At 72.1% G+C, this 82,159-nt stretch carries 68 protein-coding genes (2 of these 68 cut by a window edge); 44 read left to right on the forward strand and 24 right to left on the reverse strand.

The window, feature by feature from the left end; all coding sequences use genetic code 11:
* Window positions 1–166, forward strand: the 3' end of a protein-coding gene (locus OG472_RS31095; RefSeq protein WP_405942284.1) for a PotD/PotF family extracellular solute-binding protein. Its footprint begins 1,013 nt before the window's first position; the window shows 166 of its 1,179 coding nt (coding positions 1,014–1,179); the start codon falls outside the window, past its left edge; it ends in the stop codon at window positions 164–166.
* A gap of 77 nt (window positions 167–243) precedes the next feature.
* Window positions 244–708, forward strand: coding sequence for a hypothetical protein (locus OG472_RS31100; protein WP_351292910.1), 465 nt, complete (start codon window positions 244–246; stop codon window positions 706–708).
* 8 nt (window positions 709–716) lie between these two features.
* Here OG472_RS31100 and OG472_RS31105 read toward each other — a convergent pair whose 3' ends face one another.
* The 5 genes from OG472_RS31105 to OG472_RS31125 all read right to left on the reverse strand — a co-directional run bounded on the left by OG472_RS31105 (window position 717) and on the right by OG472_RS31125 (window position 5,673).
* Window positions 717–1,916 carry a serine hydrolase domain-containing protein gene (locus OG472_RS31105; RefSeq protein WP_405943221.1) on the reverse strand — a complete coding sequence of 400 codons (1,200 nt, stop codon included), beginning with the start codon at window positions 1,914–1,916 and terminating at the stop codon, window positions 717–719.
* 150 nt (window positions 1,917–2,066) lie between these two features.
* The gene (locus OG472_RS31110) at window positions 2,067–2,735 is read right to left on the reverse strand and encodes a response regulator (RefSeq protein ID WP_401613204.1); all 669 of its coding nucleotides are present in this window, start codon (window positions 2,733–2,735) and stop codon (window positions 2,067–2,069) included.
* Complete coding sequence (locus OG472_RS31115; RefSeq protein WP_405942285.1) at window positions 2,732–3,925, reverse strand: sensor histidine kinase; 1,194 nt, start codon at window positions 3,923–3,925, stop codon at window positions 2,732–2,734. Before OG472_RS31115 ends, OG472_RS31110 begins: the two co-directional genes overlap by 4 nt.
* On the reverse strand, window positions 3,922–4,611 hold the full coding sequence (locus tag OG472_RS31120; RefSeq protein WP_405832171.1) for a glycerophosphodiester phosphodiesterase: 690 nt from the start codon (window positions 4,609–4,611) through the stop codon (window positions 3,922–3,924). The genes OG472_RS31115 and OG472_RS31120 overlap by 4 nt, the downstream gene beginning before the upstream one ends.
* Window positions 4,612–4,647: 36 nt before the next feature.
* Entirely contained in the window at window positions 4,648–5,673 is a 1,026-nt protein-coding gene (locus tag OG472_RS31125; RefSeq protein ID WP_319724548.1) for an adenosine deaminase, read from the reverse strand.
* A gap of 110 nt (window positions 5,674–5,783) precedes the next feature.
* Between OG472_RS31125 and OG472_RS31130 the strand changes: the two genes are divergently transcribed.
* Window positions 5,784–6,479 (forward strand): DUF4190 domain-containing protein, encoded by a 696-nt coding sequence (locus tag OG472_RS31130; protein WP_405942286.1) that lies wholly within the window; start codon window positions 5,784–5,786, stop codon window positions 6,477–6,479.
* 58 nt (window positions 6,480–6,537) lie between these two features.
* Here OG472_RS31130 and OG472_RS31135 read toward each other — a convergent pair whose 3' ends face one another.
* From OG472_RS31135 to OG472_RS31145, 3 genes are all read right to left on the reverse strand, one after another.
* A complete protein-coding gene (locus OG472_RS31135; RefSeq protein WP_405942287.1) occupies window positions 6,538–8,127 on the reverse strand; it encodes a TROVE domain-containing protein in 1,590 nt (529 codons plus the stop codon).
* Window positions 8,128–8,570: 443 nt separating this feature from the next.
* Window positions 8,571–9,002 carry an NUDIX domain-containing protein gene (locus OG472_RS31140; protein ID WP_401613194.1) on the reverse strand — a complete coding sequence of 144 codons (432 nt, stop codon included), beginning with the start codon at window positions 9,000–9,002 and terminating at the stop codon, window positions 8,571–8,573.
* Window positions 8,999–9,553: an NADAR family protein gene (locus tag OG472_RS31145; protein WP_405942288.1), complete on the reverse strand. Its 555-nt coding sequence runs from the start codon at window positions 9,551–9,553 to the stop codon at window positions 8,999–9,001. Before OG472_RS31145 ends, OG472_RS31140 begins: the two co-directional genes overlap by 4 nt.
* Window positions 9,554–9,747: 194 nt before the next feature.
* On the opposite strand from OG472_RS31145, the gene OG472_RS31150 reads away from it, so the two are divergent.
* The 8 genes from OG472_RS31150 to OG472_RS31185 all read left to right on the forward strand — a co-directional run bounded on the left by OG472_RS31150 (window position 9,748) and on the right by OG472_RS31185 (window position 19,434).
* Window positions 9,748–11,262: a gamma-aminobutyraldehyde dehydrogenase gene (locus tag OG472_RS31150; RefSeq protein ID WP_405943222.1), complete on the forward strand. Its 1,515-nt coding sequence runs from the start codon at window positions 9,748–9,750 to the stop codon at window positions 11,260–11,262.
* 47 nt (window positions 11,263–11,309) lie between these two features.
* Entirely contained in the window at window positions 11,310–12,560 is a 1,251-nt protein-coding gene (locus OG472_RS31155) for a spermidine/putrescine ABC transporter substrate-binding protein (RefSeq protein ID WP_401613190.1), read from the forward strand.
* 63 nt (window positions 12,561–12,623) lie between these two features.
* The gene (locus OG472_RS31160; RefSeq protein ID WP_405832178.1) at window positions 12,624–13,772 is read left to right on the forward strand and encodes an ABC transporter ATP-binding protein; all 1,149 of its coding nucleotides are present in this window, start codon (window positions 12,624–12,626) and stop codon (window positions 13,770–13,772) included.
* Window positions 13,769–14,707: an ABC transporter permease gene (locus OG472_RS31165; RefSeq protein WP_401613188.1), complete on the forward strand. Its 939-nt coding sequence runs from the start codon at window positions 13,769–13,771 to the stop codon at window positions 14,705–14,707. Before OG472_RS31160 ends, OG472_RS31165 begins: the two co-directional genes overlap by 4 nt.
* Window positions 14,707–15,513, forward strand: coding sequence for an ABC transporter permease (locus OG472_RS31170; RefSeq protein ID WP_327416703.1), 807 nt, complete (start codon window positions 14,707–14,709; stop codon window positions 15,511–15,513). The genes OG472_RS31165 and OG472_RS31170 overlap by 1 nt, the downstream gene beginning before the upstream one ends.
* Window positions 15,514–15,536: 23 nt before the next feature.
* A complete protein-coding gene (locus OG472_RS31175) occupies window positions 15,537–16,955 on the forward strand; it encodes an NAD(P)/FAD-dependent oxidoreductase (RefSeq protein WP_405832181.1) in 1,419 nt (472 codons plus the stop codon).
* Between the two features lie 145 nt (window positions 16,956–17,100).
* Complete coding sequence (locus OG472_RS31180) at window positions 17,101–17,565, forward strand: hypothetical protein (protein ID WP_405832182.1); 465 nt, start codon at window positions 17,101–17,103, stop codon at window positions 17,563–17,565.
* A gap of 63 nt (window positions 17,566–17,628) precedes the next feature.
* A complete protein-coding gene (locus OG472_RS31185) occupies window positions 17,629–19,434 on the forward strand; it encodes a chitinase (RefSeq protein ID WP_405942289.1) in 1,806 nt (601 codons plus the stop codon).
* Here OG472_RS31185 and OG472_RS31190 read toward each other — a convergent pair.
* The 5 genes from OG472_RS31190 to OG472_RS31210 all read right to left on the reverse strand — a co-directional run bounded on the left by OG472_RS31190 (window position 19,317) and on the right by OG472_RS31210 (window position 25,682).
* The gene (locus OG472_RS31190) at window positions 19,317–20,033 is read right to left on the reverse strand and encodes a hypothetical protein (RefSeq protein WP_405942290.1); all 717 of its coding nucleotides are present in this window, start codon (window positions 20,031–20,033) and stop codon (window positions 19,317–19,319) included. The genes OG472_RS31185 and OG472_RS31190 overlap by 118 nt on opposite strands.
* A gap of 274 nt (window positions 20,034–20,307) precedes the next feature.
* A complete protein-coding gene (gene gabT, locus OG472_RS31195; protein WP_361755326.1) occupies window positions 20,308–21,654 on the reverse strand; it encodes a 4-aminobutyrate--2-oxoglutarate transaminase in 1,347 nt (448 codons plus the stop codon).
* 133 nt (window positions 21,655–21,787) lie between these two features.
* The gene (locus OG472_RS31200) at window positions 21,788–23,296 is read right to left on the reverse strand and encodes a hypothetical protein (protein ID WP_405942291.1); all 1,509 of its coding nucleotides are present in this window, start codon (window positions 23,294–23,296) and stop codon (window positions 21,788–21,790) included.
* A 2-nt stretch (window positions 23,297–23,298) separates the two neighbouring features.
* Complete coding sequence (locus OG472_RS31205) at window positions 23,299–24,447, reverse strand: caspase family protein (protein ID WP_405942292.1); 1,149 nt, start codon at window positions 24,445–24,447, stop codon at window positions 23,299–23,301.
* Window positions 24,444–25,682, reverse strand: coding sequence for a hypothetical protein (locus OG472_RS31210; RefSeq protein ID WP_405942293.1), 1,239 nt, complete (start codon window positions 25,680–25,682; stop codon window positions 24,444–24,446). The genes OG472_RS31205 and OG472_RS31210 overlap by 4 nt, the downstream gene beginning before the upstream one ends.
* A gap of 143 nt (window positions 25,683–25,825) precedes the next feature.
* Between OG472_RS31210 and OG472_RS31215 the strand changes: the two genes are divergently transcribed.
* The 11 genes from OG472_RS31215 (at window position 25,826) to OG472_RS31265 (ending at window position 42,559) form a co-directional block, all read left to right on the forward strand.
* The gene (locus OG472_RS31215) at window positions 25,826–27,949 is read left to right on the forward strand and encodes an ATP-binding protein (protein ID WP_405942294.1); all 2,124 of its coding nucleotides are present in this window, start codon (window positions 25,826–25,828) and stop codon (window positions 27,947–27,949) included.
* Window positions 27,950–28,127: 178 nt separating this feature from the next.
* Window positions 28,128–29,708 carry a PucR family transcriptional regulator gene (locus OG472_RS31220; protein WP_401613169.1) on the forward strand — a complete coding sequence of 527 codons (1,581 nt, stop codon included), beginning with the start codon at window positions 28,128–28,130 and terminating at the stop codon, window positions 29,706–29,708.
* Between the two features lie 569 nt (window positions 29,709–30,277).
* A complete protein-coding gene (locus OG472_RS31225) occupies window positions 30,278–31,723 on the forward strand; it encodes an aldehyde dehydrogenase family protein (RefSeq protein ID WP_405942295.1) in 1,446 nt (481 codons plus the stop codon).
* Window positions 31,724–31,878: 155 nt separating this feature from the next.
* Window positions 31,879–33,855 (forward strand): acyl-CoA dehydrogenase family protein, encoded by a 1,977-nt coding sequence (locus tag OG472_RS31230; protein ID WP_401613165.1) that lies wholly within the window; start codon window positions 31,879–31,881, stop codon window positions 33,853–33,855.
* Window positions 33,856–33,946: 91 nt separating this feature from the next.
* A complete protein-coding gene (locus OG472_RS31235) occupies window positions 33,947–35,272 on the forward strand; it encodes a hypothetical protein (RefSeq protein WP_401613163.1) in 1,326 nt (441 codons plus the stop codon).
* 20 nt (window positions 35,273–35,292) lie between these two features.
* Window positions 35,293–36,546 carry a 1-deoxy-D-xylulose-5-phosphate reductoisomerase gene (gene dxr / locus OG472_RS31240; protein ID WP_401613161.1) on the forward strand — a complete coding sequence of 418 codons (1,254 nt, stop codon included), beginning with the start codon at window positions 35,293–35,295 and terminating at the stop codon, window positions 36,544–36,546.
* Complete coding sequence (locus tag OG472_RS31245; RefSeq protein ID WP_401613159.1) at window positions 36,543–37,844, forward strand: M50 family metallopeptidase; 1,302 nt, start codon at window positions 36,543–36,545, stop codon at window positions 37,842–37,844. The genes dxr and OG472_RS31245 overlap by 4 nt, the downstream gene beginning before the upstream one ends.
* Window positions 37,845–38,020: 176 nt before the next feature.
* Entirely contained in the window at window positions 38,021–39,178 is a 1,158-nt protein-coding gene (ispG, locus tag OG472_RS31250) for a flavodoxin-dependent (E)-4-hydroxy-3-methylbut-2-enyl-diphosphate synthase (protein WP_365469544.1), read from the forward strand.
* Between the two features lie 139 nt (window positions 39,179–39,317).
* Complete coding sequence (locus OG472_RS31255) at window positions 39,318–40,163, forward strand: GNAT family N-acetyltransferase (RefSeq protein ID WP_383563762.1); 846 nt, start codon at window positions 39,318–39,320, stop codon at window positions 40,161–40,163.
* Between the two features lie 113 nt (window positions 40,164–40,276).
* A complete protein-coding gene (locus OG472_RS31260) occupies window positions 40,277–40,819 on the forward strand; it encodes a GNAT family N-acetyltransferase (protein ID WP_401613157.1) in 543 nt (180 codons plus the stop codon).
* 42 nt (window positions 40,820–40,861) lie between these two features.
* Window positions 40,862–42,559, forward strand: coding sequence for a proline--tRNA ligase (locus OG472_RS31265; RefSeq protein WP_401613155.1), 1,698 nt, complete (start codon window positions 40,862–40,864; stop codon window positions 42,557–42,559).
* Window positions 42,560–42,682: 123 nt separating this feature from the next.
* Here OG472_RS31265 and OG472_RS31270 read toward each other — a convergent pair whose 3' ends face one another.
* Genes OG472_RS31270 through OG472_RS31285 form a run of 4 tightly spaced genes read right to left on the reverse strand, consistent with a single transcriptional unit; the run spans window position 42,683 to window position 45,639 of the window.
* Window positions 42,683–43,630 (reverse strand): slipin family protein, encoded by a 948-nt coding sequence (locus OG472_RS31270; RefSeq protein ID WP_405832193.1) that lies wholly within the window; start codon window positions 43,628–43,630, stop codon window positions 42,683–42,685.
* 41 nt (window positions 43,631–43,671) lie between these two features.
* A complete protein-coding gene (locus OG472_RS31275; protein WP_405832195.1) occupies window positions 43,672–44,574 on the reverse strand; it encodes an aminoglycoside phosphotransferase family protein in 903 nt (300 codons plus the stop codon).
* A 16-nt stretch (window positions 44,575–44,590) separates the two neighbouring features.
* Window positions 44,591–45,058 (reverse strand): ferritin-like domain-containing protein, encoded by a 468-nt coding sequence (locus OG472_RS31280; RefSeq protein WP_401613149.1) that lies wholly within the window; start codon window positions 45,056–45,058, stop codon window positions 44,591–44,593.
* Complete coding sequence (locus OG472_RS31285; RefSeq protein WP_405832197.1) at window positions 45,055–45,639, reverse strand: hypothetical protein; 585 nt, start codon at window positions 45,637–45,639, stop codon at window positions 45,055–45,057. The genes OG472_RS31280 and OG472_RS31285 overlap by 4 nt, the downstream gene beginning before the upstream one ends.
* 114 nt (window positions 45,640–45,753) lie before the next feature.
* Between OG472_RS31285 and rimP the strand changes: the two genes are divergently transcribed.
* The 9 genes from rimP to OG472_RS31330 all read left to right on the forward strand — a co-directional run bounded on the left by rimP (window position 45,754) and on the right by OG472_RS31330 (window position 58,173).
* Complete coding sequence (rimP, locus tag OG472_RS31290; RefSeq protein ID WP_401613145.1) at window positions 45,754–46,266, forward strand: ribosome maturation factor RimP; 513 nt, start codon at window positions 45,754–45,756, stop codon at window positions 46,264–46,266.
* A gap of 2 nt (window positions 46,267–46,268) precedes the next feature.
* Window positions 46,269–47,279 carry a transcription termination factor NusA gene (gene nusA, locus OG472_RS31295; RefSeq protein WP_189745712.1) on the forward strand — a complete coding sequence of 337 codons (1,011 nt, stop codon included), beginning with the start codon at window positions 46,269–46,271 and terminating at the stop codon, window positions 47,277–47,279.
* A gap of 169 nt (window positions 47,280–47,448) precedes the next feature.
* The gene (locus tag OG472_RS31300; protein WP_361766190.1) at window positions 47,449–47,736 is read left to right on the forward strand and encodes a YlxR family protein; all 288 of its coding nucleotides are present in this window, start codon (window positions 47,449–47,451) and stop codon (window positions 47,734–47,736) included.
* Window positions 47,737–47,884: 148 nt separating this feature from the next.
* Complete coding sequence (gene infB / locus OG472_RS31305) at window positions 47,885–51,013, forward strand: translation initiation factor IF-2 (protein WP_405832199.1); 3,129 nt, start codon at window positions 47,885–47,887, stop codon at window positions 51,011–51,013.
* Between the two features lie 185 nt (window positions 51,014–51,198).
* Window positions 51,199–51,492 carry a DUF503 domain-containing protein gene (locus tag OG472_RS31310; RefSeq protein ID WP_030030358.1) on the forward strand — a complete coding sequence of 98 codons (294 nt, stop codon included), beginning with the start codon at window positions 51,199–51,201 and terminating at the stop codon, window positions 51,490–51,492.
* A 28-nt stretch (window positions 51,493–51,520) separates the two neighbouring features.
* Window positions 51,521–51,982, forward strand: a complete 462-nt coding sequence (gene rbfA, locus OG472_RS31315; protein ID WP_189973232.1) for a 30S ribosome-binding factor RbfA — start codon at window positions 51,521–51,523, stop codon at window positions 51,980–51,982.
* Entirely contained in the window at window positions 51,979–52,887 is a 909-nt protein-coding gene (gene truB, locus OG472_RS31320; RefSeq protein WP_401613141.1) for a tRNA pseudouridine(55) synthase TruB, read from the forward strand. The genes rbfA and truB overlap by 4 nt, the downstream gene beginning before the upstream one ends.
* Before the next feature lie 225 nt (window positions 52,888–53,112).
* Window positions 53,113–57,087, forward strand: coding sequence for a hypothetical protein (locus OG472_RS31325; RefSeq protein WP_405832202.1), 3,975 nt, complete (start codon window positions 53,113–53,115; stop codon window positions 57,085–57,087).
* 129 nt (window positions 57,088–57,216) lie between these two features.
* On the forward strand, window positions 57,217–58,173 hold the full coding sequence (locus OG472_RS31330) for a bifunctional riboflavin kinase/FAD synthetase (RefSeq protein ID WP_383563794.1): 957 nt from the start codon (window positions 57,217–57,219) through the stop codon (window positions 58,171–58,173).
* Between the two features lie 94 nt (window positions 58,174–58,267).
* On the opposite strand, the gene OG472_RS31335 is transcribed toward OG472_RS31330, so the two are convergent.
* The 3 genes from OG472_RS31335 to eccE all read right to left on the reverse strand — a co-directional run bounded on the left by OG472_RS31335 (window position 58,268) and on the right by eccE (window position 62,883).
* On the reverse strand, window positions 58,268–60,799 hold the full coding sequence (locus OG472_RS31335) for an SCO5717 family growth-regulating ATPase (protein ID WP_405942296.1): 2,532 nt from the start codon (window positions 60,797–60,799) through the stop codon (window positions 58,268–58,270).
* A gap of 108 nt (window positions 60,800–60,907) precedes the next feature.
* Complete coding sequence (locus OG472_RS31340) at window positions 60,908–61,606, reverse strand: hypothetical protein (protein WP_383563800.1); 699 nt, start codon at window positions 61,604–61,606, stop codon at window positions 60,908–60,910.
* Window positions 61,603–62,883: a type VII secretion protein EccE gene (gene eccE / locus OG472_RS31345; RefSeq protein WP_405832206.1), complete on the reverse strand. Its 1,281-nt coding sequence runs from the start codon at window positions 62,881–62,883 to the stop codon at window positions 61,603–61,605. The genes OG472_RS31340 and eccE overlap by 4 nt, the downstream gene beginning before the upstream one ends.
* A gap of 285 nt (window positions 62,884–63,168) precedes the next feature.
* Here eccE and eccB point away from each other — a divergent pair, with 285 nt between their 5' ends.
* The 4 genes from eccB (at window position 63,169) to OG472_RS31365 (ending at window position 66,929) form a co-directional block, all read left to right on the forward strand.
* Window positions 63,169–64,749, forward strand: coding sequence for a type VII secretion protein EccB (eccB, locus tag OG472_RS31350; RefSeq protein ID WP_405832207.1), 1,581 nt, complete (start codon window positions 63,169–63,171; stop codon window positions 64,747–64,749).
* A gap of 11 nt (window positions 64,750–64,760) precedes the next feature.
* Window positions 64,761–66,017, forward strand: coding sequence for a type VII secretion-associated serine protease mycosin (gene mycP, locus OG472_RS31355; protein WP_405832209.1), 1,257 nt, complete (start codon window positions 64,761–64,763; stop codon window positions 66,015–66,017).
* 216 nt (window positions 66,018–66,233) lie between these two features.
* Window positions 66,234–66,575: a hypothetical protein gene (locus OG472_RS31360; protein WP_383563812.1), complete on the forward strand. Its 342-nt coding sequence runs from the start codon at window positions 66,234–66,236 to the stop codon at window positions 66,573–66,575.
* A gap of 45 nt (window positions 66,576–66,620) precedes the next feature.
* Window positions 66,621–66,929: a WXG100 family type VII secretion target gene (locus OG472_RS31365; RefSeq protein ID WP_383563815.1), complete on the forward strand. Its 309-nt coding sequence runs from the start codon at window positions 66,621–66,623 to the stop codon at window positions 66,927–66,929.
* Between the two features lie 82 nt (window positions 66,930–67,011).
* Here OG472_RS31365 and OG472_RS31370 read toward each other — a convergent pair whose 3' ends face one another.
* Together OG472_RS31370 and eccCa are read right to left on the reverse strand one after the other, a co-directional pair.
* Window positions 67,012–67,257: a DUF397 domain-containing protein gene (locus OG472_RS31370; protein ID WP_030708695.1), complete on the reverse strand. Its 246-nt coding sequence runs from the start codon at window positions 67,255–67,257 to the stop codon at window positions 67,012–67,014.
* Between the two features lie 129 nt (window positions 67,258–67,386).
* Window positions 67,387–71,343, reverse strand: coding sequence for a type VII secretion protein EccCa (eccCa, locus tag OG472_RS31375; RefSeq protein WP_405832211.1), 3,957 nt, complete (start codon window positions 71,341–71,343; stop codon window positions 67,387–67,389).
* Window positions 71,344–71,538: 195 nt separating this feature from the next.
* Here eccCa and eccD point away from each other — a divergent pair, with 195 nt between their 5' ends.
* From eccD to OG472_RS31405, 6 genes are all read left to right on the forward strand, one after another.
* Window positions 71,539–73,059, forward strand: coding sequence for a type VII secretion integral membrane protein EccD (gene eccD, locus OG472_RS31380; protein WP_401613126.1), 1,521 nt, complete (start codon window positions 71,539–71,541; stop codon window positions 73,057–73,059).
* A gap of 182 nt (window positions 73,060–73,241) precedes the next feature.
* Window positions 73,242–73,529, forward strand: a complete 288-nt coding sequence (gene rpsO / locus OG472_RS31385; RefSeq protein WP_030011220.1) for a 30S ribosomal protein S15 — start codon at window positions 73,242–73,244, stop codon at window positions 73,527–73,529.
* Window positions 73,530–73,834: 305 nt separating this feature from the next.
* Entirely contained in the window at window positions 73,835–76,057 is a 2,223-nt protein-coding gene (locus OG472_RS31390) for a polyribonucleotide nucleotidyltransferase (protein ID WP_189973342.1), read from the forward strand.
* Window positions 76,054–77,433, forward strand: coding sequence for a M16 family metallopeptidase (locus tag OG472_RS31395; protein WP_405832214.1), 1,380 nt, complete (start codon window positions 76,054–76,056; stop codon window positions 77,431–77,433). Before OG472_RS31390 ends, OG472_RS31395 begins: the two co-directional genes overlap by 4 nt.
* A 25-nt stretch (window positions 77,434–77,458) precedes the next feature.
* Window positions 77,459–78,211 (forward strand): 4-hydroxy-tetrahydrodipicolinate reductase, encoded by a 753-nt coding sequence (gene dapB / locus OG472_RS31400; RefSeq protein ID WP_405832216.1) that lies wholly within the window; start codon window positions 77,459–77,461, stop codon window positions 78,209–78,211.
* A gap of 16 nt (window positions 78,212–78,227) precedes the next feature.
* Entirely contained in the window at window positions 78,228–78,680 is a 453-nt protein-coding gene (locus OG472_RS31405; RefSeq protein WP_327416744.1) for a hypothetical protein, read from the forward strand.
* Window positions 78,681–78,715: 35 nt separating this feature from the next.
* Here OG472_RS31405 and OG472_RS31410 read toward each other — a convergent pair whose 3' ends face one another.
* Together OG472_RS31410 and OG472_RS31415 are read right to left on the reverse strand one after the other, a co-directional pair.
* Window positions 78,716–79,279 carry a PH domain-containing protein gene (locus OG472_RS31410; RefSeq protein ID WP_405832218.1) on the reverse strand — a complete coding sequence of 188 codons (564 nt, stop codon included), beginning with the start codon at window positions 79,277–79,279 and terminating at the stop codon, window positions 78,716–78,718.
* Between the two features lie 48 nt (window positions 79,280–79,327).
* Window positions 79,328–79,567, reverse strand: a complete 240-nt coding sequence (locus OG472_RS31415; protein WP_327416746.1) for a hypothetical protein — start codon at window positions 79,565–79,567, stop codon at window positions 79,328–79,330.
* Between the two features lie 213 nt (window positions 79,568–79,780).
* On the opposite strand from OG472_RS31415, the gene thyX reads away from it, so the two are divergent.
* The 3 genes from thyX to OG472_RS31430 all read left to right on the forward strand — a co-directional run.
* Complete coding sequence (thyX, locus tag OG472_RS31420) at window positions 79,781–80,521, forward strand: FAD-dependent thymidylate synthase (protein WP_401613119.1); 741 nt, start codon at window positions 79,781–79,783, stop codon at window positions 80,519–80,521.
* A 229-nt stretch (window positions 80,522–80,750) separates the two neighbouring features.
* Window positions 80,751–81,650: a 4-hydroxy-tetrahydrodipicolinate synthase gene (dapA, locus tag OG472_RS31425; protein WP_405942297.1), complete on the forward strand. Its 900-nt coding sequence runs from the start codon at window positions 80,751–80,753 to the stop codon at window positions 81,648–81,650.
* A gap of 122 nt (window positions 81,651–81,772) precedes the next feature.
* Window positions 81,773–82,159 carry the 5' portion of a ribonuclease J gene (locus OG472_RS31430; RefSeq protein ID WP_401613115.1) on the forward strand. 1,299 nt of this gene lie beyond the right edge of the window, so 387 of the gene's 1,686 nt are visible here — the first part of the coding sequence; it begins with the start codon at window positions 81,773–81,775; the stop codon falls past the right edge of the window.

The following is an 82,159-nucleotide window of genomic DNA, read 5'->3' on the forward strand; positions in this document are numbered from 1 at the left end:
GGAGGTCCTGGCCGGCTCCGACGACAAGGAGACCGCCGAACTGGCCGAGAACCCGTTGATCTTCCCGGACGACGAGATGCGCAAGCGGCTCGTGGTGTCCCGGGACATCTCCTCGGCCGAGCGCCGCTCCCTCGCCAAGCGCTGGAACGCGATCGTCGGACTATGATCACGGTCCGGCCACAGAATTGAACACGTTCATCTATTTGGCTGAACGCGTTCAGAAGCGCTCGTAGGCTTACTCCCATGAGCGAGAGAAGCGCCCTTCAGCGGCGGATCCGTGCCTGGTTGACCCTGTTCCTCATCTGCCTGGTGCTCAGCGGCCTCACCGCCTTCCCCCTGGTCACCGAACTCCACTGGCTCAACTCCCTCGTGGACAACGACTGGGTGCGGCGGGTGGGCGACGGACTGGACCGGGCCGATGCCGACTACCCCTTCCTCCTCTACGGGACCGACTGGCTCGCCTTCGCCCACCTCGTCATCGCCGTCTTCTTCTACGGCGTCCACCGCGACCCGGTCCGCAACATCTGGATCGTCGAGGCCGGCATGATCGCCTGCGCCGGAGTGATACCCCTGGCCCTGATCTGCGGCCCGATCCGGGGCATCCCCATCTGGTGGAGCGTCATCGACATGTCGTTCGGCGTCTTCGGGGTCATCCCCCTGCTGGTGCTCCGCCGCATGATCAAGCGACTGGAGGCGATGCCCGCGTAGTCGGGCTCCTACCGCGCGAAGGCCGCCATGACGATGTTGAATGCCACCTTGTTCATGTCCTGGCCCTTGGCGTCGGTGGAGTTCACCGAATACACGAGGGTGCGGGACAGATCGCGGGTGCCGCCGATCGCGGTGTTGTAGCCGTACCGGCCGCCCGTCTTGCCCCAGACCACCGTGCCGTCGGGCAGGACGAACTTCTTCATCCCGGCCGTCATCTCGGCAGGGGCCCCGGTGGTGAAGTCCGCCACCGCCGGCACCGTGAACATCTCCTCCAGCTGGGCCTTCGGCACGATCCGCCCGGCGAACAGGGCCGTGGTGAAGCGCTCCAGGTCCGCCGTGGTCGATATGAGGTCCCCGGCGGCCCACTCCCGGGAAGAACCCCACTCGGTCACATCGACCAGCGTGCGGCCGCCGCCGGCCTGCGGCACTGCCTGGTAGCCGCGGTTGTGCGGACCTGGTATGCGCGTCTGCGCAGGACTCGGCAGCGAGGTGTGACGCAGGCCGAGGGGCTTGATAATCCGGGTGGTCAGAGCCCTCTCGTACGAGGTGCCCGTCACCTTCTCGATCAGCACGCCCAGGATCGTGTAGTCGATGTTGAGGTAGTGCTGCCTGGTCCCGGGATCGAACTCCGGCCCCTTCGCCACCGCATTGGCGATCAGGGCGTGCGGATCGTCCACGTCGAACCGGTGGGCGTACGCCTCCGAGAAGGAATCGCCCGGGCCGTCGGCCGGCCGGATGCCGCTCGTGTAGTTGAGCAACTGCCGGACACTGATCGGCTTGAACGTCTCCGGCAGCAGACCCGGCAGGTACTCCTGCACCGGACGGTCCAGGTCCACCGAGCCCTCGGCGGCCAGCTGGAGCACCACCGCCGAGGTGAACGTCTTGGTCACCGACCCGGCCCGGAACCGGCCCTGCTCCAGCGCCTCGCGCCCCGTACGGACATCGGCGACACCGGAACTGCCCTGCCAGGCCCCGCTCTTGCCGCCCACGCGGACCAGCGCGGCGGTCGCGTCCCTGTGCTCCGGGCCGAGACCGGCGATCGCCTTCTCCAGCGCTGCCGCGTCGGGCGGCGTCGAGATCACCGGCGCCGTCCTCGTGGAGGAGAGCGGGGCAGGATCCGGGGCCGGCGCGGCGTGGGCGACGGCCGGACCGGACGCGATCCCCAGGACCAGAGCGGCTGCGATCAGCGTGCGCGTACGGGCGTTCATGGTGGTGTGCTCCCCCTGTGAGGTCATCGGGACCGTCTGCCCCGATGACCTCAATGCTCCAGGTCGGAGGGGTAGTTGCGGATCACCATCAAGAGGGGTCTTCACCGGTACGACAACTACCCGGCGCGGGGGAGGCGACACGCCGTCCCCTCACTCCCCAGAGGGAGTACCCGCCGCGATCAGGCCCGTCTCGTACGCGCAGATCACCGCCTGGATCCGGTCCCGCAGCCCCAGCTTCGCCAGCACGTTCCCCACGTGCGACTTCACCGTGTGCTCGCTCACCACCAGCGACGCCGCGATCTCCGCGTTCGACAGGCCCCGACCCAGGTGCAGCAGCGTCTCCCGTTCGCGCGCCGTCAGCACCTCCAGCCGGTCTGCCGAAAGGGAAGGCCGGGCCGTCGCCGCCGTGTACTCCTCGATCAGCCGTCGCGCCACCGAAGGCGCCAGCAAGGACTCGCCCTCCGCCACCACCCGTACCGCGTGCACCAGATCGTCCCGCCGCACGTCCTTCAGCAGGAACCCGCTCGCCCCCGCGTGCAGCGCCTCGTACACGTACTCGTCCGAATCGAACGTCGTCAGCATCACCGTCCGGCACGCGCTCCGCGCCGAGATCGCCCGGCAGGCCTCGATCCCGTCCAGCACCGGCATCCGGATGTCCAGCAGCGCCACGTCCGGCGCGAGCCGGGCCACCGCCTCCACCGCCGCCGCGCCGTCCCCCACCTCCGCCACGACCTCGATGCCCTCCTGGGCGTCCAGGATCATCGCGAACCCGCTGCGCACCAGCTCCTGGTCATCGGCCACCACCACACGGATCGTCAATTCCCCACCTCCAGCGGCGAGGTTACAAGGACGGCCCGCACCTCGAACCCGGAGCCGTCGCGGCGCGGCCCGCACTCCGCCGTGCCTCCGTGGGCCGCCGCCCGCTCCCTGATCCCGATCAATCCGTGCCCGCCGCTTCCGCTTCCGCTGCCGGCGCCCGCCGGTCCCCGCCCGTCGTCCGCCACCGTGATCGCCAGCTCCCGCGCCCCGCGGTGCAGCCGTACGCTCACCCGCCGGGCCCCCGCGTGCTTCACCACGTTCGTCAGCGCCTCCTGCACGATCCGGTACACAGCCGTGTCCAGGGCCGGCGGCAGCCCCCGGACCTCGCCCGTCGCCTCGTACGCGATCTCCGGCCCGCCCCGGCGCACCCGGTCCAGCAGCGCGGGGAGCGACGCCACTCCCGGCTGCGGCTCGCGCGGAGCCGGGCCGTCCGCCTCGCGGAGCACCCCCAGCATCGTGCGCAGCTGCGCCATGGCGTCCCGGCCCGTCTCCGAGATCGCCTCGAAGGCCGCCTCGGCCCGCTCCGGCGCCCGCCGCACCGCCACCGGCCCGGCCTCCGCCTGCACGATCATGATGCTGACGGCGTGCGAGAGGATGTCGTGCATCTCGCGCGCGATCCGGGCCCGCTCCCGGGCCACGGCCTGCTCCGCCTCGATCCGGTTCGCCCGCTCCAGCTGCGCCGCCCGGTCCTCCACGGCCGCGGTATAGGCCTGCCGGGTGTACTGGAGCCGGCCCAGGGCGTAGGCGGCGCCCGCGCAGAACAGGGTGAAGGACAGCTCCCTGGCCGAGCCCGTCTCCAGCTCCACGGACGCGGCGACGGCCACCACCGAGCCCGCCCCGACCGCCGCCCGCACCCGGCCGGGACAGTGCAGGGCGACCGTGAAGAAGGCCATCAGTCCGGCGTACGGAAGCGGCTGGCCGGGCCCGTCCATCGTCACCTTGTAGACGCCGCCGATCAGCAGGATCGCCACCAGGACGAGCACGGGCCGGCGTCGCCGCCACACCAGCGGCACCACCCCCAGCGTGGTGACCGCGTACGAGGCCCAGGTCGTCGGCGGTAGCCCGGGCTCCCGCGGCAGCACGAACGGCATCGTGACGGCCAGCTGCACCAGCACGGTCAGGCCCAGGTCCACGACCCACGGACGGGCTCCGCGCAGCCGCCGGACCCGCCGGCCCAGCGCGCGTATCACCGTCCGAACTCGGCCCGTACGCGCGCCAGAACGTCCACCCGGTTCGTGGTGACCGCGTCGACCCCCGCCCTGACGAGCGACTTCATCGTCCGCCTGGTGTCCGCGGTCCAGGCCGAGACCAGCAGGCCGTCGCGGTGGAGCGCGTCCGTCAGCTCCCGGCTCACCAGCCCGAAGCGGTAGTTGAGCCAGCGCGGGGCCACGGCGTCGATCAGCACCCGCCGCGGCGGCGACAGGGTGGTCCAGGTCAGGGCGATCTCCGCGCCCGGATCGGCCGCGCGGACCGCCAGCATCGAGTTCGGGCCCGCGCAGTAGTACGTGCGCTCGCGCGCCCCGCACTCGCGGACCAGGCCCACCACGGTGCGTACCGCCTCGGGGGTGGCGCCCGGGAGATCGAGCATCAGCCGTCCCGCCCCGGCGGCCATCAGGGCGTCGCGCAGTGTGGGAACGCCGCCGTCCGTCAGCTCCTTGAGCTGCGGGGCCGTGACGTCTTCGAGGCGTACGTCATGGCCCCACAGCCGCAGGAGCGTCTCGTCGTGGAGCAGGACCGGCACCCCGTCGCGGGTCAGCCGCACGTCGATCTCGACCGCGTCCGCCCCGCGGGCGAAGGCGGAGCGGATCGAGGGCAGGGTGTTCTCGCGGACACGGTAGGGATCGCCGCGGTGGCCGACGGCAGTCAGGGTAGGCATGGCCCCATTCTCCGCGCCGCGGAGGTCAATTGGGCGTCAGCGCGCCAGCCATTCGGCGGTGTACGCGTCGATCTCCGCGGCGATCTTCGCCTTGCCGGCCGGGTCCAGGAACGAGGCCTCGACGGCGTTCTTGGCGAGCTGCGCGAGCCCGCGCTCGTCGAGGTCGAGGAGGCGGGCGGCCACCGCGTACTCGTTGTTGAGGTCGGAGCCGAACATCGGCGGGTCGTCGCTGTTGATGGTGACGAGCACGCCCGCCGCGACCATCTCCTTGACGGGGTGCCGGTCGAGGTCGGTGACCGCGCGGGTGGCGATGTTGGAGGTCGGGCAGACCTCCAGCGCGATGCGGTGCTCGGCGAGGTACGCGAGGAGCTCCGGGTCCTGCGTGGAGCTGGTGCCGTGGCCGATGCGCTCGGCGCCCAGTTCGCGGATGGCGTCCCAGACGGTCTCCGGGCCGGTGGTCTCGCCGGCGTGCGGCACGCTGTGCAGGCCGGCGGCGCGGGCCGCGTCGAAGTACGGCTTGAACTGCGGGCGCGGGACGCCGATCTCGGGCCCGCCCAGACCGAAGGAGACCAGGCCCTCGGGACGCAGGTCGACGGCGAGCCGCGCGGTCTCGGCGGCGGCTTCGAGGCCGGCCTCGCCGGGGATGTCGAAGCACCAGCGCAGGATGACGCCGAGTTCGGCCTCCGCCGCCTTGCGGGCGTCCTCGATGGCCTCCATGAAGGCCCGCTCGTCGATGCCGCGGCGGGTGGAGGAGTACGGGGTGATGGTCAGCTCGGCGTAGCGGATGTTCTGCCGGGCCATGTCGCGGGCGACTTCGAAGGTGAGGGTGCGCACGTCGTCCGGGGTGCGGACGAGGTCGACGACCGACAGGTAGACCTCGATGAAGTGGGCGAAGTCGGTGAAGGTGAAGTAGTCGGCGAGGGCCTCGGGGTCGGTGGGGACCTTGGAGTCGGGGTGCCGGGACGCGAGCTCGGCCACGATGCGCGGGGATGCCGAGCCGACGTGGTGGACGTGGAGTTCGGCCTTGGGCAGCCCCGCGATGAAGGGGTGCAGGTCGGTCATGGGGTTGCCTCCGGGAGGACGCGGGTGCGGGCAGGTCGGGATTCATCGTAGGCAGGCCCGTGACTGTCGGTGGCAGCGCTTAGCATGGCCGTACGAGAGGGGGGCGCCGTATGACCGACAGCAGTCCCGAGCCGCGAGACCCGTGGGCGCCGCCGGAGCAGCCCGCGGTGGATCTGGGCAAGTCGCAGGGCACGCCTGACGCGCACGGCACGCCGGGCGTGTCGGGCCCGCCGTCCGTGCACGACCAGCCGACGCTCGCGGGGATGCCGGGAGACCAGCTGCCCCCGACCGCACCGATACCGACGCCCGCCCAGGCCGCGCCGCCGGCCGGACCCGCGTCCGCGGCGTACGGATACCCGGTCCAGCCCGGCTACGGGTACCCGGGCGATGCGGGCTACCCCGGCCCCGCCGGATATCAGGGATACCCGGGCCCGCAGGGATACCCGGGCCACGGCTCGTACGCGCCGTACGCCCCGTACGGGGCGCAGCCGAGCAACGGCTTCGGCATCACCGCGCTCGTCCTCGGCATCATCTCGGTCGTCGGCTGCTTCCTGAGCTTCATAGGCGTGGCGCTCGGGATCGGGGCGGTCGTCTTCGGCGCCCTGGGCAAGGGCAAGGCGAACCGCGGCGAGGCCGACAACGGCGGGGTGGCGCTCGCGGGCATCATCCTGGGCGTCATCGGCATCGTGCTGGGCGGGCTGATGCTCGCGGCCGTGTTCGCCAGTTTCATGGACCTGGGGCCGCTCGACGAGTCTCCGTCGTACGACAGCCCCTACGACAACTCCCAGGTCCACGAGAAGGTCTGACCCAGGTCACCGGAGCCCGGACGACCCGGGGCCCGGGGACCCCGGGCCCCGGACCGCCTCAGGAGGCCCAGGGCCAGTCCGCGTTCCGGCCGTCCTCGATCAGGGACACCATCCGGAAGGCCCCGTCGGTGAGCCCGCCGAAGGTGTGCCGGTTCCCGCCGCCGGAGGGCGCGTGCCCGACCCGGTAGCCCGCCAGGTTCCAGGTGTAGACCGGAACCACGGCCGGCACCTCCACCGTCGGATCGCCGCCGTAGCCGTAGGAGCCGGCCTGCTCGTCGGTGACGATCAGCACCCGGTCGTGGTCCCGGTAGTGCTGCTTCACGGCCTGGGCCGTGTAGGTGCCGCCGAGGTCCTCGAAGCGCTCCAGCAGCTTCAGCACCGACTCGCCCCGCGCGTACGGGACCGCCTTGCTGGTCGAGCCGAACTGCACCAGGTCGGCCTGCTCGGCCCGCAGCGCCACCGCCGACCCGAACACGGCCGCCGCATCCGCCCGGTTGAGCTTCGAACGGTCCGACAGCGGGGACCACATCGACCCGGACCGGTCGACGAGCACCAGCGTCCGGCCCGGCAGCGCCGGTACGTTGGCGAGCGAGTGGCGGAGCGCCTGCTCCAGCGGGTACGCCCAGCGCAGCGAGGGGGCGTGCTGGTAGGCGGCCAGGTAGCGGAAGGGGAACTGCCGGGACCGGGCGACGACCTCCGGGTCGGAGATCCTCGCCGCGACCTGCGCGGCCACCGCGTCCGAGACCCCGGCCTGGTCGAAGTTGCGCAGGTTGCGCAGCAGCGCCATCGCACCCATGGAGGGGATGACCGCCTCCCAGGCGGCCGCGTCCATCGGGCCCTGCAGCCAGCCGGCCAGCGCCTCCCAGGTCATGCCCGCCGCCGCGAGGCGCTCCGCGCCGTCGGGGGCGAGGACCACGGCACGCCGCTCGGAGACCGGCAGCTCCATCAGCGCCCGGTGGGCGGCGAGGGTGCGGTTGCCGGCCGGGACCTGCGCGTCGTCCGGGTTGTGGCGGCGGTCGAGGGCGTAGCGGAACAGCTCGCCCTGCCAGGGCTTGGCCGGGTCGGGGGAGGCGTGCATGAGGTTGAGGACGTCACCGAAGCGGTAGGCCCTGGAGTCGGTGTCGTACTTCAGCAGCGAGGTCCCCGAGTAGAGCCGCCGTACGGCGTCGGCGATGCCGCGCTTGACGGGCTTGGGCACGCCCCGCCCGTACGTGGCCGTCCAGTAGCCCAGCAGCTCACCGGGCTCGTCCGCGCGCCGCAGTACGGAGTCCACGACCTGCCGGTTCGAAGGCCCGTCGGTGGCGCCCGCGTCGAGCCGCGCCTTGACGTACTCGGCGGCGCCGACGAGCGAGGCGGTGCGCATGTTCGCGTCCCCGCGGAGCCAGCCCAGCAGGCCGGCCGTCCATGCGGGGTCCTCGACGGCGAGGGTGCGCACGAGCGCGGCGAAGCGGTCGTCCCGGGCCTCGCCGCTCTCGTACGCGGTGCGCTGCGTCACGAAGTTGGCGACGGCGAGCAGGAACAGCTCGGAGCGCGGATCGCGCAGGTGGCCGGGGCCGCCCTGGGCGGTGCGGGCGCGGCCGGTCGAACGCACCGGCGAAGTGGGCGCGGCGGGCGCCGACTTGGACGCGCGCAGGTTGAAGCGAGCCATGAGAATCCCCCCGAATTCGATGGAAGCGGGGAGGCGTTGCGTGAGGGATGCCCGAGATCAGAAGTCGGCGGCGGACTTTATGCCCGGCGAGCTGCCTGACTGCTCCACCGGTCCGTTCCCCTGCGGGTGACGAGCCGGGCGGGATTCGAACCCACGACCTCCGGGTCCCCAGAAGTAACCGTCGCCTGCGCACCGGGCATCCCTCACGCGCGCCTCCCGAGATCAAGGTGGCGGCGGCCTGGGTTTCTCTGCAAAAGAAGGAGCCGCTGCCCGCGCACCGGGAGGTGCGTGACGTAGGTGTCCAGAGAACAAGGCCGGCGAAACCACAAGGTGCTCTGCCAGCTGAGCTACACCGGCCCGAAGCCGGTGACGGGACTCGAACCCGCGGCCGCCCGATTATGAGTCGAAGTAGGTCTCGCCTTCGCACCTGGACGAGGAACACGTTAGGCGGCGGGGCCGGGATCCACCACGCAATTACTGAGCAGGGTGGGCACCATGACCGACTCGCCGTCCGTGCCGCGCGAGAGCGGGACCCAGATGAGTCCGACCATCCGGGGGCAGTCGCACTCCAGGTCCGGGTCGACGCCCAGGACCGGCTCCCCGGGCGCCACGTCCACGCGGAAGCAGGAGGTCCAGCCCGAGGGGTAGGGCGCGTCGTAGGCGTACCGCACGCCCAGGGCGCGCAGGCCGGTCTCCTCGGCCACCTCCCGCCGGACCCCCTCCTCGGGCTCCTCGCCCTCCTCCAGACCGCCGCCGGGCAGGGTCCAGTACTCCGGCCCGTCGTGCCGGCCCGTGGCCCCCCTGCCGCGCTCGCGCACCATCAGGACGCAGCCGTCGCGGACGATGACCGCGGCGACCCGGCGCCGCTCCGTCACGCGCCGTCCTCGCGCAGCCGCTGCCGGGCCTCCATGAGGGCGAAGCCCAGCAGGTTCAGCCCGCGCCAGCGGGCCGGGTCGAGGGCGCGTTCGTCGTCGGCCGCGAGCCCGATGCCCCAGATCCGGTCCATCGGGCTCGCCTCCACCAGCACCCGGTTCCCGGTACCCAGCAGATACGAGCGCAGCGCCGGGTCGGAGCCGAACTTGTGCACGCTGCCCTCCACGACCAGGGCGAAGCGCTCCCGCTCCCATATCGCGTTGTCGAAGCCGCGCACGAGCCGTCCGGCCTTCTTCGCGGCCGCCGGGCTCTTCGCGTCCAGCGCGGCGCGCTCACCCTCGGCGTCCTTGAACAGCCTGGCCTTGCCGGCCATCATCCAGTGCTCGGCCGTGGCATACCGGACGTCACCGACAGTGAAAGCCGACGGCCACCACTGGCTCAGGCAGCTCGGGCCGAGCCGCCCGTCGGGCAGCGGCCGGTGCCCCCAGAACGGCAGGTACTTCACCCGTTCACCGCGGCTGACCTGCTTGATCAGGTCCTCGATCATCTCCATGCACGCGAGTCTGGCACTCGCCACTGACACTTCGTACGGGATTTCCGGTGTGCCTCGACACATGGTCGACCGATTCCGTCGCGTAATCAAAAGGCAACAACGGAATCACTTGGCCGAGGGCACCACCTCTGTCAGGATCGGCACTCAATTCGAGCTGTAGCTCGAACTGTAGCTACGGAGAGCGTGAGAGCGTGATGGGCAACCGCTTCCAGGTCAAGGACCGCTTCGCAGACGGCGCGCAGTACATCGGCGGGCAGCTCAGGCCCGGCACCTCCGGACAGTCACACACGGTGGTCGATCCGGCGACCGGCGACGAGGTCCTCACCTACGAACTGGCGAGTACCGCGGACGTCGACGAGGCGGTCGCCGCTGCCAAGCGTGCCTTCCCGGGCTGGTCCGGCGCCACCCCCGGCGAGCGTTCGGACGCCCTGCACCGGCTGGCCGCCGTGCTGGCCGAGCAGGCGGAGGACTTCGCGTACGCCGAGTCCCTGCAGTGCGGCAAGCCGATCAAGCTGTCCACGGAGTTCGATGTGCCGGGGACCATCGACAACACCGCCTTCTTCGCGGGAGCCGCCCGCCACCTGCAGGGGCAGGCCGCCGGCGAGTACTCCGGCGACCACACCTCCTACGTGCGCCGCGAGGCCATCGGGGTCGTCGGCTCCATCGCGCCCTGGAACTATCCGCTCCAGATGGCCGCCTGGAAGATCCTCCCGGCGATCGCCGCGGGCAACACGATCGTCCTCAAGCCCGCCGAGCTCACCCCGCTGACCTCCCTGATGTTCGGGCAGGCGGCCAAGGAGGCGGGCCTGCCCGACGGCGTGATCAACATCGTCACCGGCGCCGGCCGCGTGGCCGGCGAGCACCTGGTCGGCCACCCCGACGTGGTGATGACCTCCTTCACCGGCTCCACCGCCGTCGGCAAGCGCGTCGCGGAGATCGCCACCGCCACCGTCAAGCGCCTCCACCTGGAGCTCGGCGGCAAGGCCCCCTTCCTCGTCTTCGACGACGCCGACCTGGAGGCCGCCGCGCACGGCGCCGTCGCCGCCTCCCTCATCAACACCGGCCAGGACTGCACCGCCGCCACCCGCGCCTACGTGCAGCGCCCCCTCCACGACGCCTTCGTCGCCCGGGTGGCCGAGCTGATGGAGACCGTGCGCCTCGGCGACCCCTTCGCGCCCACCACCGACCTCGGCCCGCTGGTCTCGCACGCCCAGCGCGACCGGGTCGCCGGTTTCGTCGAGCGGGCCCGCGCCTACGCCACCGTCGTCACCGGCGGCGAGATCCCGGCGGGCGAGCTGGCGGACGGCGCGTACTACCGGCCCACCCTCATCTCCGGCGCCGCCCAGGACAGCGAGGTGGTCCAGTCCGAGATCTTCGGCCCGGTCCTCGTGGTCCTGCCCTTCGACACCGACGACGAGGGCATCGCGCTGGCCAACGACACCCCGTACGGGCTCGCGGCCTCGGCCTGGAGCCGCGACCTCTACCGGGCGAACCGCGCCACCCGTGAGATCCAGGCGGGCTGCGTCTGGGTCAACGACCACATCCCGATCATCAGCGAGATGCCCCACGGGGGCTACAAGGCCAGCGGCTTCGGAAAGGACATGTCGGCCTACTCCTTCGAGGAGTACACGCAGGTCAAGCACGTGATGTACGACAACACGGCGGTGGCCGCGAAGGACTGGCACCGCACGATCTTCGGGGACCGATAAGCGACCACCGCCCGACCAGCGGTACTTCTCCCGAAAGGGCACAGCGCATGGAGCAGTTCGAGCCCGACCGCCTCTCGGCGGCGCAACTCGCCGCGATGCGGCGCAGCCTCACCAGTGGGCGCGGGGCCCTCACCCGCCGCTCGCTGCTGCGCGCCTCCGGAGTCGGAGCGCTCACCTTGGGCGGCCTGGCCGCCCTCGCCGGGTGCGGCATCCCGCCCGCCAAGCGCGAGGGCGGCACGGCGGCGGCCTCCGACGACCACTCGGCCGAGGAGAAGGAGATCAACTTCTCCAACTGGACCGAGTACATGGACACCAGCGAGGACGAGAAGAGCCGTCCGACCCTGGAGGAGTTCACCAAGCGGACCGGCATCAAGGTCAAGTACACCGAGGACATCAACGACAACGTCGAGTTCTTCGGCAAGGTCAGGCCGCAGCTCGCGGCCGGCCAGGACACCGGCCGCGACCTGATCGTCGTCACCGACTGGCTCGCCGCCCGCATCATCCGGCTCGGATGGGCGCAGCGGCTGGACCCCGCGCACCTCCCGCACGCCTACGCCAACCTGATCCCGCAGTTCCGCACCCCGGACTGGGACCCGGGACGGGCGTACAGCTACCCGTGGACCGGCATCGACACCGTCATCGCCTACAACGAGAAGGCGACGGGCGGCAAGAAGGTCGACTCGGTCACCCAGATGCTCGACGACCCCACCCTCAAGGGCCGCGTCGGCTTCCTCACCGAGATGCGCGACAGCGTCGGCATGACCCTGCTCGACCAGGGCAAGGACCCGGCCAACTTCACCACCGCGGACTTCGACGGGGCGATAGGCCGGCTCCAGAAGGGCGTGGACACCAACCAGATCCGCCGCTTCACCGGCAACGACTACACGGCGGACCTGGACAAGGGCGACCTCGCCGCCTGTCTCGCCTGGGCCGGCGACATCATCCAGCTGCAGGCCGGCAACCCGGACATCAAGTACGCCATCCCGGCCCCGGGATACATCACCTCCAGCGACAACCTCCTGGTCCCCGCCAAGGCCCGGCACAAGGCCAACGCGGAGAAGCTCATCGACTACTACTACGAGCCCCCGATCGCCGCCCAGCTGGCCGCCTTCATCAGCTACGTCTGCCCGGTCGAAGGCGTCAAGGACGAGCTGGCCAAGATCGATCCCGAGCTCGCGGAGAACCCCCTGATCGTCCCGGACAAGGCGATGGCCGCCAAGGCCCACGCCTTCCGCTCGCTCTCCAGCGAGGAAGAGACCGCGTACGAAGAGAAGTTCGCCAAGCTCATCGGCGCGTAGCCGTACGCGCCCGCCGCGAACCCTCCCTTGCCCGCTCCGCCCACCCACCCCCGGGACCCCTTCATGACTGACAAGACCGCGGGCGGCGACGTCCGCCTCTCCGGGATCAGCAAGCACTACGGCACCTTCACCGCCGTGCACCCGCTGGATCTCACCATCCCCCAGGGCTCCTTCTTCGCCCTGCTCGGCGCCTCGGGCTGCGGGAAGACCACCACCCTGCGCATGATCGCCGGCCTGGAGGAGCCCTCCACCGGCACGGTCCACCTCGGTGACCGGGAGGTCACCCACCTGCCGCCGTACAAGCGCCCGGTCAACACGGTCTTCCAGAGCTACGCACTGTTCCCGCACCTGAACATCTACGAGAACATCGCCTTCGGGCTCCGCCGCCGCGGCATCAAGTCGGTCAAGAAGCAGGTCGACGAGATGCTGGAGCTCGTCCAGCTCGGCCAGTTCGCCCAGCGCAAGCCGCACCAGCTCTCCGGCGGCCAGCAGCAGCGCGTCGCCGTCGCCCGCGCCCTGATCAACCACCCGCAGGTGCTGCTCCTCGACGAGCCGCTCGGCGCCCTCGACCTCAAGCTGCGCCGCCAGATGCAGCTGGAGCTCAAGCGGATCCAGACCGAGGTCGGCATCACCTTCGTGCACGTCACGCACGACCAGGAGGAGGCCATGACCATGGCCGACACGGTCGCCGTGATGAACGGCGGCCGCGTCGAGCAGCTGGGCGCCCCCGCCGAGCTGTACGAGAACCCGGGCACCACCTTCGTCGCCAACTTCCTCGGCACCTCGAACCTCATCGAGGCGAACGTGGAGTCCGCCGGCTCCGACGTCGTCGTCTCCGCCTCCGGCACCACCCTCCGGCTGCCCGCGGCCCGATGTTCGACCACGCCCCGCTCCGGCGGAAAGCTGCTGGTCGGCGTGCGCCCGGAGAAGATCTCCCTGGTCCACGCCGACGAGGAGCACACCATCGCGGCCGGCCGCAACAAGGTCCCGGGCCGAATAGCGAACTCCTCCTTCATCGGCGTCTCCACCCAGTACGTGATCGACAGCCAGGTCTGCCCCGAGCTGGAGGTGTACGCCCAGAACATCGAGCGGGACGCCCGCCTGGTCCCGGGCGCCGAGGTGATCCTGCACTGGAACCCGGAGCACACCTTCGGGCTCGACGCCGCACAGGACATCGACGCGGGCATCGAGACCGTCGAGGAGAGCGCATGACCGGCCCCGCCGTGGAGACGGCGCCGCCGCAGGCACCCGCCTCCGCCGAACCCCCGGTGCACAAGCCGTCCGTGCGCAAGCGGCTGATCCCGTACTGGCTGCTGCTCCCGGGCATTCTGTGGCTGCTGGTCTTCTTCGTGCTGCCGATGATCTACCAGGCCTCCACCTCGGTGCAGACCGGCTCCCTCGAAGAGGGCTTCCAGGTCACCTGGCACTTCCAGACGTACTGGGACGCGCTCACCGAGTACTACCCGCAGTTCCTGCGCTCCCTGCTGTACGCCGGCACCGCGACGGCGCTGTGCCTGCTGCTCGGGTACCCGCTGGCCTACCTGATCGCCTTCAAGGCGGGCCGCTGGCGCAACCTCCTGCTGGTCCTGGTGATCGCCCCCTTCTTCACCAGCTTCCTGATCCGCACGCTGGCCTGGAAGACGATCCTGGCCGACGGCGGCCCGGTGGTCGAGGTGCTCAACACCGTCGGCTTCCTCGACGTCACCAGCTGGCTCGGCATGACCGAGGGGGACCGGGTGCTGGCCACCCCGCTCGCGGTCGTCTGCGGTCTGACGTACAACTTCCTCCCCTTCATGATCCTGCCGCTGTACTCCTCGCTGGAGCGCATCGACACCCGCCTCCACGAGGCGGCCGGGGACCTGTACGCCCACCCGGCCACGGTCTTCCGGAAGGTGACCTTCCCGCTCTCCATGCCGGGCGTGGTCTCCGGGACCCTGCTCACCTTCATCCCGGCGAGCGGCGACTACGTCAACGCCGAACTGCTCGGCTCCACGGACACCCGGATGATCGGCAACGTCATCCAGTCGCAGTACCTGCGGATCCTCGACTACCCGACGGCGGCCGCGCTGTCCTTCATCCTCATGGCCATCGTGCTGATCATGGTCACCATCTACATCCGCCGAGCGGGGACGGAGGACCTGGTCTGATGCGCACTCCTCTCACCTGGCTCCGACGCAATCTGGTCGTCATCGCGGGCCTCGGCACGCTCGCGTACATGATCCTGCCGAACGTCGTCGTCACCGTCTTCTCCTTCAACAACCCCACCGGGCGGTTCAACTACGCCTGGCAGGAGTTCTCGCTCGACGCGTGGAAGGACCCCTGCGGGGTCGCCGACATGTGCGGCTCGCTCTCGCTGTCGCTCCAGATCGCGCTGTGGTCCACCCTGGCCGCGACCGCCCTGGGCACCGCCATAGCCTTCGCGATGGTCCGCTACCGATTCCGGGGACGCAGCGCGGTCAACTCGCTGATCTTCCTGCCCATGGCCATGCCGGAGATCGTGATGGCGGCCTCGCTGCTCGCGCTCTTCCTGAACATGGGCATCCAGCTGGGCTTCTGGACGATCCTGATCGCCCACATCATGTTCTGCCTCAGCTTCGTCGTCGCCGCCGTCAAGGCGCGCGTCCTGTCCATGGACCCGCGGCTGGAGGAGGCCGCCCGGGACCTCTACGCGGGGCCGGTGCAGACCTTCGTACGGGTCACCCTGCCGATCGCGGCCCCCGGCATCGCGGCAGGTGCGCTGCTCTCCTTCGCGCTCTCGTTCGACGACTTCATCATCACCAACTTCAACTCGGGCAACACCGTCACCTTCCCCATGTTCGTGTGGGGATCGGCCCAGCGCGGTACGCCTGTGCAGATCAACGTCATCGGCACGGCGATGTTCGTCATCGCGGTGCTGGTGGTCCTCGTCGGCCAGATGGTCGGCAACCGCCGCAAGAAGGCACAACCGAAGTAGAGCCCTGTAGGGAGTTGGAAGACATGGCCCCAGTCGCCATGCGTAGTGTTGCGAAATCCCTTTCCGAAGCGAAGCCGGTCTCGTACTGGCTGGACGACCCCGGCAAGCCCGCGCCGCAGCCGGCGCTGACCTCGGACGAGCGCTGCGACCTGCTGGTCGTCGGCGGCGGCTACAGCGGGCTGTGGACCGCGCTGCTCGCCAAGGAGCGCGACCCCGGGCGGGACGTCGTACTCATCGAGAGCAAGGAGGCGGGCTGGGCCGCCTCCGGGCGCAACGGCGGTTTCTGCGCCGCCTCCCTCACCCACGGGCTCGCCAACGGGCTGGCCCGCTGGCCGGACGAGCTCGCCCGGCTGGAGGAACTCGGCGCCCGCAACCTCGACGCCATCGAGGAGGCCGTCGCCCGCTACGGCATCGACTGCGACTTCGAGCGGACCGGCGAGATCGACGTCGCCACCGAACCCCACCAGGTGGAGGAGCTGCGCGAACTCCACGAGGAGGCGCAGCGCCTCGGCCTGGCCGGCGGCTCCGAATGGCTGGACGCCGACGCGGTGCGCGCCGAGGTCGGCTCGCCGACCTTCCTCGCGGGCCTCTGGGACCGCGACGGCGTCGCCATGCTCAATCCGGCGAAGCTGGCCTGGGGCCTCAAGCAGGCCTGCCTCGATCTGGGGGTGCGGATCTACGAGAACACCCGCGGCCTGAAGATGTCCGCGGTCGGCACCGGAATGGCCGTCCAGACCCCCTACGGCGCGATCCTCGCCCGCCGGGTCGCCCTGGGCACCAACATCTTCCCCTCGCTGGTCAGGCGGATCCGTCCCTTCACGGTTCCGGTCTACGACTACGCGCTGATGAGCGAGCCGCTGGACGAGGCCCAGCTCGCCGCGATCGGCTGGAAGAACCGGCAGGGGCTCGGCGACAGCGCCAACCAGTTCCACTACTTCCGGATCACCAAGGACCACCGGATCCTGTGGGGCGGCTACGACGCGATCTACCCCTACCGGGGGAAGCTCGACTCCGAGTACGACCACCGCCCCGAGACGTACCTCAAGCTCGCGGAGCACTTCTTCACCGCCTTCCCGCAGCTGGAGGGGCTGAAGTTCAGCCACGCCTGGGGCGGCGCCATCGACACCTGCTCGCGCTTCTCCGCCTTCTTCGGCACGGCGCACTCCGGGAAGGTGGCCTACGCGGCGGGCTACACCGGGCTCGGGGTGGGCGCCACCCGGTTCGGCGCCGACGTGATGCTGGACCTGCTCGACGGCCTCGACACCGAGCGCACCCGGCTGGAGATGGTGAAGTCCAAGCCGATGCCGTTCCCGCCCGAGCCCTTCGCCTGGACCGGGATCACCCTCACGAAGTGGTCGCTGGCCCGCGCCGACCGCCGCGGCGGACACCGCAACCTGTGGCTGCGGACCCTGGACCGCTTCGGCCTCGGCTTCGACAGCTGACGCACGCGCCCCGGCGCACACCGCCGTTCACCGCGTGACCCGATCCACTGCATGGAGTGACGAAACCCGCGTCATAGTCGCGCCCGGCCCCGCTCTCTCCCGGTGAGAACCCTTCACCGCGCACGAGACGAACGGAGGCCGGGCGATGACGTTCCCGGGGGCCAAGACGGCAGTGGAATGGCTGGTATCGGTGGCGCCGGACCCCGATGCCTGCCGGTGGGAGTGGGAGCGCAGCCCCCTCGGGGTCGTCCTGCTGCCCGCCGGCCGGCTGTGGGACGTGCTGATCCTGCCCGGGGACCTGGGGCAGGCCACCCTCGATGTACTGCGGCTCATCACCGACCGGCCCGGCCCGGTGCTCGCCGACTTCGGCGACTCCCGGCTGGGCTTCTTCGTGCCCGCGGGCACCGCGTCCCGCTGGCTCGGCACGGGTGTGCGCGGAGCCGGGCGCGGGACCTGGATCGTCGTCCCGTATCCCGGCCGGGCCACCGGCGGGGTGCGCTGGGCGGTGCTCCCGGACGGGGAAGGGACCCTCACCGACCCGGCCGTGCTGGAGCTCGCGATGCACGAGGCCGCCGCGAGCGTGCTCGCAGGGGAGGGCCGGACCTCTTGACAAGGGCATTGGTCTGGACCATCTTGGGCGCTCCCTCCATCCCCCCATGCCCCGGAGGCAGTTGTGCGCAGAACCCGGTCCATCCTTACGGCCTTCGCCCTGGCGGCGGCCGGATTCCTCGCCGCCGGGCCGCCCGCCGCCGCGGCCGACGCCGACCTCGTGCGCAACGGCGGCTTCGAGGCCGGTCTCGACGGCTGGAGCTGCTCGGCGGGCAGCGGAGCCACCGTCACCGCGCCCGTCCACAGCGGAAGTTCCGCGCTCAGGGCCACCCCGGCCGGACAGGACAACGCCCGCTGCTCCCAGAGCGTCACCGTCAAGCCCGACTCCGCCTACACGCTGGCCGCCTGGGTGCAGGGCGCGTACGTCTACCTCGGCGCGAGCGGCACCGGCACCACCGACGTGTCGGCCTGGACCCAGACCCCCGGCACGTGGAAGCAGCTCACGACCACCTTCCGCACCGGCCCGTCGACGACCTCGGTGACCGTCTACACCCACGGCTGGTACGGCCAGCCCGCCCACCTCACCGACGACCTCACCCTGGTCGGCCCCGACCCCGGCGGCCCCGGCCAGCCCCAGCCCCCGGCCGCCCCCACCGGCCTGACGGCCTCCGCCACCTCGTCGAGCTCGGTCTCCCTGAACTGGTCGGCGGTGCCCGGAGCCACCTCGTACACCGTCCACCGGGACGGCGCCGCGCCGTTCTCCGTCACCTCCGCAGCGGCGGCCGTGACGGGCCTCGCCGCGTCCACCACGTACACCTTCCGCGTCAGCGCGGTGAACGCGGCGGGCGAGTCCCCGAAGAGCGCCCCCGCCTCCGCGACCACGACCGGCGGCGGGGGCGGCGGCGGGGGAGGCCTGCCCGCGCACGCGCTGGTCGGCTACCTGCACGCGAGCTTCGCCAACGGCTCCGGATACGTCCGGATGGCCGACGTGCCCGCCTCCTGGGACGTCGTCAACCTCGCCTTCGGCGAACCGACTTCGGTGACATCCGGCGACATCCGCTTCCGGCTCTGCCCTGTAGCCGAATGCCCGAACGTGGAGTCGGAGGCGGAGTTCAAGGCCGCGATCAAGGCCAAGCAGGCCGCCGGCAAGAAGGTCCTCATCTCCATCGGCGGCCAGAACGGCCAGGTGCAGCTGGCGACCACCGCCGCCCGGGACACCTTCGTCTCCTCGGTCGGCAGGATCATCGACGAGTACGGCCTCGACGGCCTGGACATCGACTTCGAGGGCCACTCCCTCTCCCTCGCCACCGGGGACAGCGACTTCCGGGCCCCCACCACGCCGGTGATCGTGAACCTGATCTCGGCGGTGAAGACCCTGAAGGCCAAGTACGGCCCGGACTTCGTCCTGACCATGGCTCCGGAGACCTTCTTCGTCCAGCTGGGCTACCAGTACTACGGCTCCGGCCCCTGGGGCGGCCAGGACCCGCGCGCCGGCGCGTACCTCCCGGTCATCCACGCCCTGCGCGACGACCTCACCCTGCTCCACGTCCAGGACTACAACTCGGGCTCGATCATGGGCCTCGACAACCAGTACCACTCCATGGGCGGCGCGGACTTCCACATCGCCATGACCGACATGCTGCTCACCGGCTTCCCGGTCGCCGGCAACACCGCCCGCGTCTTCCCGGCCCTGCGCCCGGAACAGGTCGCGATCGGCCTCCCGGCCACGACCAACGCGGGCAACGGCCACACCCCGCCGGCCGAGGTGAACAAGGCCCTGGACTGCCTCACGAAGAAGCAGAACTGCGGCACCTACCAGACCCACGGCACCTGGCCCGGCCTGCGCGGCCTGATGACCTGGTCGATCAACTGGGACCGCTTCGGCGGCTGGGAGTTCAGCCGGAACTTCGACGGGTACTTCGGCGGCTGAGCGGGCTGCGCCGGCTGAGCGGGGTGCGCCGGTCGGCCCACTCCACGCCGAGCAGCAGGGGCGTGCACATCAGGAGGCTGGCCAGGACGTCGAGCGGCCAGTGCCAGCCCCGCAGGATCAGCCCGACGGGTGTACGGGCGCACGAGGAGGGCCGCGCCGAGGTACGCGACGGCCGCGGTGGCCGTGTGGCCCGAGGGGAAGTAGCCGGCGGCCCAGGGCTCCAGGGGGCCCGGCCGGGCGGTCCACTCCTTGAACGGGATGACCAGGGCCGGCACCAGGGCCATGGCCAGGCCCGCGGCCCCCGCGGCGAGCCGCCGGCCGCGCCAGGCGGCGTAGGCCATGGCGAGCGCGAGGACCGGCACGGCGACCGGGATGTTCCCGAGGTCCGAGAGGCGTTCGGTGACGGAGTCCGGGACGGTGCGCACGAGGGCGCGGCTCAGCGCGTGATCCGGACCCAGCAGCGGGCCGGAGGCCAGCACCTGCCAGGTGATCAGGGAGAAGAGCAGGCCGCATACGGCGGCGATCAGGAGAGGAGTGGCCGGCCGTCCCGGAACAGGGGGGATGGTTCCGGGACGGCCGCCCGGATCGGGTTGCCGCACGCCCCGGGGGGTTTGGGGCGAACGGCTGTCCGATCGGTGAGGAGTGTGCGCGAACGCATGCCCAATACGGCGCTGGGGAAGCCCGGTACTGGTGTCGCCCTCGGTTTCCCGTGAGCGGGGTGTCTCACTCATCTGCAGAAACCGTACGGCAGCAGAAGGGGGACCGACAGCAGGATCGCGCTCCCGCCATCGGCCCCCCACAGCTTCTTCACAGCGCCCGCCCGTTACCGCCGGTAGGTGAGGGGTGCTGCGCTCGGACGTTCTAGGCGTCCGCTCAGACGTCCGTGCCGATGGCGGCGAACGCGGCCTCGATGAGGTCCAGGCCCTCGTTCAGCAGGTCCTCGCCGATGACGATCGGCGGGAGGAAGCGGAGCACGTTGCCGTAGGTGCCGCAGGTGAGGACGAGCAGGCCCTCCGCGTGGCACGCCTTGGCGAGCGCGCCGGCCGCCTCCGGGAACGGGGTCTTGGAGACCGGGTCCTTGACCAGCTCGATCGCGATCATGGCGCCGCGGCCGCGGATGTCGCCGATGATCTCGTACTTCTCCTGCATGGCCGTCAGGCGGGCCTTCATGAGCGACTCGATCTTCTTCGCCTTGGCGTTGAGGTCGAGCTCCTTCATGGTCTCGATGGAGCCGAGCGCACCGGCGCACGCCACCGGGTTGCCGCCGTAGGTGCCGCCCAAGCCACCCGCGTGGGCGGAGTCCATGATCTCGGCGCGGCCGGTCACGGCGGCGAGCGGCAGACCGCCCGCGATGCCCTTGGCGGTGGTGATCAGGTCCGGGACGATGCCCTCGTCCTCGCACGCGAACCACTGGCCGGTGCGGCAGAAGCCGGACTGGATCTCGTCGGCGACGAAGACGATGCCGTTCTCGTTGGCGAACTTCACGATCTCGGGCAGGAAGCCCTTGGCCGGCTCGATGAAGCCGCCCTCGCCGAGCACCGGCTCGATGATGATCGCGGCGACGTTCTCGGCGCCGATCTGCTTGCTGATCTGGTCGATCGCCTGGGCGGCGGCCTCGGGACCGCAGTTCTCGGCGCCGGTGGGCCAGCGGTAGCCGTAGGCGACCGGGACGCGGTAGACCTCGGGGGCGAACGGACCGAAGCCCTGCTTGTACGGCATGTTCTTCGCCGTCAGCGCCATCGTCAGGTTGGTGCGGCCGTGGTAGCCGTGGTCGAAGACGACGACGGCCTGGCGCTTGGTGTACGAGCGGGCGATCTTGACGGCGTTCTCGACGGCCTCGGCGCCGGAGTTGAACAGGGCCGACTTCTTCGCGTGGTCACCGGGGGTCAGCTCGGCGAGCGCCTCGCAGACCTCGACGTAGCCCTCGTACGGGGTCACCATGAAACAGGTGTGGGTGAAGTCGGCGAGCTGCGCGGAGGCACGGCGCACGACGGCCTCGGCGGAGGCGCCGACCGAGGTCACGGCGATGCCGGAGCCGAAGTCGATCAGGCGGTTGCCGTCGACGTCCTCGATGATTCCGCCGCCCGCGCGGGCCGTGAAGACGGGCAGGACGGAGCCCACGCCGCCGGCCACCGTCTGGAGGCGGCGGGCCTGCAGCTCCTGCGACTTGGGGCCGGGGATCGCGGTGACGATCTTGCGCTCCTGCGGGACAGCGGTCATAGGGGGCTCCTGGGGATGTTTTCGGACGCACTTGTGTCTTTGTCCGCAGGCTAGGCCCGCGGGCGGGGGTCCTGCATGCTCCGTTCGGTAGTGATCTCGGCGTGTCCTTGTCCGCGACGGCCATAGAGCTCCGTCATTCACCCCCGTGGGCGCCGGCCTCCATGGCGCGCTCGAGGCCGCGGACCAGGGCCACCGACTCCTGATCGCGGCTGTCGGTCGTGAGACGGAGCCGGTTCCCGCCAGGAGTCTCGCGGCTCCACTGCTGAAGGGCGTCTGCGAGAAGGCCCTCGCGTAGCTCTGCGAGCGGGGTTTCGAACGCATGGGCGTTGCGTACGGTCACCTGGGTGACGATCCCGGCCTCCACCAGCCACCGGGCGAGGCTCCAGCGGGCGTCCGCGTCCTCCAGGGTCACGATGAGAACCGCGTCGGCGGGCATGAGCTCGCCGGACATCGGCTGGGTGGGATTCAGCGCGCGGTGCGCGGCCGACTCGAACCCGGTCCCTCCGCCGAGCACGGGGCTGATCTGCCCCTCGCTCATACGGAACTCGACGACCTCGGTGCCAGGGCGCCGGTTGCGCCGTGGCGCACGAGCGGGCCTTGAGGGATCCTCCGCCGTGTAGGCGGTGAGGGCTCCTGCCCGCGCCGTGGCGATGTAGGGGGAGAAGGCCTCCAGCGCGGTGCGCCGGGCGTCGCGGCGGCCGGCCGGCAGTCGGCTCAGCAGGGCGCCCAGCAGGTCGAGGCCCGCGGAGGCGACCGGTGGCCGCCGCTCCTCCCCGAGCTGGGCGAGGGCGTCCCGATAGGCGCCGCGGGACTCGGTCCGCCGGGCCAGCCAGGCCTCGATGGCCAGCCGGTCCGCGCTCGTCCCGGCGGTGGGCGACACCTGGTCCTGCCAGGTGACGACCCCCTCCACGTCCTCCTGGCGGCAGCGCAGATATCCCACCGCGAGGTCGAACAGCGCCGACGCCTCCTCTCGCGGTACGTCGGGCCATGCCGCGGCCACCGTCTCGGCGTGCGCCATGCGGCCGAGCCGCAGGGCCTCCAGCAGGGTGAAGCCCGAATCGGCGGTCGGCCGGACCTCCACCTGCGGTACGCCGTGCGCGTTGCCCGCGGGAGCGAGGGTCATCGACATCCCACGCAGGGCGAGTGTGGAGACGGGGCTGCGACGACCACCCCCGACGTGGATCGCGAGCGGCCCCGCCGCCATGTGGCCGGCCGCCGAGAGCACCAGGCGGCCGGCTGCGGCGTCGTCGACCCGCAACGCGCGGTGCGGATCGAGGAGGCTCCAGTCGTCGCCACCGGCCGCCCCGCTCCACACCTGCACCCAGCCGGAGGAACTGCGCGGTCGGCCGGCGGGCGAACGCCCTGCGCCCGGCCGCACCGAGGGGCCCTTGCGCACACCGAGGAGGACCTCGCCGGAGTCGCCCGGAGTGAGCACCGCGGGCTGCATGCGCACGTACGGCGACCAGGCCCTCACCAGGCAGCGTTCGCCCCGGGGGAGGACGACATCGGCCGGGCGGCCCGCACGCAGGGCGACCCGCGCCAGCAGGTTCGCCCCGCGGTCGACCACGTCGGCCACGCCGATCACGGTGCCGGGCCCGGCTGTCGGCACTGAGGCCGCGTGGAGCGGAACGGATACGCGCACGCTCACAGGTTCCGTACCTCCACGGTGTGAGCGTGGCAGGGTGGCAGGAGCCAGGACTCCCGCCGGGCGGATTCGAACCGGCCGTTGGAGAAGGTCACGCCGACCTCGCCCCGGCCGGGCGGTCCGTCGTCCTGCCACGGCTCGGCCTTGGCCGGACGATCGGCGACCAGCCGGTCACCGCTGTCGTGGAACGACCACTCGGCTGCGGCGAGCGAGTCCGCGGAATCGGTGTCGAAGTGGAAAGGCACCTGTGGCGGTCCGTCGAAGCGGAACAGCTCGCCGCCGAGCATGGTCCCGGAGACCTCGCATGCCTGGTCCGGCCGGCCCTCAACGGCCAGTCCGCGCCACTCCATCAGATCCTGGACCGCCGGGCCGATGGTGCGCGTGGTGACCGCCCAGTCCTGCGTGCCACGGCTGTACGGCGAACGCAGGGCGCGCAGGACGGCTTTGGTGAAGAGCGTGCTGTCGTACTGCGCCCCGTAGGCGCTCTGGCCGGCGCCGGTGGAACGCACGATCACGGTGTCACGTCGGACGGGCTTCTTGCCGGGCTGCTTCAGGGAAGGCGCCTCGATCCCGTGCAGGTCATCGACGGCGTCGGAGGCGGAACGGCACGCATCGACGAAGAAGCACTGGATCCGGGCCTGGTTGGCTTCCATCCCCATACGCATCCGGTCGAAATTGAAAGCGGTGGCGAAGTACTCCCCGGGGTCCGCACCGGTGTCCTGCAGCAGCAGGATCTGGTCGCCCCGCCCCTGTTGCAGGCCATGACCTATGAAGAAGAAGAGCGCGACGTTGCCGGGGTCGCTGTCGCACCTCTCGTCCCAGAGGTTGAAGGCCGCTTTCACCTCGGCCAGCGTGGCGGGTTCGACGGGGCCGAACTCCTCGTCGTCCCGGTCGTCATCACCCTGGGACAGGAGCAGTTCGAGGCTGCCCAGGGGCATCTCCGACCGGTCCCTGAGATCCAGGAGCTCCCAGCAGGCACGCCGCGCCGATTCCGCAGGCGAGGTGAGTTGTCCCAGGTCTTTGGAAAAGGGGTCCCGCCTGCGGTGCTGCCCCGTCGGACTGCCGGGGAAGTAGTCGTACCGGCCCACGCCGATCACGAAGGCGTGCAGGGCGGGGCCCGGCTCGCCGCTTTCCCAGAGCGTGGTCACACCCGGCTCCCCGACACCCGGGCGGCGAGGCGGGTGTGGAAGACCGGCGACGTCAGGTAGCCGCTGTGGGCCCACCACGCGCCGCTGCTGAAGACGAAGTCCTCCGCCCCCTCAAAGACGGGCGCGGCGAGGAAGCCCACAGGATCGCCCGGGTCCACGGTGTTGATCCACCGCCGTACGTTCGCCAGGGCGGGCACCTTGGGGCAGTCGGCGTGCGGCAGGCCGGGGTCGCTGGCGAGGAACAGCTTCTGCTCCTCGAACATCCCCACCTGGGTCCCCGCGGTCACCAGCAGGTCCACCTCCAGGTCGGGGCGGAACGTCGACAGGATGTCGTGGACGATGTTTCCCCCCATGCTGTGCGCCACCACGACGAGCGGTTCACCGAGCTCCGACGCCGCTTTCGCGGCCTCGTCGAGCGCGCCGGTGACGGTGGTGACGATGGCCCCCGGCTGCTGCGGGGTGCCCCGGCAGGCGAGGTACGCCATGACGTCACCCAGGAGGGAGGACGCCGTGGGGGTCACCCACTGGCGGGCCGCGGACGCCATGCCCCCGGCTACGACGGCCGCCGCCGCCCTGTTGATCCTCCGCAGCGGGCGGCTCAGTGCGCTGCGGGTGGAAGACACCCGGCCGAACTGCTCCCAGGCGCCCGCCGTGGCCGCGCCGTCCGCGACGGGGCCGGGTGTCCACTGCGCCAGGACGTCGGCGAACGCATCGATGAGGGCCTCGTCGTCCTCGACGTCCTTCGCCCACGAGAGCCGGGAGAGGCCGAGGAGGCGTTCGTCCGGCGCGACTTCGTCGCAGTAGGCGGTGGCCCGCGCGCAGAAGTCGACGACGGCCGCGACGTCGTCGTCCTCACCCGCCGACACCGCCGCACTGAGGAGCCCGATGGCGTGGGCCATCGAGGTGGCCGCCGCGGTGATGAGGACCCGGTCGGGCGCGGCGGGTGCCCCCGTCACCACGGCAAGGCCGGTGACGGCGTGTCGCACGGCGTCCTCGCCGTCCCCGTCGCCGGGCCCGCCCAGGACTTCCGGTCCGGCCCGCCGCAGCGAAGCCCCGTTCCAGGCCAGGGGAGGTATGTCCCCGCCCCACCACGGACCGAGGATCGTGCTGCGCTCGGCGTCGCACCCCGTCGCCGGAAGCAGGTGCCGGCGGAACAGCGCCTCCAGTACGACGGAACGCTGCTCGAAAGCTTCCCTGTGCCTGTTCCCGATGCCGTGCACGTGCACCAGCGACATCGCCACCCCCTCGTGCTCGCCGTGGTCTCAATTGTGCGTCATGACCACTGAGGCGAACACGACTTGAGTACACCCGCCGGGCGCCGACGACCACTACATTGAGCGACGCAGCAGCGCAGGCACGGTCAGGGGGCAGGGGTTTCATGGACACCGACGGCACGCACGAGACGCGCCCGGGCCACACCGGGCACATCCCGAGGCCGGCCGCCCCGCCTCCCCCCGGCCTCCCGCCAAAGCCGACCCACGCGCCGTCGGCCGGGCCGACGCTGGGGGACTGGCTGCGCTTCCCGCGCGCCTCGGCCGGGCCGGGCGTGTGGACATACGGACATGTGCCGCGGGCCGCCGAGGAGCCCGAGGAGACACCCACCCGCCAGCTGATCAGCGGAGCCCTGATCTCCCTGCTGGCCGGGCTGCTGCTCTGGTCCCTGTTGTGGAACGGCTACCTCGGCGGGTTCTGGCTCTGGCCGCTCTACATGTTCACTCCCGACTCCTGGGCCGGGACGCTCCCGTCCGTCGTGGCCTCCTACGTCTGGTATGCCGTGGTCGCCACCATCCTGGTGATCGGCTTCGGGCGCCTCGGCCGCTGGCCCGAGCTGGGCCGCCGGGCGCTCCGCAGCCGCGCCGCGCGGCCCCTGCGCTCCGCCGGACCGGCAGGCCCCGTGGCGGGAGGCCCGGACGATCCCGCACGGTGGCCCCAGTTGCGGGACGTGGGGATGGGGGAGGCTGCTGATCGGCTCGAGGGGGAGGCCGGGGGCGGGAGGATGAACGACGTGGACTACGCGCGCATCCGGCGGGCCTGGGACTCCGTACGCGTCGACCCCTCCCGGATGCGGGCCTTCGGTGACGCCGTGCGCGACAAGGGCGCCGGGGCCTGCGTGCACCCGTCCGGGGCGCGGGACCTGCCCGTGCGGGCCGCCCGGCACGATCTGCTCGCCCGGCAGGTGCTGCTCGGCACCGTCGAGGACGGCGTGCGCAACCCGTACGCCCGCCGCGGTACCGGATTCGCCCTCGACCCCGACGTGCTCGGCACCTCGCTCCTCGCCGTCGGACCCTCCGGCAGCGGCAAGACCCGGCGCCTGGTGCGGCCCGTCGTGGAGTCCCTCGCGCTCCAGGCGCTCGCCGGCCAGGCCGCGGTCGTCGCCGTCGGCGCGGCCGGGACCCAGCTCGGACCGGACGACGCCTATGACGTCGTGGTCCGCATCGGCGACCCCGCCTCCGTCTACGACCTCGACCTCTACGGCGGCGCCACCGACCCCGACGAGGCCGCCACCCTGCTCGCCGAGGCCTTCGTCGGGGACGTCCCCGGGATGGACGTGCGTCGGGCGGCAACTGCGCTCGCCCAGCTCCTCGGCCCGTTCCGGGCGGCGTACGGCCGCTTCCCGGCCGTGCCCGAGCTGCGCGAACTGCTCGACCAGGTGCCCGCCGCCTTCGAGGCGCTGCGCCGCGACCTCGGGCCGGTCGGCGGGGGACAGCAGGCGATGCTGCGCGAGCTTGACGCCCGGACCCGCCAGCACGGGGCCCATGGCGACCCCGGACCGGCCCTCGCCGACCGGGTGGCCTTGCTGGACCGGCCCGCCTTCGCCGGATTCTTCGACACCACCGGGCAGGGGCGGCCGTTCTCGCTGCGCGCCCTGGAACACCCGCTGCGCGTCCGCGTCGACCTGCCCGAACGGGGGCACGCCGACGCCTCCCGGATCCTGGCCCGGCTGCTGCTCGCGCAGTTCAACGCCTCGGTGGCCGCCCGCAGCGACCGCTCCCTCTTCGCCTTCCTCGCCCTCGACGACGCCTCGCGGACGCTGACCGCGGAGACCGTGCGGGGTGTCCAGCGGCTGCGCTCGGCGCACGCCGGCGTCCTGCTCACGCTGCGCACGCTGGACGACGTACCCGAGGCGCTGCGGACGCCGCTGCTCGGGGCGGTCGGCTGCCGCATGGCCTTCTCCGGGGTCACCACCTGGGACGGCAAGCGCTTCGCCGAGGCCTGGGGCACCGAGTGGGTGGAGACCCGCGACGTCACCCACCGCACCGTCTTCGCCGACCAGCCGCTGACCCGGGCGATGCACGCCTTCCGCAAGCTCGTCACCGGCAAGGCGGTCACCACCGACGCGGTGACCGTGCGGCAGGTGGAGCGGGAGCGGTGGTCCGCCTCGGACCTGGCGCACTCCGTGCCGCCCGGGCACGCGGTGCTGTCGCTGACCTCGGTCCGTGGGGAACGGGCGGCTCCGCTGCTGGTCCGACTGGCTGAGGGCGGATCCGGTCCGACGGCCTGACCCGCACCCCGACCCGTACGGGGTGGCAGAATCGAGGGGAGTCGTTCATACGTTAAGGCGAAAAGCGCCCGCGGCTGCTCTGCTCCTCTTCTTCCGGCGCGCACCCGCGCCGGAGGACGTGCCCGCAGACCTCCGTAGCCCCTCCGCCGCCCCCTCCCGCGAAGGCCCCTGGTAACCGATGCCGCTCACCCTCGCCTCACTCGTCCAGCACTCGGCGCTCAAGCTCGGCGTCCGGGCGGGGGAGGGCCGCCTTGACACCCCCGTGCGCTGGGCCCACGTCAGCGAGCTCGCCGACCCCGTCCCGTACATGGAGGGCGGCGAGCTGCTCCTGATCACCGCGATGAAGCTCGACGCGGAGGACCCGGAGGAGATGCGCCGCTACGTACGCCGGCTCGCCGCGGCCGGGGTCGTCGGCATCGGCTTCGCGATCGGCGTGAACTACGAGGCGATCCCCGAGGCGCTCGTCGAGGCCGCCCGCACCGAGGACATGCCGCTGCTGGAGGTGCCGCGCCGGACCCCCTTCCTCGCGATCAGCAAGGCCGTCTCCGCGGCCCTCGCGGCCGACCAGTACCGGGCCGTGACCGCCGGGTTCGAGGCGCAGCGGGAGCTGACGCGCGCCGCGCTCTCCGCGGACGGGCCCGCCGACCTGCTGGCGAAGCTGGCGGCGCACGTGCACGGCTGGGCCGCGCTGTACGACACCTCGGGCGCGGTCGTCGCGGCCGCCCCCGACTGGGCCGCCCGGCGCGCCGCCCGGCTGACCCCCGACGTGGAGCGGCTCCGGGAGCGGCCGGCGCCCGCCAGCGCCGTGGTCGGCGGTTCCGAGGACCGCGTCGAACTCCAGTCCCTGGGCACGGGCCGGCGGGCGCGGGGCGCGCTCGCCGTCGGCACCGGAGCCCCGCTCGGCACGGCCGAGCGGTACGCCGTCCACTCCGCGGTCGCCCTGCTGACCCTCACCACCGAGCGGTCGCGCTCGCTGCACGACGCCGAGTCCCGGCTCGGGGCGGCGGTGCTGCGGATGCTGCTGGCGGGCGAGGCGGAGCACGCCCGGTCGGTGGCCGGCGACCTGTACGGGTCCCTGCTGGAGGCGCCGTTCCGGCTGATCGTGGCCGAGCCGGCGCTGCCGGGCACCGCCCAGCCCGAGGGCCTGGCGCTGCTCGCCGACGCGGTGGAGTCGGCGGCCGCCCGCACCGGGGAGGCGCTGCTGGTGGTCCCGGAGCCCGGGCGGCTGGTGGTCCTGGCCTCCGACGCGGGCCCGGCCGTACAGGCGTGCGTGGACCACGCGGAGGCGCTGGAGTCGCGGCGCGGCCGGGACGCGGCCGGGCCCGAACCGGACGAACTCGTGGTCGGCCTGTCCGCCCCGGCCGGTCCCGAAGGCGTGGCGGCGGCCCTCAAGCAGGCCGACCAGGCGCTCGCCGTGGCCCGGCGGCGCGGGCGGCCGATGGTCGAGCACGAGGACATGGCGGCGGGCTCGGTCCTGCCGCTGCTGGCCGACGACGCGGTACGGGCCTTCGCGGACGGCACGCTGCGGGCGCTGCGCGAGCACGACGCGACCGGGCGCGGCGACCTGGTGGCCTCGCTGCAGGCGTGGCTCTCGCGCCACGGGCAGTGGGACGCGGCCGCCGCCGACCTCGGCGTGCACCGGCACACCCTGCGCTACCGGATGAAGCGGGTCGAGGAGATCCTCGGACGCTCCCTGGAGGACCCGGACGTCCGCATGGAGCTGTGGCTCTCGCTCAAGGCCACGTCGGCCCCGTCGTAGCCGCCCGCCCGTTCCGGCTTGCCGGGGCTCCCGCCCCTTCCCGGGCCCGCCCGGACCCGCGCCTCAAACGCCGGCGAGGCTGAAAGACCCGGGGCTCCGCCCCAGACCCCGCGCCTCAAACGCCGGCGAGGCTGAATGACCCGGGGCTCCGCCCCGAACCCCGCGCCTCAAACGCCGGCGAGGCTGGAAAGACCAAGCGCCGGCGGTGGTGCTGAGAGGGCCAGCACCGGCGGGGCCGAGGGGTCAGACGCCGGCGGGGCCGAGGGGCCAGACGTCGGCGGAGCCGAAGGGGCAAGCTCTGGCGGGGCTGAAAGGGCAAGCTCCGGAGAGGCCGAGAGGGCAAGTACCGGCGGGGCCATAAGGGCGAGTGCGCGTAGGGCTGGGAGGCCGAGCGGCGGCGGGGCTGGAAGGGCGAGCGGTCCCGGGGCTTGGTTTCGGCCTGGCGACAGTGACAAAGCGGCGAAGGCGGGCGACCCGCCGCTCCATCAGGGACAAACGCCGAAACGCCCACGGAGTCCTACGGTGGAGGGGACAAGCCCACCGCACACATCCGAAGGGCCGGGATTCGCATGACTTCCACCCACGCCTTCTGGCTCGCCGGCCGCCAGGCCACCGGCGAGGACAGCTTCGACGTCCACTCCCCGTGGGACGGCCGGCTGGTCGGCACCGTCAGCGTGCCCACCGACGAGCAGGTCGAAGAGGCCGTGGCCGCGGCGCACGCCGTGACGGCGGAGTTCTCCGCGACGCCCGCCCACGTACGGGCCGCCGCCCTGGACCACGTCTCCAAGCGGCTTGTCGAGCGCACCGAGGAGATCGCCCAGCTGATCTCCGCCGAGAACGGCAAGCCCATCAAGTGGGCCCGCGGTGAGGTCGGCCGTGCGGTGTCCGTGTTCCGCTTCGCCGCCGAAGAGGCCCGCCGCTTCAACGGCGGAGAGGCCCAGCGTCTCGACACCGACGCCGGCGGCGTCGGCCGTCTCGCGCTGACCCGCCGCTTCGTCAAGGGCCCGGTCCTCGGCATCGCGCCGTTCAACTTCCCGCTGAACCTGTGCGCCCACAAGGTGGCCCCGGCCATCGCCGTCGGCGCGCCGATCATCCTCAAGCCCGCCCCGGCCACGCCCCTCTCCGGGCTGATCCTGGGTGAGCTGCTCGCCGAGACCGACCTCCCGGCCGGCTCCTGGTCGGTCCTGCCGGTCGCGAACGACAAGATGCCCGCCCTGGTCAAGGACGAGCGCCTGCCCGTCATCTCCTTCACCGGCTCCGACACCGTCGGCTACGCCATCCAGCAGTCCGTGCCCCACAAGCACTGCACGCTGGAGCTCGGCGGCAACGCCGCGGCCGTGGTCCTGGACGACTGGTCCTCCGAGGCCGACCTCGACTGGGCCGCGACCCGCATCGCGACCTTCTCGAACTACCAGGCCGGCCAGTCCTGCATCTCTGTGCAGCGCGTGATCGCCGACGCCTCCGTCTACGACCGCCTCGTCGAGAAGGTCGTCGCGAAGGTCCAGTCGCAGGTCACCGGTGACCCGAACGACGACGCCACCGACGTCGGCCCGCTCGTCTCCGAGGCCGCCGCCCAGCGCGTCGAGTCCTGGGTCGACGAGGCCGTCTCCGCCGGCGCCAAGCTGCTCACCGGCGGCAAGCGCGAGGGCGCCTCGTACGAGCCCACGGTCGTCGCGAACGTGCCCGAGGGCGTCAAGCTGGCCACCGAGGAGGTCTTCGGCCCGGTCCTGACCCTGCAGCGGGTCGAGAACACCGACGAGGCCTTCGCCGCGGTGAACGACTCGAAGTTCGGTCTGCAGACCGGCGTCTTCACCCGGAACATCCAGACCGCGTTCCGTGCGCACCGCGAGCTCGAGGTCGGCGGCGTGGTCGTCGGCGACGCGCCGTCCTACCGCGCCGACCAGATGCCGTACGGCGGCGTCAAGCAGTCCGGTGTGGGCCGCGAGGGTGTCCGCTACGCGATGGACGACTACACGTACGAGCGAGTCCTGGTCCTGACCGGCCTCGACATCTGATCTCGTACGGCCAAAAAGCCGACGGCCGGAGCCCACTGTGCGGGGGCTCCGGCCGTCCCCCTTTTCCATCCCGCCCACATTGGGTACGACTCACAGGTAGCACCGGCTGGTAATCCGGTGAGCCCCCCGACTCCGGCGGCGAGGTGAGTCCCCTCATGTCCGCAACACAGCCCGCACAGCCCGCACAGCCCGTCCAGCCCGGCGGCACACAGCCCAAGGTGACCGAGCGCGAGGCACGTCAGGTCGCGGAAGCGGCCCGGGAACAGGACTGGCGCAAACCCAGTTTCGCCAAGGAACTCTTCCTCGGACGGTTCCGGCTCGATCTGATCCACCCCCACCCGCTCCCCGCCGACGAGGACGTCCGGCGCGGCGAGGCCTTCCTGGCCCGGCTGCGGGTGTTCTGCGAGACCGAGATCGACGGCGCGCGTATCGAGCGCGAGGCGAGGATCCCCGACGAGACCGTGCGCGGGCTCAAGGAGCTCGGCGCGCTCGGCATGAAGATCGACCCCAAGTACGGGGGGCTCGGCCTCACCCAGGTCTACTACAACAAGGCGCTCGCCCTGGTCGGCTCGGTCAGCCCGGCCATCGGCGCCCTGCTCTCCGCCCACCAGTCGATCGGCGTACCGCAGCCGCTGAAGATGTTCGGCACGCAGGAGCAGAAGGACGCCTACCTGCCGCGCTGCGCCACCACCGCCATCAGCGCCTTCCTGCTCACCGAGCCGGACGTCGGCTCCGACCCGGCGCGCCTCGCCACCACGGCGGTCCCGGACGGGGAGGACGCGTACGTCCTCGACGGGGTGAAGCTGTGGACGACCAACGGCGTCGTCGCGGACCTCCTCGTCGTCATGGCCCGCGTCCCGAAGTCCGAGAACCACCGCGGCGGGATCACCGCCTTCGTCGTGGAGGCCGACTCGCCGGGCATCACCGTCGAGCACCGCAACGCCTTCATGGGCCTGCGCGGCCTGGAGAACGGCGTGACCCGCTTCCACCGGGTGCGGGTGCCGGCCGCCCAGCGCATCGGAGCCGAGGGCGCCGGCCTCAAGATCGCTCTCACCACGCTCAACACCGGACGGCTGTCGCTGCCCGCCATGTGCGTCGGCGCCGGGAAGTGGTGCCTGAAGATCGCCCGCGAATGGTCCGGCGTGCGCGAGCAGTGGGGCAGGCCCGTCGCGAAGCACGAGGCGGTCGGCGCCAAGATCTCCTTCATCGCCGCCACCACCTTCGCCCTCGAAGCGGTCGTGGACCTCGCCTCCCAGATGGCCGACGAGGACCGCAACGACATCCGCATCGAGGCCGCCCTCGCCAAGCTCTACGGCTCCGAGATGGCCTGCCTGATGGCCGACGAGCTGGTCCAGATCCGCGGCGGGCGCGGCTTCGAGACCGCCGAGTCGCTGGCCGCCCGCGGCGAGCGCGCCGTCCCCGCCGAGCAGATGCTCCGCGACCTGCGCATCAACCGGATCTTCGAGGGCTCCACGGAGATCATGCACCTGCTGATCGCCCGCGAGGCCGTGGACGCCCACCTCTCGGTGGCCGGCGACCTCATCGACCCCGACAAGGCACTCGGCGACAAGGCGAAGGCGGGCGCCCGCGCCGCCGGGTTCTACGCCCGCTGGCTGCCCAAGCTGGCCGCCGGTCCCGGCCAGGTCCCCGGCACCTACCGGGCCTTCCACCCGAGCGGCCACCCCGACCTCGCCACCCACCTGCGCTACGTGGAACGCAGCGCCCGCAAACTCGCCAGGTCCACCTTCTACGCCATGTCCCGCTGGCAGGGCCGCATGGAGACCAAGCAGGGCTTCCTCGGCCGGATCGTCGACATCGGCGCCGAGCTCTTCGCCATGAGCGCGGCCTGCGTCCGCGCCGAGCACCTGCGCGCCTCGGGCGAGCACGGCCGCGAGGCGTACCAGCTGGCCGACGCCTTCTGCGAGCAGTCCCGGCTGCGCGTCGAGGAACTCTTCGGCCGGCTCTGGGCCAACACCGACGACCTCGACCGCAAGGTCGTCGCGGGGGTGCTGTCCGGTACCTACGCCTGGCTCGAGGAGGGCGTCCTCGACCCCTCCGGGGACGGCCCCTGGATCGCGGACGCCGCCCCCGGACCCTCCACGCAGAAAAACGTGCACCGTCCCATCCGCTGACCTGCGATCATCGCCGCACGTCGGACAGACGTACGAGGATGAGTACGAGTACTGGTACGCGTACGAGCACAGCGCGAGGCGGACGAGAACGATGCCGACGGCCGAGGAAGACCGCACCAGCCGACGGCTGGCCTGGTGCGTGGCGCACCTGCTGCGCCACGCACCGGACCACGTCGTCACCGACATGATCGGCAGGCTCGACGGGCCCGCCCTCAAGTACCTGTGCCGGGACGAATGGCTGGCGGCCTCGACCGTCACGCTGCTGCTGCGCCACGGAGGCGCGGCCGACCGGACCTACATCGCCCGCAACCCCCGCGTCGTGGGCCGGCCGCTGCCCGGCCTGCCCGGGCCCGCCCGGTACGCCCGCCGCCGGACCCCGCAGGAACTCCTGCCGGTGCTCCGCGCGGAACTCGGCCGGGACCCCGGCGAGGAGCCGCTCACCGCGCCCGAACTGATCGGTCTGCTGCGCCGGCACGGCCGGCGCGGGCCCCGGGTCCCGCTGGACATCCTGGCGCTCCGCCACCTGCCGGACCCGGACCTGCTGCTCGCCGAGCACCTGCGCCGACCGCTGCCCGCCGGCTCCGTCGAGGCCCTGCTGCTCGTCGAGGACCTGCCGCAGGAGACCGTCCGCGGGCTGCTCGCCACCGGGGCGGCGACGGACGGGCGCTCCTGGCACCGGCCCGCCGTCCGCGCCGTGCGGATGGGCCGGGTCACGCACGAGGAACTCGTCGCCCACGTCGCCCCCGCACGCCACACCCTGCTCCTCGGCCACCTCCCCGCCCTGCGCTCCCTGCGCTGGACCCTGCCCGAACAGGCCGGCATGCAGACGGCCGTGATGCGGGCCCTGCGCCCGCTGGGGGACGACCCGCGCCTGTGGGCGGAGCTGCTCAGGCACGCCCCCGGCCACCCGGGCACGCTGCCCGAGCTGGTGGCCGCCGTGGCCGACGCAGCCCTGCCCGAGCCGGCCGGCCCGCGGGACCCGGGCACCGACCTCGCCCGGGCGGTGCGCCACCTGGCCCCGACGGCCGTCGATCCCCACGGGGACGTGGAGCGCGAGCTGGCGCTGGCGAGCCTCGCCGTGCCGATGGAGAGCGTCCAGGAGGACATCCGCTGGGTGCGCGACTGCCTCGACCGCGGCCTGCTGACCGGCATCGACGTGATCCGGCACAAGCTGCCGGCCTGCTGGGCCCTCGACGAGGACCACTGGCTCGGCGACGTGGACCATCCCGACCGGCACGACCACCCGGAGGCCGTCCTCGCCGCCCATGCCGAGGCGGACCGGCTGTTCGCCGCGGCCCTCGGCGAGGACCCGGACGCCTGGTGGCGCGTGGCCCGCACCCTCCCGGACTTCGGCGGAACCCTGCCGCACCTGCTGCTCCGGGTCACTGAAGGGGGCTCCGTGTCGGGCCGCTCATGACTTCCGGCAACAATGGGGGCATGAGCGACCGCCCAGCCCCCCTCGCCGATCCGCACCTCCTCTTCGACCCCGCGGCCGGCCTCCGGGACATCGTCATCCTCGGGTCGACCGGGTCCATCGGCACCCAGGCCATCGACCTCGCCCTGCGCAACCCGGACCGGTTCCGGGTCACCGCGCTGTCCGCCGCCGGCGGACGGGTCGGGCTGCTGGCCGAGCAGGCCCGGCTGCTGCGGGTCCAGAAGGTGGCCGTCGCCCGCGAGGACGTCGTACCGGCCCTGAAAGAGGCGCTGAGCGCCCAGTACGGCCCGTCCGAGCCGCTGCCGGAGATCCTGGCCGGTCCGGACGCCGCGACCGAACTCGCCGCCTCCGAGTGCCACACCGTCCTCAACGGCATCACCGGTTCCATCGGCCTCGCGCCGACCCTCGCCGCCCTGCGCGCCGGCCGCACCCTGGCCCTGGCCAACAAGGAGTCGCTGATCGTCGGCGGCCCGCTGGTCAAGGCCCTCGCGAAGCCCGGCCAGATCATCCCGGTCGACTCCGAGCACGCGGCGCTCTTCCAGGCGCTCGCCGCCGGCACCCGGGCCGACGTCCGCAAGCTCGTGGTCACCGCCTCCGGCGGGCCCTTCCGCGGCCGCACCCGCACCGAGCTGGGACACGTCACCGTCAAGGACGCCCTCGCGCACCCCACCTGGGCCATGGGCCCGGTGATCACGGTCAACAGCGCCACCCTGGTCAACAAGGGGCTGGAGGTCATCGAGGCGCACCTGCTCTACGACATCCCCTTCGACCGCATCGAGGTCGTGGTCCATCCGCAGTCCTACGTGCACTCGATGGTGGAGTTCACGGACGGCTCCACGCTCGCCCAGGCCACCCCGCCGGACATGCGCGGGCCCATCGCGATCGGCCTCGGCTGGCCGCAGCGGATCCCGGACGCGGCCCCCGCCTTCGACTGGACCAAGGCCTCCACCTGGGAGTTCTTCCCCCTGGACACCGAGGCCTTCCCCGCCGTGGGCCTGGCCCGGCACGTGGGCACCCTCGGGGGCACCGCCCCGGCCGTGTTCAACGCGGCCAACGAGGAGTGCGTGGAGGCGTTCCTGGCCGGTCGGCTGCCGTTCACAGCAATCATGGATACCGTCTCTGCCGTGGTCGATGAGCACGGGACACCGGAGTCGGGAACTTCCCTGACCGTCCAGGACGTCCTTGAAGCGGAGGCCTGGGCGAGGGCCCGGGCGCGGGAGATGGCGGCGCGGGCCGCCGTGGAGGCGCGCGCATGACACTACTGATGACGGTGCTCGGGGTCGTGGTCTTCGCGGTCGGCCTGCTGGTCTCCATCGCCTGGCACGAGCTGGGACACCTCTCCACGGCCAAGCTCTTCGGCATCCGCGTGCCGCAGTACATGGTGGGCTTCGGCCCGACCGTCTGGTCGCGGAGGAAGGGCGAGACCGAGTACGGGATCAAGGCCATCCCCATGGGCGGCTACATCCGCATGATCGGGATGTTCCCGCCCGGTGAGGACGGCAAGGTCACCGCCCGCTCCACCTCGCCGTTCCGGTCGATGATCGAGGACGCGCGCTCCGCCGCGTACGAGGAGCTCCAGCCCGGGGACGAGAGCCGGCTCTTCTACACGCGCAAGCCGTGGAAGCGCGTGATCGTGATGTTCGCCGGCCCCTTCATGAACCTGGTCCTGGCCGTGGCGATCTTCCTCACCACGCTGATGACCTTCGGGCTGAACACCCAGACCACCTCGGTCGCCACCGTCTCCGACTGCGTCATCCAGCAGAGCGAGAAGCGCGACAAGTGCGCCCCCGGGGACCCGGCCGCCCCCGCCAAGGCGGCGGGCCTGAAGGCCGGCGACAAGATCGTCGCCTTCAACGGCCGTCCGGTCCACGACTGGTCCGCCCTGCAGAAGGACATCCGCGCCACCGTCGGCCCCGCCACGATCACGGTGGAGCGGGCCGGGGAGCGCGCCGACCTCACGGCGAACCTGATCGAGAACAAGGTCGCCAAGACCGACGGCAACGGCCGGTACGTCAAGGACCAGTACGTCACCGCCGGCTTCCTCGGCTTCGCCCCCGCCTCCGGCTACGTCCCGCAGTCCTTCGGCCAGTCCGTCGACCGCATGGGCGAGATGATGGAGGCCGGCGTGCAGTCGCTGGTCCAGCTGCCGTCCAAGGTCCCGGACCTGTGGAACGCGGCCTTCAACGGGGCCGAGCGCAAGCAGGACAGCCCGATGGGCGTCGTCGGCGCCGCGCGGGTCAGCGGTGAGATCTTCACCCTCGACATCCCCGCCCAGCACCAGCTGGTGTTCTTCCTCAACCTGCTGGCCGGCTTCAACCTCTCGCTGTTCCTCTTCAACATGCTGCCGCTGCTCCCGCTCGACGGCGGACACATCGCCGGCGCCCTGTGGGAGTCGGTCCGGCGCAATGTCGCGCGGGTCTTCCGGCGCCCCGACCCCGGCCCCTTCGACGTGGCGAAGCTGATGCCCGTCGCCTACGTGGTCGCCGGTCTGTTCATCTGCTTCACCCTGCTGGTGATGGTCGCGGACGTGGTGAACCCGATCAAGATCACCTAGTCGGGCGGGGACCCTGCCCCGCATCCCCGGGAGCCGGGCACACATCGTGCCCGGCTCCCTACGTTCGGGTGGCTCACCCCCTCGGATGCACGGGGCGCCCCGTGGTTGGCGTAATCTCGAGGCCTGGAGCCCGCCGAATTCGGGACCTTGATCCACACCTTGGGGTTGCACAGCAGATGACTGCCATCTCTCTCGGAATGCCGGCCGTGCCGACGAAGCTTGCCGACCGCAGGGTCAGCCGCAAGATCCAGGTCGGCAGGGTCGCCGTCGGTGGCGACGCACAGATCTCCGTGCAGTCGATGACCACCACCAGGACCTCGGACATCGGGGCGACGCTCCAGCAGATCGCCGAGCTGACCGCCTCCGGCTGCGACATCGTCCGCGTGGCCTGCCCGACGCAGGACGACGCCGACGCGCTCGCGGTGATCGCGAAGAAGTCGCAGATCCCGGTGATCGCCGACATCCACTTCCAGCCCAAGTACGTGTTCGCCGCGATCGACGCCGGCTGCGCCGCCGTCCGCGTGAACCCGGGCAACATCAAGCAGTTCGACGACAAGGTCAAGGAGATCGCGCGGGCCGCGAAGGACGCGGGCACCCCGATCCGGATCGGTGTCAACGCGGGCTCGCTCGACGCGCGGCTGCTGAAGAAGTACGGCAAGGCCACCCCCGAGGCGCTGGTCGAGTCCGCGCTCTGGGAGGCCTCCCTCTTCGAGGAGCACGGCTTCAGCGACATCAAGATCTCGGTCAAGCACAACGACCCGGTCGTCATGGTCAACGCCTACCGGCAGCTGGCCGCCGCCTGTGACTACCCGCTCCACCTGGGCGTCACCGAGGCCGGCCCCGCCTTCCAGGGCACCATCAAGTCCGCCGTCGCCTTCGGCGCGCTGCTCTCCGAGGGCATCGGCGACACCATCCGCGTCTCCCTCTCGGCCCCGCCGGTCGAGGAGATCAAGGTCGGCATCCAGATCCTGGAGTCGCTCAACCTCAAGCCGCGCCGCCTGGAGATCGTCTCCTGCCCGTCCTGCGGACGCGCCCAGGTCGACGTCTACAAGCTGGCCGAGGAGGTCACGGCGGGCCTGGAGGGCATGGAGGTCCCGCTGCGCGTCGCGGTCATGGGCTGCGTCGTCAACGGCCCCGGCGAGGCCCGCGAGGCCGACCTCGGTGTCGCCTCCGGCAACGGCAAGGGCCAGATCTTCGTCAAGGGCGAGGTCATCAAGACCGTCCCCGAGTCCAAGATCGTGGAGACCCTCATCGAAGAGGCGATGAAGATCGCCGAGCAGATGGAGAAGGACGGCGTCATGAGCGGCGAGCCCACCGTCGCCATCGGAGTCTGAGCACCCCCGAGGTGCCGCCCCGGCCCCGTTCCCGCAGTTCGCGGGCGGGGCCGGGGCTTTTTCGTGACCTGCGACGCGGCATGGCCAGGCATCGCCGGGTACAGTGCGGAGATCAGCAGACTTGCATGGTGAGGCCCCAGTGTTGACGCAGACCACCACCCGGGTCCTTGAGCCCAGTGATCTCGACGCCGCGCTCGACATCCTCGGACGCGAGCCGGTCGAGAACGCCTTCGTCACTTCCCGGGTCCAGGTCGCCGGACTCGACCCCTGGCGCCTGGGCGGCGAGATGTGGGGCTGGTACGCCGACGGCGAGCTCCGGTCGCTCTGCTACGCGGGCGCCAACCTCGTCCCCGTCTGCGCCGAGCCCGACGCCGTACGCGCCTTCGCCGACCGCGCCCGCCGCACCGGCCGCCGCTGCTCCTCCATCGTCGGCCCCGCCGAGGCCACCCGGCTGCTGTGGCAGCTCCTGGAGCCCAGCTGGGGGCCGGCCCGCGAGGTCCGCTCCCACCAGCCGCTCATGGTCATCGAGCGCCCGTCCACCACGGTCGAGGCCGACCCGCAGGTCCGCCGGATCCGCAAGGACGAGATGGACCTGATCATGCCCGCATGCGTGGCCATGTTCACCGAGGAGGTCGGCATCTCGCCGATGGCCGGGGACGGCGGGCTCCTCTACCAGGCCCGCGTCGCCGAGCTCGTCGCCGGCGGCCGCTCCTTCGCGCACGTCGAGGACGGCAAGGTCGTCTTCAAGGCGGAGATCGGCGCCGCCACCCCGCGCGCCTGCCAGATCCAGGGCGTGTGGGTGGCCCCCGAATTCCGCGGCCGCGGGCACTCGGAGAGCGGAATGGCCGCCGTCGTCGCCTACGCGCTGCGGGACGTCGCCCCCGTCGTCAGCCTCTACGTGAACGACTTCAACACCGCCGCACGGGCGGCCTACCGGCGGGTGGGCTTCCGCGAGGTCGGCGCGTTCATGAGCGTGCTGTTCTGAAGGCATGCCGTTCGAAGGCCGCGCCGGGCCCCGGCCGTCCTGATCGAAAAGCCGGCCCCCGGACCCCGCCGGTGGCATTCCGGCACGCCCCTACCGCGAAGTAAGGTCGCCGCATGCTGCCTTCCGGACTCCGCATCGGCCCCCTCGACCTCGCCGCCCGCGTGGACGAGGCCCTGCGCGTGCAGGCCGTCGCCTTCGGCCTCAGCGAGGAGGAGGTCGGCATCCGGCGCTACATCGTCCAGCGCCACATGACCTGCCGCGGCGCCCGCGCCCTCGGCGCGTTCGCCGAGGACGGGGCCCTCACCGGGTTCGTGTACGGGATGCCGAACGACCGCACCCACTGGTGGTCCACGATCGTCGAGCCCTACCTGCGGGCCGGCGGGCACGAGGACTGGCTCGACGACTCCTTCGTGATCACCGAACTGCACGTCCACCCCGGTTTCCAGGGCCACGGAGTGGGCCGCGAGCTGATCACCCGGATCACCGACGCCGCCGCCGAGCCCCGCTCGATCCTCTCCGCCATCGACACCGAGAGCCCCGCCCGCGGGCTCTACCGGGCCCTCGGCTACACCGACCTCGCCCGCCAGGTCCACTTCCCGAGCGCGAGCCTCCCGTACGCCGTCATGGGCGCCACACTGCCGCTGAGCAGGCATTGAATTGATTACCGGGCCCCGCACGGGCCCCGGTAGCCTCCCGGCATGTCTACGCAACACGTCCAGCGCATGTCCCGCCTCATGGCCAAGACCCTCCGCGAGGACCCGGCCGACGCCGAAACCCTCAGCCACCGCCTCCTGGTGCGCGCCGGCTACGTCCGCCGCAGCTCGGCCGGGGTGTGGACGTGGCTGCCGCTCGGCAAGCGCGTCCTCGACAACGTCTCGCGCATCGTCCGCGAGGAGATGGACGCCATCGGCGCCCAGGAGGTGCTGCTCCCGGCCCTGCTGCCCAAGGAGCCGTACGAGGTCAGCGGCCGCTGGTCGGAGTACGGCGACCTGCTCTTCCGGCTCAAGGACCGCAAGGGCGCGGACTACCTGCTCGGCCCGACCCACGAGGAGATCTTCACCCTGGTCGTGAAGGACCAGTGCACCTCGTACAAGGACCTGCCGGTCATGCTCTACCAGATCCAGACCAAGTACCGCGACGAGGCGCGGCCCCGGTCCGGCGTGCTGCGCGGACGCGAGTTCCAGATGAAGGACTCGTACTCCTTCGACGTGTCCGACGAGGGGCTGGAGGAGTCCTACCGGCTCCACCGCGAGGCGTACGTCCGCATCTTCGAGCGGCTCGGCCTCGACCACCGGATCGTCTCGGCGGTGTCGGGTGCGATGGGCGGCTCGGCGTCGGAGGAGTTCCTGGCCCCCGCCGGGGCCGGCGAGGACACCTTCGTGGACTGCCCCTCCTGCGACTACGCGGCGAACACGGAGGCCGTGACCTTCGCCCTGACCCCCGTGTCCGCCGAGCACCCGGCCCTGGAGGAGGTGGACACCCCGGACACCCCGACCATCGAGACCCTCGCGGCGCACCTGGGCGTCCCCGCCTCCGCGACGCTCAAGAACCTCCTGGTCAAGGTGGACGGCGAGATCGTGGCCGTGGGCGTGCCGGGCGACCGCGAGGTCGACCTCGGCAAGCTGGGCGAGCACCTGGCCCCGGCGGTGGTCGAACTGGTCACGGCCGAGGACTTCACGGACCGGCCCGACCTCGTACGCGGCTACGTGGGCCCGCAGGGCCTGGACAAGGTCCGCTACCTGGCCGACCCGCGGGTCGCCCCGGGCACGGCCTGGGTGACCGGGGCCAACCGGGCGGACACGCACGCCCGCAACGTGGTCTGCGGCCGCGACTTCGAAGTGGACCAGTACCTCGACGTGGTGGTCGTGGAACCCGGCGACCCCTGCCCGAACTGCGGCGCCGGACTGCGACTGGACCGCGCCATCGAGATCGGCCACATCTTCCAGCTGGGCCGCAAGTACGCGGACGCCTTCGGCCTCGACGTCCTCGGCAAGGAGGGCAAGCCGGTCCGCGTCACCATGGGCTCCTACGGCATCGGCGTCTCGCGGGCGGTGGCGGCCCTGGCCGAGCAGACGGCGGACGAGCGCGGGCTGTGCTGGCCGGCGGCGGTGGCCCCGGCCGATGTCCACGTGGTGGCGGCGGGCAAGGCCGTGCCGCTGGCTCTGGCGGAGGAGGCGGCGACGGCCCTGGCGGGCTCCGGCCTCCGGGTTCTGCTGGACGACCGGCCCGGGCTGTCCCCGGGGGTGAAGCTGACGGACGCGGAGCTGATCGGCGTGCCGTGGATCCTCGTGGCGGGCCGGCGCTCCGCGGAGGCCGTGGTCGAACTCCAGGACCGCGCCTCGGGCACCCGCGAGGAACTCCCCCTGGCGGAGGCCCTCGCCCGCCTGACGCGCTAGGCGGCCGGCCTCCCGGGGCTCCGCCCCGCACCCCGCGCTTCAAAGGCCGGCGGGGCTGAATCCTCAGCCCGTCCGGCGTTCGAGGATTGGTCCGGTCGGAGCCCTTGGAGCACCTCCCAGCGGCTAGTCGCGCGGCCCGTCAGGCTCGTGCTCCGGCGGCGGCGCGTCCAGCATCAGGCCGTCCGCCGGGGCGTCGAGCGCGTCCGGAGCCAAGACCGCGTCGAGCGCATCGGTGACCTCGGCCGGCCCGGGGCCTTCGGAAGCCGGGCCGGCCGGGGCCGGTTCGTGGGGCGCGGCCGCCGCCGGAGGCGACGGGGCCGCGCGTTCCAGGAAGCGCAGCAGCTCCACCGGAAACGGCAGGACCAGCGTCGAGTTCTTCTCGGCGGCGACCGCCACGACCGTCTGCAGCAGGCGCAGCTGCAGCGCCGCCGGCTGCTCCGACATGACCTCCGCCGCCTGGGCCAGCTTGTGCGAGGCCTGCAGCTCGGCATCCGCGTTGATCACGCGCGCCCGCCGCTCGCGGTCCGCCTCCGCCTGCCGGGCCATCGACCGCTTCATCGTCTCCGGCAGGGAGACGTCCTTGATCTCGACCCGGTCGATCTGCACGCCCCAGCCCACCGCCGGGCTGTCGATCATCAGCTCCAGGCCCTGGTTCAGCATCTCCCGGTTGGACAGCAGATCGTCCAGGTCCGACTTTCCGATGATCGACCTGAGCGAGGTCTGCGCCATCTGCGAGACCGCGAACCGGTAGTCCTCCACCGCCACGATCGCGTTCGCCGGGTCGACGACCTTGAAGTACACGACCGCGTCCACCCGCACGGTGACGTTGTCCCGGGTGATGCCCTCCTGTGCGGGCACCGGCAGCGTGACGATCTGCATGTTCACCTTGTGGAGCCGGTCGATGACCGGAATGACCATCGCGAAGCCGGGCGGCCGTATCTCCTCGCGCAGCCTGCCGAAGCGGAACACCAGGCCCCGCTCGTACTGCTTCACCACCCGGGCCGCGGCGCCCACGTAGACCATGACGCCCACACCCGCGGCGATCGCCGCTGTCAGCAGTTCTTCGACCATGACGGCCCCCTGCCGGACGCACCTTCTACCTACGGTATGCCCTACAGCCAGGCCGCGAACTCCAGCAGCAGCTCCGCGTCCCGGCGCCGTCCGGCGGCCAGGGCCCGGTTCCCCGACTCCACCGCCCGGAACAGCGTCCAGCCCCGCAGCCGGTCCCGGTCCACCTCCAGGGCGTCGGCCAGCTTGTTCACCCGGCGCCGCGCGCCCGCCGCACCCGCCGAGGAGGCCACCTGGTCCTCCAGCCGGTCCCGGACCAGCCGCGCCAGGTCGTACGCCCGCTCGCCGACCAGCGGGTCGGGGCCCACCGTCAGCCACGGCGCCCGCTCGCCCGCGAGGACCTTGCCCTGCCGGAAGTTGCCGTGCAGCAGGAGATCCTCCGGCGGGGCCGCGACCAGTTCCTCACGCATCGCCAGAGCGGTGTCGGCCAGGGCCCGGACCTCCGCCGGGGCCGCCCGCAGCGCCGCCGACTGCTGCCCGGTGCGCTCGGCGACCGTCTCCCAGGCGTGCCCGGCAGGCGGGGCCACCCACAGCCGGCGCAGGGTGCCGCTCGCCTCCAGCAGCGCCTTGGCCTCGGGCAGCGACCGCAGCGACACCTCCGGGTGCAGCCGCTCCAGCAGCAGCGCCCCGTCGTCCTCGTGATGCCGGGTGTCGAGGATCCGTACGGCCCCGAAACCTCCCCAGTGCGCCAGCGCGGCCAGTTCCCGGTCGGGCCGGGCGTGCGGGGGCGCCAGCTTCAGCGCGGCCGGGGTCCCGTCCGCGTACGTGACGAGGACCACCAGGCTGCTGCGCCCGCCCGGGGCCTGCACGCGCTGCGCGCGTACCCCGCGCCGGGACAGCGCCGCCTCGGTGAGTCGGGGCAACTGCCCCAGCCAGTCCTCGTCCTGCGCCGTCTCCGGCATCTCGCCGAGCGCCCGTACAAGCCGCTGCGGCGGTTCGAAAGCCATGCGTGCGTGGTCCCTTTCAGCTGTGCTGGGCCCGTTGCGCCTCGTCAGCGCGTTCCGCGAGCCCAGGGAAGGCTACGCCGACACCGCGCCAGCGTGCCGCGCGCACGGCCGCGGCGCTCAGCGCGTCGGCCGCCTCGCGGCGCAGCGGACCCTCCGCCGCACGCACCAGATCGGAGTACGCGCCCGCCACCCGGTCCTCGACCACCGCGGCCAGCCGCTCGGCGTCGGCCTGGGTGCGCACCTCGAACGGCAGGGCGTACGCCGCCTCCGCGGGCCGGGGCGCACCGCCCAGTTCCCGCACGGTCCGGGCGAGCGCGTCACGGCGGGCGAGGTGGGCGCCGTACGCCTCGCGGGCCTCGTTCGCGCGGGCGCCGGTGCTGCGGGCGCCGATCACCCCGTAGCCGTAGGCGGCCGCGTGCTCGGCGGCGAGTGCGGCCTGGGCGGCCTCCAGGGCCCGGCCGGCGGCGGGGGGTTCGGGCTTCACGACGCGGCTCCGGGGTTCGAGGTCAGCAGGTACGCGTGGACGGCGCCGCAGGCGGCCACCGAGGCCAGCATCCGGGCGAGTTCCCCGGGGGCCCCGGCCAGGTCGATGGTCCGGGCCTCCGACAGGCTCCGCTCGGCGTCCGCGAGGGCGGTCAGGGCGTCGGCGGGCTTCGGGGGGACGGGCTCGCCGCTCGCCGCGGGCGCGGCGGCCCCCGTACCGGCCGAGGGGGACGCGGAGGGCGACGGCGAGCCCGCCGGGGTCAGGGCCAGGGCCGCGGAGTGCGCGGCGACGGCGGCGCGCAGCGGCGCCAGCCGTGCGGCCAGGGCCGGATGGGCGGTGGCGGTGGCGTCGTAACGTTCCAGCAGGCGCGCACTGTCACGAACGGCTGCCTCCCGCATCCGCCGTTCGAGTGGAATCCCGGTTTCGCCGACGGCCGGGCGGTCGTCGGAGCACCCCGCCAGCAGCGCGGCTCCGGCCGCGCCGGCGGCTCCGGCGAGCAGGCTCCGGCGCGAGGGTCTCGAAGGCAGAGTCCAGGGCACGGCGACGTCCTCGGTGGTGATGGCGGGGCAGGGTGTGATCACGGTACCCGGGGCCCCGTCCACAGGGCGGACGGCAACACCCTCCGACACCGGATACCCTTTGACCTGACACACGACGGAAATCACAACAGCACACGCGGCCGAGGAGTCACCCGGATGAGCACCACCCAGAGCGACAGGCTGCGCGGACTGCTGGAGCCGCTCGTCGCCGCCAAGGGCCTGGACCTCGAAGAGATCGAGATGTCGCGGGCGGGCAAGCGCCGGATGCTGCGGATCATCGTGGACTCCGACGAGGGCGTGGAGCTGGACGCGTGTGCGGAGCTGAGTCGCGAGGTCTCCGACAAGCTCGACGAAACCGATGTGATGGGTGAGGACGAGTACGTCCTCGAAGTGAGCTCGCCGGGCGCCGACCGCCCGCTGACCGAGCACCGTCACTACGTACGGGCCATCGGCCGTCTCGTGAAGTTCCAGCTGTCCGCCGAGGACGACAAGGCTGCCGGGGAACTGGTCGCCCGCATCCTCGACGTCGACGACGAGGGCTTGGACCTCGAGGTACCGGGCGTGAAGGGCCGCAAGGCGACCGCCCGCCGCATTGCTTTCACCGACATCGCCAAGGCGCGTGTCGAGATCGAGTTCAACCGCAAGGACAAGAAGGAAGAGGAGGCGTAGCCGTGGACATCGACATGAGTGCCCTGCGGGGTCTGGTCCGGGAGAAGGAGATCTCCTTCGACCTGCTCGTCGAGGCGATCGAGTCGGCCCTCCTCATCGCGTACCACCGGACCGAGGGGAGCTTCCGCCGCGCTCGCGTCGTGCTGGACCGCACCAACGGTCACGTGGTCGTGTGGGCGACGGAAGACCCGAGGGATCTCGAAGAGGGCCAGGAGCCCAAGGAGTTCGACGACACCCCGTCGGACTTCGGCCGGATCGCCGCGACGACCGCCAAGCAGGTGATCCTGCAGCGTCTGCGCGACGCCGAGGACGACCTGACGTTCGGCGAGTTCGCCGGCCGTGAGGGCGACGTCATCACCGGCGTGGTCCAGCAGGGCAAAGACCCGAAGAACGTCCTGGTCGACATCGGCAAGCTGGAGGCCATCCTGCCGGTGCAGGAGCAGGTCCCCGGTGAGGAGTACACGCACGGTCTGCGCCTGAAGGCGTACGTCGTGCGGGTGGCGAAGGGTGTCCGCGGCCCGTCCGTGACCCTCTCCCGCACCCACCCCAACCTGGTGAAGAAGCTCTTCTCGCTGGAGGTCCCGGAGATCGCCGACGGCAGCGTCGAGATCTCGGCGATCGCACGTGAGGCTGGTCACCGCACCAAGATCGCCGTGCGGTCCACCCGCTCCGGCCTCAACCCCAAGGGCGCCTGCATCGGCCCGATGGGCAGCCGGGTGCGCAACGTGATGGCCGAGCTGCACGGCGAGAAGATCGACATCGTCGACTGGTCGGACGACCCGGCGGAGATGGTCGCGAACGCGCTGTCACCCGCCCGGGTGAGCAAGGTCGAGGTCGTCGACTGGGACTCCCGCTCCGCAAGGGTGACCGTGCCCGACTACCAGCTGTCGCTGGCCATCGGCAAGGAGGGCCAGAACGCCCGCCTCGCCGCACGGCTCACCGGCTGGCGCATCGACATCCGGCCCGACACCGAGGCGTCCCCGGACGCGGACCGGGACCGGGGCGGGGAATAAACCGGTACCGGCCGGGGCTACCCGGACGGTAGACAGGGCGTGCGGCTGCCGCCGAGGCGGTGCCGCTCGGCCGCTGCAGACGCAGCGGATCAAGACAACACAACAGCCGTTCGATTTTTCGCCCGCCACTTGTCGGGAGAGAGGTCGGTGCGGGGAGGTAGACTTAGGCGTGTCTGGCCGGACGCAAGCCCGCGCATGCCCCGAACGCACCTGTGTGGGGTGTCGGGAGCGAGCGGCCAAGAGCGATCTCCTGCGGATCGTGGCGATCGAGGACGAATGCGTCCCCGATCCTCGCGGTACGCTGCCCGGCCGGGGTGCCTACGTGCACCCTGCCGTGGTCTGCCTCGACCAGGCGGTCCGCCGCCGAGCGTTCCCCCGGGCCCTTCGGTCCGCCGGAGCACTCGACACGGCGGAACTGCGCAAAGCCGTGGTCATTGAGGCCGGGGCCACACCGTAAGACGTAGAACGGCACGGATACCCCGTGCGGTCAGGTACCTCGCGAGTTGGAAGTAGGTCGAGATTGCGATGAGCACTCGATGAGTACGCGATGAGTACGCCCATGAAGTAGCAACGGTCCGGCGTAACCCGGACCTAAAAGGAGCGAAGTGGCTAAGGTCCGGGTATACGAACTCGCCAAGGAGTTCGGAGTTGAGAGCAAGGTCGTCATGGCCAAGCTCCAGGAACTCGGTGAGTTCGTCCGTTCGGCGTCCTCGACGATCGAGGCGCCGGTTGTACGCAAGTTGACCGACGCACTGCAGGGCCCCGGCGGCAACGCCGGCAAGTCCGCTGCGAAGCCGGGTGCGCCCCGCAAGGCCGCACCCGCCAAGCCCGGGGCCCCGACCCCGGGTGCCGTTGCACGTCCCGCTGCGCCGAAGCCCGGCGCACCGGCCCCCAAGCCGGTCGTCGCGGAGGCTCCGGCCGCCGCAGCGCCCGCCCCGGTGACTCCGGCCGCCTCCGGCCCGCGTCCCGGCCCGAAGGCCCCGGCCGCCCCGAAGCCCGCTCCGGCGGCTCCCGTGGCGACCGAGTTCACCGCGCCTCCGGCGGCTCCCGCCGCCCCGGCGCGCACCGAGCGTCCCGCCGCCGCGGCCCCGGGTCCCCGTCCGGCGCAGCAGCGTCCGGCTCAGGGTCAGGGTGGCCAGGCCGGCGCCCGTCCCGGCGCCCCGCGCCCGGCCGGTGCCGCCCCCGGTGGCCAGGCCCCGCGCCCCCAGGGTGCGCAGGCCCCGCGTCCCCAGGGCGCCCGTCCGGCCGGTCCCCGTCCGGGCAACAACCCCTTCACCTCTGGTGGCTCCACCGGCATGGCGCGCCCGCAGGCGCCCCGTCCGGCCGGCGCCCCCCGTCCCGGTGCCCCCGGCGCCGGTGGCGGCCAGGGTGCTCCCCGCCCGCAGGGCGGCCCCGGCGGCGCTCCGCGTCCGCAGGGTCCCGGCGGCGCCCGTCCGACCCCGGGCGGCATGCCGCGCCCGCAGGCCGGCGCCCCGCGTCCGGGTGGTGCCCCCGGTGGTAACCGTCCGAACCCGGGCATGATGCCGCAGCGTCCCGCTGCCGGTGGTCCCGGTCCCCGTCCCGGTGGCGGCCCCGGTGGCCGTGGTCCCGGTGCGGGCGGCGCAGGTCGTCCCGGCGGTGCCGGTCGTCCCGCGGGCGGCGGCTTCGCCGGCCGTCCGGCCGGTCCCGGCTCGCGTCCCGGCGGCGGTGGCGGCTTCGGCGGCCCGCGTCCCGGTGGCGGCGGCTTCGGCGGCGGTCCGGCCGGTGCCGGTGGCGGCGGTCGTCCCGGCTTCGGTGGTCGTCCCGGTGGTCCCGGTGCCCGTGGTGGCACGCAGGGTGCCTTCGGCCGTCCCGGTGGTCCGGCCCGTCGTGGTCGCAAGTCCAAGCGTCAGAGGCGCCAGGAGTACGAGGCCATGCAGGCCCCGTCCGTCGGCGGCGTGATGCTGCCGCGCGGTGGCGGCGAGACCGTGCGCCTGTCGCGCGGTGCCTCCCTCACCGACTTCGCGGAGAAGATCAACGCCAACCCGGCGTCGCTCGTCGCCGTGATGATGAACCTCGGCGAGATGGTCACTGCCACGCAGTCCGTCTCCGACGAGACGCTCGAGATGCTGGCCGGCGAGATGAACTACGTCGTCCAGATCGTCAGCCCGGAGGAAGAGGACCGCGAGCTCCTCGAGGGCTTCGACATCGAGTTCGGCGAGGACGAGGGCGGCGAGGAATACCTCATGCCGCGTCCGCCGGTCGTGACCGTCATGGGTCACGTCGACCACGGTAAGACCCGACTGCTCGACGCCATCCGCAAGACGAACGTCGTTGCGGGCGAGGCCGGCGGCATCACGCAGCACATCGGTGCGTACCAGGTCTCCACCGAGGTCAACGACGAAGAGCGTCGCATCACCTTCATCGACACCCCGGGTCACGAGGCGTTCACCGCCATGCGTGCCCGTGGTGCGAAGTCGACCGACATCGCGATCCTCGTGGTCGCGGCCAACGACGGCGTCATGCCGCAGACGATCGAGGCGCTCAACCACGCCAAGGCCGCCGGCGTCCCGATCGTCGTCGCGGTCAACAAGATCGACGTCGAGGGTGCCGACCCGGTCAAGGTGCGCGGTCAGCTCACCGAGTTCGGTCTGGTCGCCGAGGAGTACGGCGGCGACACGATGTTCGTCGACATCTCCGCCAAGCAGGGTCTGCACATCGACTCCCTGCTCGAGGCCGTCGTCCTCACCGCCGACGCCTCGCTCGACCTCCGCGCCAACCCGGAGCAGGACGCTCAGGGTATTGCGATCGAGTCCCACCTCGACCGCGGCCGCGGTGCCGTCGCCACCGTCCTCGTCCAGCGCGGTACCCTCCGCGTCGGCGACACGATGGTCGTGGGCGACGCCTACGGCCGAGTGCGCGCCATGCTCGACGACAAGGGCAACAACGTCGAGGAAGCGGGTCCGTCGACCCCCGTCCTGGTCCTGGGTCTCACCAACGTCCCCGGCGCCGGCGACAACTTCCTCGTCGTCGACGAGGACCGTACGGCCCGTCAGATCGCCGAGAAGCGTGCTGCGCGAGAGCGCAACGCCAACTTCGCCAAGCGCGTCCGTCGCGTGTCCCTCGAGGACCTCGACTCCGTGCTCAAGGCCGGTCTGGTCCAGGAACTCAACCTCATCATCAAGGGCGACGCGTCCGGTGCGGTCGAGGCTCTCGAGTCCTCGCTGCTCCAGCTCGACGTCGGTGAAGAGGTCGACATCCGGGTCCTGCACCGCGGTGTGGGTGCGGTCACCGAGTCCGACATCTCGCTGGCGATGGGCTCCGACGCCATCGTCATCGGTTACAACGTCCGTGCGGCCGGCCGTGCCGCGCAGATGGCGGACCGCGAGGGCGTCGACGTTCGCTACTACTCGGTGATCTACCAGGCCATCGAGGAGATCGAGGCGGCCCTGAAGGGTCTCCTCAAGCCGGAGTACGAAGAGGTCGAGCTCGGTACGGCGGAGGTCCGCGAGATCTTCCGCTCGTCCAAGCTGGGCAACATCGCCGGTGTCCTCATCCGGTCCGGCGAGGTCAAGCGCAACACCAAGGCGCGGCTCCTGCGCGATGGCAAGGTCATCGCCGAGAACCTCACCATCTCCGGTCTGCGCCGCTTCAAGGACGACGTCACCGAGATTCGCGAAGGCTTCGAGGGCGGTATCAACCTCGGCAGCTACAACGACATCAAGATCGACGACGTCATCGCGACGTACGAGATGCGCGAGAAGCCCCGCGCGTAAGCGCGAGGCGGTTCGCACCGTGTCGTAACTCGTAACACCGGGGCCGGTCGGCGGAATATCCGTCGATCGGCCCCGGCCGTTGCGTGTACGGTTCTGGTGACCCGGCCGCGCGAGCGCCGGGTGATCCTGCCGGGCGACGGCCCGGCAGGCCACCGAACCCGCACCGGCGGGATATCCGGAACTGCATGTACGTGGGGACTCTGTCCTTCGACCTGCTCCTCGGCGACGTCCACTCGCTGAAGGAGAAACGCTCCGTCGTCCGGCCCATCGTCGCCGAGCTCCAACGAAAGTTCTCCGTGAGCGCGGCTGAAGTGGGTGACCAGGACCTGCACCGCAGGGCCCGTATAGGGGTCGCTCTGGTGAGCGGGGACGCGGGGTTCCTCTCGGATGTACTGGACCGCTGCGAGCGGCTGGTCGCGGCACGTCCGGAAGTGGAGCTGCTGTCCGTACGACGGCGCTTCCACGGTGATGAAGACTGATAGCAAGACATAAGAAGGAGACGGACCAGTGGCCGACAATGCGCGGGCGAAGAAGCTGGCGGACCTCATCCGGGAAGTGGTGGCGGAGAAGCTGCAGCGTGGTGTCAAGGACCCCCGCCTCGGTACGCACGTGACCATCACGGACACCCGGGTCACCGGCGACCTGCGGGAGGCCACGGTCTTCTACACGGTCTACGGGGACGACGAGGACCGCGCCAGCGCGGCAGCGGGCCTGGAGAGCGCGAAGGGCGTCCTGCGCTCCGCGGTCGGCCGGGCGGCCGGCACCAAGTTCACGCCCACCCTGACCTTCGTCGCGGACGCCCTCCCGGAGAACGCCAAGACCATCGAGGACCTCCTCGAAAAGGCGCGCACCTCCGACGCCCAGGTGCGTGAGGTTTCCTCCGGCGCCCAGTACGCCGGCGAGGCCGACCCGTACAAGAAGCCGGGCGAGGACGCCGACGACTCCGACGAGGACGCAGCCGCGGAATGAGCACCAACGCAGGAAAGACTCCGGACGGCCTTGTCATCGTCGACAAGCCGTCCGGCTTCACTTCGCACGACGTGGTCGCCAAGATGCGCGGGATCGCCAAGACCCGTCGCGTCGGCCACGCCGGCACGCTCGACCCGATGGCGACGGGCGTGCTGGTCCTGGGCGTCGAGAAGGCCACCAAGCTCCTCGGCCACCTCGCGCTCACGGAGAAGGAGTACCTCGGCACGATCCGGCTGGGCCAGGACACCCTGACGGACGACGCCGAGGGCGAGATCACCTCCTCCACGGACGCCACGGGGGTCACCCGGGAGGCCGTGGACGCGGGTATCGCCAAGCTGTCCGGCGAGATCATGCAGGTCCCGTCCAAGGTCAGCGCCATCAAGATCAAGGGCGTGCGCTCCTACAAGCGCGCCCGCGACGGCGAGGACTTCGAGATCCCGGCCCGGCCGGTGACCATCTCGTCGTTCCAGGTGTACGACATGCGCGAGGCGGAGGCCGAGGACGGCACCAAGGTCGTCGACCTCGTCGTCTCCGTCGTCTGCTCCAGCGGTACGTACATCCGCGCCCTCGCCCGTGACCTGGGGGCCGACCTCGGCGTCGGCGGGCACCTGACCGCGCTGCGCCGCACGCGGGTGGGCCCGTACAAGCTCGACAAGGCACGGACCCTGGACCAGCTCCAGGAGGAGCTGACCGTCATGCCCATCGGCGAGGCGGCCGCCGCGGCCTTCCCGCGCTGGGACCTGGACGCCCGGCGGGCCTCGCTGCTCGCCAACGGCGTGCGGATCGACATGCCGGAGGAGTACGAGGCCGGCCGCACGGTCGCGGTCTTCGGGCCGCAGGACCAGCTGCTCGGGCTCGTCGAGAGCAAGAACGGGAAGGCGAAGTCCCTCGCTGTCTTCGTCTGATCGTTGACGTGGAGCGGTGAGCGCACATTGCCTGCTGCTCACCGCTCCACGACCCCCCTCGGGTAGGTCTCTATCCACCCGGACGCCCGTATTCACCCGTCCGAGCAGGCGCTCGGAGTGAATGGAGGGAGCGTAAGGGGGCGCGTTCGCCTCGCGTGCTTTCCGTGCTGATCTTCACCTGCCTACCGTCGTGAACACGGGGAGTTGCGGGGGAGTGGTGCGGCCATGGCGGAGCTCGTCAAGATCTGCGATGCCGCCGGGCGGGTGCGCGGCAGCGGGTTCGTCGCCGACGACCGCGGCACGGTGGTCACCAGCCACGAGGCCGTCGACGGACTGACGCGGGTGCTCCTGCACGGTCCCGGGCGGACCTGGCTGGCCGATGCGGCGGACGTGACCGCGCTGCCGGGGCTGGCACTGGCGCTCGTACGGACCGACGGACTCGGCATGCGGCCGCTGCCGGTCGCGATGCGCGAGGTGATCGATCCGGGGACCTACGTACGGCTGCCCGCGCGGGGCTGGCGCCAGGCGCGGGTCCTGGGGGGCGCCCAGGTCACGTACCCCGCGGTGGAGCTGGCGATCGGCACGGACGGCCGGGACGCCCTGCTGCTGGGCGGGGAGGCCTGCGGGGGCCCGGTGCTCGACGCCCGAACCGGAGCGGTGCTCGCGGTCCTGGGCACCGCTCTGCAGGCGGAACACCGCTCGGCGCCCTTCGCGGTGGCCCTGCGCACCGCCGCCGCGGCCGACCCGGGCGGCCCCCTGGCCGCCCTGCTGGAACGCAACGCCGCCACCGTGCCCGGCTACGGCCCCGACCTGAACCTCGCCGGGGCACTGGAACTCACCGCGACCCCCCTGGGCACGGCCTTCCCCGCCGACGCCTGCGAGCCGGTGGAACGACCGGGTCCCACGGCCGCATTGGCGGCCTTCACGGACGGCGACCGCCCGGTCCTGGGCCTGGTCGGAGCACCCGGCACGGGCCGCACCACCGCACTCGCGGCCCTGGCCGTACGCCGCGCCCACGGCCCCCGCCCCGCCCCGACCCTCTGGCTCCGCGGCGCGGACCTCCACGCCGACGACACCTCCCTGTCCGACGCGGTGACGCGCGCCCTGACGAGAGCGGCCCGCATCGCAGAGGCGGGACGCTCCCCACACCCCGCCGCTGGCCTCGCCGGCCGACATGCGGCGCCCACGGAGCCGGCGACGCCGGAGCCGGGCCCGCGGACGGCTCCGGAGGCGGACGGGCATGCACCGGGGCACTCCCGGCAGGGCGCCGTTGGCCTCGGCGGCAGTCATGCGGCAGCCACACAGGCGGGAAGGCCCGAGACGGGCTCGCGGACGGCTCCGGAGGGGGACGGGTGTGTGCCGGGGCGCTCCCCGCAGGGCGTCGTTGGCCTCGGCGGCAGTCATGCGGCAGCCACACAGGCGGGAAGGCCCGAGACGGGCTCGCGGACGGCTCCGGAGGGGGACGGGCGTGCACCGGGGCGCTCCCGGCGGGGCCGGCATGCGGCACCCACGGAGTCGGCGACGCCGGAGACGGGCCGGCGGACCGCTCCGGAGGGGGACGGGTGTGTGCCGGGGCGCTCCCCGCAGGGCGTCGAACGCCATGTGGCTCGGCCCGCCGACCCCCCGCCTGGTTCGGCGCCCGAGGAGACGCCCGGGCGCGCGCCCGGCCCGACCCGCACCGGCGAAGCCTGCCGCCCCGACCCCAGCCGCACCACCCCATCGGCGCCGCCCCCCGCCAAAGCCACCCCGGCCCCTGCCAAAGCCACCCCGGCCGAGCGGCGCAGCCGAGCCGCCGGGGAGACCGCCGCCCCGGCGGGAGCCCCCGGCATCGCGGAGCACCTCGCGCACGTGGCCGCCCGCGCCGGCCGGCCCCTGCTCGTGGTGCTCGACGCCCCCGAGGAGATGCCGACGGAGCTCGCGCACCGGCTGGGGCCCTGGACCGAAGCCACCGCCGGGTGGCTGCGCGACACCGGGGCCCGGCTGATCGTCGCCGCCCGGCCCGAGTACTGGGAGCGGGCCGGCGCCCTCTACCCGCCCGAGGCGCTGCACACCCCGGCCCGCCCCGCCCGGCGGCTGCCGCCCGCGCTTGCGTTGGGCGACCTCACCGCCGCCGAGGCCGAGACCGTCCGGGCCCGTCTCGGCATCCCCGCCGACGCCGTCGGCGCGGCCGACGCCCGCCACCCGCTCACCCTGAGCCTGCTGGCCGGGATCCGCGCCGCCGGGGTCACCGACGGCCGTCCCGGCCGGGACGAGGTCTTCGCCGCCCACCTGGACCTGCTGTGCCTGCGCACGGCCGTCCGCGTCGCCGCGGCCTGCGCCGACGCCGGCGGAGCCAGGGTGCACGGCCCCGGGGTGCGGCGGCTGGCGGCGCGGGTGGCCGGCAGTGTGCACGAGGCCGCGCGCCGCTGCCTGGGGCCCGGGCAGGGGCAGCTGGACCGGGCCTCCTTCGAGGAGCTGTTCCCGTGGCGCACCGGCTGGGCCTCGGCCGTGCTCACCGAGGGCCTGCTGGTGCCCGCCGGGACCGGCTACCGCTTCGCCCACGAGGAGCTGTCCGACTGGATCCAGGCCGTCCACCTCGACGTCCCGACGGCCCTCGCCTTCCTCGTCCACGGCCCCGCCGGGCCTGGCCAGCCCGTGCCCCGGCACCGGATCGGCCCCGTCCTCGAGGCCCTGCGCAGGCTGCCCGCTGAGCACCTGCGCGGCGAACTCACCGCCCTGGTCCACCGCCTCAACCGCTTCGCCGAGGAGCCGGCGCAGGCCGACCCGGACCGCGCCTGGTGGGCCGCCCGGCTGCTGCGCGAGAGCCTGCTCCGGGCCCCCGACGCGTACCCCCACCTGCCCGTCCTGCACGCCCTCGCCGAGCACGTGGCCCGCGCCGGCCCGGGGGAGTTCGGCGGCTGGTTCTGGAACCGGCTGCGGCTGCCCGAGCCCGACCGTCTCGACCTGCTGCGCCGCCTGCTGCCCGCCGACCCCGCGGAGGCGGTCCCCGGCGACCGCTACCTCGACGCCGCCGCCCGCCGCCTGGCCCGGGACCCGCAGCGCGCGCAGCCGCTGCTCTGCGCCTGGTTCGCCGACGGCCGCCGGCTGCGCGGCCGCCCCGGGGCCACCGTCGCCACCGCCGCGCAGGCCCTGCTGCACACCCACCGCCGGCTCGCCGTGGACGACCTCACCGAGGCGCTCGTCACCGCCGCGCACCCCCGCGCCGACGAGCTGCTGGCCGTACTCGCCGAGGAGGAGCCGTCCGCGATGTGCCGGGCTGTGGACCGCTGGGCGCACGACGAACGGCCCGGGCGGCGGGTCGCGGCCGCCGCCTACGGCCTCGCCACCGCCCCGCACGTGCGCACCCCCGCCGACCGCGAGCTGCTGCGCTACGCCGCCCAGGCGCTGCTCGCCCGGCCCGCGGACGCGACCCTGCACGGCAGCGCCCTGGCCGTGCTGCTGCGCGACCCGCAGATGCGCGGCCGCTACCTGCCCGAGGCCCTCGCCTGCTTCCGCGATCCCGAGCTCGGCTCCCGGCTGCCCGCGGCGGCGCTGGTCGCGGCCCTGCCCGTACTGCCCGACCCGGACGCCGTGTTCGCCGCCCTGCGGGCCCGGGCCGACGGGGAGGTGGTGCGCGCCCTGGCCGCGCTGACCACCCCGGGGCTGGCCCGCCGCGCTGGTGACCTCGTGCGGGAGCACCTCGCGCACCGGCCCGGGGACGCACCGCACGCGGCCGTCTTCGTGGACCGGCGGCTCGAACAGGGCCCGGCCGCCGCCCCCGTGCTGCACCCGCTGGTCCTGGATCTGCTGCGCAACGCCCCGGCGGGGGTCAGGGCGGAGCTCGCCGCCGTACTGGCCGCGCCGGGCGGGGAGTGCTCGTACCCGCTGCGCGGCGAGCTGGCCGGCGTACTGCTGCGCGAGGAGGCCGATCCGCAGGTCCTCGGTGCGTTCCTCGGGGGCCTCGCGGCCGGGACCGCCGGGCGTCCGGAGGCCCGTACGCGGGAACTGCTGCGGCGCACCGGCCGGCAGCTGCTGCGGGCCCCCGGCGGGCCGGCGGTCTTCGAGCGGCGGACGGTGGAGCTGGCACGGGCCGAACCGGCCTTCGGGGCGCTCGTCGCCCGCTGGCTGGCGCAGGCGCCTGCGGAGGCCGCGGCGCTGCTGGGGCCGAGCGCGCGGCGGACGGTGGAGACACTCGGCAGGACTGCGCCGGACGTGACGTGAAGCGATATGCCGCGGCAGCGGTCCGACCCCGACGCCGATGCGGGGCAGCGGCCACCGGCATGGCAGTCTTAGACCTGCAATCGGCAATCAGTTCAAGGACCAACCGGGTTCGGGCGAGGAGCGGTCACAGTGCAGCGCTGGCGTGGCTTGGAGGACATCCCCCAGGACTGGGGACGCAGCGTCGTCACCATCGGCTCCTACGACGGCGTGCACCGGGGACATCAGCTGATCATCGGACGGGCCGTGTCCAGGGCGCGCGCGCTCGACGTCCCCTCCGTCGTGGTCACCTTCGACCCGCACCCGAGCGAGGTCGTCCGGCCCGGCAGCCACCCGCCGATCCTGGCCCCCTACGACCGGCGCGCCGAACTGATGGCCGGGCTGGGCGTGGACGCGCTGCTGATCCTCCCGTTCACGGCGGAGTTCTCGCAGCTGTCCCCGGCCGACTTCATCGTGAAGGTGCTCGTCGACAAGCTGCACGCGCGGGCCGTCATCGAGGGCCCGAACTTCCGCTTCGGCCACCGGGCCGCCGGGAACGTCGACTTCCTGCGCGAGCTGGGCTCCACCTACGACTACGAGGTCGAGGTCGTGGACCTGGTCGAGCGGGGCGAGGCGGGCGGCGGCGTGCCCTTCTCCTCGACGCTGGCGCGCCGGCTCGTCGCCGAGGGCGACATGGACGGCGCGGCCGAGATCCTGGGACGCCCCCACCGGGTCGAGGGCGTGGTGGTGCGCGGTGCGCAGCGCGGACGCGAGCTCGGCTACCCGACGGCGAACGTCGAGACGGCGCCGCACACCGCGATCCCGGCGGACGGGGTCTACGCGGGCTGGCTGACGGCGGACGGCGAGCGGATGCCGGCGGCGATCTCGGTGGGGACGAACGTGCAGTTCGACGCCACCGAGCGGACCGTGGAGGCGTACGCCATCGACCGGGTCGGTCTGGACCTGTACGGGAAGCACGTGGCCGTCGACTTCCTCGCGTACGTGCGGGGGATGGCGAGGTTCGAGTCGCTGGACGGGCTGCTGGAGGCGATCGCGGACGATGTGAAGCGGGCGCGGGTGCTCACGGACACGTACGACCTGCACCGCTGACGGACGAACGGGCGAGGGCCCGTACCGCCCCGGAACCGGATCCTTCTCGATCCGATCCGTCCGGGCGCGGTACGGGCCCTTCCTGTTGTGCCGGTCAGCCGAGGCGCGGATCGCGCGGGGGCTGCTGGGGCTGCGGCGGCTGCTGCTGCGGGGCCTGGGGCTGCTGCCAGGGCTGGCCGGGCTGCGGGTAGGGCTGGCCGTAGGGCTGCGGTTGCTGCGGCGGCTGCTGGTACGGGGGCTGGCCCTGGGGCTGGCCGTACGGCTGCGGCTGCTGGTGGGGCTGCGGCTGCGGCGGCTGCTGGGCATGGGGCTGGTGGGACTGCTGAGGCTGCTGCGGCGCTCCCCAGTGCCCCTGCGGGGCCTGCTGCTGGGCCCGCAGGAAGTCCTCGGCCACGAGCGCGGAGAGGTTGAAGTACGCCTCGCGCGTCTTGGGCCGCATCATGTCGAGATCGACCTCGGCGCCGGCCGCGAGGTGCTCGTCGAACGGCACCACGACGACACCGCGGCAGCGGGTCTCGAAGTGCTGCACGATGTCCTCGATCTTGATCATCTTGCTCGTCTCGCGGACCCCCGAGATGACGGTGAGGGAGCGGGAGACGAGGTCGGCGTACCCGTGCGCGGAGAGCCAGTCGAGGGTGGTGCTGGCGCTGCTGGCACCGTCCACGGACGGGGTCGAGATGATGATCAGCTGATCGGCCAGGTCCAGGACTCCGCGCATGGCGGAGTAGAGGAGGCCGGTGCCCGAGTCGGTGAGGATGATCGGGTACTGGCGGCCCAGCGTCTCTATGACGCGGCGGTAGTCCTCGTCGTTGAAGGTCGTGGAGACGGCCGGGTCCACGTCGTTGGCGATGATCTCCAGACCGGAGGGCGCCTGCGAGGTGAACCGGCGGATGTCCATGTAAGAGTTCAGGTACGGGATCGCCTGGACGAGGTCGCGGATGGTGGCACCGGTCTCGCGGCGCACGCGGCGGCCGAGGGTACCGGCGTCGGGGTTCGCGTCGATGGCCAGGATCTTGTCCTGGCGCTCGGTGGCGAGGGTGGCGCCGAGCGCGGTGGTGGTCGTGGTCTTGCCGACGCCGCCCTTGAGGCTGATGACGGCGATGCGGTAGCAGGACATGACCGGGGTGCGGATCAGCTCGAGCTTGCGCTGGCGCTCCGCTTCGGCCGCCTTGCCGCCGAAGCGGAAACGGCCGCCGACGCCGTTGTTGTTGTTCTTGGGCTTCTGCTTGTTGCGCAGCAGACGGTCGGAGGACAGCTCGACCGCGGCGGTGTAGCCCAGCGGCGCCCCGCCGCCGGTCGGGCCGGCGGAGTAGCGCGGGTCGTGCGGCTGGGGCTGCGGCGGCTGTTGCTGCTGGCCCGGCCCCACGGGCCACTGCCCGGCGGAGCGGGGGTCGTACGGCTGCGGCTGCTGCTGCGGGGCGGGGGCCGGCGGCGGGAACGGATAGGCGTCCTGCGTCGCGAACGCGGGCGGCAGCGGAGGCAGTTCACCGTTGGGCTTTCCGAAGGGGGTGTCCCCGCCGGCCTGTGCCTGTACCGGGGCCGGGGCCTGCTCGGCGGAAGGCAGTACGGGCACCCCGTCGGCGGGGGTGTCCTGCGGACCGGCCCAGCCGCCGGAGGAGGCCTGCACCACGGGGACCGCGTCGGCGCCGGGCTCGTCGGCGACCGGAGCCGAGAACGGAGCCGGGGGCTCGACCCGGGCCGGCTCCAGCGCGGGAGCCGTGAACGGCGCCGGGGCGTCGGGCGCGGGCCGAGAATCCTCGACCGGGGCCGGATACGCCGGGAGGGCGTCAGCCGGTGCCGGAGCGTCGGCAGCGGCCGGGCCCAGGGCGGGAGCCGCGTACGACGGAGCCGGTTCGCCGGGAGCGCCGAACGGCGCGACGGGGGCCGGGGCGTCGGGAGCGGGCAGCCCGTTCTCGACCGGTGCCGAGTACGAGGGCGGGGCGGCGTCGGCCGGAGCCGGAACAGGTGCCTCCAGTGCTGCCGGTGCCGGGTAGGCCGGGAGGGCCTCCGCCGGAGCCGGAGCCTCGACAGGGGCCGGGTCCAGGTCAGGAGCCGTGTACGGCGGAACCGGGGAAGCAGCCTCGACCGGGGCCGGAGCCGGATACGCGGGGGCGGCGTCGGCCGGAGCCGGAGCCGGGAAGTCGATCGGAGCCGGAGCCAGGGCCTCGATCGGGGCCGGGGCCGGATATGCGGGGGCGGCGTCGGCCTGAGCCGGGGCCGGGGCCGTCTCGAACGGGGCCGGTGCCGGGTACGCCGGGGCGACGTCGACCGGCGCCGGCGCGGGGACCTCGAACGGCGTCGGGGCCGGATACGCGGAGATGTCCTCGGCCGGTGCGGGCGCCGGGAACGGGGCCGGCAGGCCCGCGCCGTCGGACGGGGTCCGCTGGGCCGACGGAGCCATCCGCATCGTCGAGGGCGGCATCACGTCCGACGGGTGGTGCGGTTCGAAGCCGCTGCCCTCGGGGAGCCCCGGCACCTGCGCGGCCGGGGCCGCGCTCTGCGTGTACCAGGCCGGCGGGGTGTAGTCGATGGTGAACTCGCCCGTCAGCTCGGGCTCCGCGTCGGACTGATCGTCCGTCGGGACGTCCCACGTCCCGCCGCGCCTCTCGTTCCGATCGCCGCTCACTGGTCCTCCTGGTCTGTCGAACACCGGTCCGGCGCCCACCTCGCCGCGCCCGCACCCAGCCTAATCGCGCCCTGACATCACTGTCCGCCCCCCTCAGGGGGCCCGTGGTCAGTCGATGCGCCGGGCCCCGCCCAGCAGGCCCGTCTCCGCTTCCGTCCCCTGGGTCATCACGAACTGCCGGTCCCGTGGCGTGCACCACAGCGTCACTCCGTCGCCCAGCGTCGGCAGGGAGGCCACCGCCTGCCGCGGCAGCTGCATCAGGCGGCCGATCTGCTCCGCCTCGTCCGGGGACACCCGCTGCACGCCCACCAGCGCCGACTGCTGCAGCAACCGCGGCGCCGTCGGGCTCAGATACGGCAGCAGGGTCAGCACCGACTGCCACGGCCCGGCCACCACGCGCCCGCGCGGCGGCCGCATCCCGCAGTCGCGGACCACCAGTACCGGGCTGCCCGCCGAGGCACCCTGCGGCGGGACCCGGCCCACCTCGTGCAGGGTCACGCACTGCTGCCCGCCGCCCGCCGCCTGGGCCAGCCCGGACCACACCTGGCCGCGCCCGGTCTCCACGGCCACCCGCGCACCCGTGGCCGCCGCGCGCAGCGCCAGGACCTGCGCCGTCCACAGGCCGCCGATCAGCGTCACCTCGTACGGAGTCGGCCGGTTGATGCCGAGCACCGCGGGCCGCCCCTCGGCGTCCACCCCGATGACGACCCCGTCGTCCCCGACGGGCAGCGCCAGCGCGTCCAGGTCCGCTGCGGGCACCACGTGCCGTTCCCGTCGCGGGCCGACCAGCCCGAAACCGCCCCTCATCGTGCCCCTCCCAGCGGCAGCGAAGCCAGCAGCCCCGGCACCTGTTCACGGTCGAGCCGGACCAGCCCGGCCTTCACACCCCGCGCTGTCCTCTCCAACTCCCGTCGGGCCACGACGAGTTCCTCGTCACTGCGCCCCGTCACCCGTACGTGTCCGGTCAGGGTGACGCCCTGTCGCTCCGCCGGGGCCATCGTCAGGCTGAAGTTCGTGGCGAGCGCGGGCAGCGAGGTCAGCAGCGCCACGAACTGCGGCAGCGCCGCCGCTCCCGCGCCGCCCAGCTGCGGCCAGCGGCCTATCCAGTACGTCGTGTGCCGCCGGTCGTCGCAGCGCCAGGTCCGCGGGGTCTCCTCCGTGCGCCGCCCGGTACTGGCCGACCGCCCGGCCTGGGTGATCGCCATCGGGTTCGCGCACGAGGACGTGGCCAGCGCCGCCGTCAGCTCCTGCTCGGTCAGCACGGTGGCGGTGAACCCGGCCCCGGCCAGCCGGCTCGCCAACTGGTCGGCCGCGCGCACCACGCACCGCTGCGCCCCCTGCAGCCCGCCGCCGCGCGCGGTGACGGCCTCGGGGCACAGCTCCGGGTCGAGCTTGAGGGCGATCCAGGTCAGCCGCACCGCAGGAGTTCCGGTCCGGGCCTGCAGCGGCGCGTAGTTGCGGGTGGCCATCGACTGGGCCGGCAGGTGCGGGGCCGGCGCCGGCTGGGTGTGCTGCACCAGCTGTGCGGACTCCAGCCGGATGCCGTCCACTTCGAGGATGTCCCGTACGAGGCCGAGCGGCAGCGGCCGCGCCGCCCGGTCGGGCCGCAGCGCGGTGGCGTCCGTGTCCACCTGGACGACCGCGGTCAGGAAGGTCCCGTCGCCGATCATCCCGACCGGACGCCGCTCCCGGTCGCTGAACGTGAGCGTGCGCAGCGCCGGATCGGCCTCGACCAGCGGGGCCAGCCCGGGCTCGGTGCCCGCGGGCACGACGAGGGATGCGGCACGGCCGCGCCGCGAACGCAGTGCGAGCGCGCTGCCGATCCATTCCGGCAGGGAGCGCTGGTGGCGGCGTACGACCGCGAGCACCACCAGCACGAGCGCCAGTACGCCGACGGGAACCAGCAGCATCGGTTCGACCACCCAGGCCACCAGCAGCGCGGCCGCCGCAACCTGGAGCAGTACGAGCTGTTGCAGTCGGAACGGACCGAAGCGGCCGGGGCTCGACTTCGGCTGCGGCGTCACCCCGCCACGGGCGGGTGCGGGCGCGGGTGCGCCGGTCTGCGGCTCCGTCGCGGTTGCCATCACTCGCGCACTTCCCCTCTCTTCCCCAGCCACGCTGGGTGGTGCCCCCAGGGCCAGGACCCATGAGTCCGGGCGCTGTGCGACACGTGCCGCACGACCCCGGAATCTCCCCAATCCACCTCAACAAGCCCTGATTACCCCGGTGCGGGAGGCGCTGAGCGGCTGCCTCACCCTACCCGGCCCGTGCATACCGTCCGTCAAGAGGCATAGTAGGTGCCCGGTCCGACAATCGAGGCCCGGGGACCGTACTCACCGGCCGGGCCGTTCGGGGAGAAACAGGCGGTCATGGCATCACGACGTGATGAGCTCAACGCGTACACCTTTGCGAAGCGGCGCACGGTGGCCGCGTTCCTCCAGCCATCCGCCACGGGGACCGAGGAGGGTGCGCCGCGCCCGCTGCGCGCGGTCCTGCCGGGCCTGGTCGTCGGCGCGCTCGTGCTCGCCGGTTTCGGCGCCTGGGGCATGTTCAAGCCGACCGCGCCCAAGGGCTGGGCGGAGCCCGGGACCAGGGTCATCGTCGGCAAGGACTCGACGACCCGCTACGTGGTCCTGACCACGAAGGTCGATGGCAAGGACCAGACCCGGCTGCACCCGGTGCTGAACCTCGCCTCCGCCCGACTCCTCCTGGATCCGCAGAAGTTCAAGGTCATCACCGTCGAGGACAAGGTCCTCGACAAGGGCAAGCCGCCGCGCGGGCCCATCATCGGCATCCAGTACGCCCCCGACCGGCTCCCCTCCAAGGAGGACGCGGGCAAGGCCAAGCGCTGGGCCGTCTGCCAGCAGCCGGGCGGCAACGGCCGCGGCGTGCAGACCGCCACCTTCGTCCTCGCCGACCGCGAGGCGGCCAAGACGGACGACGCCCGCAGGCTCACCGAGACCCAGTCGCTGTACGTGCAGAGCAGTGGTCCGGGCAAGGAGCGCTACCTGGTCGACTGGACCGGGACGAAGTACAAGTTCCCGGAGGGCACGCCCGCCGCCGGAACCATGACCAACGCCCTGGTCGGCACCGGCGCCACCCCGCAGCAGGTCACCCCGGAATGGCTGGGGACCCTCAACTCCGGTGACGACCTGGCCTTCCCGCCGCTCCCCGGCAAGGCCGGCGCCGGCGCCGACGTGAAGGGCCTGACCACCGCCGACAACAAGGTCGGCATGGTGCTCAAGGCCCAGACCGGCTCCGGCGCGCAGCACTACGTGGTGCTGCCGGGGAAGGTCGCACCGGTCTCCGACTTCGTGGCCTGGCTGCTCATCTCGGCGCCCGCCACCGACGGCCTCAACATGCACGGCAAGGCCCGCGAGGTCGACCTCCAGTCGCTCAACCCGGACCCCGCCCCCTTCGCCGGCGAAGTCAAGTGGCCGCAGGAGAAGTCCGACCGGATCAACCAGACGGCGCCGGCCGCCGGCACCCAGACGGTCGGCGGCGCCAACAACCGCGACACCGTCTGCAACGTCCTGCGCTCGGTCGACGGCCAGGGCAACCAGACCCTGAGCACCTGGGCGGGCACCGGCTTCCCCATCGACATCACCGCCAGCGGCACCAGCGCGTACGTCACCCCGGGCTCGGGGCTGCTCTACACGCAGGTCCAGGGCAAGCAGACCTCGGCCGGCGGCTCCCTCTTCCTGGTCACCGACACGGGTCTGCGGTACGCCGTCCAGGCCAACGGCGACAGCGACGCCGAGAAGTCGAAGATCGGCGCGCCCGACCAGGCGAAGGGGGGCACCGACGGCCGCCCCGAGGCCAGCCAGGCGCAGGTCCGGCTCGGCTACGGAGGCATCACCCCGGCCATGGTGCCCATCGCCTGGTCGGAGTTCCTCTCCAAGGGCCCGCGCCTGGACACCAACTCCGCCCGTCAGCCCCAGGGTTCGTGAGGAAGCCGCCGATGCCCCAGCACCAGACGCCCAGGAGCGCGCTCCTCGCCGCGGCCTTCGCCCTCACCCTGGTCTCCGGTGGCGCGGGCGCGGCCGCCGCGGCCGAAGCACCCGCGCCGCACGCCCCGTACGCCCTGCGCCCGGACGGCGCGGGGGAGTGCACCTTCCCCATGAAGAAGCAGATCGCGGACCGACCCTGGGCCCTGCAGCGGCTGCTGCTCGACGAGCTCTGGGCGCAGACGAAGGGCAAGGACAAGAAGGGCGCCAGTGTCCGCGTCGCCGTCATCGACACCGGCGTGGACCGGGTGAACCCGCAGCTCAGCGGCGCTATCGACACGGGAGCCGGCAAGGACTTCGTCGACCCCAAAGGCGGCGACGGCACGAGCGACACCGTCGGCCACGGCACGAAGGTCGCCGGGCTGATCGCGGCCCGCCCCCAGGAGGGCACCGGTTTCGTCGGCCTGGCCCCGGACGCCACGATCATCCCGATCCGGCAGAACGACGGGCAGGGCAAGGGCAACGCCCTGTCCCTGAGCCAGGCGATCGACCACGCGGTGTCCAAGGGCGCCCAAGTGATCAACATCTCCCAGGACACCGACGCACAGCTGTCGCCGGACTCCGAGCTCGGCAAGTCGGTCCAGAAGGCGCTCGCCGCCAACGTCGTCGTCGTGGCCTCGGCCGGCAACGACGGCATGAGCGGCGAGAAGCGCAAGACCTACCCGGCGGCCTTCCCCGGAGTGCTCGCCGTCGGCGCCTCGGACCGCAACAACGAGCGCGCCCCGTTCTCCCAGCCCGGCGACTTCATCGGGGTGGCGGCGCCCGGCGTCGACATGGTGTCCACCGTCCCCGGATTCGGCCAGTGCATCGACAACGGCACCAGCTTCTCCGCCCCGTACGTCGCCGGCGTCGCCGCCCTGCTGCGCGCCGAGCACGGGGACTGGACCGCCGAGCAGATCGTCTGGCAGATCCAGAACACCGCCGAACGGTCGGTCAACGGCCACGACGACTACGTCGGTTGGGGCATCGTCGACCCGGTGCGCGCGCTCAGCCACGACCAGGAGGCCCCCAAGGCCCCGGTCCCGGACCCCGGCCCGCCCCCGGCGGAGGCCCCCGAGGCGGCGGCGCTGCAGCTCACCGAGACGGCCCAGGAGCGTCAGGAACGGTTCGGGACGTACGCTCTCGGCATCGGCGCCGTCCTGATCGCCGTCATCGCGGGTACCGCGACGGTGATCCGGGATGCACGCGGTCGCCGACGCCGTTTGCAGTGAACGGTCACAGTTCATCAACGGAAGCGCCCTACCGGTGTTGGGACTGGGCGCTGAACTGGCTAGAGTGACACCAGGCTTCACGAGTGTGATCGGGGGATCGCGTGGAGCGGAGAGGGACGCCCGAGGGCGCGTGGCTCGAAACCGCGCCGGGGCCACGTCCGCTCCGCCACGCAATCCGCCGGTTCCGCCGGCGAATTGAGAAGTGAGGAGCTTCGTATGAGCACGAACACTTTCGGACTTGCAGACACTCCGGTTGTCAAGGCGAAGACCAAGATCGAAGAGACGGCCACTGCCGTCTCCAGGCAGGCCCGCGAGATGGCCGACATCCTCGAAACTGTGAGTGCCGGCTGGACCGGTGTCGGTGCCGACGGGTTCAAGCGAGCCCAGGTGATGCTGAACGCTGACCACGACGATATCCGTCGTCTGCTCCGCGTCCTGCACAACGCGGTGTCCCAGACCAAGAACCTGACCAACGCCCAGGACGACGAGGTGCAGGCGGCGTTCAGGCAGGGGATCCAGGCTTACAGTTCAAACAACTCCGGCCTCAACAGCATCTGACCCACGCCGTTTTCAGGTAACCCGCTCAGCGAGAAGGAGAAGCACATGGCTGCCGACGACGGCCACACTAAGGTCCGGTATGAGAGCGTCCAGCAGATGGCCAACCGCCTCCGCCAGGTCTCGAGGCACATCATCGAGGACCTGGACGCGATGGAGCGGGCAGTGGCGGTCGTCACGGACACCTGGGACGGCGAGGCGCACGGCCAGTACGTCGATCTCCAGAAGAAGTACCGTGACAAGGCCGACCACATGAAGAACATGCTGGAGAAGGTCGCCCAGCTCATCGAGCGCGGCAAGGACGACTACCGCGCCACCGACAAGAAGGCCTCGCAGCTGTTCACCGAGGCCTTCTGAGCCCGGTCGCCGACAGGTCCGCACACGCCGAAGGGGCGCGCCCACACCGGGCGCGCCCCTTCGACGTTGTCCTGCGGTCCTCTCAGGGACGGTGCCGGTCGAGGTCGAACTCGCCGTCCCTGGCCCCCAGGACGAAGGCCTCCCACTCGGCGGCCGTGTAGCGCAGCACCGTGTCCCGGTCCAGCGAGGACCGCATGGCCACCGCCCCCTCGGGAAGCCGGGCGATCTCGACCCGCTCCTCGTCCGGGCTGGTCCCGGGCGGCCCCTCCCACTCCACGCCGCTGATGTCGAGCGCGTACAGCTCGTCCTTCTCCTGCTGAGTGCCCATGGGTGGCCTCTCCCTCGGTGGCGCGTGTTCACCGCCGATTATCGGTGCTGCGCCGCCGGCCGGGAGAGGTTTCCACCCGATCCTTCCCGGTCGCCGGCCCCGACAGGGGTCCGGCCACCGGGAAGGCGATCACATGTGGCCCGGCATCCGCCCGAGCTGCACCAGCGACGTCCCCCGCCTGCGCGAGGCGAAGTACGCCCGGCCCGGCGGCATCGGACGCGGCCGCACGGTGCCGACGAGGTCGCCCTCGGACGGGTCGCCGGACAGGACGATGCCCTGCGCGCCCAGCTCCTTGATCCGCTGCATGAACGGCTCGTACATCGAACGCGAGGCCCCCGCCGAGTTGCGGGCGATGATGAAGCGGACGCCCGTGTCCCGCGCGAACGGCAGGAACTCCACCAGCGGCGCCAGCGGATTGCCCTGACTGGTGGCCACCAGGTCGAAGTCGTCGATCACGATGTACACGTCCGGGCCCGTCCACCAGCTGCGGTCGCGCAGCTGCTGCGGGGTGACGTCGGTCGGCGGCTGCCGGCGCGAGAACACCCCGCCCAGCGCCTCCATGTGCATCTGCAGGGAGCTCGCCATCGGCGCGTACTCCAGCAGGTGCTCCTCCGGCAGCGCCCCGAGCAGGCTCCGCCGGTAGTCGCCCACGACCAGCCGCGCCTGGTCCGGCGTGTAGCGCTCGGAGATCTGCTTGGCGATGAGCCGCAGCAGGTTCGTCTTGCCCGACTCGCTCTCGCCGAACACGAGGAGGAAGGGGTCGGTCTCGAAGTCGACGAAGACCGGCTCCAGGTCGCTCTCGTCGATGCCGATCGCGATTCCGCGGCCGGGGAACTCCCCGCCCTTGGGCAGCTGGTCCGAGTGGAGCAGCCGCGGCAGCAGCCGTACGCCGGGAGCCGCCTGGCCCGACCAGTTCTGCTTCACCGCCTCCACGAAGGCCGTCGTGGCCTCGGACAGGTCCCCGGCCTCGTGCGAGCCGTCGATCCGCGGGAGCGCGCCGAGGAAGTGGAGCTTCTCCGCCACCTGGCCGCGGCCCGGCATCCCGGGCGGGACGTTCGCCGCGACCTTCCGGTCGAACTCGGAGTCCATGGTGTCGCCGAGCCGCAGCTCCAGCCGGCTGAGCATCTGGTCCTTGAGCGCGGCCCGGACCTCCATGTAGCGCGCCGCCGTGATCACCACGTGGATGCCGTAGCCCAGACCGCGGGCGGCGATGTCCGTGACGATCTGGTCCAGGCCCTCGTACTCGCCCTTGAAGTTGCCCCAGCCGTCGACGATCAGGAACACGTCGCCCCACGGCTCACCGGGCAGGTCGCCCGCCGCCCGGCGCCGCCGGTAGGTGCCGATCGAGTCGATGTTGTTCGCGCGGAAGAACTCCTCGCGGCGGTTGAGGATGCCACCCACCTCCGCGACCGTGCGCCGTACCCGCTCCGGGTCCAGACGCGAGGCGATCCCGCCCACGTGCGGCAGCTCGGCCACCGCCGACAGGCTGCCACCACCGAAGTCCAGCCCGTAGAACTGCACTTCGCGCGGGGTGTGGGTGAGTGCGAAGGAGGAGATCAGCGTCCGCATCAGCGTCGACTTGCCCGACTGCGGACCGCCGACGACCATCATGTGGCCCGCCGCACCCGAGAAGTCCCGGTACAGCACCTCGCGCCGCTGCTCGAAGGGCTTGTCGATGAGGCCGAGCGGCACCACGAGCCCGCCGGGCCGCGTGTACCCGTCCGCGTGCAGCCCGCGCTCCGCGCTCGGCGCCAGCGCCGGCAGCAGCTGGTCCAGCGGCGGAGCCTGGTCGAGCGGCGGCAGCCACACCTGGTGCGCCGGCACCCCCTGCCCCTCCAGCCGGCCCACGATCACGTCGAGCACCGTGTCCGCGAGCGCGTCGTCCTCCCGCGGCGTCTGCGCCGCCAGGTACGCCGGGTCCGGAGCCGCGTACACCACCGGCACCGGAGCCGCGGTGAACAGAGCGGGACGCCGCTCCACCGGGAACAGCCCCACCGACAGGTCCGGCCCGCCCGAGCGGTAGGTGCCCGACACGTACGCCGCCTTGAAGCGGGTCATCTCGTCCGTACCGAACTTCAGGTAGCCCGAACCGGGCACCGACGGCAGGTGGTAGGCGTCCGGCACGCCGATCGCCGTCCGCGACTCCGCCGCCGAGAAGGTCCGCAGACCGATCCGGTACGACAGGTACGTGTCGAGGCCGCGCAGCTTGCCCTCCTCCAGACGCTGCGAGGCCAGCAGCAGGTGCACACCCAGCGACCGGCCGATGCGGCCGATCTGGATGAACATGTCGATGAAGTCCGGCTTCGCCGTCAGCAGCTCGCTGAACTCGTCGATGACCAGCACCAGCGAGGCCAGCGGCTCCAGCGGGGCGCCCGCCGCACGGGCCTTCTCGTAGTCGTGGATGTTGGCGTAGTTGCCCGCCGAGCGCAGCAGCTCCTGACGGCGCTGCAGCTCACCGCGGATCGAGTCGCCCATGCGGTCCACGAGCGTGAGGTCGTCCGCCAGGTTGGTGATGACGGCCGCGACGTGCGGCATCTGCCCCATGCCGGTGAAGGTCGCGCCGCCCTTGAAGTCGGCGAGCACGAAGTTCAGCGTCTCCGAGGTGTGCGTGACCGCGAGACCCAGCACCAGCGTGCGCAGCAGCTCCGACTTGCCGGAACCGGTCGCGCCCACGCACAGACCGTGCGGGCCCATGCCCTCCTGCGCGGCCTCCTTCAGGTCCAGCATGACCGGGGCGCCGCCCTCGCCGACACCGATCGGCACGCGCAGCCGCTCACCGGCCGACCGCGGCCGCCAGGTCCGCGCCACGTCCACCGCGGCCGCGTCGCCCAGGTTCAGCAGGTCCGTGAAGTCCAGGTTGGCGAGCAGCGGCTCGTCGTCGTCCCCGCCGCCCGTGCGCATCGGCGCCAACTGCCGGGCCAGCGCCTCCGCCGCGGGCAGCGACAGTGTGTCCGGGACGCCCTCGTACGCGACCCCGCCGCCCGATTCCAGGCGCAGCCGGCCCGGCCGCACCACGACCGACAGCCCGCCGCGCGGCTCGTCCAGCTCGCCCGCGACCACCTCGACGATGGTGACGCCCTGCAGCCCCTCGGCCGCCGCGAACACCGAGTCCGGCGGCACCATGCCGCCGTCCAGCACGACCACCAGGTGCGGCTGGTCCAGGACCGGGGAAACGTCCCGGCTGAACCGCGGACGGCCCTCCAGCCGGGGCCCCAGCAGCCCCTCCAGCTCGGCGAGGTCGTCGCCGAACAGCCGCTTCGTACCGGCCCCGTCGACCTGGCCCGGGACCTGCGTGTGCGGCAGCCACTTCGTCCAGTCCCACGAGGGCACGGCACCTGGCGCGGCCACCACGGCCACCATCAGGTCCTCGGGGGAGTGCAGCGTCGCCAGCTGCGCGATCATCGCCCGCGCCGTACTGCGCGCGGAGTCCGGCTCCCCGGAGACCGTCACGTGGTAGAACGCCCGGATCGACAGCGCCACCGGCAGCCCGTCCAGCGACGAGTGCACCTTGAGGAAACGCTGCATCGCGCCCGCGGTCAGCGGCTCCAGCTCGTCCACCGGCGCCGTCTCCGGCGCCACCAGCGTGGTCGCCAGCCGCTGCGCGCCCAGCCCGAGCCGGGCCTGCCCGAAGTCCTGGTCGCCGACCCGCCGCTCCCACAGCCGCGAACCCTCCGCGACCACCGACCACAACTGCTCCGGGGCCGGGTGCAGATAGAGCTGCGCGTCGCGCTGCGCCCGCGCGGTCCTGCGTACCTGACGGCGCGTCTGCGCAAGGTATTTCAGGTAGTCCCGGCGCACATCGGCCATTTGCCCCTGCGTACCGCGCCGGTGGCGCATCAGCTGGGCGATGACCATGCCGACGGTCGACACGAGCATCAGCACACCCATGATGCGCATGAAGGGTGCCGCGCCCGGCATGAAGAAGAAGACGACGGAAGAGCCCATGCCGAGCATCGGCAGGAGCTGCATCAGCATGCCTTCCTGCTGCCCGCGCGGAAGTTCGGGCGGAGCTTCCAGCCTCAGCTCATCCGAGGGGACCTCGGGCGGCAGGGACCGCGGCGGGCGTTTGACGACGATCTGGCTCACCGGAGCATCAATCCCTCGAAAACGGACGGGACGTCATAACCGGCGCCCCCAAGTCCCGGGCGCGAAGGGGGTTCCCCCACGCGACGGTGATCCTACTTGCCGACAGTAGGGCAGACGCCCGGTAGGGTGGCGCGCGCAGCATGCGCATCCGCGAATCGTCCGCCGGTGCGCGCACCAACCAGGGGGGTCACACAGGTGAGTACGGCCGCAACGACGGGGTTCTGCAGGGTCACCGTCGTGGCTCCTGACAGCCGGATCGACGTCGCCCTCCCCGAGGACATCGCCGTCGCCGACGTCTACCCCGAGCTGTTGCGCCTCACCGGCCAGACCCAGCCCGTGGGCGCCCCGACCGGCTTCCACCTCGTACGCCGCTCCGGCACCGTCCTCGACGGCGCCCGCACCCTCGCGGCCCAGCAGGTCCTCGACGGCGAGGTGCTGAGCCTGCGCCCCTTCGCCGAGTCCCTGCCGCCCGCGGTGTTCGACGACGTGTCCGACGCCGTCGCCTCCGCCGTCGTCCGCGACCGGCACCGCTGGAGCGACGACATGCTGCGCGGCGCGGGCCTGGCCGGCGCCGCCCTGCTGCTCGTCATGCTCGGCTTCGTCCTCTGGTACGCCGACCCGGTCCGCCACGACATGCACGGCCTGCCCGGGATCATCGCCGGGGCCGTCGGCGTCCTGCTCACCGCCGTGGCCGGGGTCCGGGCCCGCGTCTACCGCGACCGCCTCTCCGCCGTGGCGCTCGGCCTCGGCGCCCTCCCGCACCTGCTGATCGCCGGTTCCGGGATCATCGCCCCCGCCGTCGGCGACGGCCCCGGCCGGCTCCAGTTCCTGCTGGGCTGCGTCTGCGTCCTGGTCGCCTCCGTCGCGCTGGTCGCGCTCACCCCCAGTGGCGACGCCCCCTTCGTCGCGGCCACCTTCGTCGCCGCCACCGGGACGCTCGCCACCTTCGCCGCCATCGCCACCGAGGCGTCCGCGACCCACACCGCCGCAGCCTGCGCCCCCGTCGCCATCGGGCTCGTCGCCTTCCTCCCCGGCCTCTCCGCCCGCTTCGCCCGGCTGCCGATCGGCTACGCGGCCCCGCAGAGCGCCACGGACGAGTACACCGACTACGCGGAGAACCCGGACCGCTACGAGACCGAGCCGTACGGTGACCAGTCCGGCTCCGACCAGCACGAGGCGGCCGGCACCCCGCTCGACGCCGAGGCGATCGCCGCCCAGGCCCGCCGCGGCCACGAGATGCTCCTCGGCCTCGTCGGCGGCTGCGCCGCCGTCGCCGTCGCGTCCGCCGCCGTCCTCGGCTTCTCCGACAACACCTGGGGCCGCCTGCTGGCCCTCGCCACCGGCCTCGCCATGCTGCTGCGCGCCCGCCTCTTCCGCTACACCTCCCAGGTGGTGTGCGCCCTTGCCGCCGGCCTCGCCGCCATCGCCCTGCTGATCCTGGGCATGGCCCTGCACCCGCCGGTCGACCTGCTCGAGGCCCTGGTCCTCGAGCAGGACCGCAGCGGCCTGGACCTCCGGACGATCTGGCTGACCGCCGCCGTCGCGGCCGGCGCGGCCCTCCTCGCGGGAATTGCGCTTGTCATCCCGAGCAAGGGTCTGTCACCCTTCTGGGGAAGGCTGCTCGACCTCACCGAGGCGGCGGTCCTGCTCAGCCTGGTCCCCCTGACCCTGGCCGTGCTGGACGTTTACTCCCGGGCCCGCGCTCTCACCAGCTGAGACGCCGCGTCCCGGCAGCCTGGTACGCTGTGTGACGGCCGTTTGTGTACGCGTCCCCCGGATACCTCCCAAGGGTCTGTGGACTGCGCTCAGCGGACCCCGCCTCCCGAGTTACGGAAGCTCCCCAGAGACTCAGACCTGGGGCACTCGGTGGCAACGAAGACCTAAAACGAGGAGTACGCGTGCCGCTCGACGCCGCTACGAAGAAGCAGATCATCACCGAGTTCGGTGCCAAGGAGGGCGACACCGGCTCCCCCGAGGTCCAGGTTGCGATGCTCTCCCGCCGCATCTCGGACCTGACCGAGCACCTCAAGACGCACAAGCACGACCACCACTCCCGTCGTGGTCTGCTGATCCTGGTCGGCCAGCGTCGCCGCCTGCTGCAGTACCTGGCCAAGAAGGACATCCAGCGCTTCCGTACGCTGGTCGAGCGCCTCGGCATCCGCCGCGGTGCGGCCGGCGCCAAGTAACACGCCGTGAAGGGAGCGGTTCCCACATCAGGGGGCCGCTCCCTTTGCTGTACGTGCGCACCGGACCGGACCCTTTGTAGTCTGGAACGGACGCACGTGCGCGTCTGAGGAAGACGCGCACAACTGAAGAGGAGGAGCGCCCTCCCACGCCGCCGGTCCTCGGTAGTGGCACCCGGAATGCCCCAGGGGGGCAACGAACCGGATGCTTCGATCGAAGACCGGCCCGCACGCCAGGAGCGCTTCTCCGCAACCGTCCACCGCCACACGGGCGGCGGACGGAGACGACGAAAATGGAGAAAACGCTAGTGGAGAACGAGACCCACTACGCCGAGGCCGTCATTGACAACGGTTCCTTCGGCACCCGCACCATCCGCTTCGAGACGGGCCGTCTGGCCCGCCAGGCCGCCGGCTCCGCCGTTGCCTACCTGGACGACGACACGATGGTGCTGTCCGCCACCACCGCGTCGAAGAAGCCCAAGGACCAGCTCGACTTCTTCCCCCTGACGGTGGACGTCGAGGAGCGGCAGTACGCGGCCGGCAAGATCCCCGGCTCCTTCTTCCGTCGTGAGGGCCGGCCCTCCGAGGACGCGATCCTCACCTGCCGCCTGATCGACCGCCCGCTGCGCCCGTCCTTCAAGAAGGGCCTGCGCAACGAGATCCAGGTCGTCGCGACGATCATGGCGCTCAACCCCGACCACCTGTACGACGTCGTGGCGATCAACGCCGCCTCCGCGTCCACCCAGCTGGCCGGCCTGCCCTTCTCCGGCCCGATCGGCGGCGTCCGCGTCGCGCTGATCCGCGGCCAGTGGGTGGCCTTCCCGACGCACACCGAGCTCGAGGACGCCGTCTTCGACATGGTCGTCGCGGGCCGCGTCCTGGAGGACGGCGACGTCGCGATCATGATGGTCGAGGCCGAGGCCACCGAGAAGACCATCGCCCTGGTCAAGGGCGGCGCCCAGGCGCCGACCGAGGAGATCGTGGCCTCCGGCCTCGACGCCGCGAAGCCCTTCATCAAGGTCCTCTGCAAGGCCCAGGCCGACCTGGCCGCGAAGGCCGCGAAGCCCGAGGGCGAGTTCCCGGTCTTCCTGGACTACCAGGACGACGTGTACGAGGCCCTCGCGGCCGCCGTCAAGGGTGACCTCTCCCAGGCGCTGACCATCGCGGGCAAGCAGGACCGCGAGGCCGAGCTGGACCGCGTCAAGGAGATCGCCGCCGAGAAGCTCCTCCCGGCCTTCGAGGGCCGCGAGAAGGAGATCTCCGCCGCCTACCGCAGCCTGACCAAGGCCCTGGTGCGCGAGCGCGTCATCAAGGACAAGGTCCGCATCGACGGCCGCGGGCTCACGGACATCCGTACCCTCGCCGCCGAGGTCGAGGCCATCCCGCGCGTGCACGGCTCGGCGCTGTTCGAGCGTGGCGAGACCCAGATCCTGGGCGTCACCACCCTCAACATGCTCCGCATGGAGCAGCAGCTGGACACCCTCTCCCCGGTGACCCGCAAGCGCTACATGCACAACTACAACTTCCCGCCGTACTCCGTCGGCGAGACCGGCCGCGTCGGTTCGCCGAAGCGCCGCGAGATCGGCCACGGCGCGCTCGCCGAGCGCGCGATCGTGCCGGTCCTCCCGACCCGCGAGGAGTTCCCCTACGCGATCCGTCAGGTGTCCGAGGCCCTCGGCTCCAACGGTTCGACGTCCATGGGCTCGGTCTGCGCCTCCACCATGTCGCTGCTGAACGCCGGTGTGCCCCTCAAGGCCCCCGTCGCCGGTATCGCCATGGGCCTGATCTCCCAGGAGATCGACGGCAAGACCCACTACGTCGCCCTCACCGACATCCTCGGTGCGGAGGACGCCTTCGGCGACATGGACTTCAAGGTCGCCGGCACCAAGGAGTTCGTCACCGCGCTCCAGCTGGACACCAAGCTGGACGGCATCCCGGCCTCCGTCCTGGCCGCGGCCCTCAAGCAGGCCCGCGACGCCCGCCTCCACATCCTCGACGTGATGATGGAAGCGATCGACACGCCGGACGCGATGTCCCCGTTCGCCCCGCGGATCATCACCGTCAAGATCCCCGTGGACAAGATCGGTGAGGTCATCGGCCCCAAGGGCAAGATGATCAACCAGATCCAGGAGGACACCGGCGCCGAGATCACGATCGAGGACGACGGCACCATCTACATCGGTGCCTCCGACGGCCCGGCCGCCGAGGCCGCCCGCGCCACGATCAACGCGATCGCCAACCCGACCATGCCGGAGGTCGGCGAGCGCTACCTGGGTACGGTCGTCAAGACCACCACCTTCGGTGCCTTCGTCTCCCTGATGCCCGGCAAGGACGGCCTGCTGCACATCTCGCAGATCCGCAAGCTCGCCGGTGGCAAGCGCGTGGAGAACGTCGAGGACGTGCTCGCGGTCGGCACCAAGGTCCAGGTGGAGATCGCCGAGATCGACCAGCGCGGCAAGCTCTCCCTGATCCCCGTGATCGACGGCGAGGCTGCCGGCGACGACGCTGACAAGGACGACTCCGACAAGTGATGTCGCGTAGTTCCCGTGTGACGGCCCGCCCCTCTTCGGAGGGGCGGGCCGTCGCCCGTACCCAAACCCTCCTCAAGGGCAGCAACGGCATCGGCACCGTCCGGCGCACGGTCCTGCCCGGCGGACTGCGTGTCGTCACCGAGACGCTGCCCTCCGTCCGCTCCGCCACCTTCGGCATCTGGGCGCACGTCGGCTCCCGTGACGAGACGCCCACGCTCAACGGCGCCACGCACTACCTGGAGCACCTCCTCTTCAAGGGCACGCACCAGCGCAGCGCCCTCGACATCTCCTCCGCGATCGACGCGGTCGGCGGCGAGATGAACGCCTTCACGGCGAAGGAGTACACCTGCTACTACGCCCGGGTACTCGACACCGACCTGCCGCTGGCCATCGACGTGGTCTGCGACATGCTCACCGGCTCGCTGATCCGCGAGGAGGACGTCGACGCGGAGCGCGGCGTCATCCTCGAAGAGATCGCGATGACCGAGGACGACCCGGGCGACATGGTCCACGACCTGTTCGCGCAGACCATGTACGGGGACACCCCCCTGGGCCGCCCCGTCCTCGGCACCGTCGACACGATCAACGCCCTGGGCGCCGACCGGATCCGCCGCTTCTACAAGAAGCACTACGACCCGACCCACCTCGTCGTGGCCGCCGCCGGCAACGTCGACCACAACAAGGTCGTACGCCAGGTCCGCGCCGCGTTCGAGAAGGCCGGCGCCCTCGGCCACACCGACGCCGAGCCGATCGGCCCGCGCAGCGGAGCCAAGCGCATCCGCACCGCCGGCCGCGTCGAGCTGGTGAACCGCAAGACCGAGCAGGCCCACGTGGTCCTCGGCATGCCCGGCATCGCCCGTACCGACGAGCGCCGCTGGGCGCTGGGCGTGCTGAACACCGCCCTCGGCGGCGGCATGTCCTCCCGGCTCTTCCAGGAGGTCCGGGAGAAGCGCGGCCTCGCCTACAGCGTGTACTCGTACACCTCGGCCTTCGCCGACACCGGCCTCTTCGGCGTGTACGCGGGCTGCCGGCCCAACCAGGTGCACGACGTGCTCCGGATCTGCCGCGACGAGCTCGACAAGGTCGCGACCGAAGGACTGGCCGACGAGGAGATCAAGCGGGCCATCGGCCAGCTGTCCGGCTCCACCGTCCTCGGCCTGGAGGACACCGGAGCGATCATGAACCGCATCGGCAAGAGCGAGCTGTGCTGGGGCGACCAGATGTCGGTCGACGACATGCTGGCCCGGATCGCCGCGGTGACCCCGGACGACGTCCGCTCGGTGGCGCAGGATGTACTGGCCCAGCGGCCCTCGCTCGCGGTGATCGGCCCGCTGAAGGAGAAGCAGGCCGCCCGTCTCGACGAAGCGGTCGCCTAGTTCCGTACGTGAGTAAGGAAGCAAAATGAGCAAGCTGCGCGTGGCAGTCCTCGGCGCCAAGGGCCGCATCGGCGCCGAGGCGGTCAAGGCGGTCGAGGCCGCCGACGACATGGAGCTGGTGGCAGCCCTCGGCCGCGGCGACAAGCTGGAGATGCTGGCCGAGGCCGGCGCCCAGGTCGCGGTCGAGCTGACCACCCCGGCCTCGGTGATGGGGAACCTGGACTTCCTCATCCGCCACGGCATCCACGGAGTGGTCGGCACCACCGGCTGGACCGAGGACCGCCTCGCCCAGCTGAACACCTGGCTCGCCGGCTCCCCGGAGACCGGTGTGCTCATCGCCCCGAACTTCTCCATCGGCGCCGTCCTCACCATGAAGTTCGCCGCCCAGGCCGCCCGCTACTTCGAGTCCGTCGAGGTCGTCGAGCTGCACCACCCCAACAAGGTCGACGCCCCCTCCGGTACGGCGACCCGTACGGCGCAGCTCATCGCGGCCGCCCGCGCCGAGGCCGGCCTCGGCGCGCAGCCCGACGCCACCGCCACGGCCCTCGACGGGGCCCGTGGCGCGGACGTCGACGGCGTTCCGGTGCACGCCGTCCGCCTGCGCGGGCTGCTGGCCCACCAGGAGGTGCTCCTCGGCGGCGAGGGCGAGACCCTGACCATCCGTCACGACTCCCTGCACCACAGCAGCTTCATGCCGGGCATCCTGCTCGGCGCGCGCCGCGTGACGCAGACCCCGGGCCTCACGTTCGGCCTGGAACACTTCCTCGACCTGGGCTGACCGGACTGATTTCACGATGCGCGCGAAGATCACGTACTTCCTCACGGCCGCCGTCCTGGTCGTCTACTTCGTCCTGGTCGGCAGCCGGGGCCTGATGCTGATCCAGCACGGCACCTGGCTCACCGTCACCTTCGGTGTGGCCGTGCTGATCCTGCCGGTCATCGGCGTCTGGTTCCTCTGGAAGAACACGCAGTTCGTCACCAGGGCCAACCACCTCGCGACCGAGCTGGAGGCCGAGGGCGGACTGCCCGTCGACGAGCTGGAGCGGGACACGTACGGGCGGATCCTGCGGGATTCCGCCGACGAGGTCTTCGCGCGCCGCAAGGCCGAGACCGAGGACGCGCCGGGGGACTGGCGCAGCTGGTTCCGGCTCGCGGTCGCCTACCACGACGCCCGGGACACCCCGCGGGCGCGCAAGGCCATGCAGCGGGCGATCGCCCTGCACGACAAGAAGCCCGTACAGGTCTGACACCTGTACGGGCTTCCCGGGCGCGCTGCGGCGGATCAGGCGGGCACGGGCCGGTACTCGTCGACCCAGGCACCCACCGTGTCGGCCGCCCGGTCGAAGGCCTCGGCCCGCGACAGGAAATCGGCGTTGTGGTCGGTCAGCAGCACCGGCACGGGCAGCTCCGCGCCGCCGCGCCCGGACATCGTGAGCGCCTGCCCCTGTACGGTCCTCGGCAGCCCGAGCCAGCGCACCGGCTGCTGCACCGTACGGACCTCGGCGATCTCGCTCCACTTGACCGTGCGGGTCATGAAGAAGCCCACCCGGCGCAGTCCCGTACGGCTCACCCACACGCCCACGCGCAGCGTCTGCACCGCCGACCCGACGACCGTGAGGGCGGCCGCCAGGCAGACGCCGGCCCCGCCCCACGCACCCGCGAAGGCGATGATCATCGTGGCCAGCAGCATGAAGGCGGACAGCAGGAGCAGCAGCGCGGCGATGGCCACGCGCCAGGGGCCGGGCCGGTAGGGGCGGCGCCAGCGGTCGTGGTCGGCATGGGCCAGGACCTCGTCGTCGTCATCCGCATCGGATGCGCCGTCGGCCGTCAGGAAGGGCAGGGGCACGGCTGGACCTCACTCACATGCACGTTCGGTTGGACTGTGCCCGTGAGGCTACCGCCCCTCGGACGCCTCCGACTGCTGCGACTTCTCCGGGGCCTTGTTCGGCTGCAGCGCGGGCATACCGAAGAGCAGTGAGCCGGCGAGCCCCGCAACCACGGTCAGTCCGACCAGACTACGGGCGGCCATCTGGGTCCGGCTCAGACGCTCGCGCGGCGGCGGAGTGACGTTGCTTCGGAAACGGTCGGCCTCGGAGACGAAAGCGAACGGGACGGCTTCGCGCCGGAGGAACATCAGAGCGAATCTCCTAGGGATGGTGGGGCGGGGGTTCTGTCATGTAGGACGAACGAACCGGTCAATCGGTGCCGGATTTCGGGACATTCACCAGATTTCATGGCTGTGCGTCAGCTGTGGGGGGTCCGCCGTGCGCGGGCGTTTGCGCGAGGACCCGTGAGGGGCGCCGTAGAGTGGGCGCGCCCCAGGAACGCACGTTTGGAAGGACCCCCGGTGAGCGAGACCGCCGCTTCAGATCTGAAACCCAGCTTCCGCAGTGACGTGACGGTGGAGCTGGTGAAGCACTCCGCCGCCGACTCCGACGTGCTGTGGGCCGCGCGCGTCTCCACGGCCGGGGAGCAGTCCCTGGAGGAGCTGCAGAAGGACCCGGAGCGCTCCAAGGGCCTGATCAACTATCTGATGCGCGACCGCCACGGCAGCCCCTTCGAGCACAACTCGATGACCTTCTTCATCAGCGCCCCGATCTTCGTGTTCCGCGAGTTCATGCGCCACCGCGTGGGCTGGTCGTACAACGAGGAATCGGGCCGCTACAGGGAGCTGGAGCCGGTCTTCTACGTTCCCGACGCCGAGCGCAAGCTGGTCCAGGAGGGCCGCCCGGGCAAGTACGTCTTCGTCGAGGGCACCCAGGCGCAGCAGGAGCTGACCGGCCGCGTCATGGAGGACTCCTACGTGCAGGCCTACGAGGCCTACCAGGAGATGCTCGCCGCGGGCGTGGCACGGGAGGTTGCCCGTTCGGTCCTGCCGGTCGGTCTTTTCTCCTCGATGTACGCCACCTGCAACGCGCGCTCGCTGATGCACTTCCTCGGCCTGCGTACCCAGCACGAGCTCGCGACCGTGCCGTCCTTCCCGCAGCGGGAGATCGAGATGGTCGGCGAGAAGATGGAGCAGCACTGGGCGAAGCTCATGCCGCTCACGTACGCGGCCTACAACGGCAACGGGCGCGTTGCCCCGTAAGACCTGTTGCTCCCGCAGCGTACTGATGTGCTGCGTCAAGTCCTAAGTGTCCGTATTGCGACGTTTCGTAAACTTCATCTAGGCTGATCAAACGGACCCGGCACTGCTTGAACCCCCGAGCAGGCAGTGCCGGCGTCCAACACTTCCCCCCGGCCGCCGCCGGGCGGCACACCCCGTTGACGTCCCCCGAGGGGACACCGCGAGCATGGCAGCGAGTAGCGTGTTACCCATGGCTCCGATCTCGACTCCGCAGACCCCCTTCGGGCGGGTCCTCACCGCCATGATCACGCCGTTCACGGCGGATGGCGCACTCGACCTCGACGGCGCGCAGCTGCTCGCCGTCCACCTGGTGGACGCAGGCAACGACGGCCTGATCATCAACGGCACCACCGGTGAGTCGCCGACCACCACCGACGCGGAGAAAAACGACCTCGTACGAGCCGTGCTCGAAGCCGTCGGAGACCGCGCCCACGTGGTCGCCGGCATCGGTACCAACGACACCCGGCACACCCTGGAGCTGGCCCGCCAGGCCGAGCGCACCGGCGCCCACGGCCTGCTCGCGGTCACGCCGTACTACAGCAAGCCGCCGCAGGAGGGCCTCTACCGGCACTTCTCGGCCATCGCGGATGCCACCGAGCTGCCGGTCATGCTCTACGACATCCCCGGCCGCAGTGGTGTCCCGATCGAGACGGAAACTCTCGTACGACTGGCCGAGCACCCCCGTATCGTTGCCAACAAGGACGCCAAGGGCGACCTCGGCCGCGCCAGCTGGGCCATCGCACGGAGCGGCCTGGCCTGGTACTCGGGCGACGACATGCTGAACCTGCCGCTCCTCTCGGTCGGCGCGGTCGGCTTCGTCTCCGTGGTCGGCCACGTGGTCACCCCCGAGCTGCGCGCCATGCTGGAGGCCCACCTGGGCGGAGACGTCCAGAAGGCCGCCGAGATCCACCAGAAGCTGCTCCCCGTCTTCACCGGCATGTTCCGCACCCAGGGCGTGATGACCACCAAGGGCGCGCTGAACCTGCAGGGCCTGCCCGCGGGCCCGCTCCGGCTCCCGCTGATCGAACTGACCGCCGAAGAGACGGCGCAGCTCAAGATCGATCTTGCCGCCGGCGGGGTACAGCTCTGACAACAGACTTCACAACTGAATAAGCACGGCGAACAAATACAGAACAGACAACAGCAAGTGCACGAATGACATGCGCGCCACGTGCCTTCCGGGTACGTGGCGTGCGTGGTGAGGAGACACTTTTGAGCCATCCGCATCCGGAACTCGGTCCGCCGCCGAAGCTGCCCAAGGGCGGCCTCAGAGTCACCCCTCTGGGTGGTCTCGGCGAGATCGGCCGCAACATGACCGTCTTCGAGTTCGACGGTCGCCTGCTGATCGTCGACTGCGGCGTCCTCTTCCCCGAGGAGGAGCAGCCGGGCATCGACCTGATCCTGCCGGACTTCTCGTCCATCCGGGACCGCCTCGACGACATCGAGGGCATCGTGCTCACGCACGGTCACGAGGACCACATCGGCGCCGTCCCCTACCTCCTCCGGGAGAAGCCGGACATCCCGCTGATCGGCTCCAAGCTGACGCTGGCCCTCATCGAGGCGAAGCTCCAGGAGCACCGCATCCGCCCCTACACCCTC

The sequence above is a fragment of the Streptomyces sp. NBC_00207 genome, assembly GCF_045160965.1.
Classification (GTDB): domain Bacteria; phylum Actinomycetota; class Actinomycetes; order Streptomycetales; family Streptomycetaceae; genus Streptomyces.

What these genes read in the sequence shown, in the direction of transcription:
- OG472_RS31145 (WP_405942288.1), bottom strand. Translation starts at nt 9,553, where the DNA reads ATGGAGATGATCGAGGACCTGATCAAGCAGGTCAGCCGCGGTGAACGG.
- OG472_RS31245 (WP_401613159.1), top strand. Translation starts at nt 36,543, where the DNA reads ATGACACTACTGATGACGGTGCTCGGGGTCGTGGTCTTCGCGGTCGGC.
- OG472_RS31270 (WP_405832193.1), bottom strand. Translation starts at nt 43,630, where the DNA reads ATGGTCGAAGAACTGCTGACAGCGGCGATCGCCGCGGGTGTGGGCGTC.
- OG472_RS31310 (WP_030030358.1), top strand. Translation starts at nt 51,199, where the DNA reads ATGTACGTGGGGACTCTGTCCTTCGACCTGCTCCTCGGCGACGTCCAC.
- dapB (WP_405832216.1), top strand. Translation starts at nt 77,459, where the DNA reads ATGAGCAAGCTGCGCGTGGCAGTCCTCGGCGCCAAGGGCCGCATCGGC.
- OG472_RS31150 (WP_405943222.1), top strand. Translation starts at nt 9,748, where the DNA reads ATGGGCAACCGCTTCCAGGTCAAGGACCGCTTCGCAGACGGCGCGCAG.
- OG472_RS31170 (WP_327416703.1), top strand. Translation starts at nt 14,707, where the DNA reads ATGCGCACTCCTCTCACCTGGCTCCGACGCAATCTGGTCGTCATCGCG.
- dapA (WP_405942297.1), top strand. Translation starts at nt 80,751, where the DNA reads ATGGCTCCGATCTCGACTCCGCAGACCCCCTTCGGGCGGGTCCTCACC.
- mycP (WP_405832209.1), top strand. Translation starts at nt 64,761, where the DNA reads ATGCCCCAGCACCAGACGCCCAGGAGCGCGCTCCTCGCCGCGGCCTTC.
- OG472_RS31370 (WP_030708695.1), bottom strand. Translation starts at nt 67,257, where the DNA reads ATGGGCACTCAGCAGGAGAAGGACGAGCTGTACGCGCTCGACATCAGC.
- OG472_RS31105 (WP_405943221.1), bottom strand. Translation starts at nt 1,916, where the DNA reads ATGAACGCCCGTACGCGCACGCTGATCGCAGCCGCTCTGGTCCTGGGG.
- OG472_RS31275 (WP_405832195.1), bottom strand. Translation starts at nt 44,574, where the DNA reads ATGGCTTTCGAACCGCCGCAGCGGCTTGTACGGGCGCTCGGCGAGATG.
- OG472_RS31120 (WP_405832171.1), bottom strand. Translation starts at nt 4,611, where the DNA reads ATGCCTACCCTGACTGCCGTCGGCCACCGCGGCGATCCCTACCGTGTC.
- eccE (WP_405832206.1), bottom strand. Translation starts at nt 62,883, where the DNA reads ATGGCAACCGCGACGGAGCCGCAGACCGGCGCACCCGCGCCCGCACCC.
- ispG (WP_365469544.1), top strand. Translation starts at nt 38,021, where the DNA reads ATGACTGCCATCTCTCTCGGAATGCCGGCCGTGCCGACGAAGCTTGCC.
- OG472_RS31100 (WP_351292910.1), top strand. Translation starts at nt 244, where the DNA reads ATGAGCGAGAGAAGCGCCCTTCAGCGGCGGATCCGTGCCTGGTTGACC.
- OG472_RS31415 (WP_327416746.1), bottom strand. Translation starts at nt 79,567, where the DNA reads ATGTTCCTCCGGCGCGAAGCCGTCCCGTTCGCTTTCGTCTCCGAGGCC.
- OG472_RS31135 (WP_405942287.1), bottom strand. Translation starts at nt 8,127, where the DNA reads ATGGCTCGCTTCAACCTGCGCGCGTCCAAGTCGGCGCCCGCCGCGCCC.
- OG472_RS31365 (WP_383563815.1), top strand. Translation starts at nt 66,621, where the DNA reads ATGGCTGCCGACGACGGCCACACTAAGGTCCGGTATGAGAGCGTCCAG.
- OG472_RS31260 (WP_401613157.1), top strand. Translation starts at nt 40,277, where the DNA reads ATGCTGCCTTCCGGACTCCGCATCGGCCCCCTCGACCTCGCCGCCCGC.
- OG472_RS31360 (WP_383563812.1), top strand. Translation starts at nt 66,234, where the DNA reads ATGAGCACGAACACTTTCGGACTTGCAGACACTCCGGTTGTCAAGGCG.
- truB (WP_401613141.1), top strand. Translation starts at nt 51,979, where the DNA reads ATGAGCACCAACGCAGGAAAGACTCCGGACGGCCTTGTCATCGTCGAC.
- OG472_RS31325 (WP_405832202.1), top strand. Translation starts at nt 53,113, where the DNA reads ATGGCGGAGCTCGTCAAGATCTGCGATGCCGCCGGGCGGGTGCGCGGC.
- OG472_RS31155 (WP_401613190.1), top strand. Translation starts at nt 11,310, where the DNA reads ATGGAGCAGTTCGAGCCCGACCGCCTCTCGGCGGCGCAACTCGCCGCG.
- OG472_RS31160 (WP_405832178.1), top strand. Translation starts at nt 12,624, where the DNA reads ATGACTGACAAGACCGCGGGCGGCGACGTCCGCCTCTCCGGGATCAGC.
- OG472_RS31125 (WP_319724548.1), bottom strand. Translation starts at nt 5,673, where the DNA reads ATGACCGACCTGCACCCCTTCATCGCGGGGCTGCCCAAGGCCGAACTC.
- gabT (WP_361755326.1), bottom strand. Translation starts at nt 21,654, where the DNA reads ATGACCGCTGTCCCGCAGGAGCGCAAGATCGTCACCGCGATCCCCGGC.
- rimP (WP_401613145.1), top strand. Translation starts at nt 45,754, where the DNA reads ATGAGCACCACCCAGAGCGACAGGCTGCGCGGACTGCTGGAGCCGCTC.
- OG472_RS31130 (WP_405942286.1), top strand. Translation starts at nt 5,784, where the DNA reads ATGACCGACAGCAGTCCCGAGCCGCGAGACCCGTGGGCGCCGCCGGAG.
- OG472_RS31235 (WP_401613163.1), top strand. Translation starts at nt 33,947, where the DNA reads ATGCCGACGGCCGAGGAAGACCGCACCAGCCGACGGCTGGCCTGGTGC.
- OG472_RS31175 (WP_405832181.1), top strand. Translation starts at nt 15,537, where the DNA reads ATGGCCCCAGTCGCCATGCGTAGTGTTGCGAAATCCCTTTCCGAAGCG.
- OG472_RS31215 (WP_405942294.1), top strand. Translation starts at nt 25,826, where the DNA reads ATGGACACCGACGGCACGCACGAGACGCGCCCGGGCCACACCGGGCAC.
- eccB (WP_405832207.1), top strand. Translation starts at nt 63,169, where the DNA reads ATGGCATCACGACGTGATGAGCTCAACGCGTACACCTTTGCGAAGCGG.
- OG472_RS31210 (WP_405942293.1), bottom strand. Translation starts at nt 25,682, where the DNA reads ATGTCGCTGGTGCACGTGCACGGCATCGGGAACAGGCACAGGGAAGCT.
- OG472_RS31180 (WP_405832182.1), top strand. Translation starts at nt 17,101, where the DNA reads ATGACGTTCCCGGGGGCCAAGACGGCAGTGGAATGGCTGGTATCGGTG.
- OG472_RS31165 (WP_401613188.1), top strand. Translation starts at nt 13,769, where the DNA reads ATGACCGGCCCCGCCGTGGAGACGGCGCCGCCGCAGGCACCCGCCTCC.
- OG472_RS31405 (WP_327416744.1), top strand. Translation starts at nt 78,228, where the DNA reads ATGCGCGCGAAGATCACGTACTTCCTCACGGCCGCCGTCCTGGTCGTC.
- OG472_RS31340 (WP_383563800.1), bottom strand. Translation starts at nt 61,606, where the DNA reads ATGAGGGGCGGTTTCGGGCTGGTCGGCCCGCGACGGGAACGGCACGTG.
- OG472_RS31230 (WP_401613165.1), top strand. Translation starts at nt 31,879, where the DNA reads ATGTCCGCAACACAGCCCGCACAGCCCGCACAGCCCGTCCAGCCCGGC.
- OG472_RS31220 (WP_401613169.1), top strand. Translation starts at nt 28,128, where the DNA reads ATGCCGCTCACCCTCGCCTCACTCGTCCAGCACTCGGCGCTCAAGCTC.
- dxr (WP_401613161.1), top strand. Translation starts at nt 35,293, where the DNA reads ATGAGCGACCGCCCAGCCCCCCTCGCCGATCCGCACCTCCTCTTCGAC.
- OG472_RS31225 (WP_405942295.1), top strand. Translation starts at nt 30,278, where the DNA reads ATGACTTCCACCCACGCCTTCTGGCTCGCCGGCCGCCAGGCCACCGGC.
- OG472_RS31265 (WP_401613155.1), top strand. Translation starts at nt 40,862, where the DNA reads ATGTCTACGCAACACGTCCAGCGCATGTCCCGCCTCATGGCCAAGACC.